Genomic DNA, 90,787 nt, shown 5'->3' with positions numbered 1-90,787 from the left:
TTTTTTTGGGGGGGGGGGGGAGCAAGGGGGGGGGGGGGAGGGCGTGTTTTCCCCTCCCCCCTCCCCCGGGGGGGGGGGCGGGGTGGGTTTTTTTTTTTTTTTTTTTTTTTTTTGGGTGGTGGGGGGGGCGCCCGCTTTTCCTTTTTTGTTGTTGGGGGGGGGGGTTTTGTTGGGTTTTTTTTTTTTTTTTTTTTTTTTTTGGGCCCGGGGGGGGGCCCCTTTTTCCTTTTTTTTTGGCCCCGGGGGGCTTTGTTCACATCTATTTGTTTATTTTGTTTTTGCATGCTCATGAATGCGCCACCGTTCCAAACTTACTTAAGCCTCAGGGCGCATTTGCGGAAAAAATAATACATCTTGAATAGAATTCGAATTGGTCATAATCATGGCCAGTCGGTCAATTCCAATTCCAAGTCCGGAGGTGGGAGGCATTCCATAATCGATGGCACGTAAAAAATCTTCATCCAATTGCATGGCTTCTTCATCGCCGCGTTTGGCGAGCTCTAATTGTTCTTCAAAACGCGCGCGTTGGTCAATTGGGTCGTTTAACTCACTGTATGCATTGCAAATTTCTTTGCCGTTACAAATGGCTTCAAAGCGCTCCACCAAACCGGGCATGCTGCGGTGTTTCTTTGCCAGCGGGCTCATTTCCTGCGGATAATCTGTTATGAAAGTAGGTTGAATCAAGAGTGCTTCGCATTTCTCTCCAAAAATCTCATCAATAATTTTTCCGCGCCCCATGCTTTTGTCCACGTGTACACCAATACTTGCAGCAGCGGCAGTCATTTGCTCTTCATTCATTTCGGTGATATCGATTCCGGTAAATTCTTTAATGGCGCCATACATGGTGTAGCGTTTCCAAGGACGGTGAAAATTAATTAAATTTTCGCCCACTTGTACTTCGGTGGTTCCATGAATGTCCATGGCAATTTTCTCTACCATTTCTTCCACTAAATCCATCATCCAGTTATAATCTTTATACGCCACATACAACTCCATTTGCGTAAACTCCGGATTGTGAAAACGGCTCATTCCCTCATTGCGGAAATCTTTGGCAAACTCATACACGCCATCAAAACCGCCAACGATTAGCTTTTTTAAATACAATTCGTTGGCAATACGCAAATACAATTTCATGTCGAGCGTGTTGTGATGTGTATGAAATGGGCGTGCAGCAGCACCTCCGTGAATGGGTTGTAAAATCGGTGTTTCTACTTCAAGATAACCTTTATTGTTTAAAAAGCCACGCATGCTATTGGTGAGTTGAGTGCGCTTGCGAAAAGTATCTTTTACTTGTGGATTTACAATTAAATCGAGGTAACGCATGCGGTAGCGTTGTTCCGGATCAGTAAAAGCGTCAAACACATTCCCTTCTTCATCTGTTTTAACTACTGGCAGGGGTTTTAACGATTTGCAGAGCAATTTTAAATTGGTCACATGAAGGGTAGTTTCTCCGGTTTGTGTGGTAAACACATAGCCACTTACGCCAATTATATCACCGATGTCGAGCAGTTTTTTAAACACGGTATTGTACATGGTTTTATCTTCACCTTCGCAAATATCATCACGGCGCACATAAATTTGAATTCGACCGGTAGAGTCTTGTATTTCGGCAAAGGCAGCATTGCCCATAATGCGGCGGGTCATGATTCGGCCTGCGATGCTGATGTTTTTATATGAAATTTTATCGCGTTCGTAATTCTCCGAAATATCTTTGGCATTTGAATTTACCTCAAATAAATCCGCAGGATAGGGATTGATTCCCAGTTTTAATAGTTCGTTGAGACTATTTCGTCTCACCACTTCCTGTTCGCTTAATTCTGTGCTCATTTTATAAATAATTTTTGCAAAGATAGAAATGGAATTGGGTTACGGATAAGGAATTGTTGCGAATTTACGAACTGGAATGCGCGAATAATTTTGTGAAAAACGGCTTACAAATCAAGCGGATTAAAAATGAAATCCTGGTTTGTCAAACATATAATAAAATCAAATCTGCAAGGACATTTGAATAGATTGAAATAAGCCCAGAAAAGGCTTTTACTTGCAATAAGCCCTATTTCCCTCTCCACAAAATGAATCCGAGCGGACCAGTGGAGAGGGATTTTTTAGGGACTGCATTAATGTTACGGCATTAGCTGCAGGTGTGTATCTTAATAAAACTGAAATTGATAATCTTTTGAAAAAAAAGGGAACTTCAAAAATGTGTGCTTTAAAAATGAGGGGGCAAGCTGTCGGCGAATTAACCTCATAACTTTTTGACAGCTTGCTATCCCTCATGAAACTCAAGCTTCGCTTTTCTTACCCAACATCAACACCTCGTTCACCACAATTTCAGTGATGTACTTTTTCTCCCCTTCTTTGTTGTTGTAACTGCGGCTTGTGAGTTTACCTTCAATGGCCACTTCACTTCCTTTGTCAAGATATTTCTCCACGATATCGGCTGTTTTTCCCCAGGCAACAAGGTTGTGCCAACAGGTTTCGGTTACCTTTTCACCGGCTGCATTTTTATAGCTTTCGTTGGTGGCTAAATTCACCCGGGCTACTTTTTTGCCCTTGTCTAAACTTTTTACATCCGGCGCTGCGCCTAGATTTCCAATCAGCCTTACGCTGTTTCTTAAATTGCTCATGTTTTTGTTTTTAATTGTTTGTATTTATTTTTTGTTGAATGGATTTTACTGTACTTATATACCGCAAGTGCGCTGCTATCCATTCATAATTTTCGTAGCGCGTTTGCTGTTGTTCGATATAAGCGTGAAACAAATTTTTTTGAAACGGAAACGTGGTGCAATGAATTTTAAAATAGTAGTTCATGTTTGCTTTTTTTCGTTTTGTTTTTGATAAATTTTACGATGCAAAAATGGGGGCGCAACTAGCGCTTTGCAATACTTAAAAGAGGTGATTTTAAGTTGCAGCTTTTTTTAGTGCTAAAAATTCTTGTTTAAATAGATGCTTGAAAGCCTTGTATTCATTGATGTTAAGAAAATGAGGAGGTAAACGAATCTGACAAACTATTTCTTTTTTTTAATAATTTTGCAATGAATTTTTAAAATATAAATCGCAATGAAAAAACAACTCTTTAGCAGCTTGGTAGCCCTACTATTTACTGCTTTACACCTGTATGCACAAAATTATATCACGCAAGTAAAACCAATCGGAAGCAAAACTTGGGGATACGCCAATTTGAAGGGCGAAATCATACTAAAGGCTGATTATGTGAAATGCTGGAAATTTTCGGAAGAAGGTTTAGCGCTTATTTACGACGTGAAAGAGAAGCAATTTTACTTCATAAATTTAAAAGGCGAAAGATTAAAAACCGAAATTGAAGGATATAGAATGAAGGAGGGATTTGGGCTTAACTTTAATACCGAAGGCTTTGTTGACGGCATGGCCTTGGTGAAATACCTAAACAAATGGGGTTATTTAAATGCAGCCGGAAAGCTTGCCATAAAAGCGCAATACGACGATGCATCTTATTTTAACAAGGGATTTGCAACCGCAAAAAGGGGCGACAAGTTCTTTGTGCTAAACAAAGCAGGTGATGAAATTTTATTGCCGGGCAATGTAATAGATATAAATGAATTTGCTGAAGGATTGGCTCCGTTTCGTGCTGCCGATAAGCAATTTGGATTTGTTGGTGTGGATGGCAAAATTGCAATTCCCGCCCGTTTCGAAAGTGTAGGCTATTTTAGCAATGGATTGGCTTGGGCTAAAGCGAGTGGTGGATTATTGGGGTACATTAATACAAAAGGTCAATGGGTTATTAAGCCACAATTTACAGCCGGCAAGGACTTTGACAAGGAAAGCGGAATTGCTCGTGTGAAGGTGGAAGATAAATGGGCATTTATATCAAGCGATGGAAGCTTTAAAAAACTATACGATGGTGAAGTTTTAAATGATTTTAGCGAAGGATTGGCTGAGGGAAAGAAAAATGAGAAGATAGGCTTTTACGATAATACCGGTAAATGGGTAATTGAACCGCAATTTGATGGCTCCCGTGATTTTAAAAACGGATATGCCGCCGCTAAAAAAGGAGATAAATGGGGCATAATCGACAAACAAGGAAAATGGATTATTGAACCCACCTATGAAGGCATTAAGGATATGGAGTTGGTGAAGTAATAAACATGAATTTTATAAAAGCCCGGAATTTCTACCGGGCTTTTTTGTTTCTAATTATGAATTTACTGTCGCTACAAATAACTGCAATTGTGTAAGGCTATTTAATACCGTGTAAACATTGTAGTTGGCAATATTTCCAAAGTCACTGTCCAGCGCCGAATTTTTTTGGGGAAGAGGAGTGCTTGATTGAGCATTGTATTTTACAATTACTTCTTTTAACTGAGCCATTAATTTGGCTCCTTTTCCATCATTGTAAAAATTGTTGCCCAGTCCACCATCTTCTATCAAAATGTTTTTTGCCTCAAAATCAACTGGAATTGTTTTCTCGCCGATTGCATTTTCTACAATAAGCGTTTTTAGTTGGGTGCACAATAAATTTATTTCATCCAGCATTTTTGTGTTTTCGTTGCTCGTAGCGGCAGAAGTATGACTGGCATGCATGCGTGTGAGCACGGCTTCACTTTGTAAGTAGTTGTACATTTTTAATTGGAGCTCTTTTTTGGGTGGCCGAACATTTAGCAGCATAAATAAAATACTAGTTGCACCTACCAAAAGAATTGATGTTACGATAGTAGTTGTTTTAGTATCCGGATTTTTAATGCCGGTGAAGAAATAGAGGGGAATAAATGCAAATGCAGAAAGTCCAACCGTTGAAAACCACAATATGCTTGCTCCCGGCCAATGCATTACTTTAAAAAGGGTGGATAAGCAATAAAGAATTCCAACAAAAGCTCCCAGCCCTATTACTACTTTATTTTGCGAAGAAGCTGCTTCTTTGCTTTTGGTGAGAAAAAGCAGAGGTAAAAAAATAAGACTTAATAAAAATACCCCTAGTACCAACATTGCACCGGCACCCGGCCAATGCATTAATTTAAATAAGGATCCGGCCATTAAAAAAATAACAGCAGTTGTTCCACTAACCAACATTGTTTTTTTCATTGCGTAATAGTTTTTAAAGGTTAATAATAAGAGGGTTTCTTCTTCAATTTCTTTCAGCTCTTTCCTGAAAAAGCGGGAAATGGTTTGCTGATAAATCGTTTCAAAATTATCCTCCGGTTTGCACTCACTTTCTAGAATGCAACAAATATGATCCAGGAGGTTTAGTTGCAGGTCCTCCATTTCCACTCCCCGGTTTTTAATGTCGAGAAGTATAAAATCAATTTGTTGTTCACTTAGCGTATACATTATCCGAGCTGCGGTTTAATGTCGAGTAAAAATTTCATCGTGTTTAGGTAATCGGCAAATTCACTCACTTTTTCTTTACTCGTTGTTTTTCCCTTTTTCGTAAGTGTGTAATATTTGCGCACCCTTTTTCCAATGTTCATTACCTCGGTAGTAACACTGCCTTCGTCTTCCAAAGCATGAAGCGTAGGGTACAATGCACCTTCGGTAATTTGAATTTTATCGCCCGTAAGTTCTTTTACTTTTTGGGTGATTTCATATCCGTACATTTTTTTGTTGTCGGACAATAACTTTAAAACGATTGTTTTTAAAGTTCCTTTGATTAGTTCTGATGAATACATAGGACAAATATACATAAGATATTTATGCATAAGTGAACTGAGTTAAAAAAATTATTTAAGTAATTGAAAATCAGCTTAAAAAATTTTAAGCAAACTTCATTGTACAACAATTTGAATTATTACTGAGAATGGTAATAGCATATCGTTATTCTTTATGGTTATTTACATCCAATGCAATTAAATACTAAGCATTTCGATTTAAAAAACAAAAAACAATTATGAAAAAAATAATGTGCACAGTATGGTTAATTGCCGCCTCTTATTGTTCAATTTATGCACAGGCCGGGGCTTTAGACAACTCATTTGGTGTAGGAGGAAAAGTAATTACCGATTTTGGACCAACGTCTACTTCCCGGGCACAATCCATAGCCGTGCAAAGTGATGGCAAAATTTTGGTGGCCGGATACAATACCACGGGCGGCAGCAGCGGAACAAAAGCTGATTATACGCTAGTGCGATACAATACCAACGACACACTCGATAATACCTTTGATACAGATGGAATAGTAACAACCGATTTTTTAAGTTTTAGCAATGTCAGTTTAGGCGATTTAGGTAACACCATGATGGTGCAACCGGATGGAAAAATTTTGGTAGCCGGGACATTAGTTGACCTTGCGTTTAATCCCACCTCTTATAGTTTTGGAGTGGTTAGATATACCACAAGCGGTGCATTGGACAATAGCTTTGGAGTAAATGGTAAAGCGTCGTTTGTGGGAGAAGGGTATTGTGAATCGATTGCACTGCAGGCAGATGGAAAAATACTGTTGGCAGGTCATGGTGCAGGCAGCCCCGATTTTCACCTGAGTCGATTAAACAGCAATGGAACTTTAGACAACAGTTTTGGAATTAATTTTGGCCAGGAAACCTATATAGTGGGTCCTTCTAATGTGCAAACAAATTCACTGAGTTTCGCACACTCAGTGTTGGTGCAAGCGAATGGAAAAATTCTTGTAGCGGGTTATTATTATTTTAATCCAACGGGCGGAGCGCATCGATTTATTGTAATTCGTTTGAACAGCACCGGATCGTTTGATTCCAGCTTTGGTAACGGCGGTGTGGTTTATGGCGATTTGATAGATCCCAATTTAAATATGGGAAGCTACACCGATAATGCTTTCGCAGCGGCTTTGCAGCCGGATGGAAAAATTTTAATGGCCGGAGCAGCATGCTCCAATTTTTCGAACTGTGATTTTGCATTGGTTCGTTTTAATAGTAATGGTACTATGGACCCAAGTTTTGGCTCGAATGGTGTGGCAACTACAAATCTTGGTTTGGGATTAGAAGAAGCGCGTTCCATTGCTCTACAAAGCGACGGAAAAATAGTGTTGGCCGGAACTACCAATGGTGGAAGCGATGTTGCCTTGGTTCGATTTACTTCCACCGGTGCACTCGATATGACTTTTGATACGGATGGAAAAGTTATTACAACTGTGGGAAGTGCTAACGACATTGCCAGGTCGGTTGCGCTTCAAGCAGATGGGAAAATTGTGGTTGCCGGTACAAGAGAAACCGGGGCGAAAGCCGATTTTTTTGTACTTAGATATACTAATAATCTAGTAGGTCTTAGTGAAGTAACAAATGAAAAAAGTCAATGGTTTATTCAGCCCAATCCAAGCTCGGGTTTGTTTCATGTAATCGCCAAACAGCGTGGTGCCAATTTAAATCCGGCTATCGAAATATATAACGCGTTTGGTAAACTGGTTTATCATAAATTAGAAATAGATATGTCCGCTCCAATTGATATATCGGAGCAAGCAAATGGAATTTATTTTGTTAGAGTTATAAGCGAAGCGGAACAGCATACTCAACGTATAGTAAAGCAGGAGTAACAATGCAATAGGGCGAAAGCACTTTAAAGCGATAGGAATTTATTGAAATTACGTGTTTTATTTTACCGTAGAAGTTGGTTATATAACATCATTTAACTTTTATTCGGGTGATGGGAATTACTAAACCCAAAAAATCCTTTACTTTTAATTCCCAAAAAATCCCCGCGTGATACACCTGAAGCAAATCAATAAATCATATACGGTAGGCAATAACAGCATGCATGTGCTTAAAGGAATCGATTTGCACATTAAGCCGGGTGAGTTGGTTTCCATCATGGGGTCTTCCGGGTCAGGTAAATCAACCTTGCTAAATATTTTAGGTCTTCTCGATAATTATGATTCGGGTGAATACAAGTTGAATAATATTTTGATGCGCGATTTATCTCAAGCGAAAGCGGCACAATTGCGCAATAAATTTTTAGGTTTTGTGTTTCAATCGTTCAACTTATTGGCATTTAAAAATGCCCGCGAAAATGTTGCTCTTCCCTTGTATTATCAAAAAGTGAATCGTAGAGAGCGCAATAAAATAGCGATGGAGTATTTAGAGCGTGTAGGCTTAAGCGATTGGGCCGACCATTTACCGAGCGAGTTAAGCGGTGGACAAAAGCAGCGCGTAGCCATTGCACGAGCACTAATTGCAAAGCCGAAAGTTATTTTTGCCGATGAACCCACTGGAGCACTCGACAGTGCTACTTCTCAGGAAGTGATGAATATTTTTAAAGAAGTAAACAAGCAAGGAATTACCATTGTAATTGTTACACACGAAGACGATATCAGCAAAATGACCGACCGCATTATTCGATTAAAGGACGGGTTAATAGTGAACGAAAATTAAGCATAATTAAATTTTACAAATCTCCCTTTATACAGCATAAGGGTAAGTGCAACTCACATGTTCGACCGCGACAAATGGCAAGAAATACTGGGTACCATCAGCAAAAATAAGCTGAGGACCTTTCTCACGGCTTTTAGTGTGGCTTGGGGTATTTTTATTTTGATTGTATTGCTAGGCGCGGGTCAAGGTTTGCGCAATGGAGCAGAATCGCAATTTTTAAGAGATGCTGTAAATAGCGTGAACATTGAAGGAGGCAACACTACTATGCCATATAAAGGAATTCAACCCGGCCGAAGAATTCAATTAACAAATGAAGATTATGCGCTCATCAGTCAAAATGTAAAGCACATTGAACACAGCAGCGCCGTGTTTTATGGTTGGAACTCGAAAATGATGAGTTATAAAAACCGCCATGGTTCCTACACCTTTCGTTCCTGCTTACCCGATCACGACTACCTCGAAAATGCCTCCATTCTTACAGGTAGATTTATCAACAATAACGACATAAAGGAATACCGAAAAGTATGCGTTATAGGCACACCGGTGCGCGATGAATTATTTAAAACAGAAGATCCGATAAATAAATTTATTGATGTAGAAGGCACTCCCTTTAAAGTAATTGGCGTCTTTACCGATCCCGGAAATGGAGATTTACCCCGAATTTATGTTCCGCTATCCACCATACAACGTGCCTATAACGGTGAAAATAAAATCGACAATATATGGGCGAGCATTGATAAAGAAGCTTTTGAAAATGGTGCCGGAATGGTAAATCAAATCCGCAATTTAATGGCGGCAAAACACAATTTTGACCCCGCCGATTTAAATGCTGTACGGGTAGACAACTGGAGTGAAGAGTACAAGCGCATCATGACCATGTTAGATGGCATTAAGATTTTTGTTTTAATCATTGGCATTTTCACGCTTATTGCCGGAGTAGTGGGAGTAAGCAACATTATGATGATAATTGTAAAAGAACGCACAAAGGAAATTGGCGTACGAAAAGCACTTGGAGCAACTCCTACTTCTATTGTTATGTTGATTGTTCAAGAGTCGGTTTTTATTACGGCTGTAGCCGGATATGTAGGATTAGTGCTAGGTGTAGGTGTATTGCAATTGATGAGTGATAACATTAAGGGTGATTTTTTTCAAAACCCCGAAGTAAATTTTAACGTGGCCATATCAGCTACTTTATTGATAATTGTTGCGGGTGCTTTAGCGGGATTATTTCCTGCATTACGTGCATCGAGAGTGGAACCGGTTGAAGCATTGAGAGCTGAATAAATCTAACTAAAACAAAAACGTTTCTTACGAGTGAAAAGTTAAAAGCAAATAAATAATGTTTGATAGAGATAATTGGCAAGAGATTTACGCAACTATAAAGAAAAATAAGTTGCGCACCTTACTCACTTCCTTAGGGGTGGGTTGGGGAATTTTTATGTTGGTTATTATGCTGGGCGCCGGAAACGGATTAAAGAATGGGGTAATGAATGATTTTAAGGGAACTGCCACCAACAGTTTTTTTATGTGGACGCAAAAAACCACTAAACCCTACAAGGGCATGAAACCTGGGCGATATTTTAATTTTAACAATGGAGATGTGGTAGCACTTTCGCAATTAAAGGAGCTCTCGGTGGTATCTCCGCAAAATCAATTAGGAGGATGGCGGGGAGGAAACAGTGTGATGCGCGGCTTAAAAACAGGCAATTATGAAGTGAATGGTATCTATCCAAATTTAGCAAAAATAAAAGCAGTTAAAATTACAAGTGGACGTTATTTAAACGAAAATGATATCCGCGAAAAGCGCAAAGTATGCATCATTGGAACGCGTGTGGTAGAAGAATTATTTAAAACGGGAGAGAATCCAATTGGGGAATACATTCGCATAAACGGGGTTTATTTTAAAGTAATTGGTACAACAGTTCCCTTGTCGAATGGCGGAGAAGCGCGCCAAGATGCTCAGCGAATTGAATTGCCTTTTACTACCTTTCAAAATGCGTTTAATTACGGAGATATTGTGGGCTGGTTTGCCATTTCTTCAGCACCCAATATAGAGGCTTCGGTAGCAGAGGAAAAGGTGAAAGCATTGGTAAAAGAACGACATAAAATTGCACCCGAAGATATGCAGGCAGTGGGAAGTTGGAACATGGAAATGCAATACAATAAAATGAACGGTTTATTTACCGGAATAAACATGTTGGTGTGGTTTGTGGGAATAGGAACCCTCATTGCCGGTGTAATTGGAATCAGTAACATTATGCTCATTATTGTGAAAGAACGTACCAAAGAAATTGGTGTGAAACGCGCCTTAGGAGCTACCCCATTTTCGGTAACATCTCAAATTATTATGGAATCTGTTTTTCTCACCTCCTTTGCGGGATATTTTGGTTTGGTGATAGGAATATTTTTGCTGGAAGCAGTGAACGCTGCAATTGGTCCCGAAGTGCCCATGTTTAATAATCCAACGGTTGATATATCCATTGCTATTGTTTCGCTTTCGGTTTTGATTGTGTGTGGCGCTTTGGCGGGGTTAATACCGGCAAGAAGGGCCGTATCGGTGCATCCCGTGGAAGCATTGCGTGCAGAATAAATAAATAATTAATCCCCTTTTAAGGGAGAAAGAAAACGATTTGATTAACATTGAAATTAGGAACAGTTTGACCCATTTAAACATCGCGAAAAAAAAGAAAATATGATTAAAAAAATTGTAAAAATTGTTTTGGGAGTAGCCTTACTAGGCGTTTTTGTTTGGACTTTTTATTTTTTGTACAAAAAATCCGAACAAGCACCTGTGGTGTATCAAACCATAAGCCCTTTTGATACCGCAATAGTGAAAAAAACGGTTGCCACCGGTAGCGTTATCCCGCGAAGGGAAGTGAACATGAAAGCTCAAGTTTCGGGCATTGTAGAAAAGATGTATGTGCTGGCCGGACAGGAAATAAAAGCCGGAGATGTAATTGCAAAAGTTAAAATTATTCCCAACATGGTGAGTCTAGCCAATGCCGAGAACAGGCTCAATCAAGCTAAAATAAGTTATGACAATGCCAAAGTGGAATACGATAGAAATGCATCTCTGCTTAAACAACAAGTTATTGCGCAAGCCGAAATTTTGCCCTTTGAACTAAGGTTAAAATCAACACAAGAAGAGGTGGATGCATCCGAAAATAATTTGCAATTAATAAAGGAAGGCGTTACCAAAAGTGCCGGAAATGCAACCAATACTTTAATTCGCAGTACCATTACCGGGATGGTGTTGGATGTGCCCATTAAGGAAGGAAGCAGTGTGATTGAAAGCAATACATTTAATGAAGGTACTACTATTGCTTCTGTTGCAAACATGGGTGAAATGATATTTGAAGGCAAGGTGGATGAAAGCGAAGTAGGTAAAATAAAATTAGGAATGGAATTGGTGCTAACCATTGGTGCCATTGATGCCGAAAGCTTTAAAGCAAACCTCGAATACATCGCCCCTAAAGGAGTAACGGAGAATGGCGCTATACAATTTTTAATACGGGCTGCCATTAATAAGAGTGTGGGTGGCTCATTTTTGCGTGCCGGTTATAGCGCTAATGCGGATATTATTTTAGATAAAAAAGACAAAGTATTATCGGTGCCTGAAACGGTGTTACAGTTCGAGAAAGACAAAACCTTTGTGGAAATAGAAAAAGCTCCAAATACCTATGAAAAACGCTTTTTAAAGACAGGTTTATCCGATGGGGTTAACATTGAGGTGTTGGATGGGGTAAAGAAAGCCGATAAAATTAAAGTTCCCGAAATGAATGGCATGGGTGCCGCTAAACAAGGATAAAAAAAGAGGCTGCCTCCTATTAGGGAACAGCCTCTTTTTTTTTTGGGATTTAGTAAAATTATTTTTTGATATTCGAATTCACCACTTTAGGCATTCCTGTTGCAGGAACTTCCCAAATAACCGCCATCACTTTCATGTTAGCTTGATTCCAAGTTGATTTTAGCACTATTGATGCAGATAAATCAAAACGCTGACCGGCTGTAATTGCCGCACTGTTATTTATTTTCACTCCTTTGTAATCAGGACCGTTAGAAGCGCGCCATACATTGCGGTGTACATAAGTCAATACCGGTGAGGAAACTCCGTCAACAGTTTGCTTCGAAACAATATTATCTTCCAATACATAAATGGATAAACGATAATCTTTTCCGACCGCTATAGCAGAATAAAATTCAATATTTGCCGTTACGTTCATTGTGCCTCCATCTATACCTTTAGATATATGAACCCCGGCAACAACCGGCTGATTAGAGAAATAAACTGCTTGCGATTTTACCCAATTAACATTACTGGAAATATTTGCAGAAACTCCTTTTTTAATTGCATTTACATACATGGTTGGAATAGCTGTAATGTTATAATTAGAAGCATTTTCCATGAGCGTTGCAGTTGGGTTATTCATAGCAGAAACATTTGAACTTTCGTACACTTTCATGCATGAAATGTTACTGCCTTCCAACACTTTAACGCAGGAGTCAAAAGTTGGTCCACCGTATGCACCACAAGGCCCACACCAATCTTCGGTAAAGTGAATATAAGCTGCGCGATTCACTTTTTCGATGTATTCGCAAGAGCCATCATCTTCAGTAGCATCGGCATTAAAGGTTAAGGAACTTTCATCCATACAGCCTGGTACAGCAATTTTTTCATCGGCTTTCTTTTTACAAGCGCCTAATGAAATAAGCGCTATACTTAAAATAAAAATTATTTTTTTCATTTGTTCTGCTTGGGTTTAAAGATTATTATTCTTCAAATAAACAAAATTTTTGGCAAATTGCAAATGATAAAAATTGTTTAGGGACGCAGCATGCCTAACTTTTAGTCAACCCAATTAATTTAGGATTTCATTCAAAACAAAAAAGGCACGCAGTTAATTTTTGCGTGCCTTTTTATAAGTTAAAAATTGACTTTATTGGGTAACAACTAATTTATGGGTGCTTGCGGAATTGCCCGACACTACGCATAAAAAATAAATCCCGGGGTTTAATCCTTTGCTTGAAAAAGTAAAGCTGTGGTTTCCAAGAGAAAGATTCTCATTTTGAATTAAGTTCATAACTGCTTTACCTGTAATATCAAACAGTTCAGCACTTAATTCTTGCGCCTTTTTTATACCAATAGTCAGGTTAAAGTTACCATTAGTAGGATTGGGTTGTAATGAAAAATGAAGCACATTAGTTAAGTCAGTAATTCCAACTGCCAACAAAGGGTGTGTAAAATCAGCACCGGATGTTAGCGGTGAAGTTGTTTGCGGTCGAAAATCATTCACATTAAAATCATAAGGATTGGTGAGCTGAATATCGGCACCTTGAGGCAGTGCACTGTTGCTGTTAGCAGTAAAAAAATTGGCGATGTCGAATGTGCTTCCGGCATTTACTTGAGTAGTTGCTCCCATTCCCGCAAATACATTGTTTTTAAAAACCAAAGTATTGGCAATTGCGTTGGCTTCTGAAGAGGAACCATCAATGTGCAATCCGGTAGGCCAATCCGTGAAAACGGAATTGAAAATAGAAATACTTGAATTTCTTCGGATGCGCAAAGCTCTTTTAAATTTTGCATCAATTACATTGGAGGTACTTCCGCGGTAAGGACCAATTTCAGTTATGTTGGAGAAAATTGCTCCGGTAATTGGAGTTGCTGTGGTTCCTCCGGCATTGTTATCGGATTCAAATCCTTCGCTGGTGCTGCAGGTGCACTGATCGGCCAAACCCGGTTCGCGCACACCTAATAAAAACTGACAATTTCCACGATAGCCATTATCCGTATCAAAGTTATCATCCACACCACAATAAGCAACTAGGTTATAGCAATTCACAGTGCCACCAAACCATTCAAAGGAATCATCGTTGCTAAAGCTCACTTGAACGTGATTCACAACCGTTCCTAATCCTAATGAACCTAAAGTTAAACCATTAATTTCTTTATCAGGTTGAAAAGGAAATCCTGCAAATTCAATTCTTACATAGGAAAACACCCCGGAATTATCCATGTCATTATTTCCCCCGTATTTGGCTTTTAAGCTATCTAAACCACCTTCAATTACAGCTGTTCCGCCGGGTTGGTTATTGCTGGCATTTCCCAAAATAATTACGCCTCCCCAATCTCCAGGTGCACGACTACCTGCAGCAAAATTACTTGTAAATACAATAGGACTAGAGGAGGTTCCTTGTGCTTGAATTTGTGCACCTCTTGTAATAATTAAGGTTCCTTCGGTAGCTTTATCTCCGCGAATAATTACTCCGGGTTGAATGGTAAGCACTGCATTATTTGTAACGTACACTTTGTTTTGCAAAAACACAGTTGTTCCGGTTGTCCAAGTAGTATTACTTGTTATATCCGAATTTACAGTAGTTGTAGTAGCAGGATAATTAACACTTTGCGGATCCCAGTTTGTCCAACCGTCGGTCCATGCTGCAGCGGGTGCTGGGGCAAATGCTCCACGGTAAGAAGTTGCGGTAAAATTTTGTGCCAATGCACTTAAGCTTAGAAGTGCAGTTGAAAGTAAAGTGTAAAATTTTTTCATGTTTCTTTAATTTTATGCTGCAAAGAAACAGGATGTATGTTGCGCGAATATTAAGTTGTAGTTATGCTATGTTTATAATTAGCGTGAAATAAGTTTACACTTGCAATTAAAATGAATACCCTAAAGTGAAAGAAACTACACGTGCAGCATTGCTTTTTTGAATGGTGTTATCTGCTTCGGAATTGTATTTCTTATTTTCATCAACATCCTGATAAAACACACTGTTTTGAGCCAAAGCATCGCGCAAGTTAAGTTTTAGCTCGAGGTGTTTGAAAAAGGTTTTGGTAACCTGAAAATCCAAAGAAGTTCGGGCGCTTTCGTATACGTCCCGTTCATAAACATTTCCTGCAGTTTCGATTCTGCGTCCTACCCGATTAAGTGAGGTAGAAAAAGTAAATTTCTTATTGGGTGCGGTGTATTGCAAGCCACAATTTAATACATAGGGCGATTGTCCCTGCAAGGTTCTGTTTTTTGCATTTGATCCAACAATTTTACTTACATCTACTTTCGATTTAATTAAAGCTGCATTTGTAAAAATAGCGATACCGTTTAAAGTTTCATTTTCGTTTCCAAGCAAGTAGGCTAAATTCACACGATACTCTAATTCTAATCCATAGTTGGTGGCAAGAGGAGCATTTTCAAAAGTTAAGAGCCTGTCTTCGTTGGAAGAGTTTACCTGTTCAATTGCATTCTTAAATTTTTTGTAAAAAGCTGTTGCTGAAATAACTTGGCCATTTCCCGGAAAATACTCATACTTTAAATCAAAATTATCAATTTGTGCACGTTCCAATTTTGGATTTCCTTTACGGGAATAATTGGTTAAAAAATCGAAATAGCCAAAGGAAGCCAACTCACGAAACTCAGGGCGCGCAACTGTTTTAGAGTAGCATAAGCGAATATTGGATTTCTCGGAAGGTGAAAAAATTAAATTGGCAGAAGGCAATACATCCAGGTAACTGGTATCAATTACCGAAAGCGAACCATCATCGTTATTGGTGTTTAATTTTTGGTTATAGGATTCCACTCTCACGCCCCAAATAAAACGTAAATTCTCTAAAAATTGATTGTCGAGCATTACGTAACCGGCATTTAACATTGAACTTGCCGTGTATTTGTCGTTTTGTTTTGTAGCCTCTTCTAACTTAAATCCACCTTTTTTAGGACCAATTAAACCCATGTTTTCACCTGCAAAGATTGATTCTTGTGGGAGCAATAAAAGCTGCTTATCAAACTTTACCGCATTGGCTGAAAACCCAACAATGTCATACTTTGTGTATCCAAAGGTTCGTGATGTAAATTCACGGTTGCGCATTTGATGAAAGCCCCCAATTTTTAGGTTGTTTTTAATTTCACCGATCTTAAAGGGTTTTGATATATCGTAGTTAGCGCTGTAAATTTTTTCATTGTTTACTGAGCTAAAAATACTGCCTCCCGAACTGGGTGTAGTACCGGTAACATTAATGGCAGCAGTATATTCAGGAAGTGGGTCGCTTGGCAAAGCATCCGGACTAATGTCTTTTTTCTCGTAAATCATTCGTCGCAAATCGGGTACAATGCGCTTAATATCGCTATAACCGAGTGTCCACTTAATCTTTACCTCTGATGTTTTTAAATAATGTTCACCTCCAATTTGACCGGTGTACATTCTGTTTTGCATATACTGCATAGCATTTGATTTTTCGAGGATACGCTCACCTGCATTATTTGCTAGGTCGCGCATTCCTTCACGCGAAAGCACTTTATCCTCGCTGTTGATGTTAAACATATTTTTAAACGTAATTTCGGAATTGGAGCCAACAGAATATGCAAAATTCGCTAAAGCCCCCGCCAATACTTGTTTCGAATATTCTTTGTCGCTGTATGATTTTTGGAGTACCGGCTTTTCATTTATTTGTTCTTCATATTTATTTCGCTCTACAGTAGTAATTTTATTTGAGTTGTTATAAGTAAGCGCAACAATAGTCCCAAGGCGGTTTTTGGCTACTTTAGAAATGCGACCAAAGGTATACTGAAAGCTCATTGGCGCATTCGCTTTTTCGGTGCTAAGCGCCCAATCGTTTTTCATTAGTTTAGCCGCTTCTCCTTTTTCGGCAGGTGTAAATTTTTGAAACTCCTCTGTGCTCGGCAAGTTTGGTAATGCCCGTGTACCGTCGTCCCAACCGGCAAAATCAGTCTTCCCACCAGTATAAGTAGTAAATTCTTTACCGGTACTTAAGCTGTTATACCCCGAAGAGAGGGACACCGAATTAAAATTACTATCCGGAATATTTCGTGTATTGATTTGAATTACTCCTCCTGCAAAATCACCCGGCATTTCAGGTGTTGCCGATTTAATAACCACAATATTGTCGAGCAAATTGGCAGGAAACATATCAAATGAAAAGGCTTTACGATCGGGCTCCGAACTAGGTAGGGGAGCACCATTTAAGTATGCAGTGTTGTATCTATCATTGAGTCCTCGTACCACCACAAATTTATTATCTTGAATAGAAATTCCACTGATGCGTTTTAATACATCGCTCGAATTTTTATCCGGATTTTTTTTCATTTGCTCACTCGAAAATACATCGCTAACAGCTATGTTGTTTTTTTGCAAAGTCAACATCCCACTTACAGAACTACGGCTTATTTTTGCAACAACTTCTACTTCTTTCAAATCCTTCAAATCTTCGCTCATTGGAAAATCTAATTGTGTGGTAGCATTTTCAGCTACTTTAACATTAAGTAATTGCTGACCTTTATAACCAATAAAATTAACCGTTACACTGTAAATTCCGGCAGGAATGCCACTGATGCTGAATCGTCCTTCTATATCAGTAACGCTCGCAAATTGAGTTCCATCAACACGTACCACCCCGCCAATAATCGTTTCTCCGGTTTTTTTGTCAATTAACTGCCCTGCAATTTTACCGCTTTGGGCAATGCTGCTTAATGTTATCAACGTGAAAAGAAATAGAAGAAGTAGGTGTAATTTTGATTTCATTTTGTTATCCTTTAGTACTGAATTTTAACGATACAAAGGAACTAACACAGTATCAACCTTTTTTTAATGCAGCGTTAATTTTGGGTTAACTGAAAACTGTTTTTGGCAAAATGAGTTAACATTTAGATAACATTACTGTAATACAAAGTTGTGAAAATTGCGTTCCCTAAAATGGGTTTTAAAGCAGCTTATGTTGCCGAAAGAAATCCGAAAAAGTGCGATTTAAAACGAAGAAATAACTGCGACCTCTGCGCCTCCTCTGCGTCCTTCGCGGTTTGTTGCATCATACAGGTTTGTAAAAAAGCGGCTTGCCAATGCTATAAAGCATGAAGAGCTGATCGGCAGTATGAAAAAGCGGACAAAAAATTAGTAGTGCGTTGCAAGATAATTTTTCCAGCCTTTTTCAAAAACAGCAGGGCTTACCTTTAGTACTTTTTCGCTGTTGCAATAACTTTGAATTAGTTCAGGTAATTTTTCTTTGCCCCAAGTAGCTACAATATACTCGATTATTGTATAGCCAATTCTGTAAATTTGGTTCGAATTAGAAAGCATTGATAAGGAGGTATGATGAAGCATGGCGTACTTTACCTCAATGCGATTAATTTCACCTGCCTCATAAATTGAAATGGCTTCCCAAAACCATTGCGGATAATTGTCAGCGAAATTTTTTTCAAATGTTTTTGAAAACGCATAATCGCTTTGTTCGGTATTTTTTGCCAAAGCTTGTTGAATCAAAATATTCAATTGAACACAATGTGTAAACTCATGAACTGCTGTTTGTACAGGATTATCCGGAAAAATCGAGTTAAACCAATTCGTCCAAAGCACATGAAATTCAAAAGGACCTCGACTCACTCCGTTTGCACTGTTGTTTAATCCTGTTTTGAGGTTAAAATCAGCTTGATTTCCATGCACAAATACTCGAATGGTGGGGTGTTCAGGATCTTTAAGTTCTAATCGAATGCGGTTGTAGTTTTGTTCTAAACCTGTGGCTATGGCAAGAGCATTGTTTCTAAAAACACCTTTATATTCGATTAAAAAATGAGCTGTTTTTAGCGAGCCAGAAGAATTTTTCACCGCCATAGAATAAAACATTCGAATACAAAAAAGTATTAGAAAGAGGAGTGCAGTAATTTTTAAAATCAACTTTGCAACGCGCATAATTTTTGCCGTTTTTCGAAATAACAAAATGCAAATTCTCTTATTGATTCACCAAGCGAATCATGGTTTTTGAATCTTTTGTTTTAACAGTCGCAAAATATACACCTGCCGAATACTTACTTAAATCCAATACATATTTTTTGTTGAGGTTGGGTAGAATTGTGCCGGTGTAAATTAATTCACCCATCATATTTACAATACTTAATTCGCTCGAAAGTGAATTTAATGTGCTAATTTCTACTGTAAAAATACCTGAAATAGAAGGGTTAGGATAAATTGATACACTAGTTAAAAATGCTAGGTTATCAGCTGCTCCTATATTCAAAACTGTAAAACAAGCTGAAGTATCGCTGCACCCATTTTGAGTCACGATAAGTGCGTAATTTCCATTTGCGGTAGCGGTAAATGTAGCAGCGGTTTCGCCTGCAATGGGCAAGTTTCCATTCGCACAATCAATCCATTGAAAGCTTGCTCCGGTGGCTGCTGAACTTAGCACATTTAAATTTTGTATTACAGCTGTATCAACTGTATTGATGGTAAGGAATAAGCTAAGTATACTGTCGCAACCTGCTGCATTTACAAGTGTTTGTGCATAGCTTCCGCTGAAGGTATAAAGTTGTCCGTTTATGCGTATACTATCACAAGCGCTTTGTGTAATACTTGCAGTGTTGTTGTTAAGAGTGTAAGGCTAAAGTTATGATGCTGTCGCATCCGGCAGCATTAACAAGCGTTTGTGTATATATTCCCGAAGCAAAATAAGATATTCCATTAAGCACATAATTGTTGCAGGCGCTTTCTAAAAGGGTAGAAGTGGAACTATGATTTACCGTAAGATTTAAATTTACAATGCTATCGCAACCACCCATTCCCATAAGTTGTTGTGAATAAAAACCACTCGAAGTAAAAGTTTGATTATTCCATACCAAGCTGTCGCAAACGCTTTGTGAAAGAGTGGTACTAGTGCTTTTATAAATTGTAAGATCAAGCACTAGGCTGCTGTCACAACCATTGGCACCGCTGTAATGCTGAATATAAATACCACTTGAAGTATAATTTTGATTGTTATACAAAATGCTGTCACAACCACTTTGGACAATTGTGTTTATTGTGCTATTATTGATAATAAGGTTTACCGTAAGTATACTGTCACAACCTTCAGCATTAGGCAATATTTGCTGATATACTCCAGAAGCGAAATATACAATTCCATTCAGTTCAACTGAATCGCAAGCCGTTTCATTTATAGTGGAAGCACTGCTGTGATACACAGTGAGGTTTACCGTAACAATGCTGTCACAGATTCCGCCAGCAAAAAAGTGTTGTGTGTACACACCGCTGCTGGTGTAGGTTATACCGTTCCAAACTAAACTATCGCATACGTTTTGAATTTGTGTGTTTATGCTGCTTTGATTGATTGTAAAATTTAAAACAATACTGCTGTCGCAACCGTTTGCTGCAGTATAATTTTGTATGTAAATTCCACTGCTGGTATAGCTTTGGTTATTCCAAACAATACTGTCGCAAGCATTTTGTGAAAAAGTAACGCTAACACTGCTTTTAATTGTTAAGTCAAGAATGAGCAAGCTATCGCAACCTGCTGCTGTTGTTAAAGTTTGTTGATAGGTTCCGCTGCTCGTATAGCTTATTCCGTTTAGTAAAAAAGTATCACAAGCTGTTTCAGTTAGGTGTTTAATAGTGCTGTAATTTACAAGCAGGCTTAAATTTACAATACTGTCGCAGCCGTTCACACCAATAAGATTTTGTGAATAATTTCCACTCACAGTGTAGGTAAGGTTATTCAAAACTAAACTGTCGCAAACAATTAGCGAAAGTGAAGAAGCGCTGCTGTGGTTTATCGTTAAATCCAGCACAAGTGTACTGTCACAACCAAACGCACCGGTTAAATTTTGGGTATAAATACCACTCGCATAATAGGTTTGATTGTTCCACGAAATACTGTCACAGCCTGTTTGTGTAAAATTAAGTGTTACACTCTTCTCGATGCTAAGGTTAAGTGTTATTACACTGTCGCAGCCGGCTGCATTATTTATAGTTTGTTGGTAAATTCCGTCTGAAGTGTAGTTCACCCCATTAAGCACGTAATTGCTACAAGCAGTTTCTGTTAAAAAGCTGCTGCTACTTTGTTTTATCGTAAGATCCAATTGAATAATGCTGTCGCAGCCATTGCTGCCAACATAGTGTTGCGAATAAATTCCACTGCTGGTGTAGGTTTGGTTGTTCCAATCAAAACTATCGCATGCGAACTGGCTGGTGGTAAAAACACTACCGGTACTCAGGTTTATATTCAGGGTAAGTGTGCTGTCGCAGCTCGCGCTGTTTGTGAGCACTTGTGTATAGGTACCACTTGAATAATAGCTTTGCCCATTCACCACTACACTGTCGCAAGCGCTTAGGTTTACTATAGCATCGTTATTCAAAATACTGACTTGAAATGTTACAATACTGTCACATCCTCCAACGGTAGGTATGGTATCCAAATAGGTGCCCGAGCTGGTCCAGTTAAATTTACCGCTGGGCGAAATAAAGTTGCTACAAGCGCTTACTGTTTGAGTGGAAGTTGAGTTGTAATTCACACTTAAGTTAATTTGAATAATGCTATCGCATCCGGCGGTATTAGGTATGGTATCGTTGTAGGTTCCCGAAGTGGTCCAAAGATAGTTTCCACTGGGCGATAAATAACTAGTGCAAGCTGCAATGTTTTGCAGTGAAGATGAACTATTGTTGCCTATAATTACTTGAAGTGTAAGAATACTGTCACAGCCATTTTTATTAGCAATCGTATCTAAATAAGTGCCGCTATTCGTATAGGTATATTTGCCGCTGGGTGAGGTATAACTGTTGCAGGCATTAATTGTTTGCTGTGATGAGGAGTTGTAATGAATGGTTAAAAAAACTGTTATGGAACTGTCGCAAGCGCTTGTTTGTGGAATCACATCCACGTAAGTGCCGGAAGCAGTCCAAACAAAGTTTCCACTCGGAGATGTATAACTTTCGCAGGCGGTTATGGTTTGAAAAGAAGATGCTGTTCCATCAATAGTTAACTGTGTAGTAATAATACTGTCGCATCCAGCCGCATTGGATATGGTATCCAGGTAAGTTCCTGAGCTTGTCCAAATGTATTGTCCACTAGGCGAAACATAATTGTTGCAGCTGTTTATTTGTTGGGTTGAATAGCTGGTACTTAGTATGGTTAGATCAAGAGTGATGATGCTGTAACAGCCCGTTGTGTTGGCTATGGTATCGGTATAAATTCCCGAGTTGGTCCAAACATATTTACCGCTTGGTGATTCAAAACTATTGCAAGCAAACACAGTTCCTGAGCTGTTTGCGGGAAAATCAATGGTTAAAATAAAAGTAAGAATACTGTCGCAACCCAAGCTGTTAGGAATGGTATCGAGATATGTTCCGGAACTGGTCCAATTGTATTTTCCGCTGGGCGATGGATAGGATATGCAAGCTGTAAGGGTTTGAGTTGAAGTAGAATTAGTTCGTATGGTAAGCTGAATGTTAAGAATACTATCACAACCCAAAGCATTTGTAAGAGTGTCGTTATATGTTCCGGATTGCGTCCAAATGTATTTTCCGCTGGGAGCGCTATAGGAATTGCATGTAGTTATAGTTTGAAACGAAACGCTTGAAGGCAAAATAGTTAATTGAATGCTAAGCACGCTGTCGCAACCCATAACATTTGTAAGGGTATCGGGATATATACCTGAACTAACCCAAGTATACTTTCCGCTAGGAGAGGTGTAATTTTTACAAGCACTAACACTTAGAAGCGCCGAACTCGAGTTATGTATCGTGAGTTCAATAATAAGGATGCTGTCACATCCGTTAGCATTCAAAAGGGTATCTAAATAAGTTCCGGATGTTGTTAAGTTTTTTCCAGTAGGCGATGTATATTGGTTGCAAGCAATGGGATGAATGGTAGAAGACGTAGTACAACCCATTTTTGCAAAAAAGATGTCTCCTTGATTATTCGGCGGACTCGACACTGTTAGTAGGTCGAATTGAATAGCTGTTCCATTATAATTACCGGTTATAAATAAAGTACTCGAAGGATCAAGTTCAATTGCATTTGCCAAATCATGATCGGCCCCACCCATTGATTTTGCCCAGGTTATTGTTCCGGCAGCATCAAGCTTAGCAACAAAAATATCGATGCCTCCCACAGCGTTTAAAACAAGTTCATCTTGAGCAGCATTGTGATAATTCGCTTGCTGAAAAAACTGTCCTGCAACATAAGGCGCGCCGCTTGCATCTAAAGCCAATGTTAAACAAGCATCGTAGCTTGTACCTCCAATTTTATTGGCCCACATAAAATCACCGGCATTGTTAAACTTTGAAATAAATGCATCATTACTGCCTTTGGAAGGAAGTATAAATACACTGGTATCGGGATCAAAATCAGCTACGCCAAAAAAGGAACCGGCAATATAAATATCTCCGTTCGTATTTAATTTAATGCCGCTGCCCACATCATTTCCCAAGCCACCAAAAGCTTTTGCCCACACAAAATTTCCTTGTGCATCGAGTTTTGACAAGAAAACATCCTTTTGAGTGGCAGAGGCAGAAATCAAAGTAAAGCTTGCAGCACTTGGATCAAAATCGGTAGTGCCGGTAAAAAATCCGGTGCTGTAAATATTCCCGTTAGCATCGGTAGCTATTGAATTTGCTTCGTCGCCTAAGGGCCCGCTAAACGATTTTGCCCAAACATAATTTCCGGCATTATCGAGTTTGCAAATAAACACATCATTGGCTTGAGATGCCAATGCCGCAATTCCCAATCCCGGATCAAAATCTACAGTACCCGAAAAAAATCCGTTAAGGCAAATGTTATCCGAGGCATCGAGCGCAAGGGCATAGGCGCCCTCATCGCTTACACCTCCAATACTTTTTGCCCAAATAAAATTGCCGCCATTATCCAATTTACAAATAAAAATATCGCTGTTCCCAACGGCACTTAAATTATAAACTGCAGCACCCGGATCAAAATCGATGGTACCGTTAAAGCGTCCACAAAAATAAAGATTACCCAAGCCGTCAAGCGTGATGGCCATTGCATTTAAACTGCTACTGCCGTCACTTCCACCCACTTGTTTGGCCCAAATAAAATTTCCGCTGGGGTCATATTTTGCGACGAAAGCATCTTGAATTCCGCCACTGAGTAAATTGTAAATTCCGGCATTCGGGTCAAAATCGACTAGGGCTTTAAAATCGCCGAGGACATACACGTTTCCGCTGGCATCGTGTGCAATGCTGCGCCCAAAATCAAAGCCACTACCACCCATTCCTTTTGCCCATTGCCAATCGGGAGTTTGGGCTTTGGTATTAATAAACGGTGTAATTATAAGGGATATTACGAATAGAAGTAAATAAAATTGGTGTTTCATAAATGGGTTAAAATCGGGTCTAAGCCAAAAATAGAACAATTAAATTAGTTATTCCACTCTAGCATGAATTATCTTAATCCTCTCTTCTACGCTAAAAGGTGAATAAGGTTATGAAAGCTAATTCCATAACTACTTCTTTAGTTTTTCAAAACAGGCTTATACATTGTTTTAGCTTTGATTGGATTAACGTGGAGGAGTCTCAGTACAGAAATATCCTAGTGGGTTGATGATGCAAGTTTACCTTAATCGTGTTTGGTAAAGTCAGCACACCGTCTTCGACTTCGCTCAGACTGACGGCTCTTAGGGCAATAAAAAAGGGGAAACATTTATGCTGCTTCCCCTTTTAAACTATTTTATCTTTAAACCTAATTAATCACCAATCGAATCATTTTTTTGTCATTCCCTGTTTTCACAGCTGCAAAATAAGAACCCGATGGAAGAGCACTTAAGTCAAGTGAATGCTTGCCATTGTTGCTCGGAGCAATTGATTTTGAATACACTTGTTTACCAAGGATGTTGAATACTTTTACATCAGAAAACAAATTGTTTGCAGTTCCCAAATCCAAGGTAAAAATTCCATTTGCTGATGGATTAGGATAAACTTCTGATGAGTTAGCTGTGGTTTGTTTTTTTATTCCTACACCCATGTTGTTAAACACGCGCAAATCATCAAAAGCCATGTTCCCAACCGCTTTGTCATAGAAAAATTTCAAGTAATGATCCGTAGAATCAAGCCCATGTCCATAAGTTGTTCCCACACTTGGAAAGGAACTAATGCTGTCGAGCGCTGTCCAGTTAATGCTATCAGGGCTTACGTAAATATAAAACTTACTCGCTCCTGCTCCGGTTCCGTTTCCTTTGTGCCAAAAAGTTAATGAATCAGCACCTGAAAAAGGAGGAGTGATTATGGTTGCACTGTCGACACCAAATTTATAGGAATTGGCAGCTAATCCATAGTTACCGGTGGAAGAATAATAAGAAGCAGAAGGTACACCACCGCTTGGTGAATTCCAACTGATGTAATAATCGGGTATAAAGTTGGCGCTGTCGCCATCATAGTTATTAAAATCTTGAGTAATTAAATTCACTTGGGAAAATGCAGCACTGCTTATAAAAGCAGTCAGGAGTAGCGCGTAGATTTTTTTCATAGTATCGTTCTTTTTACCAAAGGTAAGCTTTATTTATTATTAAAATTTGTCATGGTGAGTTGTAATCCAATGCTTGCAAAGGAACGGATAATATCACAGGCAGTTTCAATTCGGGGGTTAAGACTTGTTAATTCGTCTTTTGTCCATTCGCCCAACACATAGTTTACCTGCTTTCCTTTAGCAAATTCGTTGCCTACACCAAAGCGTAAGCGTGCGTATTCCTGGCTTGCCAATACTTCTTGAATGTTTTTTAATCCATTGTGCCCACCATCGCTTCCTTTTCCTTTTAGGCGCAAAGTACCTAAGGGCAAAGCAATGTCATCGGTAATCACAAGAATATTTTCGCGAGGTATTTTTTCAGCTTGCATCCAGTAGTTTACCGCTTTGCCACTTAAGTTCATAAAAGTGCTTGGCTTTACCAGGATAAGTGTTTTACCTTTCCATTTTAGCTCGGCAACACTTGCCAAACGGTCGCTCTTAAAAAAAGTATTGGACGCCTTTGCTAAGGCATCCAATACTATAAAACCAATGTTGTGGCGGGTATTGGCGTATTCGGGGCCAATGTTCCCTAATCCTACAACTAAATATTTGCTCATAAGTTTTCGCGTTTAGCGGGATGAACAAACAGGTGAAATTATTTTTTCTTTTCAGGCGCTTTTGCAGCAGCAGCAGGAGCTTTAGCGGCACCGGCAGCAGCAGCGGCAGGAGCTTTAGCAGCACCGGCAGCAGGAGCAGCAGCGGCAGCAGCAGCTTTAGGCTCTTCCACAACCGCACGTGTCATTTGAACCGCCACAATCACACGATTGGGAGTATCCAAAAACTGTACATTCGGCACGCTTAAATCGCCAACACGGCTAGATTGACCAATTTCTAAACTGCTAATGTCTACCGAAATAGAATCCGGCAAATGAGAAGGCAATGCTTTTATCTTTAATTTACGTGTAATAATCGCCATTTTACCACCTGCTTTTACACCGGCAGAACTTCCTGTAATAACCACGGGAATGTCAATAATTACCGGTTTGTCAGGAAATAATTGAAGAAAATCAATGTGCATGATTTTATCGTTCACAGGATGAAATTGAATTTCCTGCAATAAAGTTTCATACTCTTTTCCGTCTACTTTTACCATTACTTTGTTCACATCCGGAGTGTACACAATGTGACGAAAATCGTTGTAAGGCGCAAAAAAGTTAACTTGTTCAGTTCCTCCGTACAAGGTACAAGGCACTTTTCCATCGGCTCTTAAAGCCTTTGCATCTTTTTTCCCTACGCTCACTCTAGGCGAGCCGCTAATAGATACTGTTTTCATTTTATTCTTTTTGTTTTATGGAACTGCGCTATCCGCTTCGCATTTCCGATTATATAATTGTTGCGGAATAGTTTTTTAAATTTCTGTTAACACAAAAATGATCGCTGATGCTTTCAAAATTATGCACCTTGCCCAATACATCCGCAAACAAATCGGCCACCGAAATCACACGGATTTTGAGGAAGAAGATTTTAATGGAATGGTATCGGTAACAATCAATTCGGTAATTTTCGATTTTTCGATGGTTTCGTAAGCTTTTCCTGAAAGGATGGGATGGGTGCAAATGGCACGCACACTGGCAGCGCCTTTTTCCATCATCAAATCGGCCGCTTTTGTTAAGGTACCTGCGGTATCTACAATGTCGTCAATCAACACGATATCTTTTCCTTCTACATCTCCAATCAAAGTCATGCTTTCTATTACGTTTGCTTTTTTGCGTTGCTTATAGCAAATTACCATTTCGCAATTCAAAAACTTAGCATATGCATTGGCTCGTTTTGTTCCACCCATATCCGGCGAAGCCATTGTTAAACGCGGTAAATTTAAACTTTGTAAATAGGGTAAGAAGATAGAAGATGCATACAAATGATCTACCGGCATGTCAAAAAATCCCTGAATCTGATCAGCATGCAAATCCATGGTTATGATGCGGGTAATTCCCGCAGTTACCAATAAATTAGAAACCAATTTGGCGCCAATGGCTACTCTCGGTTTGTCTTTTCTGTCTTGTCGAGCAAATCCGAAGTAAGGAATAACCGCTGTAATATTTTTAGCAGATGCACGCTTAGCGGCATCAATCATCAAAAGCAATTCAAATAAATTATCGCTGGGTTGAAAGGTAGATTGAATAATAAACACATCGCAACCCCGCACCGTTTCCTCGAAAGAGGTTTGAAACTCACCATCACTAAAACGTGTAAACATCATGGTTCCTAACGACTGTCCGTAGCTTGCAGCTATTTTTTCGGCCAGGTAGAGCGAACTTGTTCCTGAAAATATTTTTACCGGTGAATCCATTTCTATTGTGGGTTATACCAATGATTTTTAAAACGGGACGCAAATGTATGTTTTTTATTGGAAACAGGAAAGGAAGATGGCTTTAAAAATGAATGATTTTTGGATGAAAGGGTACTGGATGTGAAGGCCTTATGTAAAATCACAAAAAATCGGCGCAAAGCAGTCGAAAAGGTGCATTCAATTCATTTAATTTTTAAATTGCAGGCATAAAATCCTGCTTATGGCAACCAAAGATACCTCCCAAAAATACAGTTCCGTTCATTTTGCTGCCGAATGCTATCCCATTGCCAAGGTGGGCGGACTGGGCGATGTAGCTGGAGCGCTGCCTAAATACCTCAATAAAGCAGGAGTAAAGACCTGCATTTTTATGCCCTATTATCACCAGAAATGGGCGAAGAACAATACTACTACAGTGATTTTTGATGGGGTGGTGAAAAGTGACAGCTACTACAAGGAATTTAGCATACGCAGCTTCCCCGACGAGGGTTTGGGCTTTGACATTTATTTTGTGGATATCCCGGATTTGCTTTACCGCGAACAAGTGTATGGTTACGAGGATGATCCCTTGCGCTTTATCTTTTTTCAGCAAGCAGCACTAAATTACATCAGCACTTGGAAGCATAAACCCGATAATTTTCATTGCCATGATTATCACACCGGCTTAATTCCTTTTATGATTCAGCAATGTCCGCATTACCTTTCGCTGAAGGGAATAAAAACCATTTTTACCATACACAATGGACTTTACACAGGAGCTTTTGATTGGTCACTGGTAAAATATTTACCTCATTTTTATGCTGAAAGAAAGGGTTTTTTAGATTGGGATAATACGATAAATCCGCTGACTGCTGCCATAAAATGTTGTGATAAATTGACAACTGTGAGCGAAGGTTATTTGGAAGAACTGAAAGCGCCCTCCAATCCATTGCAATGGCTTTACAACGAATACCATTGGAAAAGCAAAGGCATTGTGAATGGAATTGATAATGAAGTGTGGGATCCCAAAACGGATGAAACGCTGGCAACAAAGTTTACCGGCAATTGGACTGATTTTAAAAGCGAAAACAAGAAGGAAATTTGTGCCTCGGTGCAATTAAATCCCGATTATCCATTGGTTATTTTTATTGGCAGATTAAATGTGGAAAAGGGCGGAGAGCTACTAACACAGGCTATTGGACGTTATGCTGCACTCAACCGAAAGATGAATTTTTACATTTTGGGTTCCGGAGCAAATTCTATTGAAGACAACATTCGTCACCTTTCTTCGAATTATCACAACAACATTGCAAATTATATTGGCTACAACGAAACACTGGCGCATCAACTGTATGCTGCAGCCGATTTTATTGTGATGCCTTCGCTGGTTGAACCCTGTGGATTAAATCAATTGTATGCCATGCGTTATGCAACTATTCCGATGGTGCGCAGTGTGGGAGGTTTGAAAGATACAGTGGTGGATTTTGGCGATGAAAACGGCTACGGCATTCGCTTTAACGAGGCCAACGTGGATGATCTTATTTACAGTTTGAACCGCGCTGCGGCTTTATTTGCAGATGGAAAGCACTTGTCGAAACTTCGAAAAACCTGTGTAGGATTGGATTTTTCATGGGACAAAGCAATCAAAAAATACATCGAAATTTATAAAAACTAAGCTTATGGAAAAGTTGATTAAAGTAGTTTGCCTGATTTTAGGAGGAGGAGCCGGGTCGCGCTTGTATCCCCTCACCTCCATGCGCAGCAAGCCGGCTGTGCCTATTGCCGGTAAGTATCGTTTAATTGATATTCCCATTTCAAACTGTTTGCATTCGGGCATTCGACGCATTTTTGTGTTAACGCAATACAATTCTCGCTCCCTAAACGCACACATCAAAAACACCTATCACTTCGATAATTTTAGCTATGCTTTTGTGGATATTATTGCTGCAGAGCAAAGGCCCGGAAGTGAAAAATGGTTTCAAGGAACTTCCGATGCGGTGAAGCAAACATTGCCTCATTTAGCAGGTCATGATTTTGATTATATTTTGATTTTAAGCGGTGACCAATTGTACCAAATGGATTTACGTGAGTTTGTAAATAAACATGCGGAAAGTGGCGCCGAAATTAGCATTGCCACCTTGCCGGTAGATGCAAACGATGCCCCCGGATTTGGAATTTTGAAAGTGAACGATGCCGGGTTTATCGATAAGTTTGTGGAGAAGCCTGCCCCACAAGACCTTGTTAATTGGGTATCACCGGTGGGAGATCGACAAAAGGCCGAGGGTAAAGAATACATGGCTTCCATGGGAATTTATGTGTTTAATAAAGAAACACTTACCCGCATGTTTGAAGAACATCCGAATTTTACCGATTTTGGAAAAGAAATTATTCCCACCGCCATCAATAAAGGAACCAAGGTAAAGGGTTATTCCTACACCGGTTATTGGACCGATATCGGAACCATTCGCAGTTATTTTGATGCCAATTTGGATTTAGCGGAATTGATTCCGCAATTCAATTTATTTGACCACGATCGCTTGATTTATACGCGTCCGCGGATGTTGCCGCCTACAAAATTTTCGGGAAATACCTTGCTTAAAGGTTCAGTAATCTCGGAAGGTTGTATCATAAATGCCCGCGAAATTGAGCGTTGCATCATTGGGAATCGTGCGCGCATTGGAGAAGGCACCGTAATGAAAAATTGCATCTCCTTTGGAAACGATTATTACGAAACCCTCGAAGAAATCATCGCTGCAAAGGATGGAATACTCATGGCCATTGGTAAAAACGGACATTTCGAAAACTGTATTATTGATAAGGATGTGCGCATCGGCGACAACGTTATTATCCGCGGAAGCAAAAACATGCCTGATATTGAAACCCCGCAGTATTGTATTAAAGATGGAATTGTAATCCTTAAAAAGGGAGCGGTGATACCGGATAATACGACGATATTTATTTAAAATAGATTAAAATTTATGACCGAATTAGGAATAGGATCTCGCGTACAACATCCCGGATATGGTGATGGTGTAGTGATTAATGTGAAAAAGCAAAGTACACTGATTACCTTTATGAATCACGGTACCAAAGAAATTCCTCAAGACTATGAGGGCTTAACTATTTTAGATAAGGTGGAGCCCGATGCCGATTTGGTGAGTTTGTGGGACATAGAGCGCACGCTCATTAAAGTGATTAAGGACTATGTGGAATACCCTGAAACAGTGGAGCTGGGTAAAAAATGGACCGGCGGAAAAATGATTTTAGAGCCTGGCGATACCGCCTTATCGAGCAAAGAAATTCCGATTGAAACACTTTTTCATAAAATTGTAATGATTCGCGACCGCATGCGCACACTAGAACAGCGCATCAACAGCAATGCGAAATTGGAGGATGAAGAAAAAATAAACCTGCAACAATACATTACCAAAGTATATGGCAGTTTGACCACGTTTAATGTGTTGTTTAAAAATCCGGAAGAGCAGTTTAGAGGGGAGAAAGGGAAGGAGTAAGGTAGTGGGTGGCACGCGCTGCAAGCGCGCGCCAGTTAAGCTAAGACGCGCTATAATCGCGCGCCAGTTAGGATAGAAGAAGTACTAAGCATGACCACCTTTCTTTTTAAAATACAAATAATCCAAATAGTACAGCACTTTCAGCGATAGGCTATTGGTTTGCGGGGCATTTAAGGTATTGCTAAAATTATCGCCAAATTTGGTTTGTGCGAAAGCTTGCTCATTCTCGATGGCGTTTTTATATACCAAAGAAAAAGTGCTGCCGGGTGCAAAAATCCAGGAATACACAAAATCAATATTAAAGGCATTGTAATTAAAACTCTTGTTGCCTGTGAAAGTGCTGTTCTCTGTAAAACTACCATCCTCTTCAATTAAAAAATACTTGCGGTATTCTCCGGTATTCCAGTAATGGCGGCCAATTAAACTAAGGGTCATATCCTTTTTAAAGATGTATTTTAGTTCCAAACGATTTATGTAAGTATGCAGTTTTCTGCCGCCATAAATAACCGCTCCACTGTCGTCAATCGCTGCAAAACCAAAATTAAAAGGGTCGTAGTAAAATGAAAAACTGTATCGGAGGTTAAGCTTATCTGTGGCTCTATACCTTACGGAGATATCGGTATTAAAACCTTCCATTTTAAAATGGTCTAAAAAATTACTCATGTTTTGGGTTAAATCAACTGCAATTTTTTTGCGGTAATCTGTACTAAATCCTAAATAAGCATAGTAATACCGAAGGGTATTTGCAAAGCGCCCTTCCACACGGGGTTCGTTGTAATCGCGCACTACCATCGGAGTTAATCCGGCTCCTCCAAATATAGCATTGTAGCTCAACAAGGAGGCAAAACCGCTGTAATTGATTTCTAAATTGGTGTTTTGCTTCGTAATATAATGAGTGGAATAATTCACACTCATGCTCTGATTTCCCTCACGAATAATGCGATTGGGTTTAAATTGGTAATATTCAACGTATGCGCGGCTGCTCACCACATTCGGAATGCTTTGAAAGCCCAAATCGCTGGTGCTAATGCCACTGCTGCTCACAAATCGGCTCAAGCCAAACTGTGTTCTACCACTGCATTTGCGGGCACCCATAAAATAATTGTAGCCCAATTGGTCGGTATAACTTTCTTGTGTTCCTTCCACTTTGCTCAGTTTCTGACTGAGGTTTCCATTCCCGTCGATGGCAAAAGTGCTTTTGCGGTTATAAAACGTGAAACCGGCTCCGCTTACATTGGCGTCTTTAAAGGTTTTGTCGCGTATTACATTTGTATTGATAAAATAAATATTTGAATTGTTTTTTAACTGTTGATCCAGTACCACAATGTTGTAATTAGTTAAAGGTTCGGTGAGGATTTTTCGCCTATCGCCTAATGAATCTTGCACTACTGCATACATATCGGCGGTAACGGCATTAAATATTCCTATTCCCAATCCATTGTTGGTGCGGCCCGAAACCTTTGCAGCATTTATTAATTTTACTTGCGAGGGATTTGAAATAATACTGTCTCTCTCATTTAACTGATCATACAGATTAAAATAGCCCGAAGGTGTTTTCCCGATTCTTCGAGAATAAAACAATCCATTTTTTGAAAACAATTCTGTCCCTTCTCTAAAAAAGGAACGATTTTCATCGTAGGTTACTTCGCGAAAACCTAAATTCTTAATTTTGCTGTCACTCTGTACCTGCCCAAAATCAGGCAAAAGAGTTAGGTCTAAGGTAAAACGGTCGTCAATTCCATATTTAATATCTGCTCCCACATTATACGAAAAGGTGCTTAACTGATCAATTGTACCATCGTGATCCAAGTAAGGCGTTCGCTCTGCATAACCTGATAAATAAGGCGTCATGGAAAGTCGGACAGGTGTTTTTATATTGCTAATGCCAATCAAATTTCCCCAATAATTTAGCGGATTACCGGCACCGCTGGGCGTGTAACTCCACTGGTCGAACTCACGGTTGCGTCGAATGTTGCGTGTAAATTGTATGCCCCACTTTTGAATCTCTTTTTTGGGAAATCGAATAGCAGAATAAGGAATTTTAAATTCAGCCACCCAGCCCTCTGCATTCATGGCAACAGCACTTTGCCAAACGGCGTTAAAAGTATTGTCTGTCCATTTGTTGTCGATTTGCACACCCGAGGCCCACACTCCAAAAATAAAAGCATCTTGACGCACATTATAGGGATCGATTTTTACTTGAAACAAATCCGCATTTAAATCCTGATCATCTCGATTTCCCAGCTCATGAAGTATGCTATCCGGAGCCGGATCGTGCATAAATGCTGCAACGTAAATGGCAGTATTATCATACGCCACTTTTATTTCGGTAACAAAAGTTGGTTTCGAATTTTCGATGGGTCTGCCTTGCACAAAATCTGATACAGCCACTGCATTTTGCCAAGCTTCATCATCCAATTTGCCATCAATGTGCGGCGCTTTGGAAATGCGCAAGGCGGTGCACGATTTTAAAGAGTCTTGCGCAAAAAGGGATGCAGCGTGACAGACAAGGAGTACTAAAACAAGGCAGTTTTTTTTCATGGGGTGCAAGGGGTGAACTATTGTACCGTTCTGTAAAATGCAGGAATGCCGTACGATTCATTTAACACCGCAATGTTTTTTTGCGCTTTTATCCAGTTCCTCATTTTTGTTTCCAGCACGCTAATTGGCAAACAGCCATCGCTTAAAATTTCGTCGTGAAAGGCACTTAATTTAAATTTAGAACCAAGGGCTTCTTCTGCTTCTTTGCGCAACGCCATTATTTTTAATTGGCCAACTTTATAACTCAAGGCTTGTCCCGGAATGGCCATGTAGCGCTCAATTTCAGTGGCAATTCCTTTTTCATCGCCCGGTTCGTTTTCTAACGAAAATTGTATGGCTTGTTCGCGCGTCCAACCTTTTGAATGAATTCCAGCGTCGGTTACTAAGCGAATAGCACGATGCATTTCTTGGCTCAAGCTACCGAAACGTTGATAGGGATCAGTATACAATCCCAATTCCTTCCCTAGCGATTCGGTATACAATGCCCAACCTTCGCCATAAGCGCCATACCAAATAAATCTTCTAAATTTTGGAAGCGAAGTATTTTCAGACTGTAAAGAAGTTTGATAATGATGTCCCGGAATGGCTTCATGCAGAAACAACGATTCCATTCCAAAATTATTGCATTTCGCAGGATTTACTATTGGAACATAAAAAATACCCGGTCTGGATCCATCCGGAGCAGCATTGTTGTATTCGGCACTGGCGCTGGCTTCACGAAATTTTTCGGTTTCACGCACTTCGAATTTTGATTTAGGTGTAATGCCAAACAATTTTTTTAATTGAGGTTGCATGCGTGCTTCCACCTCGCGATAAGCATTCAATACTTCCTCAGCTGTTTTGAAGGGAAAAAATTTAGGGTCGGTATTGATAAAGGTAAAGAAGGATTTTAAATCTCCTGTAAAACCTGTTTCCGCTTTAATCTTTTCCATTTCAGTGCGGATGCGCTTGACTTCACTTTGACCTAAATTAAATACTTCATCAGGTGTCATTTCGGTGGTAGTCCACTGCTTTATTAAATATTGATAACGTTCCTTTCCATTTGGAGTGGACGATATACCCGCAGTTTCGCGGCACTTAGGCAAATATTCTGTTTGAATAAAATCGTGTATTTTTTGGTAAGAAGGATTGATTTTTTCAAGAATGGCTTTTTCGTAATCTGCAGTAATACGGGCTTTATCTTCAGCTGAAAATGCTGCCGGCAAAATTTTAACAGGGCCATAAAACACACTTTGTTTTGGGTCTTTTACAACCATGTCTTGCATCTGCGGAAGCACTCTTTCCATTAAAATTTTAGGAAACACTTCACCACTTGCAATGCCTTTGCGCATATATACAATTGATGAATCGCTCCAGGCATAAAAAGCACTGATGCGGGCAAGAAAATTGTCATAATCCTTCACCGTTTTAAAGGGTTGATTTCCGCTACCCGAACCCAATTGACCCATTGTTATGGGGGTGCTCCAAAATTGTTGTATGGGCTGATAATTGTCGTGAAAAGTTAATCCTTCAAGTCCTATTTCGGTTTCACGCATCAACACGTCGTAGCTAATTTGATCGTTTGCCGAGAGGCTATTTCTATCGATTGCGGAAAGTGCATGTTGGTATTTTTCGTAAAATGTTTTAAGTGAAGTCCTGTAACTATCGCAGATATCGCAGGGCAGCAAATCATTGTATTGATTGTCACCGTTCAATGTTGCCTCAAGCGGAAACAACTGCATACGCTCGTTGTAGTAATTTTCAAAAAGGGAGTCACATTTTTGAACACTTACTTCTGAGTTTAATTTTTTGTCGGAAGAAGTACAGGCAAAAATGGTTATTGCCAGAATAAAGAGGTGTTTTATTTTCATTGTTTAATGTATAAGGTTCATCAGTTTTAGCTGCAACTTAAAAGTGCAGGCTCATTTTTAAATTGCTTCGCTTGTATTTTGAGTTTACAACCGGACTGTCTTTTTTAAAGCCAAATTTTTCATACAAATGTATGGCGGGATAAAGAGAGCGATTTGTTTCCAAATAAAGAACTTTTGCTTTTTTCTTTTTTGCAAAGTCAAGCGCTTTTTTTAGTAATAAATTGCCAATGGATTTGCCCTGCATGGATTTGGTAACTGCCATTTTATTGAGCTCATAAACTTTTTTGCCATGATGCGTTAGTGCAACCGTTCCAACCGCTTTTCCTGCACTTATTGCAAAGAAAATCATTCCGTCGTTTTCTAAAATTGTTTTTTCAGGATTTCCGAGCACCCGCGCATCTTCTTTTTCTACAGAAAAGAAATCTTTCAGCCATTCTTCGTTCAGCTTTTTAAAATCAGATTTGTATTTTGGTTGAAAAGGAAGGATGGATATTTCGGAAATCAGTTTGTTAGCAAGGCCTTCTTTTACACGCTCATACATGTTTTTGGATTCCAATTGTTTTTCCATTTTTTCAAGCGCATACAAGAGGTCCATTCCGGTTGATTGCACCAATTCATGTGTTGATTTTTCAATTTGAATTAACAAAGGTTGTAGTTTTTCGAAAGTTGATTTTCCTTTTGCACTAAGTTCAAGTATTCGTTTGCGTGCGTCTTTTTTATCTTTTCGGGCAATTACTAATTTTTGATGCTGCATTTGGTCGGCAAACTGCACCACTGCCGGATGAGAGAGGCGAAGTTGATCGGCAATATCAATAATTGAAAGTGCTTTTTGTTTATTCAGGAGATATAACATGGTAAACCAACGTGGCTCAAAATCGAGCTGTTGCTCCCTGTAAATTTTACCTACATCGCCCATAAGCGTATCGCTCAGGCGTTTTAAGCGTGTACCAAGTGCCAATTCCTCTAATTCTTTTATCACATCGGGTTTTGCCATAAACAAATGTAAAATTAATTATATAAGTACTTACATATAATTTAGTTAAAATTGTTAAAAGCCAAGAATATTCAGCCGCAATTAATCAGCTTTTGTTTTTTAGATGTTGCGCAACGAAGCGCGTGGAAAGTAATAGTGCTATTTGTCCAAGGGCACAAGCTGTAGCGGCACCTTCTTGATTAAATTTAGGGACTAATAAGGCTGAAAGCAGGAATGTAAATACGCCGGAAGCAAGCATTAAATACACCGCTTGGCTTTGCCAATTGTGTTTTGTAAACAAAAACATGTAGGGCAGGAATAAGGTGAAAGCAAAAATATTTATCAGAAATCCGAAGTAAACCCAAACTGTAAATTCAATCTTAAATAGCAAATTACAAAGCACGTATACGCCTAACATAAAAGATAGGGAGTAAAGGGCACCAAAAAAATTAAAATTTCTATGCAAGACATTAAATGTTGCTGCATTAATGCGGTAAATATTTTTTGTAAAAGGTACCAAAACCATACTTGCCGCTACAATGCCCATGTTACATAAGTTTGAGATAATCTGATAGCTTGCTTTTTCGGAATGCGGCAAAAAAATACTTACGCACAGTAAATCGGCTTTGTCTACTAAGAATCCACCCAAACCAAGAAGAAAAAAGGGTGTAAGTAATTTTAATTCCGCAAGCGAGAAAGAGGAACTTCTTGGAAAATCTAAATGCGCCCAATACATGCCAAGGAGCAAAAGCGTTCTTATGACTTGTGCGCCTGCATAGCTCAATAACAATAACTGCAACGTGATTTTGTTACCGAAATAAATGAGAAAGCCAAGCAGTAGAATGCTACATAAAAGTTCAATTAGCAGTGTTTGGCGGAAATTTTTAAAGAAGAGCACAAGGGAATCGAAGGATTGTTGAATAAAATTTAGTGTCAACCAAACGGCACAAATCAGAAAGAGGGAGGTATCGTAGGTTAGAAAATAGAGGCAAGTTACAGCAAAGATCAAGATGGGAATGCGGCTCCAAAAAATTTTATTCCATTGCGATTTTAAAGTTGAAGGATGTTTGCTAAACGCTCTTACCAAATAATCCTTGTTACCAAAAGCTAAGAGCACACTTAAAAAGTTAACTGTCACCAAAGCTTCGGTGAATTCTCCCCACAATTCGAGTGAATTTGATTGGATGACTACTAAGGATACAAGCATGCCGGAAGCAGCTTTTAATGCAATGTTTCCGCCACTCAGGAGTACAATATTTAAACGGCTAATAATTTTTTTGCGAGCTTGTTTCAAGGCAGGTAGTCGGGTTCAAAACGATTGCTTTCTCTTGCTTCCTCACATGCCTGAAGTACTGAATAGGGAGCAAATTTATCTACTTCGTATCGATAATAAACATCGGTTAAAAAGGCAAATTCGGGATTGGTGTGTGTTGAAATTCCGCTTAAAAGTAATTTTACTTCTGCTTCGTTTAATCCCCATTCCATGCCCAAGCGTACAGCACTTGGCTCAAAAAAGCTTAGGTAAATATACTCTGCTTGTGTGTGATCTTGCGCGTTTTTAAATTGCAAAAAGGAATTGCTTGAACTGTGAAAGCTTGTTAGAAAGGAATTGAAATTTTTTTGATCGGTATCAAATTCTGCAAGTGAGGTATAACCTGTAATGTCGGGTGTTGGGCTAAATAAAGGTTGCATTTTACTTTCATGGCACCACATGCATTTTGCAGGTTTTCCGGCATTGCTAAAAATGGATTCAGGGTTGACGCGAAGCTTTCCATCACTACCATAAATGGCAAAGCGGGGTTGACCATTTTCCATATAGTCAAAAGCCTCTATGGTTCCCGAAGGCAAAAAATTTCCGGAAGTGAAACGACCATGTCCTTCTTCGGCAATAAAAAAGTTTTGACTTAGCTGATTTGTGTTGGTAAGGTAACGAATTAACCTTCCTTCACTGGCAATAGAGGAGGTATCGAGTGCCAATTGCTTTGCGGCAGAATAGGTAAAACTGTTTTTAAAATCTGAGAAGCTGCGGTAGGTACCGGTTATTGCGTAGTAATGCCAGGTAGAGTTAAAACACAATGCAAAGAATCTACCGGCATCTATTGCTTCTCTTTTTTTATAGTCATCACTTTCTTTTATCACCTTAATGAGACTGGTAAGCGCCTCCATTGCGTTTTTCGAAAAGCCAAGATGTTCCATTTGCAGGATAACTTGCTGTCCTGATATACTTACACCTTTTTCGAACTCGCTTTTGGGTAATGTAGCGCCGAGATAAGATAACAGCCATGCCACTCCTGTTTTAAATTCAGCCGGCGTTTGTGTTGCCGGTGAATTGTACCAAATTAAATTGATGTGCTCATTGTTTTCGGGAACATGGTTGTAGGCGCAAGAGCTTGTTAAAAGCAAAAGTGCAGTTACAATTTGTATCAAAACGATTTTTACACAATTAATTATTCGCTTGGGCTTTTTCACAAACATTGATTTTCTGTTAAAAGAATCTTTCGAATATACGCGCTGATTTTTTCAAATTTAAATACTTTCGGAAAATAAAGCCTTATGGCAGAATGAACAATTGTAAAAATTTGATGCAATTTAAAAAGTACACACTGTTACAAACTTACCAAGTTCCGCTCTTCTGCTGTTTGTTGGTATTTGTATTTTGGTTTGGGGTGAAGCCCGGATGGAATCAAATTGAAACCGACTTCCCAAATTATTATGTGAGCTCAAAAATGCTCCTGCAAGATAATTTGCAGGATGCGTATTCAATTAAAAAATTCAACACTTCCATTCAGGAATATGTGCCAACAGGAAGTGGCATGTTTGTAATGTACCCACCCCCCACAGCTTTGGTGATGCTGCCCTTGAGTGCTTTTGAAATTGAACTGGCACGCAAGATTTGGCTCTTGGTTTCGCTTGGGTTTTTAATCCATCTCATTTATCTCATCCGCATTAGTGCGAAATTAACGCTTATGCAATCGGCGATTATTGTTTTGCTTGCCGGATTTAATTTAGTGAATGATTTAATGTTAGGTCAAGTTTATATCTTCCTGCTTTGGTTGCTTATGTATGGATGGACTAGCTACAAAAAAGGCGATAAGCGACTGGCCGGAATGAGTTGGGGCATATTGGCTGCCCTCAAGTTTCTTCCTTTGTTTTTCTTGCCCTTGCTGATTTATAAGAGAGAATTCAAAATGAGTATTTTTCTTACTATAAGTTTTTTGTGCCTTCACCTAATTACCTTTTTTATTAGCGGTCCCAAAACCTACCGTGCATTTAATTTCGCATTTGCCGAAAATTATTTCTACTCAAAAGTTGCGAATGAAACTCCTGTGAGTTACCGCTATCAGAGTATGGATGCATTGGTAAATTCTAAAATAACTGCAAATGCTGAAACCCCTAAAACGGCTATTATTTGGAAGGTGTTTTTAGCAGTTTGGAAATTGTTTTGGTTGACGCTATTGGGGTTTTTTATTTGGAAGCAGAAATCAAATTCCGACTTCCTCGAAAAATCAATTGCTGCAGTAATTTTACTTTTGCTTTTGCTGGAGGCAGGATCAGCAACCTACCACCTGTTATTTGCAGGTTTTGCATTGATATTTTGTTTGAAATTTACCCCACAAAAACCAAATAGTAGCATCTTGTTGCTCTGGATTTTATTGGGGTTTTTACCGACCCTTTTAAGTAAACTTCCTTACACAAGCCTAGCGTTTTTATACAGTCGACTTTGGCTGCTGTGTTTATTTACACTTCAGTTTTATTTCCTCGTTTTGCGCCAAAAAAATAGGGAGTCATTACCCCTATAATATTCTTTTACTGTCTCAGAAAATAATGCTATTTTTATTTTCTTTTAAAAATTAATTTATGACTTTCAAAAAAATCACCCTACTGTTTTCTCTCATTTCCACCACTCTATTTGCGCAGGTTACAGCTACCGATTACATCTCCACTTCGCACCATTTTAAATTGAGCCCGGGTGTGAATGAGAAGGATTATTTTGCCAATACGATAATTTTTAAGGTTAATGAGGATTATAGAAGCAATTGTTCGCTGCATGCAATTGAAAATACAAGTTTGACTCAAGCGCTGAACTATTTAGGAGCGACCGGACTTGTGAAAAAATTTCCAAATCATCAGCTACCAGCAAAAAAGGAAAATAAATCGGGGCAAAAACTAATTGACTTATCCTTGATTTATGAATTCACTTATACTACAAAAGTATCGGTCGAAAAGGCAGCAAATCTTTTATTGAAATCGGGTATATTAGATTATGCCGAACCTCATTATTTGCCTCATTTTGATTATCAACCTAATGACCCACAAGCTACAGTTAGCGGGCAATATCACTTGAATAAAATAAATGCTTATGCAGCTTGGGATATCAGCAAAGGCGATACAAATATTGTTATTGGAATTACTGATACAGGCACCGAACCCACACATCAAGATTTATTCGCCAACATCAAACACAACTATGCTGATCCAATTGATGGGCTTGACAATGATTCGGATGGTTATGTTGACAACTATACCGGATGGGACGTAGGAATGAATGACAATGATCCCAGTTGGGAGGGTAATCCGCATGGTGTGCATGTGAGTGGATGTGCTGCAGCAAGTACTGATAATCTTACAGGTGTTGCAGGTTCCGGATTTGATTGCAAATTTTTACCGGTAAAAATTGCCGATGCTGGCGGGGCGCTTATTTCGGCGTATGAAGGAATTATTTATGCTGCAGATCATGGTTGTGGAATAATAAATTGCTCTTGGGGAAGTTCAGGAGGAGGCCAGTTTGGACAAAATGCGGTTGATTATGCAACGATTAATAAGGATGCGCTAGTAGTGTGTGCTGCTGGAAACGACAATGTAAGTACTCCACATTATCCTTCAGCATTTAACAATGCTTTTAGCGTGGCCTCCACTACAACAAACGACAATAAATCTTCCTTTTCAAATTTTGGATACACCATTGATGTTTGTGCGCCAGGAAGCAACATTAACGCTACTTATCCCGGGAATTCTTACACACAAATAAGCGGAACATCCATGGCTTCTCCCGTTGCTGCGGGTGCTGCAGCGATTGTTAAAGCAATGTTCCCACAATATACTGCTTTGCAAATTGGCGAGCAGTTAAAGGCTACTTGTGATCCAATTAATGCTGCCACGCTCGGAGTATATGCAGGAAAGCTTGGCAAAGGACGTATCAATCTTTTTCAAGGTGCAACAAACGTTAATGCAAAATCGGTAACGATGATGAATCGCAACGTAACCGATGGGAACGATAATGCATTTGTTGGAAATGACACGCTACAAATTAGCGGTGATTTTGTAAATTTCTTAGCACCATTAACAAACTTGAATGTTACGTTAAGTAGCACTTCACCTTATGTTACCATACTTAATAATACTTTTCCTGTGGGAGCCATGACTACACTTCAACAAGTTTCAAATAGTGCCACTCCTTTTCGGGTGAAAATAAGTCCAACTTCACCGGCAAATGTAGCGGTAACTTTTAAGCTTAATTTTAGTGATGGGGCTTACTCTTTTAACTATTATTTTATAGAGGTAATTAATGTTGACTACATAAATGTAACAGTAAATGATATTTCGACCAGCATCACCAGCAAAGGTCGAATTGGCTTTAATAGCGACGGGCAAGCTGATGGATTAGGTTTCAAATATAAAAACGGGAGACAATTGTTGTATGAAGCCGGACTCATGATTGGTACTTCCGGTAATAAAGTTTCGGATATGGTTAGAGGTGCCAATGCCGGGACAACCGATAATGATTTTTCAAGTATTCAACGTGTTTCGAAAACACTCCTTCAATTCATTCAGATTTTGATTTAGTCGGAATTTTTAATGATGCTATTGCTGCTTCACCAGTAGGTGTGCGTGTAAAACACAAGGCTTATGCATGGAATACGCCCGGAAATACCAAATATGTGATTGTGGAATATAAAATAAGTAATACCACTGCAAGCAGCATTTCTAACCTTTATGCAGGCATATTTGCCGATTGGGATATTGATGATTCTTCTTTCGCAAGTAATCGCGCCGAATTTGATGTTGTTAATAAAATGGGATATGCTTATTACACCGGTACAAATGGTCTTTACACAGGAATTCAATTGGTGTCTAATACAGCTCCTGTGCTTCATTATGCTGTTGATAATATTGCCGGTGGTGCGGGTGGAGTTGATTTAACCGATGGCACAAGTGAAAGTGAAAAGTACAGCATCTTATCAACCAACCGTGCAATTGCTGGTGCAACCGGTAGTGGTGTTGATATTATTGATGTGGTGAGTAGTGGTCCTTTTACAATCGCACCGGGCGATAGTGTTACAGTTGCTTTTGCATTGTTGGCTGGGGATAGTTTATTGGATTTGCAACAATCAGCACAAAATGCACAAACAAAATATGATTCACTTGCCCCTCTTGCAGTTAGTCACTTGGACAATGTTAAAGGGGGATTCGCTGTGTATCCGAATCCAGCTACAGCCAAGCTAACAATTCAATTAGAGAAAGCCGCCAATGGTGAATTAAAAATATACAATTATAGCGGACAAATTATTTACGATTGCAAGCTGACTGCTTTTAATGATAAGTTATTTTATCAAATAGATGTAACAAATTATCCATCAGGAATTTATTTTATTCAGCTTGTAAATGCCGATGGAGTGCAGCTTCAAAAGGTAGTTGTGGAATAATAAATTGAGAAAAATGAATTCAAGAAGGTTTCGGTAGCTCACCGAGACCTTTTTTGTTTTTATAAAATGGAGACACATTTCTGCTGCTCCAAAAAAATCAATTAACTTAGCAATCAAACTTTTATTTAGATATGCCACTGTATCCAAATGCTATTGCATCCAAACTGCCAACTGTTGGGACTTCCATTTTTACAATCATGAGCAAGCTTGCCAGCGATTGCAATGCCATAAATCTGTCTCAAGGATTTCCCGATTTTAATTGTTCGTCTGAATTGGTAAAAATGGTGAATCAATATATGAAAAGCGGGCACAATCAATATGCTCCTATGGCTGGTTTGCTGCAATTACGGGAAGCCATTGCAAAAAAAACACAAGAACTATACTCCATCAATTATGATCCTGAAACTGAAATTACCGTAACGGCAGGAGCTACCCAAGCCATTTACACTGCCATTGCAGCATTAGTGAAGGAAGGCGACGAGGTAATTATTTTTGAACCAGCCTATGATTGCTACTCACCTGCCATCGAGTTAAATGGGGGAAAAGCGGTATATGCGCAATTGAAATTTCCAAGCTATAGTATTGATTGGGATGAGGTAAAAAAACTCATTAAACAAAAAACGCGTATGATTATTATTTGTACGCCCAATAATCCTTCCAGCAATATTCTTACTGCTGCCGATATGCAAAAGTTGGAGAAACTCACCAAGAATACCGATATCGTAATTTTGAGCGATGAGGTGTATGAGCACATTATATTTGATGGATTCGAGCACCAAAGTGTTGCCCGATATCCCAAATTGGCAGAACGCAGTTTTATTGTTTCTTCTTTTGGCAAAACCTATCATACAACCGGCTGGAAAATGGGGTATTGCTTGGCTCCTAAAAATTTAATGGCTGAGTTTCGTAAAGCGCATCAATACTTAGTTTTTTCAGCCAATACACCCATTCAACATGCCTATGCTGATTATTTATCGAATAAGGAAGATTATTTAAATCTGGGAAAATTTTACCAGCAAAAACGCGATTACTTTTTGGAATTAATTAAAGGCTCCCGATTTGTTCCGCTCCCGGTATCAGGCTCCTATTTTCAATTGTTGAAATACAATGCAATCACCAAAGAAAAAGATACGGAGTTTGCCATTCGACTCACGAAGGAACATGGCGTTGCATCTATTCCTGTTTCGGTGTTTTATCATAAACCGCAAGACAATAAAGTACTGCGTTTTTGCTTTGCCAAATCAAATGAAACACTTGAAAAGGCGGCTAAAATTTTGTGTGCCGTATGAGTTTAAAATACTTCAAATAGGTGCATTGATCTAATTAACTCCTTGATATAAATCAAATGGATGAACTAATAATAGCGCTGTTGCAAGTACCACTTGTGTGGGAAAACAAAGCTGAAAATTTGCGCATAATAGGTACATGGGTTGATTCCATACATAACTCTGTCGATATTATTGTTTTGCCCGAAATGTTCAGCACAGGATTCAGTATGAATTCAAAAAAACTTGCCGAAACAATGGATGGAGCGAGTGTTTCTTGGATGCGCACTCAAGCTTCAAACAAGAACTGCATCATCTGCGGAAGTTTAATTATTGAAGAAAATGGGAAGTACTTTAATCGTTTTATATGGATGCCGCCGAGCGGAAAATGCTCCGTGTATGATAAGCGCCATTTATTTAGAATGGCAGGCGAAAATGAGCACTATAGTGAAGGGAAACACAAACTAATAGTGCACTACAAGGAATGGGACATTTGCTTGCAAGTTTGTTATGATTTACGTTTCCCGGTATGGAGTCGTAGAACTAAGCAAGAAAACTATGACCTATTGCTATATGTTGCCAATTGGCCTGAACGCAGAAGCTATGCATGGAAATCCTTGCTGCCGGCACGGGCTATCGAAAATCAAAGTTATGTTGTTGGGCTTAATCGAGTTGGCTTAGATGGAAATGATATTAATTATTCGGGAGATTCTATGGCACTAAATTTTTTAGGGGAATCGCTAATTTCAGCAAAACCAGGCGAAGAGACCATCCTACAAATAACTTTATCCAAACCGGAATTACTGAATTTTCGAAAAAATTTTCCTGCGGAACAAGATGCCGATCAGTTTACTCTATACTTTTAGCATTCATTAATTCCGATGCAAGCGTTTATAACGTTTCTTCGAATTTTTATAATCTTTTGTTCCCTTTTCATTTGCCTTTTTATACTCTTTGCGCAAGTCGTCGCTTGGATGATGCTTACTTTCCCACACAGCATTGCGCGGGCCTCTGCTGCGACAAGCAGTGAAGCACACAATTATTATCAAAACAAAAAGTACGAATCGCTTCATGTTATTTAGTTAGATCCCATTTTTCTTCCAAATCCCAATTCGCACGAATGGTTAATATTTGTGGATAGTACATAACCTTTTCGGGTTGCAAATGCTGTAAAAAATTTCCGGTATTCCATTTTTGATTTGAATTGGAATCAAAAATGAGCTTGAACTTATAGTTTTGAGGTTTTATATATTCATAAATCAAAATTTCGCTTTTAGTTAAAAAGCGTTCATTCACCACATGCTCTGCCTCATCCAGCATTTGTAATATAAAATTCCCACTGTTTTCTTTTAATTTAACTGCAAATTTTAAAGTTCCGTAGTCCCGTTGCGTGAGCATGCGAAATTGAATTTTTAGGGTGTCGTTTTGAAGACCATCATACCCTTCAAATGTTCCGGAAGGTATCAGCAATGTATAAGCACTGTCTTCGGCAAAAGCGGCTCCTATTTCAAATTTTCTTTTTAGCGAATCCACAGCGTTAAAAACGAAGGGTAGGGTATCTTTTTGATGGATTATTGAAATTCTTGCTCGGTTTACTTTATTTACCAATTGCGGTAAAACGAGTTGTATCTTTTTAGTTAAGTCAAACGTTCCATTTGGATTAATATTGGTGCTGATATTTAATTTTCTACGCTCTCTTCCCGCAACTTCTCCTTTAGTCTTTACCACTGCTACTTGAACGGTGTCAAATACCTTTCCGGCACTCAATACTTTTAATTGAATGGAATCTGAAGATGCACCAGCAAACCAGAAACGAGCAGTGTCCTTATTCGACGAAATTTCGGTTGCCTTCCAATCAAATTTTTGAAAAGCAGTTAAGTTTTCAAAACTTAGTTTTTCTACGGGTCGGCTAAAGGCACAAATTACTTGTCCATCGTAATTCTTAACCGGCTTTTTTAAATATAATTTTGATTTTAATTCTTGAAAAAGCGAGACATCTATTTGGAGTTTTTTGTTTATGGTGATAACGGAATCTAAAAAAGCAATTTGCTCGTCCTCACTGTCGAACAAATAATTTGTATTCCCATCTTTCAAAGCAAGCATCTTGTATTTTCCTTCTCTAATGTTGTTAATCGTATAATTTCCGAATTCATTCGACTTTCCAAAATAATCAGGTATTTCATGGTATGGAAATGAATCAGAACTAGTTTTTTCGAGTGCGTACAACATTACCAATACTCCCTTTTCGGGAATGTGGTTCATGGCGTTCTCCACTTTCCCTAGTACACTCATCGAATCCAAGTAGTTACCGGTGGAGAATACAAATTGAAAATTTTCGAGTGGGTTCTCTTCAGTAAAATCCACAATCGAGTTTCCAAAACTAAAAGTATATGTAGTATTGGCTTTTAAGCTGTCTTCTATATCCAGTGTCAAGGTTTTATTTTTAACCTTAAGTTCGGGTGTCTTTTTTAGTGGAGGAGAAATAATTAATTGGTTATTGGCATCCTTTACTTTTATGTATTCACTAAAGTTAAGTTGGATTTTCTCATCCTTAAAAAGAATGGAGCCATTAGCAGGATTGCTTTTTACAATTTTGGGAGGAGTTTCATCTTTTTCGCCGCCAGTAGGACTAACTACTTGTGCGCAGCCATAAAAGAGCAAACTAATACTCAACAAAAGTATGAAATGGGTATTACGATTAACTATCCTTTTTCTCATTCCCGATGCCTGTTTTCAAGTAATCGTATAACTTGGGTTAAGTAAATTTTGTCGGTGTTATCAAATGTTGCAAGTGTATCGCTATCCACATCCAAAACCAAAAAAACTTCCCCATTTTTAGTTAATGCAGGCAAAACGATTTCGGATTTTGATTCACTGCTGCAAGCAATGTGTCCAGGGAATTTCGCTACATCGTCTACAAGTATAACCTCTTTTGTTTCCCAGCATTTTCCACACACACCTCGGCTTTTTGCAATACGAGTGCAGGCTACAGGGCCTTGAAATGGCCCAAGGACTAATTCTTCTTTCCCCTTATTTTGTTTAACAAGATAGAATCCCACCCAAAAAAACTGCAATCCATATTTTAATGCAGCTGCGGTGTTCGACAAATTTGCGATGAGGTCAGTTTCTCCTTCCAATAAGGCTTTTAACTGAGGAATAAGTAGTTCGTACTTTTCCTGTTTAGATGCAGTTTGGGGGATGATAATAGTTTCGGCCATTCGGATTTACTGCTGCAAAGATGCTAATTTTTGAATGGGGAATAAAATTCAATTAATACTACAAGCAATTGCAGCAATGCTCACGCGTGTACCCGGAACAGAGAGTAAATGCTGCGCACAAGCCTCAATCGTTGCACCGGTGGTTATCACATCATCCACCAGTAAAATATGCTTGCCTTTCAGTTTTTCACTATCCGTTACTTCAAATATAGATTTTACATTTTCCCAGCGATTGTATTTCGATTTTTTTGTTTGTGTTTCAGAAGCAAAATTGCGAATGAGTAAGGAGGATTCAGCAGGTGCTTGCATGGTTTGAGAGAGGCCAATAGCAAACATTTCGCTTTGGTTATATCCCCTTTTCTTTTCCTTATCGGGATGAAGCGGTACCGGAATAATCAGATTGATGTCCTCAAATTTTTTGTCCTGCTTGAGTTCTACTCCATACAAACTACCCAATTTTACACCCACCTGTTTTTGCCCTTTGTATTTTAATTGATGCAGCAAATTTTGCACTTTACTTTGCTTTTTGAAATAATAAAAGGCACATGCCGATTGAATTTCAACTCTTCCCCAAAAGAGTTTACTCACCTCATTTTCTTTCTCTTTGTGGAAATTTGTTTTTGGCAAATAGTAAATGCATTGACTACAAATACACTCTTCGTGTTTTAATAAACTCTCCCCGCAGGCCATACAAACCCTAGGATAAATTAATGTGATAAAATCAGATAGCCAGCTCATAATCGTATTTTTCCCGCTCAACCAAAAAATATAAACAGGTAGTTTTTATTTATAAAATTCAATTACATTTGTTTTTGAAACAAAAATCTCATTTTCTTTTAAAAACTTAAAAATAAACTAATGGAAACAAACAATGAAAAAAAATCCGGTAATAAATTATTAATGATTTTATCCGGAGTTTTATTTCTCCTTGTATTATTTTTGGGATACCAGTTGTATAACCAAAAAAATGCAACAGAAATGGTAACTGCCGAAAAAGAAAAAGTGGATACTGAATATGCAGCTACTAAATCAGAATTGGCTGAAGTGCAAAAAGCCTACGACGGGTTACAAACCGATAACAAGCAATTACAATCCGAATTGGATGCTAAGAAAGAAGAGCTGGAAGATATTGCTGCTCAACTCGAAAAGGAAAAAGGTAATCGCTCTGTTGTAGCTCGTTTGAAAAAAGAATTGGAAACCATTCGTAACCTCATCAAAGGCTACTTAAAGGACATTGATTCTTTGCAATTGGCAAATCAAGTATTAACTGAAGAAAACACCACAGTTAAGGCAAATTTAACTACCGAAAAAGGAAAGTCTGCACAGTTGGAAGCGGATAAGCAAGGTCTTAATGAGAAGGTTGCTTTAGGCTCACGCCTTGTTGCTGCAAATTTATTCGCAGATGCTATGCGCGGAAAAATAATTGGAAGCAAAGAAGTGTCAACCACAAAAGCTTCAAGAGCCGATAAATTAAGAGCTGTATTTACATTGGCTGAAAATCGCTTAGCGAAAGCCGAAGAAAAAACAGTGTACATGAAAATTACCGGCCCGGATGGTCAAGTTTTATCAAATGGTACAGATGATTCAAATATGTTCTCAATTGGTGGCGAGAAGCAATTATTCAGCAGCAAAAAGAATGTAGATTACACTGGTAAGGGAGTTGAAATCAGCATGATATTTGACAAAAAAACCGAGTTTAAGCCGGGTAAATACAATGTTGAAATTTATGTAGATGCTGCTTCTATTGGGTCAACAAGCTTCGACTTGAAATAATCAATATTAGGAAATTTAGGTTGAAAGCCCTCGAGTTTCGGGGGCTTTCATCATTATAGGAATTAATGTATTTTTGAAGCCATGCGTTTTGTGAAGCAATTTTTAATGGTGTTATGGAAAACATTCTTTGTGCTGAATTTCGGCATAACTTTGATTTTGCTGTATCCTATATTTTTTGTGCTACTCTCGCGTAAAGCATGGTTTCCAAAGGCTTTTAAAATGATGCAGTTTTGGGCACGTATCTTACTTTATATTCCCGGAATACGCTTTAAAGTGAAATACGAATCAAAACTGAGCCCGTCTAAAACCTATGTTTATTGTTCCAATCACAGTTCCTATTTAGATATTGTTTTGAGCTATTGTGCCATACCCTATTATTTTGTTTTTATGGGTAAGCAAGAGTTGAGAAAGGCACCCTTGTTTAATATATTCTTTAAAGAGATGAATATTTTGGTGGACCGTAAAAGTAATATTGGATCACATCGCTCTTTGGAAGAGGCAGCTAAAAAAATTGATGAAGGGCACAGTGTTGTGCTTTTTCCGGAAGGAACAATTTCTCGTGAGGCACCTAAGTTAAGGGCGTTTAAAAATGGGGCGTTTAAACTCGCTATCGAGAAACAAGTGCCCATTGTGCCTATTACCTTTGTAAACAATTGGAAATTGCTTCAGGATCGCCCATTTTTACAAGGTCTCAGTCGCCCGGGATTAGCTTTGGTGGAAGTACATCGCCCCATCCCCACAAAGGGAATGACTTTAGATGATTTGCTTATGCTTAAAGCACAAGTGGAAAATGTGATTGAGAAAAGTTTAACCAATTTTGAATTGAAAAATAGAAATCAAAAATGAGCCGAATCAACAATGAAACCATAGATAAAATCGCACACCTTGCACGACTTGAATTTGAAAACGAAGCCAAGGTTGAAATTGCAAAGGACATGAATCGTATGCTCGATTTTGTGGATAAACTCAATGAGTTAAATACCGACAATGTTGAACCTTTAATCTACATGAGTAAGGAAGTGAATGTGCTTCGTACGGATGAGGTGCACCAGGATATAACCCAAAAGGATGCCTTACGAAATGCTCCCAAAAAGGATTCTGATTATTTTAAAGTACCTAAAGTGGTTGAGAAAAAATAAGGCGAATAGGAACGTTATTTCACAACCCCATTTCCGTGGAAATAACAATTTAAAATCGAATCCATTTCCATTTTTCCAGCACCAATTAAGTTCGTTTTAGCTATTAGTTCAGGACTTAAAAATTTCATCAATGGTTGCTCTACTTGATTGTATTTTTGAAAAGCTTCCTTTAGTTTACTATCCCATTCAGTATGAAAATGCAATAAATCATCCGGCATAACACGTGTGCGCAAGCTTCCTTCTTCTTTTTCACAAACAAATGGCTCACTAATGTTGAGGTAGCCATAATCATCCGTTAATTGTTCGCCGGGTTGTATGTCGCGCACTGCTAACTCAAAATCATAGGCGGTAGTGATGCAGCTGGAATTGAAACTATGGTTCACGAAACGCGCAATGTCCCAGCACAAAATAAATTTTCCTTGGCTATCCCGGTAACAATAGGTGTCTAAAATTTTTTGATAGTCTTCCCCGAAACGTTGAATATCTTTTTCATCAAAAACGCGGTCTAATTTATCCATGGCCCAGGTGATAGTGCCTTTGGGAATGAGCTTTGTAGCTACCACACCATATCCGATTTTTTTACTGATAAAGCGGAGTTCAGTATCGGGATGAATCATAAAAGGTGAATTTAGATTTGCGATAAATGTAAAAAAAAGAGCGAACCGTAAATTTTGGATTCGCTCTTTTTTTTAACTCCTTTTCAACATTAACAATATTCGTCGAAGGCCATTTTTAAATTATCTGCTATCATTTGTGCACTACGCCCTTCAATATGGTGACGCTCTATAAAATGCACCAGTTTTCCATCCTTATATAAAGCGATAGAAGGAGAGGAGGGAGGATAGGGAGCCATGTGTTTGCGCGCCTGAGCCACAGCATCGGTATCAAATCCTGCAAAAACTGCAGTTAATTTATCTGGTCGTTTGGTGTTCTCAACCGCCATTCTAATACCCGGTCGTGCAGCTCCAGCGGCACATCCACATACTGAATTTACCACTACGAGCACAGTTCCTTTGCTGTTTTCGATAGCCGCATCTACAGCTTGTGGTGTTGTTAAATCTTCGAAACCAACAGCATTTAATTCTGCCTTCATCGGTTTTACTAATTGTTCGGGATACATTTTATTTTGTTGCGTTAATGATTTATTTTGAAAATTTCAGTTTGAAATTGAGCTGCAAAAGTACGCAATTTTTATCTTTTCGCTATCTCTTTCCGTATTTTAACAAGAGACATTTGCAATTCTTGTTCTTAGCTAAATGAGCAGGAAAAGGGTGAGTTGGCTCACTATTCCAACCCCAAAACCAATGTATACTTGAGCAGGATCATGTGCGTTCATGAGCATGCGCGATGTTCCTATAATTCCTGCTAAAACAAGTAAGCACAACAGCAGTAAGCGGTAGTCGATAAATAAGCGCATGGAAATTCCAATTAAGGCGCCAATTACACCACCAATACCCACCATGTGCGCACTAATTTTCCAGTTTAAATTAATAAGCATGGTAATGAGTAAGGCCAATGTTGCACCTAAAAAAAGCAGGTAAATCAAAGATGGTATATGAACCTGACGCAAAAGATAAAAAGTAAAAAAATAAAGAATACTGGTTATCAGGAATGGCGCCCTTCGCTCTTCTTTTGTCTCCATGCTAAAACTCTTTATAAATCCAAAACGCAGGAACAAATAAGCGCAAAATGCAGGTATCAAAAAAGTGGTTACAAAAACCAATGCATGTATAATCGTTTGCAATTTTTGTGGGGTGGCTAATTGAATGTAGGAATCTGTATGGAACACAATAAACAGCAAGTAACTTGGCATGAGCAAAGGATGCATCAAGTAAGAAATAAATTTGGCAATACGGATAAACAAGGTTTAAGGTGCTTGGGATTAGAGTTCTTTGCGCAATCGAGCCACCGGAATATTTAATTGTTCGCGGTATTTAGCAACGGTTCGGCGAGCAATGTTGTAACCGTGTTCTTTTAAGATGAGGGTAAGTTTGTCGTCGGTAAGCGGTTTGTTTTTCTTTTCGGCTGCAATGCATTCTTCCAGTATTTTTTTCACTTCCTTCGTCGATACTTCCTCTCCCGAATCTGTTGAAAGCGATTCCGAGAAAAAGGATTTCAATAATTTAGTTCCAAAAGGTGTTTGAATGTATTTACTATTGGCAACCCGCGATACTGTGGAGATGTCCATCCCAACAATTTCGGCAATATCTTTTAAAATCATTGGCCTAAGCTTTGTTTCATCTCCTTCCAAAAAATACTCCCTTTGGTAATTGAGTATAGCATCCATTGTAATCATAAGGGTTTGTTGCCTTTGTTGAATGGCATCTATAAACCATTTTGCAGAATCCAATTTTTGCTTAACAAAGGATACAGCTTCTTTTTTTTCTTTGTCTTTTAATTTGGCTTTTGAATAATGCTCCAGCATATCGTTATAACTCTTGCTCACTCTTAAATCGGGCGCATTTCGAGAGTTTAAACTCAATTCAAGTGTACCTTCATTGTTAACCAATATAAAATCAGGAATAACCTGCTGGGTGCTTTTTTGTCCATCTGTGGCTGAATTTCCGGGTCTGGGATTCAAGTGAAGAATTTCGGTCATTGCTTCCTTAAGCACCTCATCGTTAATATCCAAATGCTTTGAAATCTTATCGTAATGTTTCTTCGAAAACTCTTCAAAATTAGATTCAATTATCTGAATGGCAACTTCTAAGGTGAGCAAATTTGCCATGTGTTTTGTTTCACTCTTTTTACGTCTTAGTTGCAGTAAAAGGCATTCTTGTAAAGAACGGGCACCTAAACCAGCTGGATCAAACTCTTGAATTACTTGCAGCACTTCTGTAAGTTCAGCCTCATTTGTCATAATGTTTTGTGAAAAAGCTAAATCATCCACAATCGATGACAATTCTCTGCGCAAATAGCCATCTTCATCCAAATTGCCGATTAAGTTTTCAGCAATTAAAAAATCTTTGTCATCTAGTACTCTTAATCCTAATTGGGAAAGTAAATTCTCCTGAAAGCTATTTCCGCCCGAGTAAGGTATATCCTTACGGTCGTCGTCTTCTCCGGAGTTTTTTACGGCTAATTTATAGGCTGGTATTTCGTCGTCGTCAATGTATTCGTCTAAACTAAAATCTTCACGAGAGTTTTCAGCATCCTTTTCTTCATTGGTTTCAAATTCCTCGTCAGCATCGGCATTATCTGTTGATTCATCAGGTCCTTCTTCTAAGGCAGGATTTATTTCGAGCTCTTCTTTAATTCTTTGCTCAAGTCCAATGGTAGGAATCTGCAGCAACTTCATTAACTGAATTTGCTGGGGCGAAAGTTTTTGTAAGAGCTTTTGTTGTAAACTTAGTTTGAGCATAAAATGGAATGAGCTGCAATTTTACACTTTAAAAGTACAAAAAATGCAGTTCTTAAAATTTATCATTTCTTGGCTTTTTTTAATTGGAATTTTACAACCAGCCGTTTACCACAATATCTTTGGCGTGATAGGTAATGATAATATCAGCACCTGCTCGCGCAAACGCGTACATGTTTTCCATTACAATCTTTTGCTCATCAATCCATCCGGCTTGAGCCGCAGCTTTTACCATACTGTATTCACCCGAAACATTGTAGCAAGCCACCGGCAGTAAGGTATTTTGACGCAATCGTTGAATCACATCCAAGTAAGCCAAAGCCGGTTTTACCATCAAAATATCGGCACCTTCGTCCTCATCTAAAATAGCCTCTTTTAGCGATTCATTTGGATTACGATAATCCATCTGGTAGGATTTGCGATCACCACTTTGAGGCGAAGAGTCAGCTGCTTCGCGGAATGGTCCGTAATATGCCGATGCGTATTTTATGGAGTAAGACATGATGGCTGTATTCTCCAAACTATTTTCATCCAGAACGCTGCGCATTGCACCAATTCTACCATCCATCATATCAGAAGGAGCAACCATATCGGCTCCGGCCTGTGCATGGCTCAATGCCATCTTACATAAAACGTCTACTGATAAATCGTTATGCACATAGTTGTTTTCAAGTATTCCACAGTGACCATGGGTGGTATAGGCACATACACAAACATCGGTAATCACATAAACACTATCGCCAAATTTTGCTTTAATGGCTCTTACTGCCTGGGGAATTATGGAGGAGTGGCTGTGTGAGGAGCTGCCATCTGTTGTTTTTTCCTCGCCCACACCAAAAAGCAAAACCTTATTCACTCCCAATTTCGTTAGCAATTCTATCTCTTTTAATAACTCATCAATTGAGAAATGGTCTACCCCCGGCATGGCAGCAATGGGGTGTTTTATACCATTTCCATGCACCACAAAAAAGGGATAAACAAACATGCTTTTTGATAACTTTGTTTCAGCAATCAATTCTCTTACAACAGCTGTTTTTCGAAGTCTTCTAGGTCTTTGTATCATTTTTTCTTTACTAAAAAGTTGTATTAATGTATTTTTTTTAATGCTTCTCTAAATGTAATGATTATAAACCAAATACGGCCCTTACCAACCCTAAGTCATCAAATGACGTGGTGAGCACGGGCTTTCGTACCCCGTTTTTTTTCAATGCCGCAGCTGTACTTTCTCCCATTGCAATTATTTTTTGATCAGAACGGAGTCGGTTTTTTTCAAAGAAAGCTGCTACATTCGAAGGGCTGGTAAATACGCCAATTTCAAAGTCAGGAACAAGCTCTTCGTTCTTTTTAAGCGTTTCATATACTGAAAGGTCAGTAGTTTGGCCTGAGTTGGTAAAAGCTTGTTGAATGCTGCGCATACTTTCTTTTGCTTGAGGAAAGAGCACAGTTTTTTTTCCAACAGTGGATGCAAATTGTTTGCCCGTTAATTTGGTATCTGTTGAATAACCAATAAAATCAGCTCTTTTACCAAACTTACGCAACTCATCGGCTGTTGATTTTCCTACACATCCAATTTTAACAGCAGCTAAATTGGGCTTTTGCATGAAAAAATTCTTCACCGCATTTTTGCTTGAAAAAAATATCCAGTCGGTTTGTGGTACCTGTTTTATTGGAATAAATCGAATATCAATAAGTGCTTTTGAAAATACACTGTATCCATTATCCGTTAAAGCTTTGTCAAAATAATCAGATGACCGTTTGTCGCGTGTTATAAAAACAGATGCTGGTACAATGGATTTTAATTTTTCTACAATCTTTAGAGCAAGGCCTTCACTGGTTTTTGACTCATGGTAGAGGGATTTGGGTGCTTTGTCCCAGCCGGTCGACAACGAAGTCCACACTTTAAAAAAAAGCTCGTCATTCGCATCTTTATCGGTTTCGCAGTATACCCCCAGTGGAAGCTGGCAACCGCCATCAAACAAATTCAATATTTTTCGCTCAATTGCGATTCTTTCCTGTACTTTATTAGCATTTAGGTTTTGCAAAATAGCATTCAGTTCATCGTCGCTTTCGCGGATTTGTAGTGCTAAAACTCCTTGTGCCGGGGCAGGAATAAATTCGTTGGGATTTAATTTTTGCACCACAAATTCCGAAACATCTAAATTCAATCGTTCCACACCAGCAGCGGCAAGCATTATTGCATCATACTCTGCAGCCCTTAATTTTTGTAAGCGGGTAGGAACATTTCCTCTCAAGTCTTTTATGCTGATATCAGGGCGAAAGGCCAGAAACTGTGCTTTTCGCCGGGCTGAGGAAGTCCCTAGAATGGCATTCTTTTTTAAGGTATACTTTTGTTTTTCATCCACAGCCTCTTTGCGAATAAGCAGTAACTCGGAGGGGTCTTCACGCTCCGAAACAGCAGCAATAATAAGCCCTTTGGGTAATGTGGTGGGTAAATCTTTGTGGGAATGAACGGCGATATCTATTTCTTTTGCAAGTAAAGCTTCTTCAATTTCTTTGGTAAAAAAGCCTTTGCCTTCTAGTTTGTCAAAACTAAGGTCTTGAATTTTATCGCCCTGTGTTTTAATGATTTTTATGGATGCATCAAGCCCGCTTTTTTTAAGTTCGGCTTGAACAAAATGAGCCTGCCATAACGCTAAATCACTGCCCCTGGAGCCAATTGTTATTTTTTTCATCTGAAAATTGCATCAAACAGCTTAATTTCAACGGTAGTTTGGGGACATTTATGTTGAATGGAAATAGGCATTTTTTTAACTGGATTCAATTGCCCGCGGAAGCTAAGAGATTAATTTTCAATCAAAATTTCTTTCGCCATTTTCATGGGAACACTAATGTATTTTTTCTCCACATAAGAAAGGATTTTTTCCAAAACTTGTTTGCTTTCTGCGTCTAATTTTTCTAGCTCTTTTGCAAATACTGTGTTAATAGCAGCGGAGTGAATGTCTTTTACTTGTTGAGGAATCGAGCTCATTGCCAATTCCACCTTTCTTTCTTTCAGCACACCTCTGAAAGTTTCTATATTTTGTTCTATAATTTCATTACATGCTTCTAATTCCTTGTGTCGCTCTTTAGGTTTTCGGAAGCCATTGCTTGTAGCGCTGTTATATCAATATAATAAGGTTTGTTATCACTTATAACGGATGGTTCAATATCGGTTGGAATAGATAGGTCGATGATAATTTTTTTACCTTTTTCACCTCTTGCTAATGTAGTGTAGATGGCTGAATCAATAATATGTTCAGCACTGGCAGTACAGGTTAAAATCACATCAAAACCACCGCTGTAATGCGTAAGTTCAGTCAGCGAATACGCTTTTCCATTCAAATCCATTGCCAATTTCTCACCATTAGCAAGGGTTCTGTTAAAAACCACAAAGTTGGTAAAGCCATGTTTTTTCAAAAACTTTGCCATTAATTGATTGGTTTGACCGGCCCCAATAATTACAAATCGAGCATCCAGCCTCACATTTAAATCTTTTAATTTTCGGTATGCCAAGGATACAATTGATACAGGTTTGTGTGCAATTTGAGTTTCGGTATAAACTTGTTTGGCTGTTTCTATGGCACGTTTTATCACCAAGCGCAACAAATCACCTGTAAGGTTCATACCTAGTGATTTATCATACGCATTGCGCACCTGAGTAATTATTTCGCGTTCTCCAACAACCAACGAATCTATCGACGAAGCAACTTGTAACAAATGTCGCATGGCTTCTTTTCCTTCAAATTTTAAGCAGCCAGCAGCTAGTTGGCTAACTTCTGTGATGGAAAAATGAGGGTAGGCAGCCTGAATAAAAGAGATGGTAAATTCTTCGGTAATGGCTTCTGACGTTGAGAATAAAAACTCAACGCGGTTGCAGGTAGAAAGAAATAATAGCTCTTGTAAATTGGAATTGTGTTTTAAATTCGATAATCGCTCCTGCTGCAAAACATCATCAATATGCAAATCGCCAATATTTTTTAAATCGGCTGTTTTGTGGGTAAATGCGATAATTTTAAAAGCATTCATAAGTTTCCTTTTGCTCTATTTACGGCAAATGTAAGCCCCCGGATACATTGATTTGTCATGAATTTGTCACCCATGAGCAATGTCATGTTTGAATGGGAATTATTCGAGCTTAGGCAGGTGAATTTCGTCGGCTACAATAAACGCACTTGGGAAGTACGTATTAATTTCGGTCATAAATTTTTGTGCTTCCAATCGGGTTCTGAAATCCCCAACACGTACTTTAAAATTGGGTTGTTGATACACCTCATACGCCGCAACATCCGGGAATTGCTGCAAAAATTTTGTTTTTATGGTTTTTGCTTTCTCACGCTCACCCCCAAAATGAATTTGAATTCTAAAGCCGTCAATGCTCTCGTTTTCAGAATTTATCTGTAAGTGTTTTAAGAGCAACTTGTCTATTTCATTTGATTGGCTAATTTCCACCTTGCCAACACTATCGTGCTGAGCAAATAAGCTGTTTATTTGCAGTAGAATAAATAGTAAAATTGCAAAATACTTCATCGTGGGTTCAAAGGTATTGTTTTTTGACTTGTAAATGGAAAGACTGCTTTTGAAATCTTATTTTGATAAGAATTCAATGTGTTAAACGTAAAAAAATTACTAGTGAACTTATTTTATAGAAAATTAGGTCAAGGAAAACCGCTTTTTATTTTACATGGATTATTTGGTTCCAGCGACAATTGGCAAACCCTTGGAAAAAGATTTGCTGAGAATTATGAGGTATATTTAATCGACTTGCGCAACCATGGCCAATCCTTTCACTCCAATGAATGGAATTATGCAGCTATGAGTAATGATATATTAAATTTGATGGATGCAGAGAAACTACATCAAATTAATATTATTGGCCATTCAATGGGAGGGAAGGCAGCCATGCATTTGGCTATCAATCATTCCGAAAGAATTGAAAAATTAATAGTGGTTGATATTTCACCTAAGTATTATCCGGTGCACCATCAAAAAATATTAGAGGCACTTTTTGAACTCGATTTAACAAATATACACGCTAGAAAGGAGGCGGAGAGCAAGCTTTCTGAAAAAATTAAAAATCAAGGTGAATTACAATTTTTACTTAAGAATTTGTATTGGAAAGATGTGCAAAACAGTTTACTAGCCTGGCGTTTTAATTTGGAGGTGATTAAAAGGGATATTGAAATTGTAGGCGAGGAACAAGATGCCTCAGCAGCTCCTGTGCCGATTCCAACACTTTTTATTAAGGGTGAAAAATCAAATTACATTCAGCAAGATGAGTTGTCTTTGATAATACGTTCATTCCCTAACAGTGCGGTGCAATCCATTTCGGGAGCGGGTCACTGGGTTCAAGCGGAACAGCCTGAATTGTTTTATCAAGCCTGCATCGAGTTTTTAAATTAAATTAATACGGTTTAAAAAAGGAAAAGCCCTTGCAAAATTTTGCAAGGGCTTTTCCTTTTTTATTATTAATGGTGCTTATTTCACCACAAATTTCACTCTGTAAACATTTCCATTAAGTTGCGCTTCGGCCATATAAACCCCTGCTGCTAATTGCATTTCAGGTCTAATGGTTAGAGTTGCTTCCTCTTTGGTAATTACTTCTGCACGGTAAACTCTATCGCCAATCATGTTGTAAATAGCTACCTGAACTTTTTCGTTAGCAGCTGTTATGCCTTGTAACTCAAGGGCATATTGCTCATTTACAGTTGCAGGATTTGGATACACACTTAAATTAAGTGCTTCATCCGTTGCTTCAACACCTTCGGTAGAGAATGGTGAGTAACGTGGAACAGTCGCTCCTGTGGTGAATGTACAGGTTGGTCCATAAGCACTCCACTGACCGGCGTAGTATGCTACTTCGATAGTATAGGTTGCGTTTGGTAACATGTTCGGGAATCCGCAGCAAACCAAAGTACGTGATAAACTAAAGCTGGTGTTTGCATTATAGTTATACAATACTTTAGAATAAGCAACTCCACCTACATTGGTAATTCGGAAAGAATACATGCTAGCTCCCGGTACTGCAGTGCAATTTATGATACTGCTAAATTGACCCGGTGATAGTGTAGACCCGCAGAATCCAACAGTTGAGATGGATGTTGTTGGAGCAGCGGGCGTAGTTACTGTACATGGTGCACCGTAACTTAACCAAACTCCACCCACATAAGGCTTAACTCGAACAGTATAAGTTGTTGCGTAACGCACACCACCCGGAACAGCTGGGGTAGTTGGAATCCAGATCAAACGGAAGTCTGTGTTTCCATTACTACGATATGCTATAGCAGTATAACCTGGAGCTGTAAACTCATACTCATAATTGGTAGCACCCGTTACCGGAGTGGTAAAAATTTGATCGTTGAGTGAGCTTAAAGTAATGTTACAGTTGGTTAAGGATGTTGTAGGAGAAGTTGTAGTTAAATCTAACTTACAAGTTACTCCATAAGGACCCCATTCACCCGGACGGTTACCGAAAGTTGCTCCTGTTTTACCAACAAGTGCACGCGTTTGAACGTCATAACTATAACCAAAGCGAACACGATCAATTAGCGGAGACGATTGGTATGCCCAAACTAAACGGAAGTCGAGGTTACCACTTTGACGTTGCCAAGTATGGTCATAATCATAAGCGCCACCCGGTACATCTTCCACAATTTTGTACATGTAATCGTTTGCACCGGAAAGTGAATCCGTTAACAATCTATCATTTAAGTCAGAAATAACATAGTCACAAGGACCAGCTACAGTTGCTGGATTGTTACGCAATTTGATAGCAGGGAATGCACCTAAAGATACAGAACATGCAGGTCCATAAGGACTCCAAACACCGGCAACATAAGATGCAACTTGTACATTATAAGCGTATCCATAAATCACACCCGGAGCCCATTTCAAACGGTAATCAGGGTTCGCATTGTTACGGTAGTGTTCAAAATTGTATCCTGTTTGTGCACCGGTTCCAACAATTTTGAAACGGTAATTAGTCGCTCCCGGAATTGGTGTAACAAAAATCTGATCATACATGCTTGGTATGGTTGTACAGTATGCAGGATTAATTTGAGGTACCGGTACTTCGCTTATAGTGATATCATCAATATAAATGCTGCCTCTATTCGCTAGGCTAATTGCATGGAATCCGAAATATACAACACCGGTTCCGCCAACAGGAACTAAATAATCTGTTCCTTGTTTTTGTGCGTAAGTGGTGCTATTGGTAGAAAACAAATCGGGAGTTGAACCAGACATGGTAGACGCGTCAGGTAATGTTGCCATACGTAGCTCATAGCTTTCAGTGAAGCTGGCTGAAGATGCTCTATCCCACCAAGTGATGCGGTAAACTTTCCCTGCAGTAACGTGTACTGGAACGGTAAAGAAATAATCATCTAAAGGTGTTACATTATCCGAGTTTTTATCGATACGTAAGTGACGTGTTCCGGTGCGCGGTGCAATGGTTGAAGTGTACCATGAACTGTTACCTAATTGATCTGCATTCTCAGTAGTTACACCGCAAGGCATTAACGGTGGTGTGGTGTTCTCACCATTCAATACATAAGTAACTGCCGGTGTTGGAGGTGCAAGTAATGCAACCGATGGGTATGCATCTTGAGACGCGCCGGTTGTAAATTGACCAATAGAACATACGCTTTCACCATTTACGTTATAAGGTGCAACCATATAATAATAGGTAGTATTTGGAGTTAATACCCCTAAACTAAATGTTGTTGCCAAGCCCACTGATGTTTGATAGAAAACAAAATCAGTCATTGGGTTATCCTTAGCTACATATATATAGTAACCATCTGCGTAAAGTGGCACTGGTGTCCAGCTTAATGAAGCGGTGGTATAGCAGCTACTATTGCTAACTGTTACAGTTGCCGGACAAGCAGGAGGAGTTGTAATTACATTAACAGTTGTATTACCACTCGTAAATCCGCAAGCTCCAAAACTAGTAGTCGATGTTGCAGTGTATGCAGTTGTTGTACTTGGTGTTGCATAAACAGTTGTTGCTGTTGCAGGTGCACCGGTATATGGTGAAGTTAAACCGGCGTCGGTATACAAATCTGCAAACGGTGCCCATGTAAAGGTAACTGCGCCTCCAGAGGTAAACGTAATGTTTGGACGATTTGTAAAAGTTGTTGCTGCACTGGTTGAAGATACTCCGCAAGCTTGAACGTTATCGCCATATCGACCATAGGTTGAATTATATGCAGTATTCGTATATCTAACTGTTGAACTGCTGCTGAAACAACTTGCACAACTTGCATTTATATCATTATCATGACAGATTTCAATTAATACACTAGAAACGCCATCCCATGTAAATGGTGTGCCAAACAAATAGGTTTTTAAACCAACTGTTGGTGCTGGTTCATTTACCGGACCATATACTGTTGTAAATCCGGCAGTAGGTGTTTCGTATACCGAGGTCATTGCTGTTGCATTGGAGTGTCCGATTTTAATGTTAAATCCGCTCTGTGCAAATGTACCCGTTCCGGTTGCTGAAACTTCGAAAGCCATACTGTTAAAATTACCGGCTGTGAAACCTAAAGCTGTTAATTCACTTGCACGAATTAAGTACTGTACTCTGCTTCCCTCCCAATTCGAATTAAATGGAGTGATACCTGCGGTAGAAGTAGTGGTAGCTGACCCAAATGTTCCGACTGTTCCGGTAATCAATCCTGCGGATGCATTAATCGTTGTTACGTTGCCCGGATAGGTTGGATTAGGTCCTGTTTTTGTAACGGTTACAGCGGAGGATGGATCTACAAATACACTAACAGTTCCTGAATTAACACATCCAGAAATATTATCGGTTGCTGTAACTGAATACGTAGTTGAACTATTTGGAGAAACAGTTACACTGCTACCAATTAAATTTCCTGGAGTCCATTCATATGAATAATTTGAATTGCCACTGGTAGCAACCAAATTGGTTGATACACCGCCACATAAATTTGGAGGAGTTGCAGTAACCGATGTAAGTGCAGGCGCAAGAGTTACTGTAGCATTAACAGTTGTTCTATTGCTTTCGCAGCTTCCACCGCCAATTACCCAATTGTAGAAATAATAGTAAAGATCAAGTCTGGCAGTATTTGTTGGAGCAGCTGTAAGCGTTCCTGAGTTAATTGAAACAACACCAGGCACTACATAAGGGAATCCATAATTGCCTCCCGGAGCTGAGGCCGCAGCTTCAAATAGCAAGCCTGTGATTCCGGTAAAGGCAGGACGCATTTTAAGATTAGTTCCGGCAGCAATACTGAAGTTACAATTAATAACTGTTGGTAATGGAGTTGCAGCAGGGCTACCCACCACATTTGCAGTTACAGTATTTAATACTGTTCCTGAGCTATTAATAATGTCGATGGTTACGGTACCTGCAGCACTTGAAGCACTTACAGGATAAACAGTAACTGAACTCAATGTAAAGGACGACAAAGCATCAAACACTAATCCGAAGTTGGTTGTACCTGCTCCAGATGTGGCAGTTCCTAATGCTGCAGGCATGCCTGTTGTTGATGAACCACTTGCACCAATAGATGCAGATGCATAGAAAGGAGTTACACCCGGTGTTCCTGACAATACAGGAGTTGTATACGAACTTCCTGCAGTTGCAGTACCACCGGTTGGAGTAGTATACCATTTAATACTAGCACCGGCTGATGGTGTTGCAGAAAGATTTACTGTTCCCGTTCCACAACGTGTACCTGCTAATGTTGAGGCAACAGCCGGAACATTTACATTTACAGTAACCGGAACAGTTGGAGAACCTGCTATTTCAATACCGATACAATAAATTTTACATCTGAATTTAGTATTTACGAGTAACGAGCCAGATCCTGGCACATAGGTAGCATTTGTGGCTCCCGGTATGTCTTGCCAATTGGTGGTACTAGCCGGTGAACTTTGCCATTGATACGTAGCCAAAGCATACGATGGGGTGAAGCTTATTGTTGGCATACCACTGAAAGCACAAATTGAGTTTGCTGAAGTTGCTGTTGTAAATACAGGAGGAGCAATGGTAACGGAGCCTAAATTTGCCACACAAGCAGGCACTGTTACATAACGTGACTGAACGTTGTAAGTACCTACTGCCGGTGGAACAATAGGCGTAGTTGTTGTCCAAGTTGCTCCATTATCAATTGAGTATTCGTAGAAATTGTTATACTGAATTAACAAATTGTCGATGTAGTGACCTTGGAATTCTGCTCCGGTTCTACCGCAGAAGGCATGTTTCCATGTTGCTTTGTTATCTGTTAAATAGGAAGCCGGTAATTGTTGATTGGTAACTACTTGAACGCCATTCAAAAACAACGAAATTTGACCTAAGTTATTGATGGTAATGGTTATGTGTGTAGAAGCACCTGTGGTTGTTGTAGCTCTCCAAGTTGTATTTGCTGTATAGAATAATACACCAGTACTGCTTGGAATCTGGTTCCAGATTGGGCAGTTATACATTAAGTAAATACCCGCAGTGTTGGAACCATTTCCATAGGCATCAAAGCCTAATTTTAAACCTACGCCGCTTCCATTTTCAGGATTTGTGGTGTTAGGCGCCACAGTAGTTCCAACGGTTGAACTTCCTAAACCGGTTGGCAAAGCAACTACATCGGGACCATAGCTATAGCTAAATCCATCAGCTGGAGAGGTACTTCCTGGTGTGGTAATCATATCAAAATCAATTTGGAAATCGTTATTGGCTAAGCCTGTTGGGTTAGTAATCAAAACGCCTCCTTTTTTACCTGCAACGCTAGGTGTAAATTGCATTTGACCACCGGTAATTGCAAAATCAGCACCGTCTGAAGTCATATTAGCAGGTAAAGTGGAGCTTGTGAAGTTATTATTCACAACTGTTCCTGCTCCACTAACGGTTGGTGTAATTAAACCGGTTGGATTTAAACAACTGGTAGGTTGTGTACCTACTGCACTTCCTGTGATTCCGCTATATACGCCAACTGTTTTCGTAGCTAATGTAGAGCAAATTCCATCCACTCCTAGCACACTGTAAATGTAATTTCCGGCAACGGTTGGGGTGAAACTTTGGTTAGCACCGGTTTGCGTGCCGCTAATACCACTTCCTACTAAAGGAGTGGCAGACCAGGTGTAGGTATAGTTTTGAGTAGTACCGCTTGTTTTAGCTGCAACAAAAGAGATTGCATTACCAATACAAGATGCCGATACCGCAGTAATTGCAATTGGATCAGCAGGAGTAACCGTAATTACAACCGGCGTTCTTGGTGAACTTTCGCAACCACTAGCTCCTACTTCTGTTACATAAAAAGTTGTGCTGCTAGCGAGTGAACTCAAATAGGTAGGTGAAGTAGATGTTTGTACTAAATTACCGCCAGTTAAAGCATCATACCATTTAAATGTAGGTGTTGGTAAACCACTTGTTGAGGTTACCACTGCAGTTGGAAGGTTATCACCACAATGAGATGATCCAGGCGATGTTGGAGCACTTGGTAATGGATCTACATTCAAAGTTAAAGTTGCCACGTTCGAACACTGGGTAGTTGGGTTAGTAGCACTTACAGTATAAATGGTAGTAATCCCAGGAGAAACCGAAACAACATTACCACTCAATGCACCTGGATTCCACTGCCAATTAAGCGCTGCAGTATTATCTATTTGTAAGCGTCCAAATCTTATAATTGGCTTTGCAGCTGAAGTTGTGCCTGTAGTGGCAGTCGCGCATGCTGTAGTACCTGTAGTTTGACAATTTGAAAGTGAAGCAGGTGTAAAGGCTGCGGTGGTTGAAGTTCCTAATACGGAATTCTGCTGACAAACATTTACCAAAATGTTTGAAATACCATCCCATGTGAAGGTACCTGCATTAAATGTATGAATATTTAAACCAACTGCAGGAGTAAAAGATGCTTGAGTGAATACAGTTGTTGCAGGAGTTGTTTGAAAGGTTGTTGTGAGAACCGAAGTATTAGTGCTTGCTAAGTCAATTTGAAAATTAATTATTGTACCGGTTGTGGTAGTAGTTGTAAAACCAATATTATCAATAGGACCTGCTGTTAGTCCTGCAGCAGTCAATTCTGCGGCAGTATATATATATTGACTTTTAACTTGTGTTCCACTTCCTGCACCAGAGCGATAAGGACTTCCTGTTGTACTTAATGTAGTAGTTTGGGTACCAACATTTGCATTAAATACACCTCCAATAATACTTAATGCAGTTAGTGTGGAAGAGGTACCGGCACAAACCGGATTTACACTTGCTGTTGCGGATGATATAACTGGTAATGAATTAACGGTTACATTGATAGATGTTGAACCGTTGCATACACCATCGGTATAATTTAGAGTATAAGTATAACTACCTGCAGCAAGTGGTGTTATATTCAAGGTTGTTGGAGAAGAAAATGTTCCTCCTGAAACAGTACCTGTAATTCCACTATTGGCAGAGTTTGCAGACCATGTATAGGAATAGTTGTTTAGATTAAGTCCGGTTTGTGAGGTGGATAACTGGAAAGTACTATTCACACAAAGTTCCGTAATATTTAAACTTGCTACCTGCGCAACAGCTGCAACAACATCTCCATTGCTTACATTCGCAACAGCAAGCACACGTGGAGAACTTACGCAACCCGTTGTTGGATTTTTTTCAGAAACATAAAAATTGGTTGTAGCATTAATAGCAGTTTGATAAGTTGTATATCCTGCAGCATAATCGTTTGCTTGAATAGCTAAATTATCCATTGCAAAACCACCAGCGGTACCACCGCTTCTGCTGCTGAAAATATGTTTCCAAGTAGAGCGGTCTGCGCTTAAATAACCTGCCGGTAACTGTACATTGTTAAAGATGGTTGTTCCACCAACAATTAAGGTTAATTGACCAGCTGCGTTAATTGAAACATTCACTGCGCTGGTTATAGTAGTAGCGCTTGTTGGAATCCAGGCAACGTTGGTTGAATAACCTAACATTCCAGGAGTAGCTGCTGTGAACCCGGTTGCTGCGCTTACACCATATCCTAAGTAAATACCTTTTCCATCACTACCACTTGCCGTATTAAAGGTCAAAAAGCAAATTCTTAACTTGCTTCCGCTTCCATGTTCTGCAGTAGGCGTTGTTGCATTGTTTAAAGGAATAGCATCATCCCCAAATGAATAGCTAAAACCATCGGCCATTGAAGCAGCCAAAGAAGTTAAGGACAAATCAAAATTGGTTTGATATAATGTTGAGTTTACTCCACTTGCATTTACCGTTAATGCACCACCGGTGTTAGGATTAGTTGTTTGTAAATAAAGTGCCCCTCCACTAATTGCTGCAGCTCCAGCTACAGATGAATTTGATAAGGTAGCCGAAGTAAAATCATTGGTATAGTAATTCTGCAATGCTCCTAATGGAGGTGTTTGTAATAGTGTTCCATTTGTTAGCGCCGAATACCATGTAAACTGAGGTCCAACTAATCCTGAATTAGAACTCACTGAAACTCCCGGAATTGCAATACCACATTGGTCAGAAGGAGCTGATGCTGTTGGTGCTAATGGTAATGGATTTACACTGATACTTGTGGTTGTTGAAGATGTACAACCTGAAATCGGAGTAGTTGCGGACACGGTATAAATTGTAGTGCTACTTGGGCTTACAGTTGTAATATTACTATTAACAGCACCCGGGTTCCATTGCCAATTATAAGTTCCTGCTCCTAATGTTTGCGCAGGCCCAGTGAGTATAAAATTAGGACGTGTCGATACAACGCTTCCTGCTACTCCGGTAGTAGTTGTTGCATAACTTTTAATGTCTCTCGGAGCACTTAAAAGATTATCTTGGTGTGTTTCTGATGCTGACGCAAATGCTGTTGTGGTGTATGTTTGAGTTACACTGCTGCCCCAACATCCTGAACATGTTCCTGTTGAATCATTATCAAAGCTTATATCAATCAAGATATTTGAGGTCCCATTCCAAGGGAAAGGCGTGGTGAATGCAAATACATTGTTTCCAACCGAAGGTGTAAAGCTTGGGTTTCGATACACACGATAAAATTGGGAAGGAACTTCAAATGTTGTTGTTAAAGCAGCAGAATTGGTATTTGCCATTCGAATGGTAAATAAATCAAAATTAACTGAAGCAGCTACAGAAAGCGGTATAGTTAAAGAAGTGAAATCACCAGCAACAAATCCAGCTGCTGCTAATTCTGCTTGTGAGTAAAGATATTGGTGACGCGCTCCTTCATATGTTCGGTAAAGTGGTAAAAATGCACCCCCTGCTGAGGTAGTTGTACCAGTTCCCATTGTAACTGGTAAATTTCCTATTGTGCTAGATAGCGCAGTTAAAGTTGAAGTTTGTCCGGCACATATCGTAGCTGGATTAGCATCTGCGGAGAAGATAACAGGATAAGCATCAACCGTTACTGTTGATGTTGCAAGGTTAGTACATCCAAAGCCGGTAACATTTAAAGTTATAGGATTACTTCCGGCGGTGGATGTTTTTAAATAAACAGTAGTTGGATTACCTGTACCTGTATAAGCTATTGTTGCAGCAGCATCAGTATACAAGTTTGTAATAGGCGACCAATCATAGGTTGTGTAATCAGCTGTGTTAGAAGTAACTTGAATAGTTGCAATACCATCCACACACACGGATTGATTAGCAGTTACTGTTAAAGCTGCACCTGTTGTTATGGTTGCATTTATTGGTGTTCTGGTAGTGCTGTTACATGTTCCAATTGTTGCTTGAATATAATAAGTCGTTGAAGTTAAAATTGGAGGTGTTGTAAAGGTATTTGTATAAGGAGGAGGATTACCACCCAATGCAAGTATATGAACATAATCAACTGTACCGGCATTTGTGCCTACAGCAGCTGAATAGCTGAACGTAATGCTCTGAACTTGTTTTTGGTAATTAGCAGCATTTAATGCCAAATTCATTTCAAACAAGTAGGGACCTGATCCACAAGCATCCGGATCTCCAGGTGCGGTATTTTGAGCTCTGGAAATACTAGGTGTATAAGCTTTTGAAGCGGCATCAAACCAGTTAGGGAAGGTAATTCCTGAAATAACTTGAGTGCTAGCATCCGTAAAGTTTACAGTTGCTGTTAGTGTTGCAGCATTCCATAAAACTGATTCATACAATACTTTTAGTGTTGCATAACTTGCAGGAGTGGATAAACTTAATGTTCCAGTAGTAGGATATACTGAACCGCTAAAAGTATTACTTGCAATTGTTAATGCATTATTTCCGGTATAACTTTGCATTTGATAATTTAACCCTGAAGTTAAAGAACTTGCAATAACACCACCGGCAGGTAAAGAGCAAGTTGGTAATGTACTACCTGAATACCATTGGTAATCAGGTGCAATTAATACATAACCACCTCCATCTACACCTACAGTTGGTTGAGTAACTCCCGGCAAAGTTCCAGTTGAAATAGTATTTGTAACACCAACTCCATCCGCAACTATATCGTTGTTGTAACCGGTAGTTGCAATTGCAGCGTAAGGAAAGCTTCCAAGAGGAGAACCACCTGAGGCAGCAGCATACCAAGATAAAGAAGCACCGGCTGAGGCTGGAGCGGACGAAGGAGCAGCAGTTAAAGTAACTGTTCCAGGTCCACAATTGGTACCATCGGTTACAGGTAATTGTACTTGTGGGTCGTTTACAATAACTGCCTTTTCAGGTGTTGCTACTGTAGTTCCACCACCATTTGAACAAGTTACTTCACAAATATAGTAGGTAGTTTGTGTTAAAGTAGGAGTGATGTAGGTTGTTGCAGGTGTTCCAACTGTTCCACCTACTACCGGAGCATATCCGCTACCGGAAGTTAATGAGCTCTTCCATGCATAACTAATACCCGGTAAGTTAGTGTTACCAATAACAGCTAAATTTGCTGTTCCGCTTAAACAAAGCGCTGAAGCACCACCACTAATTGTTCCTGCTACAGTTGTGTTATCACAAACGTGTTGAATAAAATTTCCGGCATCTGCACCAATATCTGTTGGGCTAAAAGCACTACGGGTTTCTCCATCGTAATCTTGCGTTACAGTTGCTATTAGTGTTCCACTGCTTTCAACATCAGAAGCCGTTACAGCATTAATGTGCAAATTAACAGCTGCCGCATTACCTGTTGCATTTAAGAACCCAATATCATTAAATGAAGTTGGTACACGACTATTTATATCACCACTAACCCATCCGGCAATATAATTAGGAACATCGCCCGCATTAAATCCGATGAAATTGGTTGCAGAAGGGGCATTAAAATAGAGGTTGTAATCTAATGATAATGCAGTGTTAGCCCCCAAGTAAACAGCATAGTGTTTCATGCTGCCGCTTGTATTTGCGCGCTCGTTTACAAAAATATTGTTTTTTACATTTTCAGCGGTTGCTGTGCCTGCTCTGTAGTAAGCGCTACTTAACAATGCCGGCTGACCATTTAAAACTCCGGTTCCGCCAACGTATACTGAATTATGATAAATATTATGCGTTCCGCTGGTAGCTTGTCGGTAAATACCTCTAATACTAATTGGAGTAGTCACTGAACTTCCACTAGCATTTATACCCAATCGTATCATATTATTGGAAAGCGTTGTAGTTGAACCTGTAACCGTATTAATACCAACAAAAGTGGCTGTTCCGGTGGTTACGCCTGAAGGAACCCAATTTGGTGTTGCAAATGAATGAATGAAGTTTGCATTTGCGGTAATTACAGCAGTAGTTGCAGCATTTAAGAAAATTGCTTGAATTGATGGTGCAAAACTAGTAGAAGTAGACGATGCAGAATTTGCTAAATTGTAGATGGTATTATTTGACACTGAAACTGCACCGGTAATTGTTGTTCCGCTTAAATTAACTCCCATTACGGAATTACCTGTTGAACCGGTACCACTGTTCACTGCAAAATTGCTTAAATCGTGAATCGTATTACCGTTAATGGATGGAGTAACGTTTGCTACTGTTGTAGATATACCCACAACCTGACCAGCTGTTGCAGTGGTAGAAGTTGTACCGCTTGTTAAAGGACCAATTTCATTATTGGTAACATTTAAAGTAGATGTTCCACCATTCACTAATACACCAAAAACAGAATGAGCAGCAGTAAGTGCAGTCATATCTCCACTTATTAATCCTATTCTGTTGTTGTTGATTGTATTCGTTAAAATACCACCGCCAATTCGTATACCGGCAATTATAGTGGCAGAGGTAGTTCCTGTTGATTTAATGCTAATAGCATCTTGATAGCCAATTTCATTGTTATCGATGCTGGCAACATTTCCATAGTTAACACTAATACCGGTAAATTGACCGGCACCGGTTGTTGCCACGTTTGAAGAGGTGAAATCGATATTTGCGACAAAGTTATTATTAACGTTTGTTGCAGCCCCATTTCCAACAGAGATATCCATACCCATAAAGTTGGCTGTAGCAGTAGTTAAGAAGAACATTGGGCCTGTTGCAATTTTGGCATTTCCACCGATGTAGTTTCCTGTAACTGTGTTTCCACTACTATGTGTAACGTTTGCAGCAGCTGAGTTTGGATTTAACCAGATACCTCTAAAGGTAGCAGCACCACCAAAAGTAAGTCCGGTGGTTTCATAAATGGAGTTATTTGTAATAGTTGAATTATTATTTCCTGCATCCATCTTAATACCACTCACATTGGCTGTGGTATTGGTAGCAGATTGGAAGAAATCATAAATATTACAATCGGTAATAGTTGTATTGTCATTATTTGCAGGTGAACCAGGTGTAGTAAGGTTGCTTGCGCCAATTCCGATGGTTGGGAAGCTAACTAAATCGATAGAGTGTATATTACAAAACGAAATAGTGTTGTTATCGTTACCAAATGCTCCGTTGGTTGTACCAATAAATATTACACCACTTGTGGTTGGGTTGGTAGAAGTAATGGAAGCTCCTTGAACATCACAATAAGTAAGCAAGTTATTGCTCGCCTCATTTTGTAGACGGACAGTAGAAATGGCTGCTGTATTCGTATTAATAATACTAAGCATTTTTGAAGTACCTGCTCCACCCGGACGACCATCAATAGTTACATATTTAGCGCCGCTTAAGTCAAAAATTGTAGTGCTTGAACCGCTTATTACCAGCGGGCTTGCTACTCCTGTTTCGGGGCGAATAGTTAACGTTTTAGTTGGTCCAGCACAAGGTATTGCTCCAATTACAATTGGGAAGGTTTCAACTGCGCCTGAATAAGCCGCCTGTAACTCCAATTGTGTAGAAGCAGTTAAGCCATTAGCTGTTAAGTAGGTAATTGCATCTGTTAGAGAAGCAAATCCTGCAGGCGATGCCGGTGCTGTTGGTCCAACAGATACAATTCCACTCAAACCAACGCAAGTACCAGATGTTTGAGTCGCCATTGAAGCGGTAGCGTTATACAATGGACCTCCAATACAATCCAGATTAACAGAATATACATAGTAATCGTAAGATGTTCCTCCAAAAAGTCCTGTAGAAATAAAGGAGAGTGATGAAGAAAGTTGAATAACAGTTCCTGAACCTAAAGCTGCACCGGTTTGATAGTAAGTATTATCTGAAGGTGCTGTTTCTGTAGCGCCATTATCGTAGCGAACAACTAAGTAAGCGTTTGCAGGGATAGGTGAAGAAGCAAGGAATGAACCGTTAATTTGATTTTGTGAAATGGTAGTCAAGGTAAGTGTCCCCGGAACATCAGCAGGAGTAAGGCAGGGAGCAAATTGAGTAAAGGCTCCGGCATCAGCACCTATATCTGTTGGGCCAAAAGCCGAACGTGTTTGATTGTCATAATCATCGGTAACAGCAGCAATTGCAATACCGTTACCTTCAACTGCTGTGGCAAGTGTTGGGTTAATGTGTAAATCTAAGCCTGTAGCATTTGCATCCGGTGCAATAAAATGTGGGTCTTTAAATAGACTGTTGGCATCACCACTTACCCAACCGCTTGTATAAATAGAAGCGTCTGTAGTAACATTTAATCCAAATACATACCCAATACCACTTCCATTATAAACGTTGTAGTTTAAATTTAAAGTAGTCAAGGAATTTAAACCAATTGAATAGTGTTTACCGCCTGCACTTACGGCATTTGAACGGTTATTAACAAAAATGTTGTTGCGAATATCATCCACAGCAGTACCCGTTTTAGTTAATGCGAAGGTGTTTGTTGTGTTTGACCCTACACCTGTACCTCCAATATAAATACTGTTATGGTAAATGTTTGTAGCAACAGTAGACCCTTTGGCAAAACCTCTTATAGCCATTGGAGCAGTAACATTTGCACCTGTTCCATTTACACCTAATCGAACCATGTTGTTGGCATATGTAAAGGCACCTCCTGCGGCATCAATACCTGTGAAGGTAGCAGCAGGATTAGTAGCTGTAATATCAAAACTGTGAACTATATTTTTGGCAATTATACTAGCACCAGTTGGAACAGCACTTACATATATACCTGTTGCTTGAACAGCGTTAGTGGTAGAAGCTCCTGCTAAGCTTAAATTGTAAATTTGGTTTCCGGTTACTGTCCAGCTTCCAAATGCACCGGCAGTTCCAATGGTTATACCGCCTAATGCAGTCATAGTACCGGTCGTTGTAGTTGCAGCTAAGGTTGTTAAATCACGAATAATATTGTTGGTAATAGTAACTGGAGCAGTGGTAGTAAATGTTCCAACGGCGAATATTCCTTTCATACCGGTGGTAGTTGTTGCAACGGTAGCTGAATAATTGGAATACATATTTGCAATTGTATTTCCACTTACAGTGATTCCATTAGTAGCACCTGTTAAGCTTAATAAGATACCTGTAAATCGCGATGGTGCTGTTGTAGCAGCAGTTGTGCTGGTTGAAGCACAATAGATGCTTTTTGCAGTAGTGGTGCTACCTATAGTATTATTATTAATGGTGATGGTTCCGTTGTTGTAGGCAATACCATTAAATTCTACCGCTGCAGTAGTTGCAGTACCGGCAATTTGAATACCTGCAATAGTATTATTATTAATAAAACAGGTAGTTGGTGTTGCAGCAAAAATTGGAATAAATCCTCCACCTGTGGTTGCTGTATTGTTAAAAGTTATAGAAGGACTTACAGACGCATCGGTATTAGCTGCACCAATAGTATTACCGGTAACAGTTCCAACATTTACAGTTCCAACAGCAATGTTAATAGCACTCATTGCAGCTACACCTGTATTTCCTGCAGTTATTACCAAATTTCCTATGGTATTATTTTGAATAGAAGTAGCAGTCCCGTTTCCAACACTTATTGTCATGGCATTGTATGTCCATGCAGCAGTACCGGTAATGCTGGTTGCTGAACCACCATTAAGCGCAGCACCCCCTCCAATGTAGTTACCGATTAAGGTGAAACCACTTCCGTTTACGGTTGCAGTTGAAACCGGAGCTACCCAAATACCACGAATGGTTTGTGTACCAGCGGCAATATTTCTTGGACCGGTTTGGTAAATGCTGTTATTGTTAATTATAAAAGCATTATTACCAACGCCCACATTGACAGCGGCTGAATTGAGTGTAGCATGGTAAACATCGTATATATTATTATTTAGAATGCTATTGTTATCGTTATTAGCAGCAAGTCCGGCGGTACTAGCATTTCCAGCATAAATACCGGCAGATAATGTACCTCCAGAAGTGATGCTATGTATGTCGCAGAAGGAAATGGTATTGTTATCGTTTCCGGTTCCAAGACTCATGATAGAGGCGGTTACAGATTGACTAGCTGCCAAAGCTGCTAATGCAGGGGCAAAGGTATAGGTTCCAGTTCCACCTGTTCCGGTACCTAATGCAGTAATGGTAGTTCCCGCAGGAAAAGAAGGACCGGTAATGGTTTGACCAACAGCTAAAGTTCCAAATTTAACGGCAGTAACGGTTAAAGTACTAACCGTTAATGTCACTTGAGCAGTAACTAAAGCTTGAGCACCACCCGGAGTTGTTCCAATGGCAACTGCACCCGGAATAGTTCCAAGGGCTACAACTGCAGCAGTGTTTGCGGCATTTGGGTTAGCAGAGCGTATTTCGCAATACGTTACAGTATTGTTGTTTGATTCGTTACGAATTAATACCGCGTTACCGGCTGTTCCAACAGTAGCACTTGTATTTTCAATAATTAAATATTTATTGCTTCCAATGCCGCCTGGTCGACCGTCAATAGTAACATAGTTAGCGCCATTTACATCGATGGTAGCAATTGTACCATTTGCGCTGGTTATAGTAAGCGGAGAAACAACATCTCCTTTTGGTCTTATGGTTAATTGATTGGTCGCACTTAAACAACCAATTTCATTGTTAATTGTAATAGGGAAAGTTTCGCCGACACTGGTATAACCCGTTTGAAGTTCCAGAACAACTGACGAATTCATACCATTCGTTTTTAAAGCTGTAAGTGCTGCAGTTAAGGTTGCATAATCAGGAGCCACACCGCCAACTGTTTTAGTAGCCCCGCCAATACCAGTACAACCCGAAGTTGTACCAGAAGTTGCTAATGGTGCAGAACTGGTAAAGTTATTGGCAACAATTTGGTAGTAATAAGTGGTACTACCAAGTAAACCTGATTGCACAAAGCTATAAGTGGTACCTGTACCTACAGAAGTGGTGGAGTTAACAGTACCAACAATTTGAGTAAATGGTCCACCCACATTTAAGGAACGATACAATACGAATCCTGCTTCACCAACAGAGGCATCTACCCAGTTTAGAGTAAATCCATATTGATTAGCGGCGGTTGTAGCCGAAAAAGTTGGAGCAGCCAGTGCCGCTGCAGGTGTACCAGCAAATTCATCTGCGCCAATATCCGGTGTGGTAACATTACGAATGTCGCCATCAAAGTCATCGGTAATTCCACTTATTGGAAGAGCACCACTCTCAATTCCGGTTGCAGTTGCTGTATTAATGTGTAAGAAGCTAGAGGATGAACCAGTTGTACTCGTAAATGTTGGATTTTCAGTTCCGGATAACGCATCAGCCGGAAAAACTCTCGTTTTTAGGGCCATCACCGCTTGATCACTGTTGGTACCATCGTAGGCAACTAAATTATTAGTTCCAGGAGTGCCGGCATAATATAAGTTGTTATTAGATGCAGCATTGTGTGTGCTTACGGTTGTAGTTGATCTTCTATACGCAACTGTAAACCCGGTTGCTCCAACTGATGTGGATGTATTTACCAATACGTTATTGCGTAATGTTAAGTTAGGAGTAGTAGATGCCGATAAAGCACTTGAACCAAATAAGGTAACTCCACCGGTGTTTGCTAATCTTACGGTATTGTGAGAAACATTCATGGTTGTACCACCTCCAATATTAATACCTATTAAAGGGTTGGCTGTATTGGCAACTGTAGCCCTTAAATCACCAACAATATTATTGTAAACATTAACTGTTGTTCCGCCAGTTACATTTATACCATTAATGGTAGAAGCAGCATTTGTACCTAACAAATCATAAATTTTGTTTTTGAATACATGTGTATTTGTTGCTCCTGAAATTGTTATACCATTTACAGCAAATGCACCGGTACACGACAAAGTATTAATAGTATTGTTATTAATATTAATTAGAGGTGAAGTATTAGCGCACGTGATACCTGAAACGATACCACCTGTACCTGTTGAAATAAGGCTACTGATGCTATTATTTGCAATAACTGCTAATGTTGCTGTATTGACGGTAGAACCAATTGTTATACCGGTAATTGCTGCCCCCGTGGTTAAATTTGAAATGGTATTTGGTCCAATTACAGAACTACCACCACTTAAATAAGTTATATTTATTGCATTAAAAACGCCTGTTCCCCCTGTCCAATTGCTTAATGTGTTTCCATTAATAATTTTTGTTGGTGCTGTTCCACCATCTGTTAGGTTTATACCTGTAATGGTTGTTGTACCAGAAACAGTAATATTTGCGAAATTATTATTTAATACGTTAGAGACACAACCAAGAACAGAAAAACCAGCATCAGTTATTAAAATTAAATTACCGGATGCACCTGTTTTAGCAAAAGTTCCACTAATAGAGTTATTGTTGCAATTCTTTACACTTGTTGCCGTGGCCTATAAGTATAGCTAGAATTAAAGTAATGTTCCAGTATTGTTAATGCTTAAATTGGTAAATGTATTTGAAGCGATGGTAGCAGTATTTCCAGCTGCAGTAGCGCCAGCTATAGTGATTAAGTTTACAGTTTGTGCACCACCTGCTACATTATATACAATACCACGAAAGTCATTTGTTTGAATGGAATGGGTGGTTGCTATAGTATTGGTCAAACTAATTCCTGTTATTAGTCCGGTTGTAGCAACAGTGTATGTCATCCAAGCTCCTGCACCGGTAGCTGCTGTTCCTAAAAAATTGTTATTTGCTACAACAGATGGAGATGTGCCGGTCATTGCCCCAGATGAGGTAATACCTGTTAAAGTTGTTACAGTTCCTGAGGTAATCCAGTTGCGCAATGTATTTGAATTATAACTATTTGAATTACCGGTTGAGGTACAACGAATACCCAACATTAAACTGGTTGCACCTGTAGTTGAGGTTAAAGTTGCTCCGCCGGCTCCCAAATTTGGTGCAACGTTTTGGATAAAACCGGTTCTCATATTGGATGCAGTTGCATTACCAATGGTATTGTTAGTAATGGTAAAACTTCCTGCTCCGGCTGCATCTATAGCACTAATACCCCCGTTTGTAGTAGCAGAGGTTCCAGAGGCATCTATTGCTCCAAAAGTGTTATTCTGAATAGCAACGTTATTTGCACTTGTAGCATAAATACCTACTACTGTACCACCTGTAGTAGTACAAGCTGAATAAAGTGAAGCAGTTCCAGTAGTAGCACCAATCGTATTACCTGCACTTGTTCCAATATTGGCAGCACCGCTTGTTACATTTATTCCACATAATACTCCATTAAGTGTATTTGCTCCACTAGAAGTAAATAATGCAATTCCGGCAATTGTATTTCCTTGTATATTAGAAACTGTTCCGCCTGCTGTGAATCCGCAATTAATACCTATAAATCTTGTATTAACAGCAGTTCCGGTTAAAGTATAACTTGTTGGAAATCCGGCAAGGGTAACAGAGTTACCTATATAATTAGTTCTTCCTGTTCCGGCTGCATCAGCAAATCCAATAGTGTTAGAATTAATAGTATACCCGGCTCCCGATAAAACTGAAATAGCAGTATGGGTTGCTCCAGTTCCGGTAGTTAAACGTGTTGCCGTTTGATAAAATTTGTTACTTGAAATTGTCCAAGTTGAATTTCCTGTATTGGTTAATAATATACCGGCAGAGGAAACAGTTGCTGAGAAATAGTTGGCGATTCGGGAATTTGTAACTGAGTTAGCGCTATTATCGATTGCTGCAGAAGTTCCGGCTGAATAGATTGCGTTCACAGGGAAAGTAGTTCCATTGCCATCATCTGAAATGGTACAATTGTCAAAAGTGTTATTGTCGTTACCCGTTGCAGTTCCAGCGCCCAAAACAATTGTTCCGGAAGCGGCACCTGTGTTTCTACTTGTTATAGTACAATATTTAATTGTATTTCCTGAAGCATCACCTGAAAAGTTTAACGCATAACTTGTACCTGCATTTGTATTTGCAAGTGTTAATTCAGAAGTAACTCCGGTTCCTCCCGGACGACCATCAATAGTAATAAAACTGCTCCCATTAAAATTAATTGTACCAGTTGCATTGCCGGAATTAATTGACAAACCAACTGCGCCGGTTGCTGGACGAATAGTTAAAGAATTCACTGGCCCTATACATGGACTGCTTGGCATAGTTAAAGGGAATGTTTCACTTGCACTGCTATATCCTGCTTGTAATTCTAAAACAGTAGCGCCCGAAAGACCGTTAGTAGTTATATCGGAAATTGCAGCTGTTAATGTTGCGTAATCACCAGGAATTGTTTTTGTGCCTGAAATTCCACCACATGCTGTAGTGGTCATAGATCCTATAAATCCACCAACAGTATTATATATTGGTCCACCGCAAGTAGCGCCTGAATTGTATGCGTACACATAATAATCGTAAGCAGTGTTTGCAAGTAAACCAGTATTATTAAATGTCAGAGATGAAGAAGCTTGAACAACTGTTCCATTTAAACCGATTGTTTGTAAGGCAACATAAGTTGATCCATCCACAGGAACTGTTTCAGTAGCACCGGCAGGATAGCGTACCACCAAATAACCGGTAGGGGAACCAACTGCCGCAGTAAAAGAACCATCAATTTGACTGGTAGAAAAAGCGGTTAGGGAAGGAGCACTTGGTTGAAAAGTTGGGAAAGGGCAGGTATTTAAACCTCCAACAGCCATGATGTGCAAATAATCGACCTTATCTGCAATGGTTCCACCGGGAACACCCAGTGAAGTTGAAGTAAAGGTTATAGAGGTTACCGTTTTATTGTAATTAGCAGGGCTTAAATTTAAAGTAGCTTCAAACATATTTGGTTGCGTGGTATATGAACCCGAAGTACAAACGTTTGTGTAGCCACCATTATTTGGATTTACTCGGTTAAACTGATAAAATGCAGTAGTAGAAACTGAACCAGTAAACCAGTTAGCAAAATTGAAACCCGTAAAAACTTGAGTAGTTGCATCTGAAAAAGTAACGGTTACATCCATAGTATTAGGAATGGATGAATTTATTACTGATTCGACTAATGCATAAAGCTTCGTAAACTTTGCAGGAGTAGTTAATGTTAATGCAGCACTAGATGGAAAGGGGTTTGTAACATACGTTCCTAAAGTTGACGTAATTGTTAGCGCATTGTTATTATTAACCGCTCCAGTACCATAACCCTGCAAACTATAAGTAAGTCCGGCAGTTAATAAACTCGCTGCAGAATTTGAAACTGGCATTCCACACGTAGGAGTTCCGCTGCTTCCTGAAACATAGCTAGCTTCAGTAAGACAATATCCCGCACCATCTACACCTATTGAAGGGTAGCTAACTCCAACATTTGGTGAACCGGTAACTCCGGTTCCACTGGCAACGATATCGTTGTTAAACCCAGTTACCGGCACATTGGCTAATTGTGCATTCACAGAAAAAGTGCTCATCAAAAAGCACAAAGCCACAACAAGAATATGTGACTTACGAAATGTCTGAAACGACAAATTGAAGTACGATCTCTTGCTGAAATTTTCAAGATTTTTGTAGTGGTTACTCATTTTGATTGTGTTTAAGTTAGTCATTCTAATTAGTATTAAGTAGGCTTATAGTTGGTGCCGGTGTTTATTAGGGGTGTTCAAATATGTAATCTTTAAATAAATATTTTTGTAGTTATTGCTCTACATTATTGGCAAATTCGATGAATATCAAAGCATTCAAATAAATCATGCGTAAAAAAATTAATGTTTACTAAGCATTTAATTTCAAAATCTGCGGAATCGCCCGTCGATTATGGATTTGTAAATTAGCAAATTATTACCTTCAAATAAAACCCCTAACATTAGGGGTTTCGGTAAGTGGAAGAAAAGTGGGGTTGAAAGGTTGCTTTTTCTTACTGAAATTTTAAAAAGAAATATTATTGTAGACTAATAACTACAATGATTTAACTTGCCTGTTTTCAAAATTTCGCCTTGCTGTACAATTTTATAATAGAATATGCCATCATTTAACTGAGAAAGTGAAATGCTTTGAAAATTACTTTCTATTTTTTGGTTTGTTACTTCTCTACCTGCAAGATCATATAGCATAAAGTAAGTATTTTTATTAAAAGAGTTTGTTGAAATTTGTATTAACTCTTTTGCAGGATTTGGATAAATATTAATAGAAGGTGCGGTAGCCGAACCATTGGCTAATCCTAGTGGACTTATTTGCCCACCCACTGCCATCGCGTGAAAATAATTTACACTGTAAGGAAATGCGCCGATTGTAAAGGAAGTTGGAATTGTAAACGTTATGCTTTGCACTTGCTTTGCTGAATTTGGAGCGCTAAGTGTGAGTTGCAATTCAAATAAATTGGGTTGTGTCCCACATTCAATATTTCCGGAGGGTGTGCCTCTTCCCACATTATTAAAAGTTGGCAAGGTAGCAGTAAACCAATTTACGCAGGTGTTATTGTTGAATGATTGTGAAGTTGCATCGGTAAACGTTACGAGCACATCCACCGCTAAAGGTGCAACATTTATTACCGATTCATACAACACGTAAAGTTTTGAATAGCTGGCAGGAGTAACCAAAGTTAGTGCGGCACTATTCGGGAAGGGCGAAGTGGTATAAGCAGTAGAATTATTATCTATTGTGAGTGCATTATCTGATGCATAGCTTTGAAGCTGATAAGTTAATCCGGGTGTACGCATACTGGGAGCTAAGCCACTAGTTGGCATAAAACAGGAAGGTAAATTACTAGACGAAGAATACTTGTAGGTATTATCTATAAAGTAATAGCGTGCGCCATCCACTCCAATAGTTGTATGTGTAATTCCTGAAATGGTATTTGTGCCAACCCCATCTGCTACAATATCATTATAAAATCCACTTACAGGTATGTTTATTAATTGCGCTTGAACTTGCATGCTTAAGAGTAAACAAAAAGCAATACTTAAAAATTTACCTCTAGTTGAATATAGCGATTTTATTTTAGTTATTTTCTTGATGATTGAATTTGAATCTGAAATGTAATTTGTTTTCATAAGTTGGTGAGGTTAGTTTTTTGAGAAATTATTTTAGTGTTGAAAAAATGCTTTGTCAAATATTCTTTTTTTAGACAGAATAAAAAACCCCTAATCCTAGGGGTTTACCAAAGGAGCTCGAAATAATTTGTAAAATTGTATTCCTAATTTAATTTAACAGCCTAGCGAAATTGGGTAATTAATGAAACACTTTGCCACACTACTTTTTGTTATACTGCTTTGGATAAATTCATCTGCACAAGGGCCAGGTGGGGTAATCAACAATTTGACATTGTGGCTGAAAGCTGATAATGCTTCCTCACTCACCGGAAATCCAGTACAAAGTTGGACGAGCAGCGGAGGAAGCGCTAGTGGTTATAGTGTTTCACAAACAGTTGTTTCGAAACAACCCGCAGTTATTAATGGTGCCACAAATTCATCAAAATTTAATTTCAACCCAAGAATAAAATTTACTTCCACAAGTGCTTCCAATTACAATGTACTATCAAACAACAGCAGTAGCCCCGACCTATTAGGCAGCAATGGAACTGCAATTGTTGTAACAACAAACGAATTAGGAACAGTGTTTACCTACTCTGCAGCCGGCCGTTACCAGTTAAAACCAAATTTTCGTTTTCAAACCGGAAACAGTGGAACAGGCTATACCTTTGATTGGACAGCTCCAACCGAATATTCTACCAGTTCAGCTTTTATGCCTGTAAGTTATGGATGTGCCGCCAATATGAGCTTACGCAAGAACTCCTTGCAACAAAATACAGCAAACAACAGCAATTTGTCACTCTACTATCCGGCTGTTTTACCGGGAATTTTTTTAGGCGCCAACAATACCGTTGAGGCTTCTAATGCTTCTATTGCTGAAATTATTTTATTTGATGCTAAACCATCCGGAGTGGAAATGGATAGGGTGGAGACATACTTGGCTTTAAAATATGGAATCACTAGGGGAGGTAATACAGGTTTAAACAATATTTACAATTACATCGCATCAAACGCTACAACAGTAGTGTGGGACAAGACAGCCAATGCAGGATTTAATTTCGATATCGCCGGAATAGGAAGAGACGATAACGGAAGTTTAAATCAAAAGCAATCCGTCAGTGTAAACAATGGCGAAGCCTTAACCATAGCACTTGGGAACGCAGCGATACCATCTGAAAATAATACTAATTCTGCACTATTTGCTACGGATAACTCTTTTTTGGTTTGGGGTAACAATGGGCTTGCTAAAACATTTAATATAGCATCCTCAAAGCCAAATGGGATTCAAGAACGCTTAACGCGTGTTTGGAAAACACAAGCTACCAACTTTAATCAAGTAATTAGCATGGGCTTTGAAACTTCGCAAATTACCGGATTGGGCGTTATTGGCACACTTTGCGTTTTGGCTGATGACGACGGAAATTTCTCGGATGCATCAGTCCTTGCAGCTTGCTTAGCAATAAATCCAAGTGGTAGTCGTGTTGAATTTTCCGGAATTAACTTACCTGCAGGAAAACCCTATTTAACCCTTGCCCGTGTTATTGTTCCTACTGTAATTTCTAACAATGGCCCTATTTGTCCGGGTGCAACATTGGTACTAAATGCTCAGTCCATAACGGGCGCTACTTACAATTGGACCGGGCCCAATTCCTTTGCATCTATAAATGCTGTTGATTCAATTGTAAATGCCCTTGTAGTCGCGGCGGGTGGTTATAGTGTTACCATCAACAACAATGGCTGTCTCACCACGCTGAATACCAGTGCGGCAATCACTGCCTCGCAGCTGGCAAGCGTGAGTATTTCTCAAACAACAGGAACGAATCCGACTTGTGCAGGGGCACTTGTAGGGTTCACTGCAATTGCCGTAAATGGTGGGATTGCGCCCACTTTTCAATGGAAAGTGAATGGTGTAAACGTAGGTACTGGTCCAACTTTTTCGACCACTAGCCTAGCACAAAACGATGCTGTTACAGTTGAGCTTAGCTCAACAGCTTTATGTGTGGCAACACCAATCGTAAATTCTTCAGCCTTGCTTATGTCTATTCAGCCTCCGGTGTTGCCTGCTGTTTCAATAGTGTCGAATGTAACAAGCACTTGCTCCGGTGCTCCGGTGAGTTTTACCGCTACGGCTGTAAATGCTGGTTCTACGCCATCTTTTGTTTGGAAAATAAATGGAATCAGCAAAGCAACAGCCGGCCCTACTTTTAGCAGCACAAATTTAAGCAATGCGGATGTGGTAACTGTTGAATTAGTTTCGAGCGAAGCGTGTGCCGCTCCTGCAACAGTGCTTTCAAATACGATTCAAATTCTTGTTACTCCACAGCCTATTGCTGCTTTTAGCTATTCTCCGCTGCAGCCCAATGAAACCGATCCACTGGTAAGTTTCACTAATCAATCGCTTAATGAAACATCTTGGCATTGGGATTTTGATGATGCAGGATCAAGTTCTATTTTGGAAAACCCCTCCTATACTTTTTCGGGGGTTGGGAATTATCAAGTTAGCTTAATTGCTCAAAATGGGCTATGTGCTGATACACTTTCCGAGACCATCACAGTAATACCTTTTACAGCTTATTTTATTCCTAATTCGTTTACTCCAAATGGGGATGGTATCAACGAAGTATTTGGCATCAGCGGAACAGGTATTGATTCAGTTGATTTTGAAATGGCTATATATAACCGCTGGGGAGAATTGGTATTTCAATCGAATGAGTATACAAAAAAATGGGCTGGAAAAACCACAAGTGGTTATCCGGCACCCGAAGGAATATACGTTTATCGATTTCGATTACGTTTGAAAAATAAATTGGAACTGATTAAGTCGAACGGGAGCTTAATTTTGTATCGATAATTATTCCTTTGCTGCAGCCAAAAGTCTTATATGTGGTTTTTTCTGATTAATTTATTTATGCGCGTAATACTTTGAAACGATATGTTCCGGATTTGGAAATAATTTCAAGAAAATAAATCCCACTTGCCAAATTATTGAGTCTCAAATTTGAACCCCTTTCGTCCTTCTCTTCCACAAATACAACATTGTTTCCTAATGCATCAAATAATTGTATTGTATAGTCCAATTGAATGGTTGGATTTAATAATTCAAAATGAAGTTCGTTTTCAAAAGGATTAGGATAAAATGAAATAGCCTCCTTAATAGCCAATTCATTAATGGACACCGTTAAATTAACGCAATTAGATGTGTCGATGCAACCATTTTTAGAAACAATAACCGCATAGCTTCCACTGTTACTTGCAGTATATGCAGCTCCAGTGGCTCCTGCAATAATTGAATTTCCCAAAGTGCAGTTCACCCACTGATAACTAGCACCGGAAGGCAATGCGGTGAGGGTGTTGCCTGCTTGACTTGTGGAAGCCGATAAATTATTCATGGATCGACCGGCAATCCAATTGGAGGCATTTCCCGTTAAGGAAAAGTTATGCAATACTCCATTATTGGCACTATTCGCATGATTTGTTAACGTATTTAAACCTGCATTATTCCCTCCGGCTGTTCCTTGATTGAAATTAAAATAGGCAACAAGACCAGATAGTGGAGCGCATAAATTTTCGTTCATATCTAAAGCAATTTGAGCTTGGGAGCGCTCAATGCTCCATATTTTTACCTCGTCAATAGTGCCAATAAAATTGTTGATTTGATCATTGCGCCGGCCAATAATAATTCCATTTGTTGTATTTGTAAATGTGGCAACAGAGGGATTTCCGCTGGCAGCCATATTTCCATCCACATAAAGCTTTAATTTTGGTGTTGCGGTATTGTTAAACGTAGCCGCAATGTGGTGCCAGGTATTTAAACTAATAGCATTTGTGGCACTAAATCCGTTTCCTCCCACTTCAATTCTTGGCAAACCGTTAATGATATTCAGTGTAAACCTGCCACCAGTTAACATATCACCCCAGTCGAGTATTACCTTTTGAGTTGTACTTAAACTTGGGATTTTTACCCAAGCTTCCACGGTTCGAGAGGCGTTTCCTGTAGGGCCGGCCGTTGGGCATTGCACATAGTCATCAATACCATCAAAGAGAAGCGCGTTTTGTGCCTTCACAAGTAAACCGGCAAGTAGCAATAGTGTGAGCAGGGTAGATTTCATAATTTTTGTTTTTTGAGATTGTTTAAGGGTTAATAATTTTTTCGGATTTTAGCGTTCCGTGCTCATTTGAAAGGGTATATAAATAAATACCTTTGGGTAGGTTCGAAAGTAAAATATGTTGTGTGGTTTGGTTCAACTTCTCAGTTAGCACTGTTCTTCCACTAAAGTCTAGCAGCGTAAAAAAAGTATTTTCTGTGGGGTATTTTGATTGTATCGTTATTCTATCTGTAACAGGATTGGGAAATACTTCATACGCAGCTGCTGTATTGAGCTGAGGAACCCGAGTAATAACCTGTGGTCCAATGCGGGTGATTGAAATATTGTCGATTTTACCACCTGCTCCTTCATTGTGTAAAAAAATCATTTTCCATAGGGCAGGGTTTGTTTTGGTGCTTGAGTTTGTGTCAATTCCCAATGCCAAATTGCTCGCAATGGTGTTCCAAGTGCTTGAGCCAAGGTCTTTACTTTTTACGGTAATATTTCCGGAGTTGCTGCTGTTAAAATTGGAGAGTGTAATTTCAAAGGTTTTCCATATTACAGTGGGGCTTGCAGCATACGTAGTAACGATTCCATTGGGCAGTGTGAGTTTATCGCCGCCTTGTGTACTTGTGCTGTAAATTATAGCTTTTTCATTGACATCACTATTTGCAATTTTACCATCGTTATTAATATCCACACCAATCACAAATTGAACTCCCCAATAAGAACGCAACACATCAAATTGTATGATGTATGTCGAGGAGGTGGAAGAAAAAACAGTATTGCTAAAAAGAGAAGCGAAGGAACGGCTTGCATCAATACCAACGCTTGGACCTGATAATGCAAAAGTTAGTGCATTAGATGTATCGTATCCTGCTCCAGCGCCAACTTGATAGTCGCCACTTGTATTGTGTTTTGTAGTTATCCAACCGTCTTGTCCATTTAAGTTTCCGACTGTTAGGGCATTAAAGTCATACAATACTGTAGAGGTATCGATAACTGCATTAGCAGTTGAACTTAAGGCTATACCTATTGCGAAGAGTGAACTGATTAGTTTTTTTTTCATTAAAAATTCAAAATTAATTTCGGTTATTAATAATTTTTCCGGCATCCATCAATTCACCTTCACGTATTAGTCGATATAAATAAGTGCCATTGCTCCATTCGTGAAGTTTAATAGTTTGAGAAATTTGATCAATTTTAATTTTCTGTAGTTCCCTTCCTGAAACATCACTAATAATTAAATAAGTGTTTTCGGAAATAAAATTCGAAACGATGTTAAGTTGTCCATTCGCCGGATTGGGGAATACTTGAAGTGTTTTTTTGCCTATATCAGGAATAAAACTGCAGACAGTAAAATTGATTTTTATTGAATCACGGTAAGTGCAACCATTGGTATCTACTACATCCACATAATAATATTTCACTGAATTTCCACTGATACTCGTAGATGCTTGAATGCTCGCACCGGTTGAACCGGTATTCCAAAGATAAGAATTAAAGGCCCCCGGACTCAAAGTGATAACCTGGGTATTACATACGGTTGTATCGCTACCAACATTAAGGTGATTACATTGTTCCACAAGAATATCATCCATCGACAAATCATTTCCATTTCCGCCGGCAACATTGGTGAGCATTATTAGTTTTATGGTATTAGTAGTGGGTGTAAATTGTCCCGATTGATATTGTACCCATTGGGGACTAAATGGAGCAAGCAAGCTTGGAGTGTTTTTTAAAACAACATTGTTGCCATCCGTAATGGTAATGTGCATGTTGCATTGTCCTCCCGAAAAGGTTGTAGTATACCAGGAAGAAATACGCATAGGAACATTCGGGCAAACGGAAATTGTTCGACGGTAAACAGTATCTCCAACACAAGCCCCGGCTCCGGTTGCAGTGGTACAATTTACAAAGTTTAAATACAAGGACTTCGCTCCGCTGTGCACCGAATAAGCTTGTGGAACGGTGGTGTAAACAAGTCCGGTTAAAATATCCGGACAAGGTGTTGTATATTCAAATCCATCAAAAAATTGTGTATGCCAGGTGCATTGGCTTTTTGCATTTTGAATAGGAGCAAATGAACCTAGCAGGAAGAGAAGTAAAAATGGGAGTTTCGGTATTTGTTTTTTCATTGAAATTGTGCGGATTTTAGTGAAGGGTAGAAATTTGAATGGTTTAATGTGTTTTACAAGAATGCTTATTTTACTATTTTTGACAAAATACGCGAGATTTTATTCCAATTGAAATACCTAATTTTAGGGGCTTTTCAAATAGAATACTACAAACACAAATTACCAATTGTATTAAATGAAATCGCATATCCCATTTCTTTTTTTTTCACTTATACAATGTAAATGGCGTTTATTCTGCCTTATTTGTTTAAGCTTTCCAGTTGCATTATTTGCTCAAGGTAATTTCCAGTATACAACCTACACCCAGGAAAATGGGCTCGTTTCGGGAACCATAAGAGGCATGAGTAAAGACAAAGAAGGTTTTTTATGGTTGATGGCAGAAAATGGATTGAGCCGTTTTGATGGGTATTCATTTAAAAAGTTCGATTACAATTCTTCCGACTCAACTAGTATATCCTCCATTGATGTGCGAGCAATGGTTACAAATACGCGTGGGGATTTGCTTTTTCAAACGGCAAATGGGATTTGCTTGTACTTACCAGCTAAGAATGGTTTCAGAAGAGTTTTATCTTATACAAATGCAGATAATATTTGTTGTGTGTTGGGTGGTACAAATAGTTTTTGGATTGTGCGAAGAAATGGAATATTGTTCCTTGATTCGCTTTACCGATTATCTGCAGAAATTAAATTTCCTGAAAATTTTCGAACCAGGGCATCACACCTGGCCATGTTAAGCGATAACAATGTATGGGTTTCTGACGGAAAAAGAATTTTGTGTTTTAATACAGCGAATCAACGTTTTTCAGAAGTGCCCTGTTTTTATAGTTTCCCAAACAAAAAATCCTTTGAAAGTTCTATTTACTATTTATTTACCCGGGATGGAATTCCTTTTTTTTATTCTGCCGTGGGTTTGTTTCAATATGATAAATCAAGAAATGCATTTGTTCAGTTTTCGCAAAGTCAATTAGTTATAGACCCTGAAAATCCGGTTGATGGAAGTTTTTATACGAATAAATACCTCATATTTTCCTTACGGAGGAACAAATTAAAAGTGATTGATACTCATACCGGAGAAGAGAAATGGATTGATTTATCAGCCCATTCAAAAGGTTTAATGAGTACGCAAATTTCAGGATTTTCAAAGATTACAGATAATCTTATTTGGGTATGTACGCTTTCTCAAGGTTTTTTTAAAATTGATATTGAGCACGGTACGATTCAGCAGTTTTGCAACAATCCTGAAGATCGAAACAGTTTACCTTCTAACAATATCAGTTTAATTTTAAATGACGACAACTTGGTGTGGTTGATTTCTCAAGGGGTTGGATTAATTAAATATGAATTTCTTAATCCTGTATTCCCAACCTACCGACCCACAGCGGCAACGGATAAGGAAAATATTACCTTAGAAAACAATATTCGAACCATCACCGAATTGGACAAAAACACCTTGCTATTGGGAGGTTTAGCAGGATTAAAAAAGTTTGATATTCATGCCAAAAAATTTAGTGAATTTTACGGTCCTGGTCAATCTGAACCACTCTTAAGAAAAAGGGCAATCAGTAAGGTTTTGAAGGATAAAGCGGGAAACTTATGGATTGCTGTATGGGGAAGAGATGGAATAGTTGTGATTTCGAAAGATGGAAAAAAAATGCACAACTTATTGCCCAATCCTGACCCTAAAAAACCCGAATATAATTCCTTGCGAAGTATGTTTATCGATACACAAAATATGCTGTGGGTGGGTACTGATAACAATATTGTTTATACCGCAAATCTAAACCATGTGAGTTTTGATTCTCTTAAACTGATTCAATTTGAAAAAATCAAAGCTGCACAAAACTCGCCGGATTCATTGTCTTTTACCATTTGCTTTGCTATAAACGAAACGAAAGACGGATTGATGCTTTTGGGCACTCAAAATGGCCTCTATGCTTGTGACATAAGCCACCGCAATTTTAAGCGATATGTAAATAAAAATGGAAATAAAAGCAGTATTTCCGCAAATGATGTGAGGGCTATTTTTGTTGATAACGAGAACAAAGTTTGGATTGCAACCAATGGAGGTGGAATTAATTATTTTGATGAAAAAAATAAAAGCTTTAGCCGTTTTATGGTTGAAGACGGCTTGCCCGACAACTCCGTTTATTCCATAGTACAGGATAATTCGGGTATCTTATGGTTAGGAACAAATAAGGGCTTATGTGCTTTTGACAAACTAAAAAACAGATGCCGTAATTTCCTGTTAAAGGATGGTATCCAAAACTACGAATTCAATACCAATGCTACATATAAAACTACCGGTGGAAATATTGTATTTGGTGGAATTAATGGATTTAATATTTTTAATCCTGACTCCATCAAACTAAATGCTACACCGCCCAAAGTGGTAATCACCGAGTTTAAAGTGTTAGATGAGGATGTTAATTTCATGGATCATGAAATTAAATTTAAACACAATCAAAACTATATTTCATTTGAATTTGCCGCTTTGAATTTTTTCAGAAACTCAGAGAATAATTATGCATACAAACTCGAAGGCTTAGACAAGGATTGGATTTACTGTTCCGATAGAAGGTTTACCAATTACCAAAATTTGGCACCCGGAAAATATACTTTCCGCGTGAAGGCCTCAAACAGTTTTGGTATTTGGAATGAAAATGATGCATCTGTTACATTTAGCATTGCCACACCATGGTATAACACCTGGATGTTTTATGCTGTTTTATTATTCCTGGTGAGTGGGTTAGTATATTTTATATACCGATACAGGCTTCAACAAGCCATTGAATTGCAAACTATACG

The 90,787-nt window shown here is 39.1% G+C and carries 59 protein-coding genes and 1 pseudogene (1 of these 60 running past the window's edge); 21 read left to right on the top strand and 39 right to left on the bottom strand.

Features of this window, described 5'->3' with window-relative positions; genetic code table 11:
* Positions 1–315 precede the first annotated feature (315 nt).
* The 3 genes from lysS to IPP32_02465 form a co-directional block, all read right to left on the bottom strand.
* Positions 316–1,827, bottom strand: coding sequence for a lysine--tRNA ligase (gene lysS, locus IPP32_02475; GenBank protein ID MBL0046951.1), 1,512 nt, complete (start codon positions 1,825–1,827; stop codon positions 316–318).
* A 455-nt stretch (positions 1,828–2,282) separates the two neighbouring features.
* A complete protein-coding gene (locus tag IPP32_02470) occupies positions 2,283–2,627 on the bottom strand; it encodes a single-stranded DNA-binding protein (GenBank protein MBL0046950.1) in 345 nt (114 codons plus the stop codon).
* A 10-nt stretch (positions 2,628–2,637) separates the two neighbouring features.
* Positions 2,638–2,811 (bottom strand): hypothetical protein, encoded by a 174-nt coding sequence (locus IPP32_02465; GenBank protein MBL0046949.1) that lies wholly within the window; start codon positions 2,809–2,811, stop codon positions 2,638–2,640.
* A gap of 249 nt (positions 2,812–3,060) precedes the next feature.
* On the opposite strand from IPP32_02465, the gene IPP32_02460 reads away from it, so the two are divergent.
* Positions 3,061–4,119: a WG repeat-containing protein gene (locus IPP32_02460; protein ID MBL0046948.1), complete on the top strand. Its 1,059-nt coding sequence runs from the start codon at positions 3,061–3,063 to the stop codon at positions 4,117–4,119.
* A gap of 54 nt (positions 4,120–4,173) precedes the next feature.
* Here IPP32_02460 and IPP32_02455 read toward each other — a convergent pair whose 3' ends face one another.
* Positions 4,174–5,304 (bottom strand): hypothetical protein, encoded by a 1,131-nt coding sequence (locus IPP32_02455; protein MBL0046947.1) that lies wholly within the window; start codon positions 5,302–5,304, stop codon positions 4,174–4,176.
* Positions 5,304–5,642 carry a PadR family transcriptional regulator gene (locus IPP32_02450; GenBank protein MBL0046946.1) on the bottom strand — a complete coding sequence of 113 codons (339 nt, stop codon included), beginning with the start codon at positions 5,640–5,642 and terminating at the stop codon, positions 5,304–5,306. Before IPP32_02450 ends, IPP32_02455 begins: the two co-directional genes overlap by 1 nt.
* Before the next feature lie 218 nt (positions 5,643–5,860).
* On the opposite strand from IPP32_02450, the gene IPP32_02445 reads away from it, so the two are divergent.
* From IPP32_02445 to IPP32_02425, 5 genes are all read left to right on the top strand, one after another.
* Entirely contained in the window at positions 5,861–7,474 is a 1,614-nt protein-coding gene (locus tag IPP32_02445; protein MBL0046945.1) for a T9SS type A sorting domain-containing protein, read from the top strand.
* A gap of 166 nt (positions 7,475–7,640) precedes the next feature.
* Positions 7,641–8,309 carry an ABC transporter ATP-binding protein gene (locus tag IPP32_02440; GenBank protein MBL0046944.1) on the top strand — a complete coding sequence of 223 codons (669 nt, stop codon included), beginning with the start codon at positions 7,641–7,643 and terminating at the stop codon, positions 8,307–8,309.
* Positions 8,310–8,366: 57 nt separating this feature from the next.
* Positions 8,367–9,593: an ABC transporter permease gene (locus tag IPP32_02435; GenBank protein ID MBL0046943.1), complete on the top strand. Its 1,227-nt coding sequence runs from the start codon at positions 8,367–8,369 to the stop codon at positions 9,591–9,593.
* Positions 9,594–9,648: 55 nt separating this feature from the next.
* Positions 9,649–10,899, top strand: a complete 1,251-nt coding sequence (locus tag IPP32_02430; protein ID MBL0046942.1) for an ABC transporter permease — start codon at positions 9,649–9,651, stop codon at positions 10,897–10,899.
* 105 nt (positions 10,900–11,004) lie between these two features.
* A complete protein-coding gene (locus IPP32_02425; protein MBL0046941.1) occupies positions 11,005–12,117 on the top strand; it encodes an efflux RND transporter periplasmic adaptor subunit in 1,113 nt (370 codons plus the stop codon).
* 58 nt (positions 12,118–12,175) lie between these two features.
* On the opposite strand, the gene IPP32_02420 is transcribed toward IPP32_02425, so the two are convergent.
* From IPP32_02420 to IPP32_02375, 10 genes and pseudogenes are all read right to left on the bottom strand, one after another.
* Positions 12,176–13,054 (bottom strand): Omp28-related outer membrane protein, encoded by an 879-nt coding sequence (locus IPP32_02420; protein ID MBL0046940.1) that lies wholly within the window; start codon positions 13,052–13,054, stop codon positions 12,176–12,178.
* A 192-nt stretch (positions 13,055–13,246) separates the two neighbouring features.
* Positions 13,247–14,857 carry a T9SS type A sorting domain-containing protein gene (locus IPP32_02415; protein MBL0046939.1) on the bottom strand — a complete coding sequence of 537 codons (1,611 nt, stop codon included), beginning with the start codon at positions 14,855–14,857 and terminating at the stop codon, positions 13,247–13,249.
* Positions 14,858–14,963: 106 nt separating this feature from the next.
* Positions 14,964–17,840, bottom strand: coding sequence for a carboxypeptidase-like regulatory domain-containing protein (locus tag IPP32_02410; GenBank protein MBL0046938.1), 2,877 nt, complete (start codon positions 17,838–17,840; stop codon positions 14,964–14,966).
* Positions 17,841–18,206: 366 nt separating this feature from the next.
* Positions 18,207–19,001: a hypothetical protein gene (locus tag IPP32_02405; GenBank protein MBL0046937.1), complete on the bottom strand. Its 795-nt coding sequence runs from the start codon at positions 18,999–19,001 to the stop codon at positions 18,207–18,209.
* A 40-nt stretch (positions 19,002–19,041) separates the two neighbouring features.
* On the bottom strand, positions 19,042–19,497 hold the full coding sequence (locus tag IPP32_02400) for a T9SS type A sorting domain-containing protein (GenBank protein ID MBL0046936.1): 456 nt from the start codon (positions 19,495–19,497) through the stop codon (positions 19,042–19,044).
* A gap of 178 nt (positions 19,498–19,675) precedes the next feature.
* Positions 19,676–24,415 (bottom strand): hypothetical protein, encoded by a 4,740-nt coding sequence (locus IPP32_02395; GenBank protein ID MBL0046935.1) that lies wholly within the window; start codon positions 24,413–24,415, stop codon positions 19,676–19,678.
* Positions 24,416–24,780: 365 nt separating this feature from the next.
* The gene (locus IPP32_02390; protein ID MBL0046934.1) at positions 24,781–25,563 is read right to left on the bottom strand and encodes a T9SS type A sorting domain-containing protein; all 783 of its coding nucleotides are present in this window, start codon (positions 25,561–25,563) and stop codon (positions 24,781–24,783) included.
* A 29-nt stretch (positions 25,564–25,592) separates the two neighbouring features.
* The gene (locus tag IPP32_02385; protein MBL0046933.1) at positions 25,593–26,159 is read right to left on the bottom strand and encodes an aminoacyl-tRNA hydrolase; all 567 of its coding nucleotides are present in this window, start codon (positions 26,157–26,159) and stop codon (positions 25,593–25,595) included.
* Positions 26,160–26,197: 38 nt separating this feature from the next.
* On the bottom strand, positions 26,198–26,875 hold the full coding sequence (locus IPP32_02380) for a 50S ribosomal protein L25/general stress protein Ctc (protein MBL0046932.1): 678 nt from the start codon (positions 26,873–26,875) through the stop codon (positions 26,198–26,200).
* Between the two features lie 49 nt (positions 26,876–26,924).
* A pseudogene (locus IPP32_02375) lies at positions 26,925–27,892 on the bottom strand (ribose-phosphate pyrophosphokinase).
* Between the two features lie 220 nt (positions 27,893–28,112).
* On the opposite strand from IPP32_02375, the gene IPP32_02370 reads away from it, so the two are divergent.
* Genes IPP32_02370 through IPP32_02360 form a run of 3 tightly spaced genes read left to right on the top strand, consistent with a single transcriptional unit; the run spans position 28,113 to position 31,380 of the window.
* A complete protein-coding gene (locus IPP32_02370; protein ID MBL0046931.1) occupies positions 28,113–29,543 on the top strand; it encodes a glycogen synthase in 1,431 nt (476 codons plus the stop codon).
* Positions 29,544–29,547: 4 nt separating this feature from the next.
* On the top strand, positions 29,548–30,831 hold the full coding sequence (locus IPP32_02365) for a glucose-1-phosphate adenylyltransferase (protein ID MBL0046930.1): 1,284 nt from the start codon (positions 29,548–29,550) through the stop codon (positions 30,829–30,831).
* 15 nt (positions 30,832–30,846) lie between these two features.
* Positions 30,847–31,380 carry a hypothetical protein gene (locus tag IPP32_02360; GenBank protein MBL0046929.1) on the top strand — a complete coding sequence of 178 codons (534 nt, stop codon included), beginning with the start codon at positions 30,847–30,849 and terminating at the stop codon, positions 31,378–31,380.
* Positions 31,381–31,464: 84 nt separating this feature from the next.
* Here IPP32_02360 and IPP32_02355 read toward each other — a convergent pair whose 3' ends face one another.
* From IPP32_02355 to IPP32_02335, 5 genes are all read right to left on the bottom strand, one after another.
* Positions 31,465–33,921 (bottom strand): carbohydrate binding family 9 domain-containing protein, encoded by a 2,457-nt coding sequence (locus IPP32_02355; GenBank protein MBL0046928.1) that lies wholly within the window; start codon positions 33,919–33,921, stop codon positions 31,465–31,467.
* Between the two features lie 17 nt (positions 33,922–33,938).
* Positions 33,939–35,771, bottom strand: a complete 1,833-nt coding sequence (locus IPP32_02350; protein ID MBL0046927.1) for a DUF885 domain-containing protein — start codon at positions 35,769–35,771, stop codon at positions 33,939–33,941.
* A gap of 37 nt (positions 35,772–35,808) precedes the next feature.
* Positions 35,809–36,765 (bottom strand): bifunctional helix-turn-helix transcriptional regulator/GNAT family N-acetyltransferase, encoded by a 957-nt coding sequence (locus IPP32_02345; GenBank protein ID MBL0046926.1) that lies wholly within the window; start codon positions 36,763–36,765, stop codon positions 35,809–35,811.
* 85 nt (positions 36,766–36,850) lie between these two features.
* Positions 36,851–38,038, bottom strand: coding sequence for a hypothetical protein (locus IPP32_02340; GenBank protein ID MBL0046925.1), 1,188 nt, complete (start codon positions 38,036–38,038; stop codon positions 36,851–36,853).
* Positions 38,035–39,213, bottom strand: coding sequence for a hypothetical protein (locus tag IPP32_02335; GenBank protein MBL0046924.1), 1,179 nt, complete (start codon positions 39,211–39,213; stop codon positions 38,035–38,037). Before IPP32_02335 ends, IPP32_02340 begins: the two co-directional genes overlap by 4 nt.
* 113 nt (positions 39,214–39,326) lie before the next feature.
* Between IPP32_02335 and IPP32_02330 the strand changes: the two genes are divergently transcribed.
* From IPP32_02330 to IPP32_02310, 5 genes are all read left to right on the top strand, one after another.
* Positions 39,327–40,544 (top strand): DUF2029 domain-containing protein, encoded by a 1,218-nt coding sequence (locus tag IPP32_02330; GenBank protein ID MBL0046923.1) that lies wholly within the window; start codon positions 39,327–39,329, stop codon positions 40,542–40,544.
* Between the two features lie 58 nt (positions 40,545–40,602).
* Positions 40,603–42,588: a S8 family serine peptidase gene (locus tag IPP32_02325; protein ID MBL0046922.1), complete on the top strand. Its 1,986-nt coding sequence runs from the start codon at positions 40,603–40,605 to the stop codon at positions 42,586–42,588.
* Between the two features lie 41 nt (positions 42,589–42,629).
* Positions 42,630–43,448 carry a T9SS type A sorting domain-containing protein gene (locus tag IPP32_02320; protein ID MBL0046921.1) on the top strand — a complete coding sequence of 273 codons (819 nt, stop codon included), beginning with the start codon at positions 42,630–42,632 and terminating at the stop codon, positions 43,446–43,448.
* A 131-nt stretch (positions 43,449–43,579) separates the two neighbouring features.
* The gene (locus tag IPP32_02315) at positions 43,580–44,737 is read left to right on the top strand and encodes a methionine aminotransferase (protein MBL0046920.1); all 1,158 of its coding nucleotides are present in this window, start codon (positions 43,580–43,582) and stop codon (positions 44,735–44,737) included.
* A 56-nt stretch (positions 44,738–44,793) separates the two neighbouring features.
* Entirely contained in the window at positions 44,794–45,579 is a 786-nt protein-coding gene (locus tag IPP32_02310) for an amidohydrolase (protein ID MBL0046919.1), read from the top strand.
* A gap of 6 nt (positions 45,580–45,585) precedes the next feature.
* On the opposite strand, the gene IPP32_02305 is transcribed toward IPP32_02310, so the two are convergent.
* From IPP32_02305 to IPP32_02290, 4 genes are read right to left on the bottom strand one after another with little or no spacing between them, the layout of a single operon-like run.
* The gene (locus IPP32_02305) at positions 45,586–45,786 is read right to left on the bottom strand and encodes a hypothetical protein (protein MBL0046918.1); all 201 of its coding nucleotides are present in this window, start codon (positions 45,784–45,786) and stop codon (positions 45,586–45,588) included.
* Between the two features lies 1 nt (position 45,787).
* Positions 45,788–47,431 (bottom strand): Ig-like domain-containing protein, encoded by a 1,644-nt coding sequence (locus IPP32_02300; protein MBL0046917.1) that lies wholly within the window; start codon positions 47,429–47,431, stop codon positions 45,788–45,790.
* The gene (locus tag IPP32_02295) at positions 47,428–47,931 is read right to left on the bottom strand and encodes a GAF domain-containing protein (GenBank protein ID MBL0046916.1); all 504 of its coding nucleotides are present in this window, start codon (positions 47,929–47,931) and stop codon (positions 47,428–47,430) included. Before IPP32_02295 ends, IPP32_02300 begins: the two co-directional genes overlap by 4 nt.
* Positions 47,932–47,979: 48 nt before the next feature.
* Positions 47,980–48,669, bottom strand: coding sequence for a ComF family protein (locus IPP32_02290; GenBank protein MBL0046915.1), 690 nt, complete (start codon positions 48,667–48,669; stop codon positions 47,980–47,982).
* Positions 48,670–48,789: 120 nt separating this feature from the next.
* On the opposite strand from IPP32_02290, the gene IPP32_02285 reads away from it, so the two are divergent.
* From IPP32_02285 to gatC, 3 genes are all read left to right on the top strand, one after another.
* Positions 48,790–49,704, top strand: coding sequence for a hypothetical protein (locus IPP32_02285; protein ID MBL0046914.1), 915 nt, complete (start codon positions 48,790–48,792; stop codon positions 49,702–49,704).
* 219 nt (positions 49,705–49,923) lie between these two features.
* Positions 49,924–50,550, top strand: coding sequence for a 1-acyl-sn-glycerol-3-phosphate acyltransferase (locus IPP32_02280; protein MBL0046913.1), 627 nt, complete (start codon positions 49,924–49,926; stop codon positions 50,548–50,550).
* A complete protein-coding gene (gatC, locus tag IPP32_02275; GenBank protein ID MBL0046912.1) occupies positions 50,547–50,843 on the top strand; it encodes an Asp-tRNA(Asn)/Glu-tRNA(Gln) amidotransferase subunit GatC in 297 nt (98 codons plus the stop codon). Before IPP32_02280 ends, gatC begins: the two co-directional genes overlap by 4 nt.
* Before the next feature lie 14 nt (positions 50,844–50,857).
* On the opposite strand, the gene IPP32_02270 is transcribed toward gatC, so the two are convergent.
* The 9 genes from IPP32_02270 to IPP32_02230 form a co-directional block, all read right to left on the bottom strand.
* Positions 50,858–51,460, bottom strand: a complete 603-nt coding sequence (locus IPP32_02270; protein ID MBL0046911.1) for an SET domain-containing protein — start codon at positions 51,458–51,460, stop codon at positions 50,858–50,860.
* Positions 51,461–51,549: 89 nt separating this feature from the next.
* Positions 51,550–51,963: a BrxA/BrxB family bacilliredoxin gene (locus IPP32_02265; protein ID MBL0046910.1), complete on the bottom strand. Its 414-nt coding sequence runs from the start codon at positions 51,961–51,963 to the stop codon at positions 51,550–51,552.
* 132 nt (positions 51,964–52,095) lie between these two features.
* The gene (locus tag IPP32_02260; protein ID MBL0046909.1) at positions 52,096–52,707 is read right to left on the bottom strand and encodes a hypothetical protein; all 612 of its coding nucleotides are present in this window, start codon (positions 52,705–52,707) and stop codon (positions 52,096–52,098) included.
* 18 nt (positions 52,708–52,725) lie between these two features.
* Complete coding sequence (rpoN, locus tag IPP32_02255) at positions 52,726–54,204, bottom strand: RNA polymerase factor sigma-54 (GenBank protein ID MBL0046908.1); 1,479 nt, start codon at positions 54,202–54,204, stop codon at positions 52,726–52,728.
* 91 nt (positions 54,205–54,295) lie between these two features.
* Complete coding sequence (hemB, locus tag IPP32_02250; protein ID MBL0046907.1) at positions 54,296–55,264, bottom strand: porphobilinogen synthase; 969 nt, start codon at positions 55,262–55,264, stop codon at positions 54,296–54,298.
* Between the two features lie 61 nt (positions 55,265–55,325).
* Positions 55,326–56,894, bottom strand: coding sequence for a hydroxymethylbilane synthase (gene hemC / locus IPP32_02245; protein ID MBL0046906.1), 1,569 nt, complete (start codon positions 56,892–56,894; stop codon positions 55,326–55,328).
* A 110-nt stretch (positions 56,895–57,004) separates the two neighbouring features.
* The gene (locus tag IPP32_02240; GenBank protein MBL0046905.1) at positions 57,005–57,220 is read right to left on the bottom strand and encodes a hypothetical protein; all 216 of its coding nucleotides are present in this window, start codon (positions 57,218–57,220) and stop codon (positions 57,005–57,007) included.
* 47 nt (positions 57,221–57,267) lie between these two features.
* Positions 57,268–58,227, bottom strand: a complete 960-nt coding sequence (gene hemA, locus IPP32_02235; protein MBL0046904.1) for a glutamyl-tRNA reductase — start codon at positions 58,225–58,227, stop codon at positions 57,268–57,270.
* A 99-nt stretch (positions 58,228–58,326) separates the two neighbouring features.
* The gene (locus IPP32_02230; protein MBL0046903.1) at positions 58,327–58,728 is read right to left on the bottom strand and encodes an SPOR domain-containing protein; all 402 of its coding nucleotides are present in this window, start codon (positions 58,726–58,728) and stop codon (positions 58,327–58,329) included.
* A 102-nt stretch (positions 58,729–58,830) separates the two neighbouring features.
* Between IPP32_02230 and IPP32_02225 the strand changes: the two genes are divergently transcribed.
* Complete coding sequence (locus tag IPP32_02225) at positions 58,831–59,601, top strand: alpha/beta fold hydrolase (protein MBL0046902.1); 771 nt, start codon at positions 58,831–58,833, stop codon at positions 59,599–59,601.
* Between the two features lie 75 nt (positions 59,602–59,676).
* On the opposite strand, the gene IPP32_02220 is transcribed toward IPP32_02225, so the two are convergent.
* Positions 59,677–76,677 carry a T9SS type A sorting domain-containing protein gene (locus IPP32_02220; protein ID MBL0046901.1) on the bottom strand — a complete coding sequence of 5,667 codons (17,001 nt, stop codon included), beginning with the start codon at positions 76,675–76,677 and terminating at the stop codon, positions 59,677–59,679.
* A gap of 286 nt (positions 76,678–76,963) precedes the next feature.
* On the opposite strand from IPP32_02220, the gene IPP32_02215 reads away from it, so the two are divergent.
* Positions 76,964–77,218: a hypothetical protein gene (locus IPP32_02215; protein ID MBL0046900.1), complete on the top strand. Its 255-nt coding sequence runs from the start codon at positions 76,964–76,966 to the stop codon at positions 77,216–77,218.
* Between the two features lie 2 nt (positions 77,219–77,220).
* Here IPP32_02215 and IPP32_02210 read toward each other — a convergent pair whose 3' ends face one another.
* A complete protein-coding gene (locus IPP32_02210; protein MBL0046899.1) occupies positions 77,221–80,313 on the bottom strand; it encodes a hypothetical protein in 3,093 nt (1,030 codons plus the stop codon).
* 366 nt (positions 80,314–80,679) lie between these two features.
* Positions 80,680–81,780, bottom strand: coding sequence for a T9SS type A sorting domain-containing protein (locus tag IPP32_02205; protein MBL0046898.1), 1,101 nt, complete (start codon positions 81,778–81,780; stop codon positions 80,680–80,682).
* Positions 81,781–81,961: 181 nt separating this feature from the next.
* Between IPP32_02205 and IPP32_02200 the strand changes: the two genes are divergently transcribed.
* Complete coding sequence (locus tag IPP32_02200; protein MBL0046897.1) at positions 81,962–84,610, top strand: gliding motility-associated C-terminal domain-containing protein; 2,649 nt, start codon at positions 81,962–81,964, stop codon at positions 84,608–84,610.
* 55 nt (positions 84,611–84,665) lie between these two features.
* Here the strand turns inward: IPP32_02200 and IPP32_02195 are convergent, their stop codons facing one another.
* From IPP32_02195 to IPP32_02185, 3 genes are read right to left on the bottom strand one after another with little or no spacing between them, the layout of a single operon-like run.
* Positions 84,666–85,868 carry a T9SS type A sorting domain-containing protein gene (locus IPP32_02195; GenBank protein MBL0046896.1) on the bottom strand — a complete coding sequence of 401 codons (1,203 nt, stop codon included), beginning with the start codon at positions 85,866–85,868 and terminating at the stop codon, positions 84,666–84,668.
* Between the two features lie 22 nt (positions 85,869–85,890).
* A complete protein-coding gene (locus tag IPP32_02190) occupies positions 85,891–86,913 on the bottom strand; it encodes a T9SS type A sorting domain-containing protein (protein MBL0046895.1) in 1,023 nt (340 codons plus the stop codon).
* A 13-nt stretch (positions 86,914–86,926) separates the two neighbouring features.
* Positions 86,927–87,982, bottom strand: coding sequence for a T9SS type A sorting domain-containing protein (locus IPP32_02185; GenBank protein MBL0046894.1), 1,056 nt, complete (start codon positions 87,980–87,982; stop codon positions 86,927–86,929).
* A gap of 175 nt (positions 87,983–88,157) precedes the next feature.
* Here IPP32_02185 and IPP32_02180 point away from each other — a divergent pair, with 175 nt between their 5' ends.
* Positions 88,158–90,787 carry the 5' portion of a hypothetical protein gene (locus tag IPP32_02180; GenBank protein MBL0046893.1) on the top strand. Its footprint extends 592 nt past the window's final position, so only the first 2,630 of its 3,222 coding nucleotides appear in the window; its start codon is at positions 88,158–88,160; its stop codon lies off the right edge, out of view.

The organism is Bacteroidota bacterium, assembly GCA_016721765.1.
Taxonomy (GTDB): domain Bacteria; phylum Bacteroidota; class Bacteroidia; order UBA4408; family UBA4408; genus UBA4408.
This window is presented reverse-complemented; position numbering and strand designations above follow the sequence as displayed.

What these genes read in the sequence shown, in the direction of transcription:
- IPP32_02355 (MBL0046928.1), bottom strand. Translation starts at nt 33,921, where the DNA reads ATGAAAAAAAACTGCCTTGTTTTAGTACTCCTTGTCTGTCACGCTGCA.
- hemA (MBL0046904.1), bottom strand. Translation starts at nt 58,227, where the DNA reads ATGAATGCTTTTAAAATTATCGCATTTACCCACAAAACAGCCGATTTA.
- rpoN (MBL0046908.1), bottom strand. Translation starts at nt 54,204, where the DNA reads ATGCTCAAACTAAGTTTACAACAAAAGCTCTTACAAAAACTTTCGCCC.
- gatC (MBL0046912.1), top strand. Translation starts at nt 50,547, where the DNA reads ATGAGCCGAATCAACAATGAAACCATAGATAAAATCGCACACCTTGCA.
- IPP32_02295 (MBL0046916.1), bottom strand. Translation starts at nt 47,931, where the DNA reads ATGGCCGAAACTATTATCATCCCCCAAACTGCATCTAAACAGGAAAAG.
- IPP32_02305 (MBL0046918.1), bottom strand. Translation starts at nt 45,786, where the DNA reads ATGAAGCGATTCGTACTTTTTGTTTTGATAATAATTGTGTGCTTCACT.
- IPP32_02350 (MBL0046927.1), bottom strand. Translation starts at nt 35,771, where the DNA reads ATGAAAATAAAACACCTCTTTATTCTGGCAATAACCATTTTTGCCTGT.
- IPP32_02270 (MBL0046911.1), bottom strand. Translation starts at nt 51,460, where the DNA reads ATGATTCATCCCGATACTGAACTCCGCTTTATCAGTAAAAAAATCGGA.
- IPP32_02185 (MBL0046894.1), bottom strand. Translation starts at nt 87,982, where the DNA reads ATGAAAAAACAAATACCGAAACTCCCATTTTTACTTCTCTTCCTGCTA.
- IPP32_02210 (MBL0046899.1), bottom strand. Translation starts at nt 80,313, where the DNA reads ATGAGTAACCACTACAAAAATCTTGAAAATTTCAGCAAGAGATCGTAC.
- hemC (MBL0046906.1), bottom strand. Translation starts at nt 56,894, where the DNA reads ATGAAAAAAATAACAATTGGCTCCAGGGGCAGTGATTTAGCGTTATGG.
- IPP32_02405 (MBL0046937.1), bottom strand. Translation starts at nt 19,001, where the DNA reads ATGCGCGTTGCAAAGTTGATTTTAAAAATTACTGCACTCCTCTTTCTA.
- IPP32_02365 (MBL0046930.1), top strand. Translation starts at nt 29,548, where the DNA reads ATGGAAAAGTTGATTAAAGTAGTTTGCCTGATTTTAGGAGGAGGAGCC.
- IPP32_02345 (MBL0046926.1), bottom strand. Translation starts at nt 36,765, where the DNA reads ATGGCAAAACCCGATGTGATAAAAGAATTAGAGGAATTGGCACTTGGT.
- IPP32_02190 (MBL0046895.1), bottom strand. Translation starts at nt 86,913, where the DNA reads ATGAAAAAAAAACTAATCAGTTCACTCTTCGCAATAGGTATAGCCTTA.
- IPP32_02280 (MBL0046913.1), top strand. Translation starts at nt 49,924, where the DNA reads ATGATGCAGTTTTGGGCACGTATCTTACTTTATATTCCCGGAATACGC.
- IPP32_02460 (MBL0046948.1), top strand. Translation starts at nt 3,061, where the DNA reads ATGAAAAAACAACTCTTTAGCAGCTTGGTAGCCCTACTATTTACTGCT.
- IPP32_02465 (MBL0046949.1), bottom strand. Translation starts at nt 2,811, where the DNA reads ATGAACTACTATTTTAAAATTCATTGCACCACGTTTCCGTTTCAAAAA.
- IPP32_02455 (MBL0046947.1), bottom strand. Translation starts at nt 5,304, where the DNA reads ATGTATACGCTAAGTGAACAACAAATTGATTTTATACTTCTCGACATT.
- IPP32_02285 (MBL0046914.1), top strand. Translation starts at nt 48,790, where the DNA reads ATGGAAACAAACAATGAAAAAAAATCCGGTAATAAATTATTAATGATT.
- IPP32_02435 (MBL0046943.1), top strand. Translation starts at nt 8,367, where the DNA reads ATGTTCGACCGCGACAAATGGCAAGAAATACTGGGTACCATCAGCAAA.
- IPP32_02330 (MBL0046923.1), top strand. Translation starts at nt 39,327, where the DNA reads ATGCAATTTAAAAAGTACACACTGTTACAAACTTACCAAGTTCCGCTC.
- IPP32_02470 (MBL0046950.1), bottom strand. Translation starts at nt 2,627, where the DNA reads ATGAGCAATTTAAGAAACAGCGTAAGGCTGATTGGAAATCTAGGCGCA.
- IPP32_02445 (MBL0046945.1), top strand. Translation starts at nt 5,861, where the DNA reads ATGAAAAAAATAATGTGCACAGTATGGTTAATTGCCGCCTCTTATTGT.
- IPP32_02315 (MBL0046920.1), top strand. Translation starts at nt 43,580, where the DNA reads ATGCCACTGTATCCAAATGCTATTGCATCCAAACTGCCAACTGTTGGG.
- IPP32_02360 (MBL0046929.1), top strand. Translation starts at nt 30,847, where the DNA reads ATGACCGAATTAGGAATAGGATCTCGCGTACAACATCCCGGATATGGT.
- hemB (MBL0046907.1), bottom strand. Translation starts at nt 55,264, where the DNA reads ATGATACAAAGACCTAGAAGACTTCGAAAAACAGCTGTTGTAAGAGAA.
- IPP32_02415 (MBL0046939.1), bottom strand. Translation starts at nt 14,857, where the DNA reads ATGAAAAAATTTTACACTTTACTTTCAACTGCACTTCTAAGCTTAAGT.
- IPP32_02200 (MBL0046897.1), top strand. Translation starts at nt 81,962, where the DNA reads ATGAAACACTTTGCCACACTACTTTTTGTTATACTGCTTTGGATAAAT.
- IPP32_02205 (MBL0046898.1), bottom strand. Translation starts at nt 81,780, where the DNA reads ATGAAAACAAATTACATTTCAGATTCAAATTCAATCATCAAGAAAATA.
- lysS (MBL0046951.1), bottom strand. Translation starts at nt 1,827, where the DNA reads ATGAGCACAGAATTAAGCGAACAGGAAGTGGTGAGACGAAATAGTCTC.
- IPP32_02430 (MBL0046942.1), top strand. Translation starts at nt 9,649, where the DNA reads ATGTTTGATAGAGATAATTGGCAAGAGATTTACGCAACTATAAAGAAA.
- IPP32_02370 (MBL0046931.1), top strand. Translation starts at nt 28,113, where the DNA reads ATGGCAACCAAAGATACCTCCCAAAAATACAGTTCCGTTCATTTTGCT.
- IPP32_02230 (MBL0046903.1), bottom strand. Translation starts at nt 58,728, where the DNA reads ATGAAGTATTTTGCAATTTTACTATTTATTCTACTGCAAATAAACAGC.
- IPP32_02310 (MBL0046919.1), top strand. Translation starts at nt 44,794, where the DNA reads ATGGATGAACTAATAATAGCGCTGTTGCAAGTACCACTTGTGTGGGAA.
- IPP32_02390 (MBL0046934.1), bottom strand. Translation starts at nt 25,563, where the DNA reads ATGAAAAAAATCTACGCGCTACTCCTGACTGCTTTTATAAGCAGTGCT.
- IPP32_02300 (MBL0046917.1), bottom strand. Translation starts at nt 47,431, where the DNA reads ATGAGAAAAAGGATAGTTAATCGTAATACCCATTTCATACTTTTGTTG.
- IPP32_02395 (MBL0046935.1), bottom strand. Translation starts at nt 24,415, where the DNA reads ATGAAACACCAATTTTATTTACTTCTATTCGTAATATCCCTTATAATT.
- IPP32_02450 (MBL0046946.1), bottom strand. Translation starts at nt 5,642, where the DNA reads ATGTATTCATCAGAACTAATCAAAGGAACTTTAAAAACAATCGTTTTA.
- IPP32_02325 (MBL0046922.1), top strand. Translation starts at nt 40,603, where the DNA reads ATGACTTTCAAAAAAATCACCCTACTGTTTTCTCTCATTTCCACCACT.
- IPP32_02290 (MBL0046915.1), bottom strand. Translation starts at nt 48,669, where the DNA reads ATGAGCTGGCTATCTGATTTTATCACATTAATTTATCCTAGGGTTTGT.
- IPP32_02195 (MBL0046896.1), bottom strand. Translation starts at nt 85,868, where the DNA reads ATGAAATCTACCCTGCTCACACTATTGCTACTTGCCGGTTTACTTGTG.
- IPP32_02385 (MBL0046933.1), bottom strand. Translation starts at nt 26,159, where the DNA reads ATGAGCAAATATTTAGTTGTAGGATTAGGGAACATTGGCCCCGAATAC.
- IPP32_02410 (MBL0046938.1), bottom strand. Translation starts at nt 17,840, where the DNA reads ATGAAATCAAAATTACACCTACTTCTTCTATTTCTTTTCACGTTGATA.
- IPP32_02380 (MBL0046932.1), bottom strand. Translation starts at nt 26,875, where the DNA reads ATGAAAACAGTATCTATTAGCGGCTCGCCTAGAGTGAGCGTAGGGAAA.
- IPP32_02265 (MBL0046910.1), bottom strand. Translation starts at nt 51,963, where the DNA reads ATGTATCCCGAACAATTAGTAAAACCGATGAAGGCAGAATTAAATGCT.
- IPP32_02420 (MBL0046940.1), bottom strand. Translation starts at nt 13,054, where the DNA reads ATGAAAAAAATAATTTTTATTTTAAGTATAGCGCTTATTTCATTAGGC.